The organism is Chitinophaga sp. RCC_12, from assembly GCF_041360695.1.
In the GTDB taxonomy this organism is placed as follows: Bacteria; Bacteroidota; Bacteroidia; order Chitinophagales; family Chitinophagaceae; genus Chitinophaga.
The window spans coordinates 57,672-173,014 of sequence record NZ_JBFUPS010000013.1 but is presented as its reverse complement, the minus strand read 5'-3'; the positions used below and the strand labels follow the sequence as shown (position 1 = coordinate 173,014).

The window sequence follows — 115,343 nt, the reverse complement described above, 5'->3', positions numbered from 1 at the left end:
AGGCGACCGCAAAGCGTAACCACTCTTTCATGGATTTGCCGGCTACGACTTTGTTTTCATCATACCAGCGGTAAGCTAAAGGATTATCTGTACGTGGTCCTTCATATTGCACGGCAGTAATGCCGCTAAAAAATTCTTTCTTTCCAGTAATTATTTTCATATCCGTGTTTTAATACGCAAATATTGCCTGAATTTAAAAGGTTATCAACCGTTATTTTTGAAAGAAAATATGCTATCTTATCAATAATTTGATAAATTCAGTCATTTATATGATAAGATGGGTTATCTTAAGCCTGCATGAAAACGATTCTTCAAAAAATCACCAATGACTCCAGCCAGAGTTTTGCCTGCCGTATTTATGAAACGCCGCAGTTTGAAACCAACTGGCACAAGCATCCTGAATACGAATTGATCCTGATATTAAAAGGACATGGCACCGCCATGATCGGCGACTATGTAAGCGACTACACGGTGAACGATGTATTTTTCATGGCGGGTAATCTTCCGCATTGGTTCAGGAAAAGTCATCCTAAAATGAGGGGGGCCGCCCTGGTTATACATTTCACCAGGGATTGCTGGGGAGAAGGGTTGCTGCAAATGGCAGAAATGAAAACGATCCAATCGTTGCTGCAAAAGAACAACGGCATACAATTGGAACACGCCCTGAAAAAGGACGTATCGGAAAGCATGCAGCAGATACACCACGAAAAAGGGTTTGATAAGCTGATGCTTTTACTGCAATGCCTGCATCAGATAGGTCATTCCACCCAATATAAAATACTGACAGAAGATTTCACCGACACCGGCAATGTGCTCAACCCGGTTATTGAGAAAATTATTGATTTCTCTTTTAAACACTATCTCGAAAAAGTGACCCTGGAAGAAGTGGCGGGTATTGCGAATATGAGCGTGCCCAACTTCTGCCGGTTCTTTAAAAAAAATATCAAAAAAACATATTTCGATTTTCTGAGGGATTTACGTATCAGCCATGCCTGTAAGCTGCTTACATCCACCACGCAGCCGATACTGGATATATGTTATGAAAGTGGTTATAAAAGCTGGGCGCATTTCAGTAAACAGTTTAAAGAAGTTAAAGAACAAACGCCCAGCGAATACCGGAGAACATATTTATATTGATAAAATTACCGTGTTGTATATCCACCATTTGCAAAAATGGTTTGCCCGGTAATCCACCAGCCATCCGTAACCAGGAACTCTACCAAAGGAGCGATATCTTTGATATCGGTAAGTCCGCCTAATGCAGAAGCTGATTTATGATAAGCTACGGCCTCCGCACTTTCCTGTCCGTAAAAAAACGGGGTATCCATTGGCCCGGGTGCCACCGCCGTTACTGAAATACCACGGCTGCCAAACTCTTTTGATCCGGCACGGGTGAAATCTTCCACTGGCGCTTTCATCCCGGCATAAGTGGAATAGTATCCTGTAAATGCCGCCAGCAGAGAGGTAACGATGGTACATATCTTACCGTTGGCATTCAATTTTTTACCCGCTTCCTGGATAAAGAAATAGGCTACTTTGGAGTTGATGTCGGACATGCTGTCGTATTCCGCTTCGGTGGTATCTACATAAGGTTTCTTCAACACCTTGCCAACGGTATTGATGGCGATGTCTATTCCGCCAAATTTATCAATAGCTTCATCAAAGAATTTAACAATGTTATTTACGTCAGTGAGGTCTGCCTGGAACAGGAATGCCTCCGCTCCCAGGGATTGTACATCAGCCAGTGTTTTTTCTGCGTCAGCCTTTGTGTTTTCGCTGTTGTAGTGAATGGCCAGTCTGGCCCCCTTTTCTGCAAAATTACGGCTTAATAGTCCGCCCAGGTTCTTCGCTCCACCCGCGATTAAAACCACTTTTCCATTTAAATCGTTTCTTGCCATATGAGTTGTTTTTAATTACGGCAAAGATCTGCAGGTCCGGCAGGTTTATCGTGGTGAACTTTTCGGAACTTTCAACCCGGCAGGTTATTTTTCCGCCACTGATCAGGTGTTAACTTTACATACTTTTTGAAGAATTTTGAAAAATTAGACGGGTCGTAGGTCAGGGTGATGGCGATATGCGCAATAGACGCGTTGGTTTCCTGCAGCAGTTGTTTGGCTTTTTCAATAATTTTCTGATCGTAGAAATGACAGGGATGAGCTCCCATTGTTTGCCTGATAGTATCGGTCAGGTGCTTATGGGAAACGAATAACTCAGCTGCGATTTCATTCAGCTCCATCATTTCCATCGCTCTCCCCTTCACCAGGTCATCGAGGTGCTTATCCAACAGCGCGAAGTATTGACTGGTTATTTCCTCACTCCTTTTTATCCGTTTGGTACCGATATCAGCCATTATTACTTTTTTACAAATTTACTATCTAAAGATTATAAATCCACACCTGCAACATGGTGAACTTTCCGGGAAGTATATCAAACTTTTTTTGGGCAATCTTAACTATTAAGTTAGCTTAGGTCAATACTTTCTTTTAATAACTATGAAAAAACACCTGATTATTTTATTCGGCGTCCTTTCTTTGTTTTCCCAGAGCTTTGCACAGAAAACCCAAACGGCCCCCATACAAACGCTTTCCATAAAAGACCTGGAAAGTACTTTCAATGCCGGTGAGAACGTTAAACAATACCTGGCAAAAAAAGGATTTAAAAACGCACACCTCCTGGACAATAATGATTACAACGAAGACACGGTAGTAACCAATAATGCAAAAGGTGATAAGATCCTCCTGGTGTATTATTACGGACGTGTTACCGCGTTATTATTCCAAACTTATTCTTTCCCAACGGCAAAAATGGTATTGAGCAGTGCTGCCTCCCGCTACCAGTTGACCGACAGCGCCGCACTGGCGAAAGGTCCTGACAACAAAACATTCCTGCAAAAAAGATATGCTTACCTGGAGAAGCGGAATACCGCATTATCAACTACTCCACCGTCGCCCTATCCGGAGGGAAGGTTTGTTTTTTGTTTTATCAATCCTTCAGAAGGAAATGAGAAGAAACAGTATACTATTCGTTTCTGGCAAACGCAAACAACGGCAACTTCCGATGTAATGATAGAGATGCCGGATCAGCAGAACCGGCCAACAGCGCTCAATTCATATGAATATGACCGCTTCCAGATCGATTCACTTAAAATAGAACGGTATATACATCCTGCTAAAACCAATCCCATTGCCCCTGGTGTACCCAGCCAGATGAACGAATTTATGCTTCACCATATTTTTGAAGATCATTACCTCCCCCTTCAATTCCTGGATTACGCTAACGTACAATCAATTTTTATAAGCCCGGATGATGAAAAACAACGTTCATTGGAATACCAGTTTAATACTGCCGGACAATTGACGGCTGTTTTAATAAAAAGGCAACAACCTTCCGCAGAAAGGGATTGGGAGCGCTATATTCCTTTCGATGCGGAAGCATATTCAACTGTTACCATCACCGATAACAATCAGGCAGATTTCGGCTTTGATACCAGGCAGCATGCCATAACATACCAGCAAACCATTCCCGTTAAAGCAGGCAATGTGTCGCTCGACTACAATATGGATACGATCATCGCATATAGTCCCAACTGGTTAAGGGTTTATAAAATGCTTAATAAAACGTTCTTCCTGATTGAAGAATACCATCTTTCACCGGAAAGTTACCGGAAGAAAAAGTTAAATACCGGCCTTGAATTTACCCTGGAAGAAAAAGATGGAAATGTATATTACTCCTGCTTCAGCAAGGAAAAAGACCGCATGCAGTTTAAACGGCGCTATTCCAATACCGGTTGGCAGCTACCCTTGACTATTACTGACTACGACGAACGAAGCGCTGCTTATGGCCGTTTATTTGAAAGCTACCAGCAAAAACAGACCGGAGAAATTATAAAAGAAACCCGCCAGCATGGGACTTATGCCTACATAATAGAACATGCCCATTTGAAAGGGTTAACGGGTTGTAAGGTGGTGTATAAAACGTATTAAGGAGAAAAGAAGTATTTTGACTATCTTTTTATTACCTTTACCAGTTACATCCCCTATTGCGCCAAATAATAAATGAAACCCGTAAACTGCTGGTTGCCCCTGTCAGCGCTGTAGTAAAAAGCATAAATTCCACATACCGTTTAACCTTAATTATCAGGTAGCAGCTATTTCTTTTTTGCATTTTATTAAATGTTTAGTGATGAAAACCAAATTATTCGTTGCCTTGCTATTGATAGCAGCTATCGTGGCAATAGCCGGTTGTAGTAAAAGCAATAATAATCCCGGCCAGGGGGATAAGTATAGTGAACTTTTCAGAAACAAAACCTGGTGTGGTGAATTCAAATATGCAAGCAAGCCGGTAACAGAACCGTTTAATATGACTTTTAAAGAGGACGGTACTTTGATTTGGAGGGAATATTCAGGTACTTACAACGGCAAATACACTGTCGACAAAAATGCCGGCACTATCTCGTTTGGATTTAACGCGGCAGCCTCACAGGTGTCGGCAAAGATTGCTGTAGAAGGGGAATTGACAGATTTTACGTTTAGTCAATCAGCCTGGAAAATTATCCACAGTGAAATCAATAAAACAGAAACAGAACAGGTAATAGAAGGCACCACCTGGAAAGGAATTGACTATTATCAAAATGGCTATACCGGAATTGCACAATTCAACTTTCTGATAAACGGACAGGTGCATATTCCTGCCGGGTCGGGGCTTCTTTTGGAGACGACTTCTTATTACGCCCGGGAGTCCGGAACATTGCGGTTTGACCGTGACAAGACTTCCGGCTCTACCAGGATAGCAGGAAAGTTTTTTTTTGTGTTTATGGCAGATAGCAGTCTGAAAGGATATGGATTAAGCCAACTGTGGGTTTCCGGAGGCCAGCCTGAACATTTTCATGACGGGTTTTCCGTTTTGAAGCAATAATCTTAATGCTTCGGTTACATCATGATAAGCACGATGCAAAAATGGACAGAGGCATTGCAGTTCCCCATGGAAATTTATATCAGTGTATAATAATATAAGCCGTCTCAAAAGACGACTCTTTTTCTTTATGATCTTTTTGGCAGCTCTACATAAAAGGTAGTACCGGCATCGGAATTGCTTTCAAACCAGATCTTGCCTTCATGTGCTTCTACGATCTGCCGGGAAATAGCCAAACCTAAGCCAAAAGATTGCTCTCCCGATGTTCCCCGCCTTTTGGCGTCTGTAAACATACTGAAAACTCTATCCTTCAAATTGTCAGGAATCCCTATGCCATGATCAGCTACGCTGATCAAAACAGTGTCTTGCCGGTCGTGCAGTGCAACATTAATCACGGCGCCTTTGGGACTGAACTTTATCGCATTTGCAATTATATTGCTGACCACCCTCCAGATTTTTTCCCGGTTTATATTGATCACCGTTTCTTTGGTATGCAGGGTGATCATTTGTTGCTTTTCAGCCGATTTAAACTTTAACAGGTCTATACAGTAACGAAGCAGGGTATGCATTTCAACAGGTTCTTTCTTCAATCCTGCTGCGGTGATATTCATGTTCAGCAGGTCGGCTATCATATCCAGTGAGTGAAGACTGGAAGTCTTCATCAGTTCAAGCATTTCTTTATCTCCCTGCTGCAACTGCTTACTTTCAAGCAACAAGGTAGAAATGCTGACGGCCGCTGCTATGGGGTTTCTCAGGTCGTGTGCCACCACCTTCATGATGCGGGTATTGTCCAGCTGACTTTGCTCCAGGGAACGAAGCGCCATCTGAAGTTGTTCATTTTTCTGGCCCAGCTTATTATTGAGTTCTTTCGAACGTCTCAGGCTATACCATACTCCTCCCAGGATTATCACCACCATGAGCGAAAAAACCACAAATGCAAGCAGATATCCCGATTTCAATTCATTATCTTTTTTTAATAAAGCCAGTTTATATTGCTGCTCGGTATCTTTAAAGATGATGTCCATGTCGATGTCCTTTAGTCCGGCATTAATCTGATCGACAGAATCCTGGGCTTTTTGAAACTCCTGCAGGTATGGATAGGCCAATAAGTATTGACCGGACCTGTCATAGTAACTCCACTTTATTTTATACCATCTCATACGTAAGCCTTCTTTGGTAGGGTTATTTCCTTTTTCACCCAGGAATAACGCCACCTGGTCCAGCAGCTCATTGGCGGCTTTCAACCGGGAAGTCCTGATATAGAGATCTGCCAGCTTCAGCTTTGCTGTTTGCGCATCCTGGAAGTCATGATCCGGAACGCTGTTGATCTGTATACTTTCCTTTAAATAGCGCTCTGCCTCCTCATACTGATGCAACTTGACAAAGGCGCCACCAAGATTGCCATAAATTATCCCACGGGCTGTTTCGATAAAAGTTTTTCTTTCGGGGTATTTATCAGCATTCCGGTCAATAAAAGCCAGTCCTTCCCGGTAGTAATAAACAGCGCTGTCGGGCATACCGGCGAATTCATACGCCAGCGCAATGGCGGTCAGCGTACTTTGTCCGAATGTAAAGTGCTTATTGAATCCGTCATCGGTTTTGCAGGTGGCATTTTCAATGAGTGACTGCTTCAGATAAGGAATTGCTTTCAGGTATTGTCCCTGGCTATACCTGACCAAACCTAACCGGCCGGTAAAGTCGTAATAACTGCAACTGTCAAGGTACTGCCTGGCGAAGCTCCTCCCATCGTAATAGCGTTTAAAAGCCTCTGCATATCTTCTTTCTGCCATCAAAACATGGCCCTGGACAAAGATCGCGGCGGCATACTCAGGTTTATATTGCTGCACTTTACTCTTTAAAATAAGGGTCATACTATCTGCATTTGACCTGGCCTTTTTCAGGTTAAAATCATAGTATAAATAGAAATTGGCCTTGAAACCATATTTTTTCCACTGATCAATTGGTCCGGGAGCATGAATTTGCTGGAAGGCCGAGTCGAAGTAATGGACAGACTCCCGGACCTTACCTACGTTTAACAGGTCATTCGTCGAGTCAATAATAGCATCCACAAGCCCGGGATGATCGGGAACTTCCGGGGAAAGCGCATCCCTGCAGGAAGCCAGGCAACAGGCTAACAAGAGTGACAGCTGCAGCAACAGGGTATAACTACCGATGGTTTTTACGGACATGAAACGATTTAAAAAGTGATCCTCACTACAATTTAACAAATTGACGGCAAATAAGATCACCGCCGGGAACGCTGCAGATATAACTAAAACAGCCTCCGGGTCAGTGACCCCGGAGGCTGTTTATAAATAGCTCCATCCCGTCCGATTACTTCACTGGCTGCCGCACCTTAAAAAACTGCAGTACCAGTCCTACCACCAGTAATCCCAGCAACACCTTAATGCAGTTCTGCACAATTGAAGAAGTAGGTCCGTCGGACAGCGGGTGCCCCACCGGCACACGTAGTAAGGTTTCGTTTATGGCAGGTATCAGGGAAAGAAACAGGGTAAGCGTCATGCAAAGCACCTGTATCAGCAATAAACTTCTTTTGCCGGACGCTTTGCGCCCCAGCAAATAGGCCACTCCGAGTAAAATAAGTATCAGTATCCCGATGCCGTGCCCGGGATTAAAGCCACCTGCTTTGGAAAGCCCAAAGGAAGTGACTGAGGCAATCACCGTCAGTATGCTATATGTCTTGCCCGCATTGGAGAAAGGGTTGATGATACCTTCTTTCAACAAGGCCGCTACAGCAAATAATAAAGCAACGATGGCGATAATGGTGTGTACAATACCTAAAATACTCATAGGAAAAGGATCTAAAGGGTAAATAAATAGTTAAACGTCTGTTCCTGAATTTTGGTTCATTGGCCCGGGTTCATAAATTTAGAAAATCCTTTTTTATAATTACGTTAATCGTGAAAGATCAATTTGTTTACGGCTGCTATTTCCTGGCGGCTGATTGTATGTCCCATATTGGGGTAAATGATTTCGGTTACCTTCGCTCCCATTGCCTCCAGTAAGGTGGTACTTTCTTTCACCCGGCTCACCGGTACATGAAAATCCGGATCACTGCTTCCAATGAAAATTGGTGTCCCATCAAAATCACCGTTGTAATTACGGTGGTCAACATGATCTCCTATAACCCCGCCGGTAAAAGCCACTATACCGCCAAACCTTGCAGCATTGGACGCCGCAAATTCCAGTGTCAGACACGCACCTTGTGAAAATCCCAACAGGAAGATCTGCGATGTTGAGAATCCTTTTTCTTCAAGATCTTCCACTATATCTCCCAACACCTTCAGGGAATCAGAAAGAAACGGTTCATTTCCTTCCCTTGGCGCCAAAAAAGATTGCGGGTACCAGCTATTGCCCTTCGCCTGTGGAGCAATAAGTGCAAATGCCGCTGTATTCAGTTCCGTCGCCAGCGATAAAATATCCTCCGCTGATCCGCCACGGCCATGTACCATGATCAGCACCTTCTCCGCCACATCAAGGCGCTTTCCTGCTGTCAATATTTCCTGCATAACTATACTAATTTTGGAAGCACTTTCTCTAAATCTCCTCTCAGATGCGCATGTTGATGAGGCAACATCAGATGGGTACCCAGTTCATTTAAAGGTTCATCAACTGTAAAACCCGGGTTCTCTGTAGCGATTTCAAAAAGGACGCCGCCCGGCTCCCGGAAGTACAGCGAGAAGAAATAGTCCCTGTCAATTTTTGGGGTAATCTGTAAATTCTTGCTCAGTACTTTTTCGCGGAGCTCCATTTGCACCTGCTCATCTTTTACACGGAAAGCCACATGATGGTTCGTTCCTGCAGCATTTATCCCTCTCTGGCCATCCTGAACTTCCAATAAATCAATGATGGCCGCTGTATTTACGGTGTCTGTAATGAAGCGGTACCGGTTACCCTCCTGAGAAAGAAAACGATAACCCAGGATATCGGTCAGCACTTTCGCGGTTTCCTCCATTTTCCGTAAGGTAAGCGTGGTACTGTGAAAACCCCTGGTAGCAGTATCTTTCTTAATTTCATCCGTTTCCCAGGGTACCCTGTTATCTTCTGCTTTAGGAACAATGAGGCTGAGCGACAAACCATCCGGATCACGGAAAGAAAGAAACTGCTCACCAAAACGCTCCGCAATTTCGCTGGTCTTCACCTGCTTCTTTGCAAACCTGTCTAACCAAAACTCCAGGCTCCCGGCAGGAACCGCATACCCAATTTCAGTAGCCATTCCAACACCTTCACGTCCCTGTCCAATTCCTTCCCACGGAAAAAAGGTAAGGATCGTTCCGGCAGATCCGCTTTCGTCACCATAGTAAAGATGATAAGTTCCGGGATCGTCAAAGTTGACTGTTTTCTTCACCAACCTTAAACCCAAAGCTTTGGTATAAAAATCTAAATTTCCCTGCGCACTTCCCGCAATAGCGGTGATATGGTGCAATCCTAAAATACTGTTGTTCATAATGATGTACTGGTAGTCAAGAAGCATACCACTGCATACCTTCCTTTAAATCAGCACTTTATCACAAAACCTCTTTTCAAAAAAATACTATATATCGTAAATTTATGAATTCACGTGAACCACTGGCTAACGCATGTTTTGTGCAAGTTTGGAATTGGTGATCACTTCCTGCGGTATGAGCAACGTATAACGGGCATCATTGGCAGGCAGACTGTATGCCGTTCCATTTACAGTGCGGGAAAGGTTCTTTGCAAAACGGGTGTCTTTATTAAGCCTCCGCAGATCCGTCCAACGGAGTCCCCTCATCAGCAGTTCCTTACGCCGTTCCAAAAGGATTTTTTGAAGCGCATCGGTGGCGTTGCTCACGGTAAAGCCTGGATAAGCTCCCGTTGCCCAACGGGTGGCGAGTAAGGTGTTCATGTCGCTCACTGCATTAGCGGTTTGCCCTGCCCGGACGTAACATTCTGCCCGTACCAGGTACAATTCATCTACCGCAAGACCATTAAACAAAGCGGAAGAACCTACTGCTCCTTCATAGTTACCGACAAAGCGATACGTACCTGAAGGTACCGGCACATCCAGGTTCTCCTTCACCAACAATTGTTTACGAAGATCATCGTTCTGATACGCGCTGATAATCACAGGGTCTATCAACGCTTTATTCTCATCACCAAAACCTACTTCCAGCACACTGTTTTGATAGTCAATCACTGAATGGAATATTACTTCTTTATTGAAACGCGGAAAAGGATTATAGCTGCCCAACTCAAGTGTGTTATAATCAAGCAGGTCGCTTTTGAGCTTCAGCGCTGCATCGGCGGCGGATAAGGCGTTGGGATAATCTTCCATCGATAAATAAACGCGGGCGAGCATGGCCAGTGCTGCTGCTTTGTTTGGCCGGGAAGATATACCGGAAGTATTGTTCAGTAAACCCGCCGCCCGGGTAAGATCATCAACGATCGCATCATAAGTTTCTTTTACGGTGCCCCTGCCCGGAACATCGTTGATATCTGAACGCCTGTGGATAGGAAGGCCAGGTTCCTGCATGGTAGCGGCGCCATAAGGTTTGATATATACCTGTGCCAAAGGCCATAAAGCATAGGCACGCAGAAATAAGGCGCTGCCCTGCAGGTTATTGATCACTGCCGGCTGGTCTGTGTCCTTAATTTTTTCCAGGGCTTCCAGGACGAGGTTACAATGATAGATCTTATTGTAAGAGGCCACCCATTGTGTTGACGCCGCACGAATAGCATTAGGCTGCCAGGTATACAGCGCTTTATCTTCCAGTGTAATCGCATCTGAATTATAACGGTTATCATCCAGGTAATAATCATCAGCAGCAATCTCCCCGTCTATCGGATAATTGATATTAAACAGATCATAATTATCCAGTATCAGCTGGCAATCTTTTGTTGTTTCAATAAAAGATTGCGACCCACTTTTTTTGATGTCTACATATTTCTGACAACCGGTGACGGTGAGCACACACACTGTCAAAAGAATATATTTTATATAATTTTTCATGACTCGTTCAATTAAAAGTTAGTTGAAAATCCCAGGCTATAAGTACGCGGCAAAGGATAATCGAATACTTCCGGATCTATCCCTTTATCGTTGGCGCGCCAGATAATACCCAGGTTGCTGATATTGGTATATACTCTTGGATCTTTAATACGGCTTCCAGGCTTTACTTTCAGGGTATAAGACAGGTTGATCTCCTGTAATCTGATATGATCCCCTTTCACTACATTGATGGCCGAGTAATAGTAAAAGTTATCCCGGTTGGGGTTACCCGTCGACATGACGGCCGACGGCACATTCGTGCTTGTTTCATCGCCGGGGCGCTGCCACCTGTTGTTATATTCTTCCCCCTGCAAACTATTACCGGAATACAGGTTGCCATAGTTAACCACCTGCGCTAAAGGACGGCGTACATAGTAGCCGAGTTTGTAAAGCAGGTTGGCCGACAGCGCAAAAGAAGCGTAGGAAAATGTATTCCTGAATGCCCCATAATACACCGGAACCGCGCTGCCAAAATATTTCAGGGTACCCAGCGGGGCATTCTGAATAGCTTTGTAATTGTTGTCTCCTTCCAGGGAATTGGATATGGTTACAATGTTACCATCCAGGTATCCCCGCGGATCGCCGGTTTTAGGGTCCAGGCCCGCCCACTGATATCCAAACAATCGTGACAGGTCGTAGCCTTCGTTATAAGAACCGGTGCTGTTACTCACTGCCGCACCGGCCTGGCTGGTAGCCGTGGCAAACAGCTTTGTTACCTTCACGCGGTTGTAGGCAAACAACAGGTTGCTGTTCCATTTGAACGCCCCTGCGCTTACGTTCAGCGAGTTTAGTGTGAGCTCTACCCCATGTCCCTGCAGGTTGCCTGTGTTGTAATTGATATTGGTGTACCCTGTGCTGGGATCGAGCGCGCCGCCGGCAATCAGGTCGGTCGTTTTCTTGCTGTAGTACTGGATATTACCGGAAAGCCGGTTGCCTTTGAACTGGAAGTCGACACCTATATTGAGCACGCCTGTCCGCTCCGGACGCAACTGGCTGTTGGTGATGCCGGTGCCGAAGGAAGTATACGCATACGGAAGATTATTGGTACCATTGAGCGTGGAATAAGTGATCAGTGGCCTCGCAATAATCAGCGGGTTTACGTTTCCGTTATAACCATAAGTTGTTCTGAGGGTCAATGAAGGCACCAGGTCCCAGTGGTAAAAACTTTCGTTGTGAATATTCCAGGCGCCGCCTACAGAATAGAATGGCGTCCCTTTCTGGTTGGTGCCACGGCCAAATTCACTGGAAAGATCTTTGCGTATACTACCTGAAAGCGTATACCTGGCATCATACGTATACGCCGCATTGGCATAGTAGCTGAGAGTGCGCACTTTATTGTCGATAAACCCGGTTGAAAGATTGGGAATATATTCACCATTGTACCCGCTGAAGTCTTCTGCAAAAGCAATTGGTATCATGGTTTTAAAATCCAGCTTGTTATTGGTATACAAGGTGCCTTCATCATAGCCGTAGTAACCGTTGCTGGCGGCAAGACTATAAGACTGGGCCATATCAAAACCAGCAATGGCCGACAACTGGTGTTTTTCTTTCCAGGTATGGTCAAAGTTCAACTGCCCCCTGAAAGTATGATTGCTGGAGGTGGTTTCCATAATCGTGTATTGGCCGCCTAAAGGCAGTTGACGGTTATAAGGCGCCACTGGTTCCAGTGTCCGGGGATCAACAGACGCCGGTGAAGTGGTGAAATAATTGACCAGGTTCCTCATATAAAATGAGTTTTGCCGGTAAAGGGTATTATCATTATTTCTGCCAGTGTTATAGTTATACGTCAGCTGTGCGGTAAGCCCGTTTGATATCCTGTAATTGGCGTTGATGCCCAGGTTCAGATTCTGCGATTTCAGCTTGTTGTATCCTTCATTGATATCGTTCAGCGGCACATAGCGGTAGCTTAAAAATTTATCGCCATACTCTTTGTCCACCGCAGCGGCAAAACCCTGGCGGTAAAGTTTGGCAAGTTCCAGGTAATTGCCCTGGTCATCGGCTAAGCGTGAGTAAGGATAAAAGGTGGCATCGGTGGCGCCGGTGATCCTGTTTTGCGGGGCCTGTTCGTTGTATTGCTGAACATTGTAAGAAATATTTCCCTGTAGTTCGAGTTTTTTAAGCGGTTTAACGGACATGGAATAACCGAGTGCGATCCGGTCGTAGTCCGAATTTTTTGTATTGTTGATGGTCTTGTCCCATCCGCCGGACAAGCGGTAGTTAAAGCGTTCGGAGCCGCCATCTACTCCCAGGGAATAACTTTGGGTAACTGCATTTCTCAGAAAATATTTATCATAATCTTTCCTGATGTCATTGTTTCTTAAAGCATCCAGTTGCGCGTTGGCCTGCGCGTCGGTCAGTGTATGTTTAAACTTCCAGGCGTCTACAATTTCTGCTACCGGTGATTTTATTTCCTGGCCGTATAAGTGGGAGATGCTCAGATCCGGCAATGGCCGGTTCTGCTGTTCAAAATAAGCTGCCTGTGCATCAATATAATCAGAAACGCTCATTGTTCTATTGTAGAACAGGTCCACCTTTTCGGTGACATTAATATTGCTGTTAAAGGTAACCCGTGGAGCGCGGTTATATCCGCCACGTTTTGTTTTAATAACAATAACGCCGTTGGCGGCACGGGAGCCCCAGATAGAGGCGGCAGCGGCATCTTTCAGGATGGTTACGTTCTCTACATCATTAGGGTTTACCCGGTCGATGGAGTACGGACTGGCAATACCATCGATCACCACCAGCACCTGACCGCTGTAGTTACCGTTCAGGTCTGCGTTCACTGCGTCATTCAGGGTATTTTTACCACGAATGGTGAGGTTGGCCAATGGAGACTGCCTGGCATTGGGCGAAGCTGAATTGATGGGACGAAGATCGTTACGGAAATCCAGCGAGGTAGTAATCCCTTCCAACCGCCGGATCAGGTTAGGATCGGTGCTGTGTTGAAGCTGCTCCTTAGAAATGACTTCAAAAGACCCCGTGGCTCTTTCTCTTGGCAATTCCTGCAAACCGGTTGAAACGATGGCCACACCCTTCATTTCAATGGACGCTTGCTTGAGCAGCACATTAATGGCTGTTCTGCCTTTTACGGCAATAGTATCGGACTGGTAACCCACATAAGAAAATATCAGGCGGCCATCGTCGGGTACCCTGAGTATTTTGTACAGCCCGCCCTGGTCGGTTGCCACTGATATGGGGGTGCCCGACAACCGGATGGTGGCCCCGGGAAGGCCCACGCCCTGGTCGTTGGAAACGAATCCCATGATATCAACGAAATTGATCGCCGGCGCGACGGCGCCTACCGGCTTTTCTCTCAGTATGATGGTATTATCATCGATGGTATACGACAGTGGCTGGTCTTTTAAAACCAGGTCCAATACGGTTCTGATATCAGCCGCTTTTATATTGATACTTACTTTGTGGGTATTTTCCAACAACTGGGTAGTGTACACAAATTCATAATTGCTCTGCTGCCGGATCTTTGTAATGATCACCCGGATAGCCACGTCTTTTTCCTTGAGTGATATCTGCTGGGCAAAGGTGGCCGACGCGCTGAAGAGCATAATGAACAGTAAGCAGGACGTTAATCGCATGATCAGCCGGATTTTACGGACATGCAAATGATGCATGCCGGATTTCATCGCATAATTTTTATACATTTGTCTTGTTTGGTTGATAGTTGATACAATCAGGAATTTTATTGACAATACTGCCAGGCGCCAGCCAGTTGTGTGCAACCACATCTGGCTATTTTTCAAACCTGCAGCGACTTATTATTTGGTGACGGTAATTGTTCTTCCCACAATTTTAAAATGTACTTTATTGGTCAGTTCCAGTTTTCTCAACACCTGTGAAACATAGGCACGGCTGCTTACGCGGCCGCCAAAATCATCGGTTGGCAATGTTCCTTCATACACTACTTCCATATCATACCAGCGGCTTATTTTACGCATGATCGACTGGATCTTTTCATTCTGGAAAACGATATAATTGTTTTTCCAGCCGATGGCTTCCTCTGTATCTACCAGGATGGTTTTAATTCCGGCGTCAGTTTTCTGCGCCTGCTCCCCGGGTTTCAATACTACATTACCGATACGGATACTGCCTTCCAGCAGGGTTGTTTTGGTAATCGACTCATCGGTATAACTGCTGATATTGAAATGTGTTCCCAGCACTTCCACTTTTTGCCCACGGCTTTTTACGATAAAGGGTTGCGCTTTATTTTTTGCCACCTCGAAGTAGCCTTCTCCCTGCAACTCCACTTCCCGCTGCTGTTGTCCACCAAAGCTCGAAGGAAAAACCAAACGCGAAGCTGCATTGAGCCAAACGACAGAGCTGTCGGGCAATACCAGCCGGTAGGTACCTCCTTTAGGCGTTTGCAAGGTCAGCATCCGGATACCATCGCTTAATGCGGCATCCCCCTTGAGCTTTGTGTTATCATCATACCTTACATCGCCGCTGTTCACCACAATACCCGTTCTGGAAGAATCCAGCACCATCGTACCACTGCCGGCAACAGATAAGGTTGCTTTGTTTGTGGCGGGAGGAATATCTTTCTTACTCTCCGCCAGCTGGCTGACAGAAATTGCCGGTGTATGCGCCGGGCGGTAAAGAAAATAAGCGCCTATCCCTAACATGAAAACTGCAACAGCCGCGGCGGCCACCAGGTTACGCCGCCATCCAAACAGGCGTTTGACCGGGCGGTATTCATTTTCCAGCCGCTCCCATATCTGGTCAACGGCAGCAAGCCGCGCTATCATATCAGGAGCAGCCGCCCCTTCTTCCCGGTAGGTAAGGTACCATGACTCCAGCAACGCCAATTCCTCCGGGGTGGCCTCTCCCAGCCTGTAATGCTCCAGCATCTCCCGGATTTGTTGTTCCGTTAGTTCGCTCATAACCTGCGTATATTATGTAAGACAATCCACACCTCCCAAGGAGGTATATTTTTTTTATTTTCTTTTCCTGCTGATCAAAAGCGCTGCAGCACAGGCGATCATGAATGCAGGTATTCCCCATAATGTTCCTGACCGGTAAACCGATAATTGCTGTCTGCTGGTTAAAATGGCATCGTCCTGCGGCGCCGGGCGGCTCACCTTCACGGGGAACCGGCCATCGCTGAACCATCTAAAGATGCCATTAATAAATGGGAAATTGTATGCCTGCGGGATGGAATTATTACTCATAAAATCAGCATCTCCGCTGATCAGGATCTTTTGCTCCCTGTTGGCTAGTGTACGTTTGAGCATCAGGACTAACGGTTTGCTTCCCTTCAGATCTCCCAGCTCGGGTTGATAGGATACCGACGACGATGAAGGATCAAATCCATTCTTCCTGTTCCAGCCCAGGGCACTGCTTTGCAGCACGGTATCCGCGGTGAAAATACGGTCTGTTACCTCCAGCATGGCCGCAGAAGGCATGGCTACAGCTGCATTCATGTACATCAGCTGATCCAGGTATTCGTTATTTTCTGTGGCAATGCGCCCCTGGATAAGATCGGCAGGCGCATTTTTGTCGGGGTTCACCATCATGCCCGGGGACAGCTGCACACCAAACTGACGCAGGAAAGGATTGATCACCTCGCGGTGCGAAGGTTCTGCTGTAATCAGCATATCGCCTCCCGTGGCTATATAACGGCGCACACTGGAGTCGGCATGTTGACTCAAAGGTTTGGCCGGATCTGCCAGTATAAGCAGCGTTGTGCCTTCCGGCACATCCGCCACATCCAGGTTTACGCTTATTACATCAAAGCCCTGGTTGATCAGCGACTTCCTGGTTTTCCTGGCGTTACTGAACAAGTTGTAACTCCGGTCCCCTTTTATCCGGATACTGCGTTCATCATCCCCTTCTATAAAAACAATCTGCTGGCGTGGCGTCACCAGCTTCTTTATAGCAGCCGTAATTTCCGCTTCTTCCGGGAACTGGTTATTTTCATTATACAGCCGGAGAAAGCTGGTGTTGCCGCGGTAGCTGAGCTGCCGGACAAATGTATTTTCCTCCGGCGCCAGGTCAATGATCTGATGGATCTGGTCGGGTGTTAAAAAATCGTCAAGGTCAACTCCTATGTTGTCCGCCACCTTTTCAGCCACTTGTTTTGTATTCAAACCGGTAATATCTCCCTGGTAAATCATATTGGGATTACTGGCAAGATCCGTAGCATCATAATAATAAACATAGTTCATTTTGATACCGGGTATAAACCTGCGGAAATCTTCAAAACGCGACAGGTCCGTGTTTCGTGATACCGGCAGCCCGGCGTATACATGCTGGTCCAGGAGGTTTACGTAAGTGGTGATTACGAGTGGGCCTTCGATCTGTTTGGCAACCGCCTGGCTGGCCGGTGTCAGCGTCTGGGACTTTTGCGCGGTAACATCCAGGTAGCCGATACCGGCGGGTCTTGCACTTAAATATCCTGCCAGCAAAACAAATGCAAGAAGCGCCACATACTTGCCTGCCTGTATGACGAGTGGTTTAGACTCACGGCTCACCTTAAACCGCAGCATTGTAAGACCCAGGAAAAGTAAAATAATGAGCAGGTAATAGATGATATCCCTGGAGGTGATCAGGCCGTTCAACATACTTTCCGTTCGTCCTGATAAAGACAGGAAATAGGTAAGGTCTCTTACAAAATCAATACTTTGTCCTACCGTTCCAATATACTTCAGCACCGCCAATACAGCAAGGGTACTGATGGCGGCCACCACCTGGTATCCTGTCAGGCTCGACATAAACAGGCCGATAGCCGCGTAGGTGGCTGTTAGCAGGAACAAAGACAACAACCCTGCGCCGATCAAACCAGTATCTGCATCTTTAATCACACATATACCAATCACACAGTAAATGCCTAAAATAGCCATCAGCATCAGCGCGTAATAGATCATGGCGAGGTATTTACCCAAAATGATTTCACTGATTTTTACCGGCGACGATAGTAGTAATTTGATAGAACCGCTGCTGATTTCCCGGCTTATCAGTCCCATGGTAAGCAGCGGGATATATAAATAAAGATTTTGCAACACTTTATCGAACAGCCCATTGGTAGCGGGAAAGAGCAGCTGCGTTAAATTATCCGCTTTTTCTCCCATCATAAACAACTCCTGGAAACTGCCGAGCATTCCAAAGAAGCCCATCCCGGATTGCACCATAAAAATCACCAGCACCAGCCAGGCAACAGGGGAATAAAAAAGTACGCTGAGCTCCAGCTTAGCTATTTTAAATATTTTAGTCATAACAGGTTCAGGAAGTTTTATTTGATAACTGTGCAAAAATTTCGTCCAGGCTGCTTTTCTCCAGCATAATTTCCGTGAGCTGCCAGTTATCGTCAACGGCGAGTTGAATAATAGTAGAAGACACCAATGAAGTAGTGTCAAAATGCATCCTGAAACCACCATCATTCAGCAGTTCCACATGAGTGATCCCGGGGATGGCCGCCATTGTTTCAATTGGCGGCGGATTGTTCATATAAACGCGCAGGGAGTTTGGTAAAATGTAATTATTGAAAGCCTTCATGGTATCGGCAAATACCATTCTTCCGCCTTCAATCATGCGTACATCATCGCAGGTCGCCTGCACTTCCGATAAAATATGAGAAGAAAAAATAACGGCCCTTTCCGTGGCGATTTCTTTAATCAGCTTGCGTACTTCCAGTATCTGGTTAGGATCCAGCCCGTTTGTTGGCTCATCAAGCACAACTAGTTTGGGCCGGTGTATGATGCTTTGAGCGATGCCCACCCGCTGCCGGTAGCCGCCGCTGAGGTTATTGATAAGCCTGGTGCGGAAATGGGCAACACCGCATTTTTCCATCGCCGACGCTACTGCCGCCTTTACCTGCCGTTTATCAATGTTGCGCAGGTAAGCGCAATACGTTAAGTATTCACTAACCGTCAGATCAAGGTGCAGCGGGGCGTTCTGAGGAAGGAAGCCTATCCTCATTTTGGCTGCTTCCGGATGCTGCCGGATATCGATCCCATCTATCTCCACGGTACCTTCTGTCTGGCTCAGTACCCCGCACAGGATGTTCATGGTGGTTGATTTGCCGGCGCCGTTTGAACCCAGTAAGCCCAGTACGCCCAGCTTGCTGATTTCAAGGTTGATATCGCGTATGGCCCAGTCCCGGCTGTATTTATGAGACAGGTGTGATACTTTTACAATGCTGTTGTCCAATTTTCTGATGATTAGCTTTAAAAAAGTGCTTTATACATCATAAGACAGGTTGGAGGGCTGCAAGTGGTATAGCCGGGAGAAAAATATTTTTAAGCGGACCGCCAGTACCTAGTGCTTCAGCATCCAGAGCAGGTAGAGGTAAGCAAAGAAACCTATTTTTTTACGGAGATGTTTTAAGGCATTAGACATTTGCTTTTTCACCGTTTGCTCGGTAGTGCCCATGATTTCAGCGATCTGTTTATGGCTCAGGTGCTGTTTCCGGCTTAACTCAAACACTTCCCGCATTCTTGGCGGAAGATCGGCTATTTCTTTCTCAATTGCCGCTGCCAGCATAGATTCGCGCACCTTGTGATCGGTAACAGCCGTTCCATGTTGGGAATAATGTTGTATGGAGTCAATATATTTCTGCTGAAGTTGTTTTTTCGCAAACAGGTTCAGGATATGATTCCTCACACTGCTGTACAGGTAACCGGATAAATTACTTTCAATCTGAATGGCCTCTCTTTTTACCCAGAGATTAGAGAAAATCTCCTGGATCACATCCTGTGCATCAATGTCGTTGCGGGTTTTATTCCAGGCGTGATGGTGAAGTACCAGTTTATACCGGTGATAAATTTCTGCAAAGGCATTCCGGTCTCCTTCCTTAAGTAATAAGACCAGATCAGGATCGGAATAATTGCTATAATTAACCATACGCGTACGCTGGTAAGGAGAAACCAGTGCTGCAATTATAATAAATATATCGTAAACCCGGCAGAATTTTTCACAACCAGAGAAGACGTTTAATGCAACGGGGACTGCGCCCAACGGCTTACCCCCGTTACATTAACTACCGCTGCTATTCTTTGATAAATTTGATCAACTCAGCATTGGTCTTATCTTTTTCTTCGATAAATGCAGCATGCCCGCTTTTCTCAAAAGGCACCAGTGTTGCATTCTTTATACCGGCCTTCATCTGCTCTGCCAATGCGTAGGCTACGATGCTGTCGTGCGTGGCATGCAGGATGAGTGTAGGTATCTTTATTTTTGGCAGGTCTGATCGCAGATCCTCGTCCCTGAGTGCAATAAGCGCCTGTTCTGTGGCGTATGGCGAAGACTGTGCTTCAATACCTCCCAACCAGTTACCCAAACCTGGTGTCAGCGAAGTTGGCGACAGCGTGAACTTTGCCGCTACGGCATCAAATAAGGCCGGGCGGTTGTTGTTATGCAACTCAATCCAGCTGGAAATCTGATCTTTGGTGAACAGCGGATAAGGATAATCCGGTTTCTTTGTGTGGCAGGGAGCTGCCGCATCAAACAGTACCAGTTTTTTAATATGTGCCGCGTTAAATTTGGCGACATAATGCAGTGATATCGCTCCGCCCATCGAATGACCACCAAGAATGGCATCTTTAATGTTTAGCTTATCGAGTACTGTTTTAATATCCGTTGCAAACTGATCATAGTTATACTTGCCATAAGGCTTGTCGGATAAGCCAAATCCCCGCAAAGTAATGCCAATAACCCGGTAGCCGGCCTTTACCAGGGCATGGTACTGGTATTCCCAGCAGGCATCGCTCAATGGATATCCATGAATAAGCACAACGGGGGTTCCTTCCCCCAGATCGGTCACATGTAATCTTACATTGGGCTCTACCTCGATGTATTCAGCCCTGGCAGATGGTTTATTTTGAGCGGAAGTAACGGCAGTCATTAGCGAAAACGCGAGGACAGCAGCAACTGATAAAGTTAATTTCATGATGTTGTTTTTAAATTTGTAAAGATGATTTCAGCGGGTTTATAAAAGCGGACGCTTTACTTCAGCCCCAGGTATTTTTTAAGTTCTGCTGCGGCCTGCACAAAAAGTGATCTTGTTTGGGGAATGTTTGCCAAAGCGTTCAGTAATCCGAAGTCGTGGATCATTCCATTGTATCGAACAGTGGTTACCGCTACGCCGGCTTCATCGAGTTTGCGGCCGTAAGCCTCACCGCCATCACGGAGCACATCCGCTTCGGCTACCTGTATTAAGGCAGGAGGAAGTCCTTTTAACTGATCGATCGTAGCGTTAAGTGGAGATGCGTACACCTGCTCACGTTCTGCAGGATCCGTAGTGTACTGATTGTACATCCATTTCATTAAAGGCGTGGTCAGAAAACGGTCCTGTCCGAATCTTTTGTAGGTATCATGTTCAAAGCCGGCGTCAACAATCGGCCAGAACAGCACCTGTACACGGATCTCAGGTCCTTTGTTTTCTTTGGCTTTAATCGCTGTTACGGTAGCCATATTGCCACCTACGCTGTTGCCTACAATGGCAAGGCGACTGCCATCCACACCAATTTCAGCGCCATGCTCCGCTACCCATTTGGTGGCTGCATAAATTTCATTCACCGCCTGGGGATAGCGCGCTTCGGGTGAAGGTGTGTAATTCACAAAAACGCCTGCTGCACCGGATAACACCACCAGGTCCCTTACCATTCTTTTATGCGTGGGATAATCGCCCAATACCCAGCCGCCGCCATGGATGAAAATGAATACCGGGAGTTGTTCTTTGTTTCCTGCTGGTTTTACGATATTTAATTTGATCGAAAAACCACCGGCGCTGATCGTCTTTTCACTTTCTTCAATACCGGAATAGTCAACATCCGCAGCCGCCTGCGCATTGATCAGCACCTGGCGGGCTTCACTTACGGAAAGTGTTTCCAGTCCCGGTGCACCCGGTACATTCAGCACACTTAAAAAAGCTTTGACGTCTTTTGAAATGGCCGGATCATTTGCTACCGCAGGCACCTGCTGTGTAGTTTCTTTTGTGCTCATAGTTATTGGTTTGTTTTGCCCAGGCAAGTCAAACGGTGTGCCCAGCTTTAATCAATTAACAATCAAATTCTTATGAAATTAATTAGTTTTAAAAAATACGACATGTCGTAATATTATGATATCGCTTTCTTGTCCGGCTCTATGAAATTCAGTACTTTCGATGATGCAGAAAACCAATCATACGGGTCCGGTGGATATGGAACAGGGCAGTCATGTGGACAAGAATGCCATCTTTGAAAATCAACTTATTCAAAAAGAAAATGAACAGGCAAGTTTGCTTTGCGTAGCCGGCAGAATTGCTGCGGTGCGCAGCCGGGCCGACCTGTGGGATATCATCAATAATGAAATACTGGACCTGTTTAACAGCCAGTATTATACTTTATGTTTATTGTCTGAAGACGCTACGACGCACTATCCGTTTTTGCATAGCCGGGATAAGAAACTGGAAAATGGTAAGGTGGACAGTCCCATTATTCACCGCCAGCATCCTGTGAATGACGGGGTTTTTAACCTCGCGTTGTCTGCTGATCAGCCGGTGATTTTTCAACTTGCTGCACTCACCAGGCAAAAGGATATTGCGCCCTATGTTCACTATTGGTTTAAACTCGGCATCAAAGAAATGATGCTGGTTAAAATCACCAATGCCAACGAGGACAGGGGTGTGTTATTTCTTTATTCAAATAACGAAGGGGCCTTTTCAGCTGAAAAATTCAACCTGCTCGCCGGCGTGGCAGACCTTTTAGGAACTGGTATGTGCAATGTACTGGCCAATGAAAAGATAGAACAGCAGATGGAGGAAATAGACCGGTACCGGCAACAGCTGGAAGAAGAAAAGGCTTACCTGATAGCCGAACAATCGGCCAACCGCTTTTCAGGCTTCATTGGTCATTCACCCGAAATCCAGAAGATTTTCCGTTTAATTTCGCAGGTAGCGCCATCAGATGCTACCGTACTTTTACTCGGGGAAACCGGCACCGGCAAGGAGTTGGTTGCCCGTGCCATACATGAGGCGTCTCCGCGCCGGGGGAAGCTCATGATCAAAGTGAATTGTGCTGCATTGCCGGCGAACCTCATAGAAAGCGAATTATTCGGCCATGAGAAAGGAAGTTTCACCGGTGCGTCCGACCGCCGTATCGGGAAGTTTGAACTGGCGAATAACAGCACCTTGTTCCTCGATGAGATCGGAGAATTGCCACCGGAGCTCCAGGTGAAATTATTAAGGGCATTGCAGGAAAAAGAAATAGAGCGGGTGGGTGGTGGAAAAACCATTAGTGTGAATGTAAGGATCATTGCCGCCACCAACAGGAACCTGGAAAAGGAAGTGTCGCAAAACCGCTTCCGGAGCGACTTATACTACCGGTTAAATGTATTCCCTATTACCTTACCTCCCTTGCGGAAACGAAAAGAAGATATTCCCGCCCTCACCTCTTATTTTATAGAACGGTTCTCCCGGAACTCCGGGAAAAAAATTTCGGGCATCTCCCAAAAAGCAATGGAAAAATTAATTTCCTATGCCTGGCCGGGTAATATCCGTGAACTGGAACACCTTATTGAACGCGCGGTATTGCTGACTAATAAGAGCATCATTAAAATGATCCAGCTTCCTGAGCAAATTGGTGCAGAAAGCAGTTTAAATGACAAAGCTTTTAAGATCCTGCCGCTGGAAGAAATAGAACGGGAGTATATTCTGAAGGTGCTTAAAATATGCAGGGGAAGAATTTCAGGACCCAATGGCGCTGCTACAAAATTAAAGATGCCGGCAACTACCCTGATATCAAAAATGCAGCGGTTAGGCATTAAAAAAGAACATTTTGTTACCGGCAAAGAAGACGGGGAAGCGTGAAACTATTTTCCTTTAAGATCGAGCTTACCGGAAGTGTAAGCCCAGTAGATCCACAAGGCCACACAAAGAAACAACGCAGCTGTTGGTTGCACGAAGGAAAGGATAAAGGCCAGGGTATGCACCGGGATGCCGTACAGGTAATTCCTTTTTATACGCTTAATACCGTCGTCGGTGATGTCCGGTCTTAACAGTTGCCGGTCCTGGCTGGCGATCCACCAAAGCAGGTTGAATGCCAGGTTAATGCATACAAATAAAGCGGTATAAATGGCCACTACAATATGAACGGAGGAAGTATGGTAGTAACGGGAGAGTAATGCCGTAGGATAGGAAACGCAGGTAGCCAGGAACAGGATAAGCCCGTTGGCGAACATCAGCGGGGTATTGCGCCGGTAGATCTGTTTGAAGATTTTATGATGGTTGACCCACATAATGAAAATACTGAAAAAAGACAGGCTGAAAGCCAGGAAAGAAGGCCATTCCGCGGCCAGCTTTTTCAACAACGAATCTCCTTTCCCGTTTTCTTCCATCAACGGCACATGCAGTTCCAATACCAGTAAAGTGATGGCAATGGCGAAAACCCCATCGCTGAAAGCTTCTATCCTTGTTGTTTCTTTTTCCATGTGACGGCATTCAAAAAATAATACTATTTGTAACCCGATTCAATTCCATGTTTTTTCATTTTGGAGTATACAGTTTGCGCAGGTAACCCAAGCATTTCGGCAGCGCCATTAACGCCAGAAACCCGGCCCTTGCATAGTTTTAATGCGTTCATAATATGGTTCCGCTCCATCTGCTCCATCGTTTCAAAGGAGGTGGAACCCGGATTTTTTTCCAGGTGTACCGGCAAATCAAAATCAGTGATCTCATTGTTCATCGTCAGAATAACCTGCCGTTCAATGACATGCTCTAATTCCCGGATGTTGCCCGGCCAGCGGTATTCCAGCAGTGATTGCATGGCTTCCTTACTCACTTCCGGTACCTGTTTTCCCAATGCCAGTGCAAACTTTTTAAGAAAGTAAGCGGTCAGCGGCGGAATATCTTCTGCCCTTTCGCGTAAAGGCGGCAACGCTATCGGAAATACATTCAGCCGGTAATACAGGTCCAGCCGGAACCTTCCTTCGGCCACTTCTTTTTCAAGATTGCGGTTGGTTGCCGCAATCACCCGCACATCTACCGGCACGGGCATATCGCCGCCAAGGCGGTGAATTTCCCTTTCCTGTAATACGCGCAGAAGTTTTACCTGCGCTTCTAAAGATAATTCACCGATTTCATCCAGGAAGATGGTACCTCCTCCCGCCTGTTCAAACTTACCGATCCGTTTCTGACCGGCGCCGGTAAAGGCTCCCCGCTCATGACCGAATAATTCCGACTCTAAAAGAGCCAGCGGCAAGGCGGCGCAATTTACCGTTACCAGGGGTTTGTTTTTCCGGTTGGAAGCTTTGTGAACGGCCTGCGCAAACCGTTCTTTTCCTGTTCCGCTTTCTCCCAGTAACAATACAGAGCTGTTACTGCGGGCTACTGCACGGATTTTTTCGAGGGCCTTTTTCAATGCAGCTCCTTTACCAATAATGTCGGGAAAGCTGTTGTCGTCATCGCTTACAACGGTCGTATTATTTTCAGCAACACCATGCTCCGCGCTATAACGGTACCGGGCAATGTCCAGCATCACCAGCAGGTCGCGCTCGCGGAAAGGCTTCACCAGGAATCCATATGGCTGTGTTGTTTTTGCTGCTTCCAGCGTAGCCTGGTTTGTATTTGCAGAGATAAACAAAAACGGTTTTTTCTGCAGAAACAATTCTTTGGCCAGTTCAATCCCCGACACCGGCGTCTTCAACGTAATATCGAGCAGCACCCAGTCGGGATCTTTAAGCGCAATTAACTCGCGGGCCTGCTCTACAGAAGAAGCAATCCCACACATGGTATAACCGGCTTTCGCCAGCATAATACGCAGATCATTGGCAACGATAAATTCGTCTTCGACGATCAGTATTTTCTCTTTTAAACTCATCCTGCGGGCGTTTTAACTGTTTATGGTACTAAAGGTCCTGCATTGAAAGGATAACCTGATTCTTACGCCGGCGCCCACAGCAGCCGATATACGGAAATTGCCATCAAGCTGACCGGAAAGGCCGTGCATCAGGCTCATTCCCAGCGATGTGTTCTCCGGATCCTGTTCCTGCAAAAAGCCAATACCATCATCTGAAATCAGCAGCAAACAACCGGCTTCGTTTGTACGTTTCAATGAAACATAAATATTGCCTCCCTGGCCACCCGGAAACGCATATTTGATCGAATTGCTCACGGCCTCGTTAATGATCAGCCCAATAGGCACTGCCTGGATAACATCGAGCAGCAACGGATCAGTTTCGGTAGTGAAAGAAATCTTATCTGTTTGTTCAAACGACTCCTTCATATAACCAATCAATTCCCCCATGTACCATTTCATATCTATTTTCCCGAGATTATCAACCTGGTAAAGCCGCTGATGAATGAGCGACATCGCATACATGCGGTGCTGACTGTTGCGGATGGCAGCTATTGCATCTGCGTTATCCAGGTATTCAGACTGCGTATTGAGCAGGCTGATCACAATCTGTAAATTATTTTTAACGCGGTGATGTACTTCTTTCAATAACCACTCTTTTTCTTCCACCAGCTTTTTCAGCACTTCGTTCTGATCATTTATTTCCCGTTGTTTACTTTCCAGCTCCAGGTTGGAACGTTTCTTCAGCCGGTAACGGTTATACATTAATGCGGAGAAAAGCACCAGCATGGCTACACCTGCGGCAAATGCATTGCGGAATACTTTCTCGTTTTGCAACAACACCTCCTGCAGCGCACTTTTCTGCATAAGTAATTCTATATTTTTATCTTTTTGCCTGGTTTCAAACTGTAATTGCAGTACTCCCAGTTGTTTCGCCTGGGCAACACTGGTTAAAGAATCGGAAAGCAATTTATATTGCCTGAAATGGCTGAAAGCTGAAGAAATATTACCCATTGCCGAATCAGTTCTGTAAAACAGGTACTCTCCTTCCACCTTCCGTACAAGCGCCAGTGGTATGCTATCTTTGTAGTGGGCATAACTCCGGAGATAGGGAATCGTTTCACTAAAACGGCCAACCGCCTGCAGGTAATAAATGATTCCCAGACGCATAATCTGGCTGAACCTGTCGGACGGGCTATAGTGCTTATAGGAGTTTACCAGGCTTCTGAAGTGAGGTGCAGCTTTGTCAAATTCCATGAGTGCCAAATAGTCCTTCATGTAGAGGCTTGGTTCCAGCATCCCTATCACCTCATCGACATTAGGCCCGTATTGGGCGCTGACAAACATGGTGTCGAGGCTTCTTCTGTACTCGCCCTTATTGCGGCAGGCGTCTGCAATATTGACAAGCATGGTTTTAATACTGCCGGTGTCCCGGTTGCTCCGGGCCAGCGCTAATGCTTTATTGAAATAATCGATCGCCTCGTCATAATATTTAATGCTGTAATAGTTCACACCTACACGGTTATATACGGTAGACATCACTGGTCCCGTATCCCCTGTCTTTTTTCCGGCTTCCACCGCAAGTAAACTATACCGGAGTGATTGAGTGAAATTATTTAACTCGTGATGGATTTCACCCATTATCGAATAGATTCCCTGTAAGCGCAGGTATCCCATTTGTTCGTAAACGGATAAAGTAGCTGTTAACACCTCCAGTGCCTCTGTATACTGACCGTTCAGCTTTAGCAGATCTCCCCTGAACTCATTAAGTTTGGCCGCAGAAAGACTGTCGCCCAGGCTTTGATAAATATCGATGCCCTGTTTGTATAAACTGATCTTTATCGGAAGGTCTTCCGCCGAATTGGAATAGCTGCCCCCCAGCTCCAATATTGCTTCTGCCTTTAGCCTGGGTGTTCCATAAACACTTAAAAGGCGAACCGCCTCTTCACTTGACGCTCTGCCTTCGCCGGAATGCCCGGATTCCCGGTAGGCTTTTGCCAGTAACAGTTTACTCAGCCCAAGCCCTGCCGGGTATCTCAGCTCCTTGCTTAATTTTTCCATTTGGCCGGCGATCTGGAAAGCCATTTTCATATCAGGCTCCAGTGATCCCGGTTTGTCGAGGAACGATTCTCCCCGCTTCATCCAGGCGGTGATAGTAGCGGTATCTCCTTTACGGCTTTGAACCAACCGGCCTATGGTTTCGGGGCCTGCAGCGGACTGCCCGTAGGCTTCCCCGGTAACTGCGAGTCCCAGCAACATCCATATCCATATTTTCCCCCGGATCATTTTCCTCATGGCGCAAATTTACGCGCCATCACCTCTCCCTGCAAATAGCAAACAACAACAGCCACTCCCGGTAGCAGGATAGCACTGAGTCCCAGCCATTTAGCCATTATTGCGCCAATCACGCAACCGGCTAAAAATCCCCCGATGGTGAACACCTGGCCCTGGAAATCCTTCCACGCCAGGGCATCGCCGCTCCGGCCCTTCCTGATCAGGTTTCCCAGATCCAGCGAGGCCTGGGTAACGTTGCCGGTCATCATGGTCGTTGGTCCGTGTGTTTCTTTGGCAAATAATTTTCCAAAAGCATTTTGCAGCCCCATTGCTGCCGCAGTAGTCATCACAATTGAATAGATCATTACTTTCTCTTCCACTCCCGTTAACATGGGCTGCAAGATAGCGCCAATTCCGCAAATCATAAGTACGATGCCCTCCACAAGGAGTATTTTATACTTTTTCTGCGTTTTCTCAACCGCCCATCCAGCGGCCATTACAGCGAGTACAAATACCGGAAAGGTGATTAGTTTCATCCAGGACTCCATGTGATCGCCACCCGTTGCCACCTGCGCCGCAAACACAATAAAATTGCCGGTCACGTGTGCAGAAAAAATGCCATCTCCCGATACAAAGGTGGCGGTATCGCAAAAACCCGCTACCCATGCAAGTAAAAATGTTACCCAATTGATATTGTGTGTAGCTTCTGTCATGTTTTAATTTTGTGGTGTTTAATTTTACGCTATTCAAGATGCGCTCTGAGCATCCAGGCCATTTTTTCATGCTTTTCCATCAGCCCGGTGATATAATCACTGGTTCCTGCATCATGGAATGCGGTTACGTAGCCGTCTATGTTTTCGCGCAGGCGGATCAGTATACTTTCATGGTCCGACAGCAGTTCTTTGATGTGCCCTGTTGCATCATTTTTTTCCCTCGACTGCTCCGTGAGGTGCGTCAGGCTTAAAAATTCCTTCAGGGTCGCCGGCGGGAAATGGCCCAGGGACCGGATCCTTTCTGCCACATCATCCACTATTTCTTCCATCTGCCCGTACTGGGATTCAAAAAACAGGTGCTTGCTGTGAAAATCAGGTCCTGTTACACACCAATGTGCTTTGAGGGTTTTGGTGTAAAGAACGAATTCATCTGCCATTATTTTTCCCAGCGAATGGGCTACAGCAGAAAGGTGTTCTGGTTTAATACCAATACGTGTAATCATCTTTTTTAATTAAATAATTGAAGCAATAAAAAGTTATCCAAAGAATAGGTGCCGGCGCCCAGCGCCAGTAAAAAAAGTAAAGAGAGCGTATACATATAAGGCACATCGCGCACTTCCAGGTCGTCGTTACGGTGTACCACAAAATAACCGATGGCGGTTACTCCAATCGTGGGCAGGATTACCAGCCGCGTCCCGATGCCCAGCATTACCAGGAAAGGCACTACGGTATCTGAAAACGTAGCCACCAGTGCGTTGAGCTTTTCCGGTAAATGAAGCGGGTTCGGTACATGCTCTTTTTGCCCGTTCACTACGCGGAACTTTTTCATGCCATGTACCCTGAACAGCTCCAGCGCCAGCAGGCAGCGGAATGCCAGCATAGCAGCATTATTCCAGGTGCTGCCCAGGTCGGAGTAAAGTAGGGAGGTGATAATATCGTTCATAATATGCGCGTTAAAATGCAAAACAGGAGCAACCAAATGCACCCCAGAATGCGGTGTAATTGTTAACAGGGATGTTGCTCTTGCGGGCAATATCGTGATGATGCCCGTGAACGTCGCAACTGCCTTTACAGCTATGTATCCCGGCAGCAGCAACCGCTTCAGCAGCTGGCGCCTTGGCAACAACCGCAGCATCTTTATAGTAACCCGGATAGTTTTTCACGGGTGACCAGTCAGGCAACACGGGTATCCTTGGCGGGGCGTGGGTAGCGAAATCGTCCTTGGCGTATACCACCTTTCCGTCAACAATGGTAAGGATGGACTCAATAGATTTAATCGCTTCATCATCCACTTCAAAAAAGTCGCTGTCCAATACCGCCAGGTCGGCGAACTGTCCTACCCTGATACTGCCTTTCTTTTGTTGCTCTCCGGAAAACCATGCACTCCCTTTTGTATACAGTTCCAGTGCGGTTTCCCGGCTTAATTTATTTCCGTCGCCATACAGTTGCAACCCTCCTACGGTTTTGCCGGCAGTGAGCCAGTACAGGGCTACCCATGGATTATAACTGCTAACCCTGGTGGCGTCGGTACCTGCGCCAACGGGTACGCCTGATTGAAGCATTTGTTTAACCGGTGGCGTATGCGCCGCTGCGGCAGGTCCATAACGATCGGCAAAGTATTCGCCCTGGAAAGCCATGCGGCTTTGAATGGCAATGCCGCCGCCAAGTTCCCGTACACGGTCAATATTGCGCTCATCAATGGTTTCCGCATGATCGAAGATCCAGGGAAGGCCGTTAAAAGGAATCTCCCGGTTTACTTTCTCAAAAACATTTAAAAACCGGGTGATGCTTTCGTTATAGGTGGCGTGTAAACGGAAAGGCCAGCGTTTTTCTACCAGCAGCCTCACTACCCGTTCCAGCTCCTCCTCCATTGTATCGGGCAAGTCCGGCCGCGGCTGGAGAAAATCTTCAAAGTCGGCGGCAGAAAACACCAGCATTTCGCCGGCGCCGTTGTGGCGGTACATGTCGTCTCCCTGGTGAAGGGTAACAGAACTGGTCCAGTTTTCAAAGTCTTCCCGCTCCTGTTTAGGCCGTTGTGTGAACAGGTTGTAAGCGATACGAACAGTCAGTTGTTTTTTGTCATTCAGTTCACTGATAACTTTATAGTCATCGGGGAAATTCTGAAAGCCGCCACCGGCGTCTATCACGCTGGTGATGCCAAAGCGGTTTAACTCCGTCATAAAGTGACGGGTAGAATTTACCTGGTGTTCGTACGACAACCGCGGTCCTTTGGCGAGTGTGGCATACAGGATGAGTGCATTAGGCGCTGCCAGCAGCAGCCCGGTGGGATTGCCTTTGGCATCTTTCTCCAGACGGCTTCCCGGCGGCGCCGGCGTGTCTTTTGTAAATCCAACTGCCTGCAATGCTGCGCGGTTTAACAGTGCCCTGTCGTACAGGTGCATAATAAATACCGGCGTATCCGGCGCAATGGCATTGATCTCATCCAGGGTGGGCATTCTTTTTTCGGCGAACTGAAATTCAGTCCACCCGCCTACTACACGCACCCACTGCGGCGATGGTGTTAGCGCCACCTGCACTTTCAGCATGCGCAATGCATCCGCCAGGGAAGGGACGCCATCCCATCTTAATTCAAGATTATAGTTCAGGCCACCGCGGATTAAATGGATATGCGAATCATTTAATCCTGGTATCACCCTTTTGTTTTTCAGGTTGATCAGCACCGTACCGGTATCCTGAAACCCGTTGAGTACGGTGGCGTCGTCTCCCACAGCTATGAATTTGCCTTCTTTAATTGCCATTGCTGTTGCCGAAGGCTGGTGCCTGTCTACGGTATGGATTTTACCGTTATAAAGAATTAAATCGGCCTTTTTCATCATCGTCTGTTTTAGTTATGAAATGAAGCAATGGCTTCTTTGATTCCTTCGCCGGCAGTGACGAAAAATGAGGGGCCAGCAAGCAGTATTACTTTGGTTATTTTTTTCGGGGCAGCTAAATTATTTTTATGGAGATAGAGCTGCGTTCTGTATGCCTCAATAATGCCTTTGGTGACATTACCAGCAACGAGGGCGGTAGGAGAATCAATACCGCCATCTTTGATATCGCTGGCAAAAGAAAAACTGGTCACGCCTAAATTCAGTGCTTCACGCATGGCTACAGTTGCCACGGAGGTCATAAGATCCGGCGTGAAATTATTCCGGTTGCCCATGCCGATCAGTAATAAACGCGGGGCTTTCAATGCGCCTTTAGCGGGCGTAATCAGTATCGTTTCCAATGCATGCCCGGCAAACCTGCCTGTTTTGCGCAGTGCTGTAATTTGACCGTGCAGCGCCTCATCCAGGTGAACCATGCCGTTCAGCGCGGCGGGCAATGCAGGAGGATTAAAAATATCGCCTTCCGTGTACTCGAACACACAAGCTACCTGTAAAGGAGATTCAGCGGCTGAAGGCCCCTGGACCAATCCTTCGATGGCAATCCCATCTACCTTTCCCCAGATCTTTGAAGTGCCGATCGCCGTTGTTTTTACAGTGGTATCTGCGGTTGCCGTTTGTTGGGCATATGCTGAGGTTCCCAGCAGCAACGCAAAAGCTACTGGTAACAGGCTTCTTACTTTTGTTGTCCAAAGATTTCTATTATAATTTCTCATGATGAATAATTTATTTTCTTATTAAAATTTGAATGCAACCCGGGTGTTGATGAATAAACCGTCTTTATGATCTTTGATCAGATCATCTACAAAAGCGCCTGTCTTAAAATATTGTATACCGGCATTCAGCGAGATAAAGCGGTTCAGCGTGTATACTGCACTTGCGAGGTAAGCGGTACCTATATATCTTTTTGCTGAAGAAGCGCCTGCCAGGTTAAAATTGCCACTGGGGCGATATACACCATCCTGCAGGGAGTAACGCCAGTTGAATACCACATCTGCCTGCAACAGCAGTTTAGGCCCCGGGTTCACAGTCGCATAAGGATGGATATCAATGAGGTTTACCGGGCCTATTTGCGGACTGAATCCGAAATATCCTCCTTTGGGATACAGCGGGTTAAAGGTGCCTAGTTTTCCGTCGCCTTTATTGCGGTCGCCGGAGATGTAGTCGTTGCGTAAATTGATCGTTGGCCGGCCTTTCACAGATTCAAACATATAGCCGATATCTGCGGAAGCGGTCCAGGCGCTGATATCCGCAACGCCAAACTTCCCGAACTGCCATGCCGCCTCGAAATTGTAAATGAAGCCGCCGCCATATTTCCAAAGCCTGCTGCCCAGTGTATGTCTTACTTCCTTTGCAGCGCCTTCTTCAAAAACTGCCAGATCCCGCCGGACGCCGAGGTAATACACATCAAGGTTGCCAGCCCGGGGGAAAATACGCTTCGCATATAGTCCCCACAGGTTTACCTGCTTGCTGATCTTATTGTCGAATGTACCCGTGTTCACCGTGTCTGCCGCCATTGCAAATGCGTCTGCGGTAAAACCTGGGGTGGCATACATTAATTTAAGTCCATCAAAGTAGAGCCGCAGGTTGGGCCCTTCACGGACAGAGATCAGCCGCCCGCTGCCATAGTCCAGTTCCTGGCGGCCGGCACGGACAGTAAGGCTTTTTGTGTTACGTTTATACAGCTGTGCATCAACAAAGAGATTCTGAATATTCAGGTGGTCTTCATCAATAGGCCTGGGACCGTTTTTACGACCTCCTTCCCAGGCACTTCGCAGCTGCGTGAACACCCGGATGCGTTCTCCGAAGTGAACATCCGCATGAAGGTCGTAGCGCTGCAATAAGAAATTATTGTGACCTGTTCCCAGCCGCCCCCAGTCTTCATTATTAAAATCAACATATTCCCACCTCGCCGATCCGCCGAAAGAAATGTATATGTTATGTTCAGCAGAGAGGGAAGTATATTTTACCTGGCGATAAAAGGTAGGTGCAGAATCACGCAGGTAGGCGTAATTCTCATCAAAACGCATCCCTTTAAATGATTGTGTGAAACCTGCATGGCCGATCAGCAGGAGCATGATCAGCATTGCTGACTTTTGCCATAAACAGAAATTGGAAACTCGCAAAGCTGGTAGAGGATTTTACAGAAGAAATCAGTGTTTAAGCATATGATGGGCATAATGAATGCCTATGCCATAAGAACCACCATACTTTTTCATCAGGTCGGTAACGGCTACATACGTTTCCTGTCTGGCCCAATCTCTCTGCAATTCCAGCAGGTATTGAATAGCGGTAATGGGTTTAACGCCTGCGTGCACCATGCGTTGCACGGAGCGTTCATGCGCTTCCGGGCTAACATCGCCACAGGCATCGGTAATAACATACACAGTATAGCCTTCTTCTATGGCCGACAGCGCAGGACCTACTATACAAACGCCCGTCCACAGCCCCGCAAGTACCAGCTTCTTTTTACCGGTACCGGTAATGGCTTTATACGCGGCTTCATCTTCCCAGGTATTCATGGAGGTACGGTCGATATACCCGGAAGTAGCCTGTGGGTAAAATTCTTCAATTTCAGGAAATACAGGGCCTGAAAAGGTTTCTTCGGCAACTGTTGTTACAATGGTAGGGATATTAAAGATCTTTGAAGCGCCGGCAACAATAGCGGTATTGGTACGCAGTTCACTGAGCGGAATACTCTTGGTGGCAAAAGCCATCTGGCCTTCAAAATCAATTAATACTAATGCGTGGTTTTCCGGAGATAATAGATTCGGTGACGGTTTCATAAATTAAATAGTTTCCGCCCGGTAAGACAACAAAGATGCCACCTCTCAATCATCTCATAATCAACATTATAAGCGAAACTATTTAATAAAAAATATACGACATATCGTAAATTTATGATCGTGCATAAAACTCATTCCCGCTTAAGGATCAATGCTATTAACCCTTCATTCCCGATAATAATCATACCATGACGATCCGCTGTAATACCTTCTTTTAATTGATAAGTATACCTGGGCACATTTCCCTCCATCACCGTGGGCAGGTATAAAAAACGGAAGCTTCCATCCTCCTTTTTCAGGGCCTCGCCTACTTCAATAATATGCGAGGAAATGATAAAAAAGCAATTCGTGTGTTCCGAGAAAGCAGCGGTAATAGCGAGCGTAGCATCATAAGCATCCTTTACATTGGTGCCTTTAAATAACTCATCGAATATAACCACGAGATCTTTTGACGCTCCTACCTGCTCCGCTACACTTTTCACCCGCAATACTTCGGCATAAAAGTGACTATAGCCATGCTCCAGGTTATCGGGGACATTAATAGTAGAAAAGAGCCCGTCTTTTACAGAGAACTCCATTTCCGTTGCCGGCACCGGGAACCCCATGTGTGATAAAAAAACGGCAATACCAAACGACTTCATAAATGTTGACTTCCCCGCCATATTTGCCCCGGTAAGAAAAGCAACATTCGATGCCGGATGAAATGAAATGTCGTTGGGCACCGCATGCTCCACTGAGGGATGAAATAATCCGCTGATATTGATTACATTTTTATGTTTGGGTAAAGCGCTTGCGTAACAAAAGTGCTTTGTCCGCGCCACAGTGGATACGGCTATATACACATCAAACTGGTAAATAATGTCTATCACGGTCTTCATCTCCTCCAGGCATCCCGTTCTCAACTGGTAGTCGTATTTTATAAGCTTTGGCAGCGGAATATTCTTTACATCTGTTTCTTTCCGGAGCCACAGCAGCCGCCGGTCGTTAAAGATCTGCCGGATTTTTTCGACCTGTTCCTGCACAGGGCCATAGGCGCCCAGTTCGGCTAATTTGTAAATGAAATCACGAAAGGCTATTAACAATGTGATCGTTTTTTCCAGCCCTGTAACAAGCAACTCATAGCTGTTATCGCGGATCACCGTTTTAAGCAATTTCCTGTATACTATATTCCACGCCGCGGCCGGCATGGTAGCACCGGCGCCGGTGGTAAGATAATTTTCTACTATGCTAAATGATTCGCCACTGAAAGGCAGTACAGCAGGGTTCTTGTCAAAGTATTGAAATATACTGCTGCGTTCATTGATCGCAAGATGATCTGTTAATGGATACCGGAACATATCATCCAGCAACTTTCTGCCACCGCCGGTTATAACGTTGTCGAATATACGGTAAATGGATTTGTTGTTGTACCTGCCGGGAATGTTCAGATCATCAAGCGTTTGTTTGTCTGCGAGAAAACTCATACGTCCTTATTTTTATCTTTCTTTTTGCCGATGATATCCAGGATACCTTCATTTTTGATAATAATCATCCCATGCCGGTCGGTGGTAATACCCTCCGCTAACCGGTACGTATAAACGGGTTTGTTGTTTTCCATGCGGGTAGGCAGAAAAATGAATTGGATGTTACTGCACTGCTCTTTCAGCACTTCTCCCGCTTCGGTGATATGCGTTGAAATGACAAAAACACCATTCTCTCTTTCTGCAAAGGCAGCGGTAACTGCCACCGTACCTTCATAGGCGTCTTTTACATTGGTGCCCCTGAAAAGTTCATCAAAGATGAGCAACAGGTTCCTGGCTTTCGACAGCTCCCTGGCGATCTTTTTTATCCGCAACACCTCCGTATAAAAATGGCTGCTTCCGGAGGAAAGGTCGTCCGGTAAATTGATAGTGGTGTAAATACCATCCCTTACGGCGAACTCCATTTTCTCCGCAGGAACGGGAAAGCCCATATGCGCCAGGAACATGGCTATGCCCAGTGATTTCATAAAGGTGGACTTACCCGCCATGTTGGCCCCGGTTAAAAAAACGACGTTGTTTTCCGGGGTAATATGTATCGTATTGGGCACCGCCTTCGGTACCTGGGGATGGTAAACGCCCTCCAGCCGTATATGGTGACTACCGGCATCCAATGCAACCGGGAATATAAACTTTCTTTGCGCCGCCACGTTGGCTACCGTGATATATACATCTAAATGATAGATCAGCGACAACATTTTGCCCAGTTCATTTCTGAACCGGAACCTGAGCAGCTGATCATAGGCTACTACTTTTTCATAAGGCAATTTCGTTCCCGCCGGCTCCTGCAATACCAGCTCCAATGCCGGGTCTTGCAGGAGTTTTTTCATTTCAGCGATATCCGGCAGGTATGGGTGATCAGCGGACATTTTTGTCATATCAATAAAAAACCCTTGCAGCGTATGCAGCATTTCTATCACCGACCGGACCCCGTCGCTGACCGTTTTAAAATTAGTATCGGCCGCTATCAGGTGGTTAAATTTCCTTGCCAGGGTATTTCCCTCCGGCGATAAACGGGTCCGGTCGTCCTGCACGGCCAGGTAACCTTCTATTGCGTCAAACAAGCCGCTGCTGAAAGGGAAACCGGCATCAACAGACTGAAGAAACCGGATCTTGCCGCTTCTGTTATTGATAGCGCTTTTTTCCGCAAGCGGGTACCTGAACATATCTTCCAGCACAGCGGCGCCTCCGCGTGTGCTGGTATGGTTAAAAACCGTGTAGATAGAATCAGCTCCCGGTTTCCCCAGTATATTGAGATCAGTAAGGGTTTGCTTATCGGTGTTAAAAATCATCTTATAAAAATTAAAACTATCCCTGACTATTTCCTTTTCCGTCTGATGAGCAATATAGCGCCGAATGCCAGCAGGATACCGGGTAACACCCACAGGTAAATAATCCGCAGGAACTTCACCTGGTCTTTTGTTAACAGCACGGCTGTATCTTCCGGCTTAGGGCGGGTGCTATCGATCGGGAATTCGCCATAACTGAGCCAGCTGAACAAGGCGGTGTTAAAAACAAAATTTGCATTTCTTAAATTAAAACGCTGCAACTCAGCGTTGCCCATAAAATCGGCATCACCGGTTACAATAATGCGTTGTTCTTTATTGTTGATCTTCCGTGTCAGGGAAACCGCTGTGGCGAAAGATTTGCGCTCGTCGCCCCTTTCCGGTAAAAAGACCACTTCCGCTGAATCGGTTACGAGGTTATCTTTCTTCAGCCAGCAATTTCTTATATCCGTTACCAGCAATGGCTTGATGGTGAATGCACCGGTATCGCTGTAAGAGAGGGCTGTTGCCCGCGGCATGGAAGCCATGGCGCTATCGTGGTGACTATGCGCCAGCGCCGGATAAAACGATGCGACTGTGGCAGTGAGATAAGGTGTGATCAACTCCGGTTGCAGGTCTTTGCTGGTTTGCACTAATATACCATCCATCAATTGCACGCCCAGCTGCCGCAGAAAAGGATTCAATATGGCTTGCTTGCCAGGCTCACCTGCCACCAATAAGTTTCCGCCATTGTTTACATATCGCTGCAGTTTCTCCATACCAGCCGTTGTGATGGCCACCTTCGGATCGGCCAATACCAGCGCGGAAATATCAGTGGGAATATCCTGCGACTCCAATGATAGTGTATCCACGTCAAAACCCTGGTTCAGCAATGAGTTACGGAAGGTAGTGAGGTTCGTGAGCACTTTATATTCCCTGTCTCCCAGCTTATTTATACTTCTCTCCAGGTGCCCTGTCAGGAAAACTATTTTGGGCATCTTTGCCTGCAGCAAACGCTTAAATGCAGCCGATACTTCCGTTTCGCCCGGCCATTCCTGGTTATCATCAAACACCCGCAGGAACGTGGTTTTTCCTTTATACTTCAGTTGCATTACGTACCGGTTCAACTCCGGTTTCAGGTTAATCACCTTCCGCATTTCAGCAGGCGTTTTAAACTGATCCATTGAAAGATCCCTGCTATCTGCATATTGTTTGGCTATCTGGTCCAATGTTTTGCCCTGGTAGTACCGGTACATACCGGGATTTTCATAGGACGAATCATAATATAAGACCGTTTTAAGTTCAATGTTATGTTTGAACCGGGTATAGGGTTCCCAACGGCCCAGGTTCCGGTTATATGAATCGGGGCTGCCAAGGTCCCAGTGGCGTCCCAGCAGGTTATTATATGCCGTCACTTCCAGGGGAGCATCTCCCAGTTCTTTTATAATTTTCTGCGCATTGGGCGTAAGCGTTCTTTGTTTGCCACGGCTGGCGTCATAATAGCCCACCATTGAAGGGATGGAGCTAAAGTAGCCAACGGCAAGTGTGGACACTATCACAAAAGCATATCTCCCGGTTTTTACAATAGCCGGTTTGGATTCCATGCCGGCTTTCAGCTTATAGATACTGAGCCCGAGGAAAAGGTAAACGATGGCCAGGAAATAGATCACATCCTTTGAAGTAATGAGCCCCAGCAGCATGTTCCCCGTACGACCTGAAATAGACAGAAAGTAAGTCAGGTTCCGCACAAATGCAATATCCTGCCAGAGCGTGCCTACATAGGATAACAGGCCTATCATTACAAAAGTGCATACGGCAGCCACCACCTGGTAAGTGGTGAGACACGACATGAACAACCCGATGGCCGAATAGGCACAAAGCAACAGGTAAAGCCCCAGCATGGCGCTGAACAGCATACCGGTATCCGGCGATTTAATCTGGAACATGCTGGAAGTAACAAAGATCCCAAAGATCATCACCAGCAACAAGCTGTAGATCATCATCGCCAAAAATTTCCCGAACACAATTTCCCTCACGCGGATAGGCGAAGTATACAACAGTTTAATAGTGCCACTGCTGGTTTCACGGCTGATCAGCCCCATTGTGAGCAATGGAATATATAAGTATAAATTGCGCATTACGCCTCCTAATACGCCCCGGTTACTCAGGAAAACAAATTCCCCTACACTGCCGAAAAATTTCCCGCCCGCATCCTGGTCCCTGGCGATGGCTTCCATTACGCCGAGGTACGTTGCCCCGCATTGGATGAGAAATACAATCATTAAAAACCAGGCAATAGGTGAGTAAAACAGGGTGCGTAACTCTGTTTTGGCTATTCTGAATATCGTCTTCATTAATCCGTTATTGTTTTGATGATGGATGGGATAACTGCTTAAATATTTCGTCGAGTGCACTTTTATCAAGGCTGATCTCCCGGAGTCGCCAGCCATTATGTACCGACGCAGCGATGATCCTTTCCGTGATCTCCTGTTCACCATTGAAGTAAATGCGCAATTGTCTTTCTGTAAGAAATTCCACCTGGGTAACACCATTAATTTTTAACAGCTCTGCTTCCACCGGGGGATTCTCCATATGCACGAGTACACTGTGTGGTTCTACATAGTTATTAAACGTGTCCATTGTATCTGAGAAAACAATTTTCCCGTTTTCGATCATCCTGATTTCTTTACATAATATCTGTACTTCAGACAGGATGTGCGAAGAAAAAATCACGGCCCTGTCGCGGGCGATTTCTTTGATCAGCGACCGTACCTCTATGATCTGGTTAGGATCCAGCCCATTGGTAGGCTCGTCCAGCACTACCAGTTTGGGTTGATGTACAATAGCCTGTGCAATGCCTACCCGCTGGCGGTAACCGCCGGAAAGGTTCCGGATCAGTCTTTTGCTGAAATGATCCACCCCGCAACGTTCCTTGGCTTCCTTTATGGAGGATTTCATTTTATCTTTTGGCAAATGCCGCAGACCGGCGCAGTAGCTAAGGTATTCGTCGACCGTAAGATCCATGTAAAGCGGGGGATGCTGCGGCAGGAAACCGATATCCCTTTTGGCCTGTTGCGGATGCTCTTTCATGTTAACGCCGTTAATATAAACATCGCCTTCGGTCTGGTTCAGCGCCCCGCACACAATATTCATGGTGGTCGACTTTCCCGCACCGTTTGAGCCCAGCAAGCCAACAATACCTGTTGGGCTTATTTCCATATTAATATCACGGATGGCCCAGGAAGTACTGTACCGGTGGGACAACTTTTCAATTCTGAGGATACTTGATGCCATTTATTTTATAATTTTTTTTGCAGATGTACAGTCTATGGATTCTGTTCCATTTCCGGGTTCTGGGTGATGAGTATATTGGCCAGTGGAAATACGTAGCCGCTGCTGTTGGGCGCCAATGTGTACGTGTTGCCATTGAATGACCTGGTAACGGTTTTTGCAAGCTGCGGATCCTTGTTCAGCCGGCGCTGATCAAACCAACGCAGGCCGGTGCCGAAGAATTCGCGACGGCGTTCCTCCACTACCAGTTGTAATGCTTCTGCTGCAGTAGCAGCGGTAAGATCTGCATAATCGGCGGGCAGGAAACGGAATTTACGGAGCGTATTCAGCATACCCACAGCTTCATCTGTTTTGCCTGCACGGGCAAGGCATTCCGCTTTTATCAGCCAGGTTTCATTTACGGATAGGCCCACTGCGGGCTTATCCGGGGCGCCTGAATATTTTTCACGCGACCAGAAGCCTAACCCCGTAAATGAAGGATAAAACGAAGTGCCGGTTTTTACAAAAAGCTGATAGCGCAAATCCTTTGTTCCGAGCAGGTCCAGTATTGCCTGACTTAACTGCGGAGCGCTATACATTCCACGGGGCACTTTCCGCAGCAGGATCTGCTTATCGTTGAACTGGGAAGGGAAAAAATAGGTACTTCCGGCAACGGCTAAATTATAGTCGTACAAGGTACTTGATAACGCCATCGTACTATCAGCAAAAGCAGCGGCATTGGTGAAGTCGCGCATGTTAAGGTATACTTTGGCTAACAGCGCATAAGCCGACGCCTTATTGGGCCTGAAATTAATATCCTGTTTGAGTGGCAGCATGGGAATTGCCGCCGTGATGTCCTTCAGCACCTGCTCATATACCTGTTTCACCGTTGCCCGTTTTAAATCCACAAAAAGAGCAGCCTTTAGTAATACCGGCACAGCAGGATCGGTTTCCGCAGTAGCAGCATCATACTGCTTTCCATACAGGTTAGCCAGGCTAAAGTAGGTAAAGGCCCTTTGCATCAGCGCCTCCGCCAGGATCGTTTGCTTCAACAGCTGATCTCCTCCTTTACTGTCCATTACGCCGTCAATTACTACGTTGTAAGTGTACATACCGGCATACAGGGAATTCCAGTCATTGTCCTGCATAAGATCCGTGTAAACGGGTTTACGCCAGGTATAGGTGGCCGTTTGAACAGTGTTACCTTTAATATTATCCTGGATCTCCTGCGCACGGAACTCCACGTCATCACAGCTCACAAGCGGGGCTGAACCAAAGGCGCTCTCCTGCTGATCCCGGTTATTCATCAAAGCGCGGTAGTCTTCTGTATACACCAGCACACGCTGGCCCTGTATGGGCACTTCTTCCACATATTTACGGCAGGAAACCATGCCGGCACCCAGTAATAAAAAAACAATAACTATTGTATAGTGACGCATACTTTTCGGTTTAATGAATTAGAAACTCAGTGCAACTCTGAAAGAATAATTGGTTAATGGAGGAAGCTGGTAGTTATTGCCGGTGGTATAGAGATAATCGGGGTCCAGCTTCTCCTTATTGGCTGCCCAGATCATTCCGAGGTTGCGTGCGAGCGCTGAAACGGTCAGGCTTTTCAGTCCTGCTTTTCCCAGTAAAGTAGCAGGAATAGTATAAGACAGCATCACCTGCTGCAATTTGATATTACTGCGGCTTCTTACCAACAGATCTGATTCCCTGTAACGGGCCGAGCTGGTATAGAAAGAGGTATTGTCACCGAATTCCAGTCCCGGAACATTGGTAAAAGCTTCATCTCCCGGCTTTCTCCAACGATTGGCCAGGTCCCCGTTTCTTCCTACAAAAAGGTTATTACTGAATCCGATATCCTGGATAGAAGGTTTCAGGAAAACACCACCAAAAGCGCACTGGAACTGTACGTTCAGGTCGAAGCCTTTGTATTGCACCGAGTGACTGAAACTTCCAAACCAGGGAGAAGTCGTCCGCCCGGCATAGACACGGACGTTTTCATACGGATACTCATTTACGGTATATTTCTTTGAACGGTCTTTACCATTATAAATCAATGACTGACCGGTATTATCCAATCCTGCCCAGGCGTAGGTAAACAGGTAATCTGTGGGATAACCTGAATAAAGCATCTCCGGCGCAAAGTAAGTAGTCGGTTTTTCGAAACGTGGATCTTTGATAATGTTCGTATTATAAGACATATTGATGCTGGCCGTCCATCTCCAGTTCTTGCTGAGAACCGGCACTACATTGATTCCCAGATCCACCCCATGACCTTCCAGGTTGGCCGTATTAAATAAAGTAGATATAAAACCGTAGGTACCGTTGATCGGCAGTTGCCAGATGATATCTGTCGTATATTTCTTATAATATTCTGCAGAACCGAATACCCTGTTTTTAAAGAGGGAAAAATCGAGACCCCAGTTCATCATCCTGGTTTTTTCCCATCCAAGGTTTTCCATAGCGGGAGTGGCAATCACACCATAAGGGTAGTTGGTATAATAGTCAGCACCGAGTATATTGATAGTAGTAACCGGCGCATAACCCTGTGGCGCGTTTCCGCTGAAGCCATAGGTAAAACGTGCCGACAACTGATCTATCCAGGTAATATTACGGAGAAATTCTTCCTTGCCCAGGTTCCATTTCGCGCCGGCAGACCATAACGGGATGGCCCTTTTACGCCGTTCCACACCCAGTAAATTATAGTCATCAAAACGTGCACTTCCGGAAACGGTATATTTATTGTCGAATGTGTAAGATCCGTTCGCGTAGTACGACAGCGCCCTGGTGGTCTTTTCTGTGACCGGCCTGGTAGTGGCGCCGATACTCTGTGTGATCCCATAGATATCTGTATATCCGACAAAAGGATTCACGCTGCGAAAAGCGTTGATAGACTTATCATAACCGTAGCGCATTTCCCCGCTGCTTTTACTATAGGATTCCCTGATTTCATTACCTACCAGTAAATTCAGCTGATGCCGGTCCTTCCAGTTTTTGTTTACATTGATCTGCCCACGCAGGTTGTAACTTCTTCCCTGCCCGTTGGCAAGATCCAGCCTGCCGCCCGGAGGCACGCCATATACGCGGGCGCCGCTGGGACTCAAACTGGTAGCCTTATTCACCAGCATCCTGGCATCGTAGCTGTCCGGTTCCCAGTACTGCTCGTATTCCGTAAACATCCTGCCTACATTTCCTGAAATATTAACTGCTAACCAGGAGGTGATATTACCGTTTACCGCCAGATTCAATGCCACGTTATTAGCGGTATTATAAACGTTGGAATACTGCAGTTCGTCGATAGGAGAATAACGAAACGGAAGATATCCCTTGTTTTCAAGGTACCTGGCGGTTGACGGAATGGTCAGCAGATCATAATAAATATTGTTACCAGATGCATCTTTGAGCATATCGTAAGGCCGCATACCGCCCGACACAGTGCTCATCGCCTTTACAGCGGCATTGTTTATCTTATCCTTTGTATTCCCGAAAGTCAGATCTGTACTTATTGTAACGCGTCCATTCAACAAACTGGAGGTGTTCCCTGCTTTGAGGGAATATCCCCTGTTCGTATTATTTCTGTAAACACGATCTTCCTTATAAAAATAACCCGACAGAAAGTAAGAGCTGTTTACTCCGCCACCGGAAACAGAGAGGTTATATTGCTGGGTAGTGGTCGGCTGGACCATGTATTTTTCCATCTGCGAGCGGTTATCAGTAGCGCCTAATGCAGCCAGTTGTGCGTTCATCTCGGCATCTGTTATTTCTCCGCGTTTGTTCCTGAAATAAATTGCCTGCACCTGGCTGCCATTCTCCGGATAATAGCTTCCCGGCGCACTTCGCGGAACCGGATCAGAATATCTTCCTTTATCCAGCAGTTCTTTTTCCAGGTCAACGTATTGTGATACCGACATCATTTCTCCATATCCAAGAGTTGGTTTACTGCTGGTACCCATCGTAGTGGAGAAACTGAAAACCGGTTTGCTGTTGCGTACTCCTCTTTTTGTGGTGATCACAATTACGCCGTTGGCTGCCTGGATGCCCCAGATAGAAGCCGCTGCCGCATCCTTCAGGAAAGTGATCTGGTCAATATCATCCGGATTGAGCAGGTCCAGCGCGCCGTTGGCGATAGATACCTGGGAAGGGAATCCGTCTATTACCAGCAAAGGATCCAAACTTACTTTTGTGTACTCACTTTTAATGGTAGACAAGCCACGGATTCTTACCGACCCGTTACGGCTTTTACCCGCCGTGGTTTTGGTGGAAATTTCCACGCCCGGCACCATGCCCTGCAACCGCTCCAGGATGCTTACTACCGGCACCTGTGCCAGCTGCTTCCCGGTAACCACACCGAATGATCCGGTAGCCCGTTCCTGTGGAAGCGCCTGATACCCGGTGTTCACTACTACCTGTACCTCCCCGAGTTTTCTGATGTCCGCATAAAGCCGGAACGTAACCGCGCTTCTTCCTTCCAGCTTTAATTCTTTTCGTTGGTAAGCAATGTTAGTGGCTACCAACGTAGCATTCCGCGGCACATTTACAAAAGAGAAATCCCCCTGGATATCGGTAACGGCCATCAGCTTTGTATTGCGTACCGCTACGGTAACATCCGGTATCGGCAAACCGGTTGAATCCAGGATCTTACCTTTCAGCAGGGGAATCACCGTAGAATCTGAAAGCGTAGCATACTCCCACTGGTAAGGCTTTTCAGAGAGAAAGATGGTTTTACTGTCGATAGAAAAAGTTAATGGTTGGTTCTTAAATACATTTTCCAGGAACTCCTGCAAAGGGATTTCCCTGGCGTTAATGGTAATAGGGATCGCACGTTCCATCAACCGGTCGTTGCTGAATACCACGAAACCGGTTTGTTTGTAAACGGCGTCAAAGATTTTCTTCAGAGGCATATCCTTCCCCGAAATAGTGACCGCCTGGGATGAAGATTTTGCGGAAACATGCAGTAAGGAGGCGAAGAGGAAGAAGGTAGTAATTCTCATAATCCGCAATATTTGTATAGGGACCGGCAATAGAAATCCCTTTCGTTCTACATGAGCGATTTTTTGCATAAATTTGGTTGTGGTTTGGTTGATAAAAAATTCGTTACACCGAAATTTTAAGTTTAGCCGGCTACCTGCCGGAAGCGCTCCTACTGCTTCCGGCTTTTTGTTTTTTCGACTAACCCTGTTTGATGATCTTTTTTATGATGATGATTATTGTGTGACTACCAGTCTTTTTCCTTCTTCAATGTTCAAATGTACCCCTGTGCTGTTCAGGCCTTTGATCAGGCCAGCCAGACTTATGTTCCTGCTGATCTTTCCATAAAATTTAATATCGGGCACAGCCCCTTTGTATACGATCTCTACATCGTACCATCGTGCGATTTGTTTCATTGCATATTTCAAATCCATTCCATCAAAATCAAAAAGCCCGTTTTTCCAGGCCATGATTTTGTCGATGTCTGCATTGCTGATCACTGTGGGGGTTTCTGACAATTGCAGCTGTTGCCCCGGCCGAAGCACAATACCCTTGCGGTAAAGATCTGGCGTCTGTGCTTTCAGCGACAGTACCTTCACGGAACCCTCCAGTAAGGTGGTGTGCGGGCTTTCTTCATTTGCGTAGGCATTTACATTGAAATGGGTGCCCAGTACTTCGATACGGACATTATCCGGCACGGTTACCTGGAATGGCATCTGTGCATTTTGTGCTACTTCAAAATAAACCTCCCCGGTGATCTCCACATTCCGGTGCTTACCTTCAAATACTGTAGGATAGCGGATAGAGCTGGCGGCATTCAACCACACCTGCGTACCATCCGGTAAGCTTACCCGGAACTGGCGACCATTCGGGGTCGTAATGATATTATAGGCAACTTCATTGTTTTCTTTTCCGCCAGGGCCATACACCAGCCGGCCGTTATCAAATAAGATCCTGGTGCCGTTCTGTGTGGCTACCACACCGTTTTGCAGACTATCCAACGCAATGCGGGAACCGTCGGCTAATTTCAGGATGGCACCATTTTTTCCGGGTGCGATGTCTGTTACTGGTGCATTACCGGCAAAACCGCCAGGGGACTGTCTTTGGGACTGAAACCAATAGAAGGTGCCGGCCATAAATACAATAGCCGCTGCAGCAGCCACCCATCTCCATCGTTGCAGGAAATGAACGCGCTCCCGGGGGATTGGTTGTGCGTTTGGTGAATACCTGGCCAGGAACTGCGCCAGCGCTTCGTTCTCATTGTACTGGGCGATCAGCTTTACCGCGGCCTGTTGAACGCCGGCATCATTAATTTCCTCCCATACCTGCTGGTGTTGATTGTTATCAGCCACCCATGCATGTAACTCCACCGCTTCTTCCGGCGTCAGGGCTCCCTTTAAATGCTTGCTGAGCAGGGCGGCTATATAAAAGGCATTTGATGCTGGTTCATCCATATTGGCACGGCGCTTTCTCTTAATACGACGTGATATTCTTACCGTACCAAAGTATTCGAAAAAAAATCAGGAATGAGTTGTCATCAGCAGGAGAATGACAAAAACTTCAGGCGGGAGCCGGCGTTTTAACAGCATTATTCCCCGGGATTTCTGGTTTTTCACTGTTTGTACAGATAACCCCAGCTCACGGGCAATTTCATCGTTTTTCAATCCCTCTATATAACCCATGCGTATAATTTTGCCGCATTGTTCCGGCAGCTGGTTGATTTCGTGATAAAGTTCATTGAATACTTCCAGGCGGATCATTTCAAGATCAGCAGCAGTTTCCCAGTCGGCCTGGGCGCCGAGAAACACAGCCTGGCGTTCTTTACTGTGAATGGCCACCTTTATGGAATCAAAACACGCATTGCGGGTAGATTTGTACAGGAAATCCTTCAGGTGCCGGACATCTTCAAATACCTGCCGCCTGTTCCATAACTTCAGGAACACGTCGTTTACCAGGTCTTTCGGATCGGCCGCTTCCTGGATAATTTTTTGTGCGAAAGCGCACAAAACAGCATAGTATTCCCTGAAAACAACAGAAAACGCGGCTTCATCGGCAACAGCAAGCCGTTGCAGCAGTTCTGCCTCTCCGTATGGTTGGTCACGTTCAAACGATTTAATCAACTGCATCCCCGCTTATATGAAATACTAAAAAAATGAATAACCACGAAGCCGGCAATCAAAGAGCGCCTGCTTTTAATTAGGATTATTCGTCATAAAAGGAACAACAGGATGGTAACCGGCATTTATTGGTTGACTTGAAAAGATGGACTCCCTTTTATTATTATGGTTGCCGCGACAGAATATCCATCTGCTTATGATAATGAACAGTCACTGTGCTGGTAAAATACTAAATTTTACCAGCCAATTTCATAAATTATTGTCAATCGGACAAATATATTACGTTCAGATGTTATTTGGATACAGCTATTCATTTTATTCATTCTGATTCCCGCCTGGTTTTCATTTTGGTTTTCTGACAAAACTATTTAATTTTAAATATCGACTGATATCCTATGTAACGACCGTAAATAGCTATTCCTGAAACCCTGCATCCTTCACCGGCTGCATAATACAGCATGTTTACCCGCTGTAAAAGTATCATTACCATAAGACATTTACCGTTACCTGAAAAACCAGTTGTTTGTAATCATTTACTCAATTAATAACCATGGAGCGCCTCACCGGTTTCCAAAAATCACCTTATATGCTGCATTGCCGCATACCGATATAGTTCCTGTTATACAGGTAAACTACCAGGCATTTTTGCAGCTGGCAAACCACCCGCATCGGGTGGCGGTGATATCCCTTTGCATCCTCAGATAACCATTTAAACCGAAACACATAAACTATGGAAAGCCTTCAAACAATTAAAAGTGACGATATGGTGGAGATCCAATCCAAAGCGATCAAGTTAACCCATACCGGAAATTCAATCAAAGTATTATCAAAGGAGGAGATCTTTAAACTGATAGATGTTCATGAGCCTTATTATGCCCTGAAAGAGGTACGTGTGGATGAACATAATTTTGTAACTGCCACAATAGAAGCAGAACAACCGCTGGGAGAAGAGATCTCCCCCATTGCCGCGGCTGAAGCATGCAGGCATCTTGCTATCCTGGGATCCGTATGCTGTGCACTGACCAACCCAGTAAAACAAAAGCACTACTATCTCGCCCACCGGGGAACCTATAAAAGGGCCGTCGAGAAAATACATTACACGGGAAAAAAATTAGTGGCCACCGCCACGTGTACTTTTTTCAGTAAAAGAATCGCCAGCATAAAAGCCTGCCTGCTGGATGAAGACAATCAGCTTATCTGTGGAATAGAAACCAGTTTCCATGTAGTGCCCCATGCCCTCTTCGAACGGCTGTATTACAATTTTCATAAAGAAACACCTGATTTCGGCATAACGAATCCATATCATCAAAAGAAACCACTCTTTGATGTACAGTTTTCCGGCTTATCGGCGGCTGCCTCATTAGGTAAAATCCAGGATAATTATTGTGCGGGACATTTCCCTCACTTCCCGGCGATGCCGGTGGCTATCCTGATGAATACACTGCTGGATCTGGCGGCCAGGTATATTCATCACATCACCGGCAACAAATCATTAAAAATGTATGTCAGGGAAATGACGTTGTTGGCCGATAACCTGGGATTTTCCGGGGAGGCGGTGGTGCTGCATGTTAAGCAGGAAGCGTATGTTGATAACCTGTTTAAGCTTCACTGTATCGCCACATCCACTGACAATAAAAGTGTGGGCGATATTACTGTTATTATAGAAACGGTGGGAGCGTTGTAGAATGACCTAGCACTCTGACTAGCGTTACTCAGATTTCATCTACTTTTCCTTCAACATTAATTCGAGTTTTCTTCGGGATATTGACGATGTGTTGATAATGAAAGCCTATTCAGACAGATATTATCAATAAATAAATGTTCTAAAAATGAAATATTTATACTTTTTAGAACATTTATTTATCCTTATTTTGGTATATTTGCCAATAATAAGCATAATTTAAGAAAATGGCTAAGCTCAGACCGGTTTCTGAAGAACTAATTATTAAAAGGATCAGGTTGGAAAATCCCTGGTGGGATACGAGCGAAATTCCTTCTAATTACGCTCCTTTAAAGCGACGGCTTTACTTCGATCAACTGTATCAGCAAATCACCCTTTTATCGGTAAGGAGAGCCACCGTCTTAATGGGTCCCAGAAGAGTAGGAAAGACAGTGATACTTTATCAGGTAATCCAGCAACTGATCGCTGATGGTGTGCCGCCGCGGAAAATCTGTTTTCTTTCCATCGATGCACCGATCTATAATAATATATCACTGGAGGAGTTGCTGGCATTGTGCAAAAAAGCGCTCAATGATACAACTACTGACCATCTGTATGTAATCTTTGACGAAATTCAATATCTCAAAAACTGGGAGGAGCATCTGAAATCTATGGTGGATCTTTATTTCGAGGTCAGGTTCGTAGTTTCGGGATCAGCGGCGGCAGCTTTAAAACTAAAAAGCAATGAATCAGGAGCTGGTCGGTTTACAGACTTTATGCTTCCGCCACTTACCTTTCAGGAATATCTTCACTTGAAAGACCTGACTTACCTGCTCAGACAAGAGGCCTACCAATGGTTGGATACCCGCCCTCCCCAGATATTGGATGTCACAGATGACTGGGACACCCTTAATGGGCATTTCCTTGCCTATATTAATTTCGGTGGGTATCCGGAAGTAATCTTTAATAAAGATATTCAACAGGACCCGGGTAGGTTTATCAGGAGTGATATTATTGACAAAGTGCTACTCCGGGATCTTCCCAGTCTTTATGGTATAAGAGATGTCCAGGAGCTAAACTCTATGTTCAACGTTATTGCTTATAATTCCGGTAATGAGTTCAACCTGGAAAGTCTCTCGCAGGAATCCGGCGTAGATAAACAAACTATCAGAAAATACCTGGAATACCTGGAGGCTGCTTTTTTGATAAAAATCCTATATCCTGTTGGTATCAATACAAAAAGATTTCAACGGGATAGCAGGTTCAAAATCTATCTGACCAATCCCAGTATGCGTTGCGCCTTGTTCGCTCCAATTTCTTTTACAGATGATCATTTTGGTCAAATGGTGGAAACCGCTATTGTTGCCCAGTGGCTGCATAGAGGCGATGTACCGCTTCATTTTGCTGCCTGGCCCGGAGGGGAAGTAGACCTGGTAATGGTGACCCCTAATCAAAAGCCGCTGTTTGTGTTGGAAATTAAGTGGAGTAATCAATATGTTGCTCATCCCGGTAAGCTCAAATCACTGATGAAGTACGCTAAAGAAAATAAAAAGAAAGTGGTCTGGATAACAAGTATAGACAAGGTCCATCATAAGACATATGAGGGTATTGACTGTTGCTATATACCTGCCGCATCCTACTGTTTTTCCGTAGGTAAACATAGTTTCGCAGATAGAATAACAGATGAGTTAATCAAGCTTCTTGACAGCTAATAAAAATACAATAAGTGGGATACGGGGATGGCAGTTGCCATCCCTGTATCCCACTTAATTATTCAGATTACTTTCCTCCTTTGTACAGTCCCAGTATTTTCGAAGCATTCCCGTTATAAATCTTCTCCAATACTTCATCCGGCAGGTACAATCCATAAATCATCCAGCGCGCCTGCATATGATGACTGGGCGACGGATCTATATATTCATCCTTTGTTTCCAGGAAACGGTAATAAATACGATAGGCTGCTGCATCACAAGGCGTGTCTGTGCCAAACAATACCCTGTCCTGGTATTTGATCAGGAAATCGCGCGCGGTATACGGTTGTCGCCCAAGCTCACTGATGCGCGCAGAAATCTCCACATATAAATTGGGATATTTATCCAGCCAACCGGATACCCGCTCCAGTTCCTCCGGCAGGTTGCCTACATGTGCACCGATAAAAATAGTTTTGGGGTGACGTGCAACGATATGATCGCGTTGCGTGAGTATGGCCTCTTTGGAGGGGAACTGCGGCCCGTAAAAGGACCAGTCCGGGTGTGCGCCCAGCTCATCGTACCGTTCATTATAGCGGTCTACCGGCGTAAAAAAAGCTTTTGGATCAGACACGTGTATCAGTACCGGGATTCCGAGCTCACCGCATTTCTCCCAGAAGGGATCGATGCGCGGATCATCTACCGGCACCAGCTTCCCGCTTTTGTCCTTTATGATCAGCCCAAGTTCCTTGGCAATCTTTACACCCCGTATGCCCATTTTCACGGCTGCTTCCAGTTTCTTTCCCTCTTTTATACCAAAATCGGGTTCATCAATCCGGCTGAAGTCGGGCCGGAAAAATACGAGGAACCTGTCTTTTGATACGGCTTGTGAAGCCTTCAGGTGATCCAGGTATTTGTCACCGGCAGAATAAGCGTCCAGGCTAACACATTTTATCACACCGGCTTTATCCATTTCCGACAGGTAGTGCGCGGTATTTTTTAATTCGCCCAGGTGGTTATGAATATCTATCACCGGGAACTTCGGCTTCATCACGCTGGTTTGTTTCACTACCAGCTGACTGCGTGGCTGCCAGTCGAGCAGTTTAAGATCGCCTTTTTGCGCGAGCAGTATCACGGGCAACAGCAACAAATGAAGCACCGCTATCAGGCGGCTGATATTTTTTTTCATGTTCATTTTTTTTTGTCATTTCAGTTCATATACGCGTACATAATCAATAACAAAATCTGCCGGAAAGATGGTATGATCAATACCCTGTTCCGCGCCCCAGTCACCGCCTATGGCCAGGTTCAGCAAAAGGTATTGTGGCACATGATAGGCCCATTTGCCTTCGGGCACATCTTTCTTGTCGTAAGAAAAATATTTCTGGTCATCAAAGAAAAAATCGATCCGGTCCTTATACCACTCAATGGCATACACGTGAAAGTTCTCCCAGGGTTTTTCCACGGTGATCTTTCCGCCACGGCTGCCGCCATCATAACCCGGATGGATGTTGGCATGGATGCTGTTGGGATCATGTCCAACAAATTCCATGATGTCAATTTCAGAATACACCTGGGTAGAATCACCGGGACCCCAGGCCATGTTATTACCCAGTGTCCAGATAGCCGGCCACACGCCCCTGCCATGTGGCAGTTTGGCCCGTACTTCCACCCTGCCGGTAGTAAATTCAAAAATATCTTCTGTGTTGAGGCAGGCAGACGTAAATTCTCCACCGCTGTCGGAAGTAACGAAGCTGGTGCCGCCCTTGATCAAACGCAGCGGCTCTTCTTTGATCGCCCTGATGATCAGGTTCCCGCCTTCCACATGTGCATTTTCGTAGCGGTTTTTGGTGTAATACTGCGCTTCGCGATGTCTGACAAAGCCTTCTTCATATCGCCATTTTTGGGGATCCGGATGCCCGGTATAATTAAATTCATCCGACCATACCAGCTTGCCCTTTTGCGCAAAGGCAATAACCGGCATTACAAAAAAGATACAGGCTACTAATTGTTTTATCATCTTCATACTATTAAAAAATTAAAAATTGATTTATTCAAATACCAGGTAACCGAATTTTTCTATCTCATGAAAACTCTTCCCTGTCAGCCGCCACGACCACTCCGCTTCCCCTTTGTCGTAGTCTACCCGGTACAGGTTTGCTTTCCAGGTAGTTCCCCTCCGGGGATGAATATTTTGTAATGGCCGCAGGAGTTTAAAAGGAATAAAGAATTCTGCCGTCCAGCTTTTGACCACAGCATTGCTTTTCTTTTCGCCTCCCTGTACGGTGGTGGCGTGCTGCGTTTTCCTGTCGGCATCATAATGAAATGGCTGCCAGCGCACCAGGTCGCCCCGCTGGTTGGATATCAGAATAGGCAATTCATAGTTCAGCGGAGAAATTTCGTATTCAAAATAAGCCAGCTGCAACGTGTCCGGCCACAGGAATACTTCGGCCACGTCTTCTGTCCACAGATCCAGGAAATCCGCCTGCATGGAGGCGCTGATCCGTTGGTCCGCGCAATCGAAGAGGAAGTATATCCCGTTGGGTGAATACAGGGCCTTTACTTTTGTTGATGCAGGCGACTGCCCGCTGCGTTGCGGCAGCGTGATCCACGCCGTCTTGCTCCAATCCGGGTGACTGCCATCGCCGGTTACCGTAAAGTCGCTGGTAGCGGCTACTTTCAGCACCGCGGGTTGCTGCGCAGCTAATGACATGTTACAGCAGATCCCTGCAAGCACCAATACCCGTTTACAATATAACAGCATGATCATGGATTCTGAGTGAGGTTAGGATTAAGGCCGGTTTCGCGTTCGGGAATATAATTGATCACCTGCGGGTCTGTTGGCTGGATGGTTTGATCATACTGATTGCTGCCATGAAAGCCGGGATAGGCGCGCACCATGGGACGGTTGTTGCGGTACAGGTCATACGGCCGGTGGGCTTCAAACGCCAGCTCCAGGCGGCGTTCTTCCAGCACTACATCCAGTACGGACGCGCGGCCTTTCAGATTGCCGGTGGTATATAACGCGGCACCTGATAAACCGGCGCGGCGGCGGATCAGGTTCACATCATCAATGGCCGCTTGCGCGTTACCCAGTTTGGCATTGGCTTCTGCGCGGATCAGGTACATCTCCGCCAACCGCAGGATGACCGGTGAACTCAGGTTAGCCACCCCCTCCTGCCAGTTATATTTGTTGATAAAATATACCGGCGTCTGGTTGCGTAACTGCATGTTGCCATTGGCATCACGCTGTGGCTCCACAAAGCTGTGGCGCACATCCCCGGGATACTGGTCCAGCAGTTTCACAAAAGCAAGAGAGGCGTATACTTCTCCCCAGCCGGTTGATTGTGTAACCGGATCATTATAATACATGGAGCCGATCGCATCTTTACCCCGGTCATCTGCTACCGTATGCCTGATGGCAAAGATCGTCTCGGGATTTTCTTCCGGTATCACGCGGAAATACGTTTTATAAGGCTGGGTTTCCATCAGGCGATAGCGGTTGGAGCTGATCACCTTATTGGCATATAACAAAGCATTGGCGTTATCTTCCATGTACAGGTACACGCGCGATAATAACGCCTCCGCTACTTCCCTGGATGCAAAGGCCGCACTTTTATTTTCTTTCATTAACGTGGCTGCATGTTTGAGATCGGCTATCACAAACGCATATACGTCTTTTACGGAACTCCTCGCAGGGCGGTCATCTTTTGTATTGTCTTTGATCACCACGCCGGGATTATTACCGGCGCCCTGCGGGTAGGGTCTTCCGAAAAGACGTACCAGGTCGAAATGCGCCATGGCCCGCAGGTATAGGTTCTCTCCCTTCAGTTGGTCCAGCTGCTGCGACGTGCCATCATTTATTCTTTCAATAATGGCATTGGCAGAATAAATCACCTTATAAGCGCCCTGCCAGAACTGTTCGGTATTTCCCATTCCGGGAAAATGAGTATAGGTATAGGTATAAAATACCTGGTCGCCCGTAGCGCCGCTTAATGCCACATCATCACCAGGATATTCCCCCAGCTGGTTGAGATTTTTAGTGTACATCCTGTCTACCAGCCCGGAATAAACCCCATAGGTGGCTGTCTGCAGGTCTTCCGGCGTTTCCAGGGCCGCATCATCCGATTTACCGTTATACGGCTCCAGGTCTTTGCTGCAGCTGCCGGTTATGACTACAATAGCGGCAGCGAGTGTATAATATTTAAAGAGATTTCTTTTCATAGCTGCTGTTTTTAAAAGGTGACATTAATACCAAACAGGACTTTCTTCGCCAGCGGATATTTAGTGCTGTTCTGCTGGAAGTTGTTACCGCTTTCTCCTGCCGGCTGCGAATATGGGCGCAGTCCCATTTCAGGGTCCATACCGGAAAAACGGGTCAGCGTCCAGAGGTTATCGCCGCTGATAAATATCCTTGCATTATTCACCTTGATCCTTTGCAGGAAAGATTCCGGCACATCGTAAGAAAGGGTGATGTTACGCAAACGCAGGTAGCTGCCATCTTCCAGGAACCGGGATGATTCCAGGTCAGAATTTTTATTGCCGGCGTATACTGCTTTGGGATCTGTGGCCATGTCTCCCTCTTTCTGCCACCTGTTATGGTTCTTAGGCAGTACCCTTGAATTAGAAGTAGGTTCGCTGCCATCGTTCGTGTTTTCTTCATATACCTGGTTGCCACTTACGAAATTGAAGAAGGCGCTGAGCGTTATCCCTTTCCAGGTAAAGCGGTTGTTGATACCACCGGTAAAATCGGGCGAAGCGCTGCCGATGTACTGCAAAGTGGCATCATCGTATGAATTAGTGGTACCAATGGTTTGCTTGCCGTTGGCATCTGTACTCACCACTTCCCAGAGCGGGTCGCCGCTCTTCGGATCTACGCCTGCCCATTTACGCATATGCCAGCTGTAAAGGTCGCGGCCTTCGCTGATCCACTGCAGGGATGAGTAAGGTATGTCTTCATGGTTGTTCAGCTTCAGTACCTTGTTCCTGTTGATGGAAAGGTTAAAGCTGGTTTCCCATTTAAAGCGGGCGCCATTTATGTTTTTTGTATTCAGGTTAAACTCTATTCCCCTGTTGCGCACCGAGCCTACGTTACGGGTAACATAAGCATATCCGCTGGTGTAGGGAACCGGTACATCCAGCAACAGGGCGCTGGTGGTTTTATCGTATACATCTACGGTCAGGGATATACGTTTTAACAAATCTATATCCAGCCCGATGTTGGTTGTCTTTGATTTTTCCCAGGTGAGATCCGGATTTTGTAAAACAGATGGCACGGAACCCGGATTGGATGCATACTGTGAGGTGTAGGCATAAATGCCTAACGACTGGTAATCTCCGATTTCCGCATTACCGGTAATACCATAGCTGGCCCTGATTTTGAGCTGATCTATGAACCGCTGCCCTTTCATAAACGATTCGTTGCTCAGTATCCAGGAGCCACCTAATGTGTAAAAACCCGCCGAGCGGTGATTGGCCCCAAAGCGGGATGACGACTCATTGATGTATGCACCGATGAGATTATACTTTTCGCGGAAGGTATAATCGACCTGCACCAGTCCTTTTGTAAAACGGTTCTCCGACTTGCTGCCGGGGCCAAAGGGCGACTTCTGGATGTTAGCCGCTGCATCCATGATATGCAATCCTGCCGGGATCTTGTTGCCATACAGGCTGTTGTTTTCAAAATAGTTCTTCTCCCCTTCTGCTACCGCTATGGCACTCAGCGCATGTTCGCCAAAGGTGCGCTGGTAATTAAGCCGGTTGGAGGTAATCAACCTGTTTTCATAGCTGGAATTGTTATACATTTCTCCCAGTCCCCTGCCTGCTTTGGAACGCACATCATAATACAGTTCACTGCGCAGGTTGGAATAACTTACACGGTTATACGAAGAAAAGGTGAGATGTGGTGTGATATAATAATCAAGATTGATGTCGGCATAGGTGGTCAGCTGCTTTCCTTTATCATAATTGAATTGCCATCCGTGGAGGAAGTTGTCGTGTTCCCGGCCTATCCATCCTTCTTCAGTGCCCATCTTTATGGAGCCATCTGCGTTATACGGGTTATCCCAGGGCAAATTGATTTTCGACAATACCAGTGCGCCGTAATTTCCGGAAGCTTCATTTTCAAAATTGCGGGAGGCTGCGTTGATCCTGGTGCTCAGCTTCAGTTTCTCATTAATGCGATGGGTGATATTGGCCCGCAGGTTGTATACTTCGTTACTGGTATGCCTGATAATACCATCTTCCTTGTAATAATTTCCGGAGACATAGAACTGCGTTTTATCAGATCCACCGGATACAGATAACAGGTGATTCTGGGTAAGACCCGTACGATAAGCGAGGTCCATCCAGTCGGTGTTCTGTGACAACAGGCTGGCAGGGCGATCCCTTGCAAAATCGGCGGGAGCAAAATAACTTTTCTGGTAATCATACAGCTGCTGGCTGTTCATGAGCTGCATATTGCCCATGCTCATTTTATTGAAGCCCACGCTGGAATTCAGGCTGATCTGTGTTTTACCGGCCTGGCCGGATTTGGTGGTGATGATAACTACGCCGTTGGATGCCCTGGCGCCGTATAATCCTGCTGCCGCGGCATCTTTCAGGATGGTAACGGAAGCAATATCGTTCGGGTTGGCGGTGCCGCCAATGATACCATCTACCACGTACAGCGGTCCGGAGCCGGCGGTAATAGAACTGGATCCGCGGATGGTAACGTTAGCGGCTACACTGGGATTACCGGAGGCATTTTGCACCACCACACCAGCAACCTTTCCCTGCAACAGGCTGGCTACGTTATTGGAGGTGACATCATTTAATTGTTTTCCGGAAACCACGGCTATGGAGCTGGAGATCTGCGATAACCGTTTCGATGTGTAACCGGTTACCACTACCTCATTCAGGTTGGCATTTTCAGCTTCCATCTTCACCGCTATCCTGTTACGGCTATTCACCGTTATTTCCTGCGATGCATATCCCATGGCCTTAAAAACGAGGTTCCCTTTTGCGGGTGCCTTTACCTGGTAATGCCCCGTGGCATCGCTGGCAGTACCCGTTTTCAGGGAAGGCACGTATACGGTTACACCGGGAAAAGGATTTCCTTTTTCATCCGTGATCAGTCCGGATACAGGTATCAGCGTATCTTGCTGCAGTTGCGCATTGGCAGCGGCGCTTTTTTGTCCACTGAAAACAAGCAGTAACAGGATCAGGCACACATGACAATACAGGTATTTTCTTTTAGCGTCGTTGCGCTGTCTTTTGGTTGACGGCCCGGTCAACGGGCCCTTCTTCATACATTGGAAATACATACGCTTACGGTATTAGGTAGTCTGTAAATAGTTGATCGCTGGCTGATTCTTCATAACTGCATTAACTTCAAAGCATTCAAACGGTAAATTTTTTCCAGTATGGCGGCACTTAATCCCAGCCCGTATAAAGGCCAGTGATAAGTGAATATTTCATGTTCATAAAAATGATCGTCTGTCGTTTCCATAATCCGGAAAGCAGTACGGTAAAACTTAGCGGCATATTCCATATTCATTTTAGGATCATAACCCAGATCGGTACCAAATAGCAGCCGGTCCTGGTACTTTTCATAAAACGCTTTGGCAAAACGCGGAATGGTGGCGGTTTCTGCAAACCTCGCGGCATTATCTACATACAGGTTAGGATACTGATCCAGCATTTTCCCTACTATGCTGAGATCATAGGTGCAGTTGGCAAAATGACAGGCGATGAAAATGGTACCGGGGGTGTCCCTGACTACGTTTTCAAAGGTCTTTATCAGTGTGGGATGGTCCAGGAGTCCTGGCTGAGTGTGATCTATGCGCCACTCGTAGGCATTCATTAATCCGTCGTTCGTGGCATCCATCGGCAGGTACATCCACATGGGATCTGCGATGTGTATGTTCACCGGCATATGCAGCTGGCCACATTTTTCGAACAGTGGCTTCATGCGCGGATCATCCAGGTGCAGGCCGTATCCGGCTACAGGGCGGGAATAAAATTCACCAAGACCTTTGTCGCCCAGCTCTCCTACGCCTTTTGCTCCCATCCGGTGGCAACGTTCCAGTTCTGCTACCGCATGATCAATCCAGCTGTCGCCTGGCTGGTCGTAACCGGTGTAGTCGAATCCGCACCACAGATCAAAGCGGTTGGCATAATCTGCATATTGCTTCGTAACGGCATCAAAGCCGGCGCCGGTTTCAAACGTAAGGACCGTGCTTTTTTCAATATTGGCGTCGTCCATGCGGGCAATCCATTTGCTTACATCCAGCTCCGGCTGCCATGCGTGGGTATGCATATCAATCACCGGGAAAGCGGCTTCCACGATGGCTGTTTCCGGCGTTTTAAATATCGACTTCGGCCGGTAGTCCTGTAATCTGATATGTTCCGGTGATGACGAAACATCTGCTAATGGCTTTGGTTTTACTTTGTCGAGATCCATAATCATCTGTTTTTAGAATGTCAGTTTATTTTTCAGCAGGATATAAAATATTTCAATCATGGTACAAGGCGACGGGCTGAAAATAAGGCCAGATGGGGAATACCCGGAATACCCGGGCATTCCCTGTTGATCTGTTCTTTCATATAGGCGTTACGGTAATGTAACATATTTTGCCTCGTATGGATTCAGGTTTACTGCTAATGTGTTGTTGATCTTTGTTTTTTGTATGGCCGCCGTTTTATTGATCATCAGGATCTTTGTTTTGGAAGACATGACCATCACCCGTTGTTCATCTGATACCGTAGTGGTGCATAAGTTAGTACCCGCCGGAAAATAGGTGTTAAAATTTTTGTACAGCGAATAATTCCTGAATGGTTTACCACCGTTCGGCACCAGGGTACTGCTGAAAAAGTTGCTTACATTCCCTTCTCCTTCCTGCTGTTCAGGCGCCCAGCGCAGTGATGCGGCATCGCCGGCCAATGCGTGGTGTATCAGCATACAACCCAGTGCTGCGGGCTGAATGGTGGTATCTGTGTTCAGGCCCACATAATCTTCCGACCACCATATAGGCAGTGTGGTTTGTGAATGCAGCCAGTTGCTGGCATCCCTGAACTTCTTCGTAGAGGCGATCACGTTGGTAGCAACCCCGTCTTTTGAATCCACGCCTCCGTCTACGCAGAGGAAGTCGCCGCCATGTTTGTTCTGCAGCCAATAGGTTACTACATCGAGGCAACGTTTATCCAGTTCTCCGTAAGTGGGATCTGTGATGCCGCTATGCGCGTTGCCGGGCGCACTATGCCAGGAATCTATCCCGATATACGGGCCACCGATGATGGCATCCGGGCGTGCCGCTTTCACAGAGTCATATACCAGGTTATACAGCCGGGTATAGCGCACATAATCCCAGCGGTTATTCGTTTCGTCCCACATACTTTTCAGCTCATTCCATACCTGGAAGGTTTTTACCGCGGGATAACGTTTCGCTACCAATGCGCACAGGTGGGCAAAATCCTTTTCATGTTCCGGTAATGGCGCCCATTCCACTTTACTCCAATCCGTATCGCTGCTGTCTTCATACTTTCCCGGCGCCCAGTCGGGGTCTACCATCCAGGTGGGGGCCGTGGCAAGAGTGATCACCGGTGTTGATTGCATGGCGGTCATCATGTTTACACGGAGGTCCAGTGATTCCCAGTCAAATACACCGGGTCTTGGCTCAATGTTATCTGCGCCGAAACCGAATATATGCTGGTTGTGATAAACAACCGCTCCTTTCAGCAAATTGGTCCCCCTGGTAATGGAGGGGCCGTCACCCCAGGCGTCGAGGTTATTTTTCATATAGGTCACACCCAGCTTGAGCGAACTGGTCATCAGCACAGCATTTTTGTTTACCGTAATTTTCACGGTATCTGCCAGCAGGCCGCCTTTGGTGAGCGATGCTTCTGCAGACAGTATTTTTGGATCAACTTTACATGATCCGGCAAAGAGGGCTATCATAGCCGGGGCGATAAGGAATTTTTTCCATGTTAGCGTGGTCATTATGTGAGGTTTTTCCAGTGCTTTTATTTTTTATGCACTGCTGGTGAACAATAAATAAAATCAATACTCCGTATAGTCGCGGGCGTTATAAACGCCCGGACAGTTATGTTTCTAATCGTATTTATTTTTATTCAGACAGGATGAAGATCGCCACCGCTGCCAGCAGCAAACCTGCTGTCAGCACCGCATCCGGCACTACTCCATAAATAATGAGGGAAAGAATGACTGTGATGACAGATGACAAACTGGTGAGCGGTATTACAATGATCGCTTTGCCGTAGCGTAGTGCATATACCAGCATCAGGGCGCCGATGGCATTTAGCAGGTGAATGGGAACAGCCAGCCCAAACCCTTTCCATCCCCAGTTGATGGCGCCGGAGAAGTTTGTCATGCCGATGGCCGCGGGCACCAGCAGTAAAGACGACACTGTCATATAAAAAAAGATACTTTCTGCTTTCATACGGCTATTGGCAAACTTCATCACAAAGCCCTGGGTGGCCCACATCACAAACACGAGCATGGCCATGATCAGCCAGGTGTAGCCCTGCGCCTGTTTATTCTGTCCTGGCTGAAAGGCCAGGAAAAATGCGGCCAGCAACGCCACACCAATACCCAGCCACTGCCTGCGGGAGCAGGTTTCCCCGAGGAACACCACCGACAGCAGGATGGTGAGCAGCGGGAACAGGGCAATGAGCGGAAATAAAATATAGGCTGGTCCTATCCGCAATGCCTGGAAAAGGATGAGTTGTCCCCCGGCGCCGAGCAGGCCCACCATAGACCCCAGGAAAATATCCCGCGGCGTATGTTCCAGTTGCCACTTCACTATCCGCAGCGCTGCAATAGCACAGGGCAGCATGGTCAGCGTCCACACAATATATCCGAGCGTTGCCGGGAAGCCGGCTTTTTCAGGTATTTCTATAAAAGCCCCCCATACTCCTACAAATACAGTATTGATAGCGGTATATAAAAGCCAAAGCCGGGATTTGTGCATACGCGGATATTTGTTGTTTCAAGGCGCCTTAACCTTCGAAACCTTGTTTTTTATTTTAAAACAAAGTAAATATAAGTTTTTTAAATAGAAAACAAGCAATAAATATTTTTTTAGAAAGATTTTGAAGATAGATAACAAAGGAAACGAAGGCACCAGGTATATAAAAGCCGGAAGCCGCAAAAACGACCATAAAACAGTCGTCTTTGCGGCTTCCAGCTTTGCGGGGGAAATGAATGTTATGCTATAATCACCTTTACGTCCAGGTCTTCCAGCCGCTTCTTATCTTCTGCGGAAATACCGGCGTCGGTAACTACGGTGTGGATTTTATTTACAGGGCAGATAAATGCCAGGCTCTTTTTGTTAAACTTACTGGAATCCGCCAGCACAATCACTTCGTTGGCGATTTCTATCATGATTTCATTCAGGTAGGCTTCTTCCATATTGGGCGTATAAATACCATTGCGGGTATCAAAGCCATCTACCCCAAGAAAAACCTTATCTACATGGAAACTGCGCAGGTTCTTTTCGGCCAGCGGACCAACGAGCGACATGGAATTTTGCCGCAGATAGCCACCAGGGATGATTACATTGATATTTGGATAGCCGGAAAGCATGTTCACAATGTTCATGGCATTGGTGATGACGTTCAGGCTTTTGAAAGACTGCATATGCTTTACCATCTCCGCGGTAGTGGTACCCGAATCAATGATCATGGTATCGTTTTCACTGATGAGGGCAGCTGCACTTTTACCGATCGCCACTTTTTCGACGTAATGAATTTTATTCTTTTCACTGATCCGCTGATCCACTCCCACATTATTCTCCAGCTTGATAGCTCCGCCCCTGGCCCGTAACAGCATATTCTTCTGCTCCAGCTGGTCCAGGTCGTTCCGGATGGTCACCTCGCTTACATTAAATTCCTTGCTTAGTTCACTGATGATCACCTGGCCATTTTTATACAGCTTCTGCAGTATTTCTTTCCTCCTGTTTACAGTTGATCCGTTTTGGCTCTCTTCCATTTGCAGTTATTTATTTTGAGATTTTACTATTACAAGCCAGCTAAGTTACAAATTATTGTGCAATCTCTTTCAAACGAAATTTAAAACAAGTTAACCGAAATAATAAAAAGGTTTTGAAAGTAATATACCTTTTGATATATTTGTATTGTATTACTCACTTATATCTTAACTATGCAATCAGTACTTGAACTGGAACCTTCCGCATTGCAAGAAAAAGGAGCCTTCCATACTGCCCGGGAAATTGCGCAACAGCCTTACATATGGGAAAAGATCATGAACGGGCTGACCGGCGAAGCCAGTGCCCTGTCGGCGTTCCTGGAAGAAGCCTATCATACAGTGGACAACATCATTCTTACCGGTGCCGGTACAAGTGCTTTTATTGGCCTTTCGCTCACAGGCAGCTTCTTCCGTCATACCGGCGTTATCACCCGGGCCATACCCACCACAGACCTGGTAGCGCACCCGCACGATTATTTTCATTCCGACAGGATACCACTGATCATTTCCTTTGCACGCTCCGGCAACAGCCCGGAAAGCTGCGCTGCACTGGAACTGGCAGACAACATCTCCCGGCGCTGCTACCACCTGATCATTACCTGCAATCACAGCGGGCAACTAGCCGGCTGGCAGAGCCAACACCCGCAACACATGATCCTGCTGCCACCGGAATGTAATGATAAGAGCCTCGCCATGACCAGCAGCTATACCGGCATGCTGCTTACCGGCGCCCTGATCACCCGGCTGCATAACATCGCCGCCATGCGGCAGCAAGTGGAAGTACTGTGCACCTATGGGAAGCTGCTGCTCACCCGTTACACGGCCCTGCTCCGCACCATCGCCGGCAAAAAATTTACGCGCGCGGTATTCCTGGGCGACGGCGCATTTTACGGTACTGCCACAGAAGCCCACCTGAAACTCCAGGAACTCAGCGGCGGCAAAGTCATTTGCAAAAGCGACAGCTTCCTCGGTTTCCGGCATGGCCCCAAAGCCATCATCGATGAAAACACCCTCGTCGTATATATATTCTCGAACAACAGCTACGTTTTAAATTATGAAAAGGACCTCGTCATTTCCATGAAGCAGGGTAACAAGGCACTCCTGGAAATGGGTATACTGCCGGCTAACGGCGAAGTGCCTGAACTGGATACCGTTCTGCTCACGGGCGATCAGCCGTTGCTGCTGGAGGAAGATCTGTTATGTGTATGCAGTATATTGCCCCTGCAACTGCTGGCCTTCTTTACTTCTTTGTCCCTGGGCCTTCAGCCGGACAATCCTTCTGTAAACGGCGCCATCACCCGCGTAGTGGAAGGTGTTGCCATCTATCCGCTCAATGCCTGATAAAAACACCGCTATGAACAACACAACGTTTGATGTATTGGTGGTCGGAGAACTGAATGTTGACCTGATACTCAACAAGCTTAACACGTTGCCCGCTCTGGGCAAAGAAATACTGGCAAAAGACATGACTTTCGTCCTGGGCAGCAGCGCCGCCATCTTTGCCTGCAACCTTAGTACCCTTGGCGCTGCCGTTACCTTTGCCGGTAAAATAGGTAATGATACGTTCGGCCATAAAGTACTGTCAGAACTATCCTCCAAAGGCGTGGATACTTCCGGTATTGTATATAGCCGGACCTCCGGTACCGGCATCAGCATTGCTTTCAGTCATGAGCAGGAAAGAGCCATGATCACGTACCCCGGCGCAATGGAAGAACTGAGTATGGCAGATATTACAGATGCCACGCTCGCAAACGCCCGGCACCTGCATGTAAGCTCTGTATTTTTACAACCAGCCCTGAAACCTGATCTGTGCCGGCTTTTTGCCCGGGCAAAAATGCTTGGACTCACTACCTCTCTCGACCCACAATGGGACCCGGCAGAACAGTGGGATATCGACCTGCCGGCATTATTGCCCCACGTAGATGTCTTTCTGCCCAACATCGCCGAGCTATGTGCATTTACCGGCGGCAACAGCGTTTCCTCCTGCCTGCAAACAATCAGCACCTATGCCAATGTTGTAGCGGTTAAGCATGGAGAAGCAGGCGCCTATGTGTGGGATGGTCACTCGCTGTTCCACCAGCCTTCCTTTAAACAAACAGACATTGCCGATTGCATCGGGGCGGGCGACAGCTTTAATGCAGGCTTTATCAGTCAGTATATCCGTAACCGTTCATTGCGACAATGCGCTGAATACGCCGCCCTGGCCGGCGCCATTAACACCACCGCGCCCGGTGGCACTACGGCCTTTCATAGTCTTGATACCTTCCACGCCATTGCCATTCAAAAATTTAATTACCTACCAGCATGAACCTGAAACAACAACTACAGCAATGTTCACAGTCGGGCTCCGCTTTGCTGGCCGTGAATTTTTATAATTTCGAAACGCTAAAAGGCTTGCTGATGGCCGCCAAAGCAGCCAACTGCAGCCTGATACTGCAACTATCAGAAAGTACGTTGCAATACCTGGGTATCAACTCCGCCGTTAACATGGCAAGGGTAGCACTTCGTCAGTATGGCGTAACCGGATGGGTGCATCTTGATCATGGCAGCAACATACACACGATCCGTGAATGCCTGGATGCCGGCTTCGACTCTGTAATGATTGATGCCAGTGAAAGATCTTTTGAAGAAAATATTCGTACTACCACTGCCGTTGTGAGGGTAGCCGCTGGTTATGATGTGAACGTGGAAGCTGAACTGGGATATATTGCGAAACTCGGACAGGAACAAACAGCTGCCTTCACCAGCCCGGAACAGGCTAAACAATTTGTAGAAGAAACCGGTGTTAACGCACTGGCCATCGCCATCGGTACCGCGCATGGTTTTTATAAATCACCTCCGCATCTGCAGATCGGCCTGCTTAAAGAGATCCATGCCGCCACACCGGCTGCCCTTGTATTACACGGCTGCTCCGGTGTTCCGGACGACCAGCTGAAAGAAGCGGTTAAAAACGGTATCACAAAAGTGAACCTGGCGACAGAAACAAAAAATATTTTTATGAAAACATTGCAGCAACAATTGCTGACCAGCCAGGATATAGATTTGCGCAGGGTTTTTCCGAAAGCCATCAATGCAGTAACAGAACTGATATCGCAGAAGCTGAGTGTGATATAAAATAACCGGGTTTCATTTTTTAAAGTAGCTGTTTTACCTGAAAACCTTCTGCAGAAATGCCGTGGAATAATCCATTGTTTTATCAAACCAGGGATCAAAAAACCAGAACGGATGCGGGGTATCCGGCAGCTCATGGGCTTCCGAATAAATATGGTGTTCTTTCAGCACACGCATCATGTCGTTTCTGCCGGCATGAAACTGGGGAAAGGAGCTGTTAATAAAAAGCATGGGAACCGTGTTGCTTCCTGCATAGGTTAAGGCAGATGCCTCCTTCCATAGCTCCGGCTTTTCTTCATAGGTGCCGCCCAGCCATTCAGACGCCGCGCCGGCTTCCGCCGACTCCGGGTGTTTGAATGCCAGGATACCATCGATATCAATGGCCGCCTGAACAGCCGAGGAATGAGCCATGTTGCCCTCTTCAAACTTTGTCGCTCCGTTGGTGGCGCCCATTAACGCAGCCAGCTGCCCACCGGCGGAACAACCCAGTGCTGCAATGTGGTTGGTATCAATACCATATTCACCGGCATGCGCGCGCATCCATCTTACAGCGGCCTTCAGATCCTGCACCGCCGCGGGGTATTGCGCTTCCCCGGATAAGCGGTATTCGGCTGATACAGCCACGTATCCTCTTTTCACCAGCTCCACTGCCATTGCATGGTTATGGGTTTTATCACCCGAATGCCAGCCACCGCCAAAGATCAGCAGCACCGCAGGTTTGCGCTGCTTTTCTTTACTATAAAATACGTCCAGTAATAAACTGCGGCCGCTTGCTTCCCGATAAGGCACATCCATTGCCTGTTTCATGCCGGCAGGCGGCGTTGGCGATGCAATCTTTATAAATGGAAATTTCAACCGTTGCTTCTGATAGGTACTCCAAACGGCGAAAGACGTATCCCGCTGCACTTGTGTGTCCATCCGCACATTGTCGAGCACAATATTGTCTGCATCCGTTAATTCTTTGCCGATAGTTGTTTTAAAGACACTATTGCTGATACGGATATTCTTCACCGGCATCTCCGGCAAGCCACGGATAAAAATTGCTTTCTTTGCGCCATTGCAAACAATGTTATCAAATTCCATATCCCTGAATACCGGCGTGCCTTCATTCACCTGTGGCCGTTCATCCCGCTGGCTGTCTGTAGCAAATTTCACGAAATAATATAGGTCAAAAAATACCGCTTCTTCCACAATATCTTTCATGAATATATTCTTGGCATAGATCTTTTCTACCACGCCTCCCCGGCCGCGGGTAGATTTGAAACGCAGTCCCTTGTCCGTTCCAACAAAAGTACAGTTGTATACAAAAATGTTCCGGGCGCCGCCACTCATTTCACTGCCTATTACAAAACCGCCGTGGGCTTTATACACAATACTGTTACGCACAATACCATTTTCGGTTGGCTTGCCCCGCCGGCGTCCTTCTTCATCTTTGCCGGACTTAATGCAAATGGCATCATCACCAACATCAAAGGTGCAGCCTTCTATCAAAAAGTTGCGGCATGATTCAATGTCCGCGCCATCTCCGTTTTGCGCGTAAGCCGGGTTTTTAACCAGCAGGTTACGCAAAGTGAGATCTTCGCAAAGAGAGGGATGCAGGCACCATGCGGCGGAGTTCTGGAAAATTACGCCCTCCAGCAATACTCTTTTGCAATTGTTCAGCGCTACAAGATTGGGCCGGAGAAAATCTTTCATCACGGCATACTCCTCCAGTGGCCTGCCCGGTACCAGCAGCATACTCATACCTTGTTCCTTAGCCGTTTTGTATTGCTCACTCGGATACCATTCATTTCCGTTTTTTCCAAGTACACCACCCGACACTACTTTCTTTTTCCATTCACTTTCGGTTAGCTGGCCTTTGCCCACTGCGCGCCATACATCACCGTTGCCATCAATCACACCCTTTCCGGTAATGGCGATATCATGCAGGTTGCTGCCGCTTACCGGCGATTGGTTACGGGCGGCGGAACGGCCTTCATAAAGACCTTCCACCAACGCATACTGGCTCTTATCCGGTGTAAACAATAGCGTAGCGGCACTTTTCAGATGCAGGTTCACATTATTTTTCATGACCACAGGCCCGGTGAGCCAGAGCCCTTCCGGCACCAGCACCACGCCGCCACCGTTCCGGCTGCATGCGGTGATCGCGTTATTGATCGCCGTTGTATTCAATGTAATACCATCCGGAACCGCGCCATAGCGGGTGATATTAAAAGTATCTTTCTTAAAAACAGGAGATGCTATTTCAGGTAACCGCGTCCAGGAGTACTGCGAAAAAGCGTGTACAGCTATTCCTATGCCTGCGGCCATTAAGATGCTTATCTTTCGTATGTTCATACCAGTTATTTTTCTTTGTTAACAGGATTCCACCCTCCCAATATATTAGTCGCCACATATCTTTTGGCCTCCCTGGCGCTCAATTGCTTGCTCCAGGGAACCCGCCCTGCAACAGCGGCTCCTTCTCCCGTGTTATTATATTCTGCGTAAAAAGCAGTTTGTTCATTTTCCTTTTTATCCCAGTTATGCCAGCCTGCCGGCAAAATATGCCTGCCCATTTCACATCGGATAAAAACGGTACGGGCATACGCACGCCACGGCCTGCCGAGATACACTTTGCTGGCTTCCTTACCTGCTGTGATGTTGCATTCCAGGAATACATAACCATAGGCCTGCTCCTTTGTGGTAGAGGCAGCAGTGATATAGGAATCGGAAAGGCTCCGGATAGTGCAGCGACGGAACAACGCCGTAGCCGGGCCAAAAATAAAATCGGTGGTGCCTTCAATGAAACAATTCTCATAATACTGGCAGCTGTTGCTGTTAGCAGTCAGCAGCGTATCCTGGTTGCCAAGCAGATTACAGTTACGGATCACAAAATGATCGCCGTCTACATGCAATGCAACGGCCTGGCCTACACGCCCTGCTGTATTCCGGATAGTAAGGTTTTCTATTTTCACATCATTGCCCTGCACCCATACGGTGTAGGAGTTGAAAGTACTTAGCTTCTTATCTCCCACCAGCTTACCGGAATAATCATCATTGGTGATAATCGTGCTATCGCGGCTTTCACCAATGAAGGTGATGTTTGTTACCCATGAAGGAACGACCAGCTTTTCGGGGTACACCCCGTTTTTAATAGTAATAGTAAGTGGTACAGGAGAATAAGCCCTGACGGCATTCACGGCTTCCTGGATAGTGCTATAATCGCCACTACCATCTTTAGCCACCGTTAACTGCGAGGGATATGTTTGCTGCGCCATTGCGCCTGTGGCGGAGCATATAATGAGTAGCAAGTATAATATTTTTTTCATGTGGATGATTTTTAGAATTCCCTTAACCAGATATTGCGGAAGCTCACGCGGCTGTTATGTTCCTGTAATACCAGCGGTAATTTATTTTCATGATATTGATACTCCGGGTAACCTGCATACACCATTGGTCCCTTGATAGCTACATGATATTGTATCAATACCCCGTTATGAAATACCGTGATATAGGCGGGTGTTTTCAGCGACCGGTCGGTGTTGAATACCGGGGCTTCAAATACCACATCAAATGTTTGCCAGGTTTGCGGTGGCAAACAGGCATTTACCAGCGGCGCGTATTGTTTATAGATACTGCCTGCCTGCCCGTTGTAATAGATTTTATGAAGATATTGATAGTTCTCGTATATCTGCAGTTCATATAGTCCCATGAACAGTACCCCGCTGTTACCACGACTATTACCATGGTCTTCCCGGGGATCAGGTGTTTTCCATTCTATGTGCAGTTGCATATTGCCGAAGGCCTGTTTGGTACGGATATCTTTGGCTTTAGGCGTTACCGTTAGTTCGCTTCCTTTTACGGTCCATTTCACCGGGCTGCTGTCGGCATGCTCCCATTTGTCCAGGTCTTTTTCCCCTGCAAACAACACGATGGCATCGGAAGGGGGACCTGCATTTTTACCGGGCGTCACCTGCGGCGGTTGCGTGGACCAGTCTTCCGTAGCTTCCGGTTTTATTTCCTGTGCCTGCGCAGTGTATATGAAAAAGATAAATGCTGTAAAAAGATAAATTGTTTTCATAGAGAAATCATTGCTTGATGATTTGTAACTGCCCGGCTGTCATCTGCAACTGGTAGTGCTTTCCTTTCTTCGCCATAAATTTCACCTGTTGTTCTTTATAGCGCAATTCACAGGGCCCATCTAAAGTAGCCGTTACCGTTAGTTGCTGCAGCTGGCCTTGTTGCCAGCGGATATCCAGCACAAAACCACCCCTGGCGCAAATGCCGCTGACCTGTCCAAAAGGCCAGGCGTCCGGCAACGCGGGCAGTAGTTCAATATAATCCATATGGCTTTGCACGATCATTTCTGCCATGCCGGAAGCGCCGCCAAAATTTCCATCTATCTGGAAAGGGGGATGGGCATCAAACAGGTTAATATACGATCCTCCGTGTGCTTTGCCGGTAGGGCCTTCCGCGGGAGTAAGTAATTTGTTGATCATGGTGAGCGCGTGATTTCCGTCTTTGAACCTTGCCCACAGGTTGATCTTCCAGGCCAGGCTCCAGCCGGTGCCATCATCGCCGCGGAAAAGAAGCGATTGGCGGGCGGCTTTCATCATGGACGGCGATTGATCCCAGGTGATATCGGTGCCCGGGAACACGCCCCACAGATGCGATACATGGCGGTGATGATTTTCCGGGTCATCCACATCCTGCAACCACTCCTGCAGCTGTCCGTGCTTCCCTACCTGGTTGGGCGCAATCTGTTTATATTTTGCCTGCAACGTTTCACGGAAGGCGGCGTCCTGGTGCAATATTTCGCTGGCTTGTATACAATTCCGGAACAGGTCTCTTATTAGCTGGTGGTCCATCGTGGGACCGGCTACTAAGCCGCCATTCTCCGGCGAGTTGGAAGGAGTGCTGATCAACCAGCCGGTGGCAGGATCTTTCACGAGGAAACTTACAAAAAAATCAGCTGCGGCTTTCATTACCGGGTAAGCCTGTTGCTGTAAAAAAACTTTATCCTTTGTGTAGAGATAATGTTCCCACAGATGGTGGCACAGCCATGCAGCGCCTGTAACCCATATGCCGTGGTTGGCGGCATTGATAGGCGCTGTTCCTCTCCACAAATCCGTGTTATGATGCAACACCCAGCCCGGAGCGCCGTAGTGCTCCGCTGCGGTGCGGCGGCCCGCTTCGGATAATTCGCGGGTCATGGTAAACAGCGGTTCTGCACATTTGGAGAGATGCAACACTTCTGCCGGCCAGTAATTCATTTCCAGGTTAATGTTGGTGGTATATTTACTGCCCCAGGGCGGCGACAGTTGATCATTCCAGATACCCTGCAGGTTGAGTGGTTGTCCGCCTGGCCTTGACCCGGAGATCATCAGGTACCGGGCATATTGGATATACAATGCGGCCAGCGCGGGATCGGTAGTCGCGGTAAACCGGCTGATCCGCTGGTCTGTAGGCAACTGCGTTTGTCCCTCGCCCAGATCCACCGAGAAGGTATTGAAATACTGCTGGTAGTCTTTGATATGTGCGGAGCGTATGTTTTGGTAAGATGATAACGGCTGTATAACCTTCCTGCACAGCGCCGCCGGATCTGCCGAAACATCCTTATAATTGCGGTAACTGGTAGCAGCAGTAAGATATAGCGTAGCTACGTTCGCGTTAGTAACTGTGATGCTGCTATCTGTAACGGCTACACGTCCGTTTGACACACTCACCTTCAGCCAGCTTTCTCCTTTCAACACGCCGTGCTGTACCTTCAGGGAAAGCGCCAGCGTGCTGTCATTTATTTTCCGGGTGGTATACAATGGCTGCGGGCTTTTCAATGCAGCGGTGAAGCTGATGCTGCCGGGCTTATTAGCCGACAGCCGCAGAACGATGGCCTGATGCGGAGCACTCGAAAAATATTCGCGGGTATATTGCACGTTATTGGCGGTATAAGTGGTACGGGCAACAGCAGTAGCAAGATCCAGTTCCCGCCGGTAACCTGTTGCGGCGGGCAGTGTATCTTTAAAACGTAGCCAAAGGTCACCGAACGGCTGATAATCCGCCTCATAGCGGGATACCGGCGGCGCGCTTTTCTGTCCCATGAAATGCTCTTCCGCCAGTTGTTCCGCTTCCTTTTGCCGGCCATCAGCGAGGAGCGCCCGGATTTTTGGCAGATATTGCACTGCACCAGGCCGCGCATGTTCACGCGGGCCATCGGTCCATAAGGTAGCTTCATTGAACTGCAAATGCTCTTCATTTACACCCCCAAAGATCATGGCGCCCAAACGCCCGTTGCCAATGGGTAATGCGGCGGTCCATTTAGCAGCGGGGCGGTCATACCAAAGCGTTAACGCTGCTTTTTTTCGCGACAGTGGCGTTAGTACAGGTGTAAGATTGGCGCCGCTGTATATTTTCGTTCCATCCGCAAACACCTGGAAGCCTTTTCCTCTATGATATTTTTTACCCGTTTTATCCCACAGGATGGTAAGCAGGCGGCCATGATAAGGTACCTGGTCCAGGCAAAACCAGTCCCAGGTTCCGGCAGGTATCAGCGGGTATATCTCCACCTGCTCATCGTCGCGTGGTTTCAGTCCCACCAGGTCACTGATCACCAGGTCGCAGAAGCCGGAGTGGTTATAATAGCTGCTGCGCGGATCATCACCTTTCAGCCAGTAGCCGCTCTTTTCATCCTGGTATTCACCCAGGTAAGGCTGCCCGTTTTTCTGATGGGAGCGCGCATAGGTTTGTAACGCACGGAAATATACACTCACAGTGATGCCATCATGATGCCGGTAACGCGTAAGCAGATTCGCAAGCCCTTTCAATGTTTGCGTAGTGGCAAAGGGCCATATGGCGCCATCCCACTCGCAACCACCGGTACCATGCGTGCGAAAAGCCGGATGCCGCTGCTCTGCGGTGGTAAGCCCCCAGGGCGCATTAAAGCCGTTGCGGTCTGTTAACTGCCGCCAGGCCTTTGCATATTCAGGCTGATCGTCCGGCAGGTTGAAATACCAGGGGATATACCCTATTTCTTCTCTTACGCCTGACAACGGGCCTTTGGCCAACTGCACCTTAAAAAAAGCAGCGGTATCATCCCAAAGCCTGTTTTGCACACCGGCTTTGAGTTGTGCCGCCAGTTGCACGTATCTCTGCCGGAGACTGTCGCGCCCAGCCATAGCAGCCAACTGCGACAATGCCCTGGCGTTTCCGTACATATAACTATTGATAGTGGGACGGATATTCCTTTCTTTACGTGAACCACTGATAGATTCTTCCATGCCATCTTTCACATCAAACTGCCAGTACATGCCGTCGGGCAAGCCTCTCTCCTGCTCCCACAGCCGGTAATCTTTATCGAGTGAATCCAGCAGGCTCAGGGCAAAATTCCGGTCGGCATTTACGAGATAATAATTATAGATAGCATCCGCCGCCCAGCTGCTGAACTGGTGGAAACGCGGCTTGGCCTGCTGCTGGTCTTTCTCCAGCCAATACCGGATATATTGATGAACATACTGTGTATCGCGCAGCCAGCGTCCTTCGTAAATATGATGGCCCAGCGCGCAACTCAGTGCATTATATCTGCCTGCATGTTTTACAGGAATAATAAATTCTGTGAAGATAAACCCGTCAGGAGTTTTTTTAAGATGCTTACGAAAACTCCACCAGCGGAAATAGTACGTTTGTTCGATCACGTTATCAGGGCAATCAAATAACGGCACATTGCTTTCAAGCCATGCAACCGCCTGGTCATCCGGGATGTATTGTTTCACTTCTCCTGTATCCAGGCGGTTGAAGAGCGTAACATATTTCTTCAGTTTATCTGTACTTAATACAGCTTTCCTGTCCTGTGCCCAGCTATTGGCCGACACGCATATCCATAAACAAACATAGAAAAATCGTTGCATGATCACTTTATTTCTTTACAACTTTCAATATTCCTTTCATCACGGTATAATGCCCAGGGAACGTACATACGTAAGGGTAATTACCTGGTGTTGCCGGTGCAATAAAATAAATGCCCTGTGATGTTTCCGGTTGCAGCAGGCAGGTGTTAAACAACACGTCGGCTGAACGCGGCACGTAGGCGAGCTGGGAACCATTCAATCCCATATCCATCGCCAGTTTTCCTACCACATCTCCTTTGCCGGGTTTTACGATCACGAGGTTATGCAGCATATCATCGTTATTATTAAACACCAGTTTCACTTTGCTTCCCGCCGGCACCTGCACTTCAGCCGGATCAAACTTCAGACCGGGCAGGGTACCTATTTTGAGTACTACATCGGGACCTTTTGTCCAGCTGGCCGGCTGCACATTTACGCATTTCGAAGGATCACTGCCACAGGCAGTGTTATTATTGGCAGTAGCTGCCGCGCTTTTGGGTGTTATAGCACAACCAGGCATCCCGCCGCTTCCAGCCGGAATAGCATTCAGCGTATAATAGGCCGTATTATGCAACAGTGGTACGCCGGCCTGCGATTGCAGACCGGTTATATCCAGCGCATGAATATATCCCTCGCGTAAACCTTCTACATAGATCCTCACCCGGCGGCCATCATCAGACACTTCGCTTTTTACAACGGCACAGGGCTGACTGTTAATTACCGGGCTGCCGTACTTACTGTGATAGCTATACGTAAATCCTGTTACCTGGAATAAGCGGTTATTCACCGCCTGTTTTTTATTTACCGGAGATGTAAATTCAAGTTCAAAGCCATTACTTTGCGCCCGCATGGCCTTTATCTCAAAAGGCGTGTTGCCTTTAAAGTTCACCCGTTGCAAACCGTAGGGAGCCGGCCCTGTAGAGGCCCATCCCCTGCTGGTCATACCAACAAATAACGAATGATCGCTTCCCCATACAAGCCGCAGTACACCTGAGGAGAACCCTTCCAGGAAAGGAAAACAAGCCCCCTGGTATTTGCCGTTCACTTTCTCCAGGAAGGCGCGCATTACTTTGCTGTGTCCCTGGTCGCCTACCAGTAGCTGGCCTTTAAAAGGACCAAATGCGTCTGAGTCGATGTTGATGACTGCTGACGTAGAAGTGCCCATGAGTGTATGCGGAAACCATACGCTGGGTTCCTTGAAGTGCGGTATTTTACGGGCAAAATCGTGCAGGATACCGATGGAATCCGGAAATTGCTGCGGCTTTAAATGCAGTGGTGATCCGTATTCACCAGACCAGCGCATACCTGCAGGGTGACCGGCAAAATCGCCATAGTCCAGTTGGGTGATCCTTCCGGACCCGATCCAGTCGCCCTGGTTTTCTGCAAAAAAAATATCCCCATTCTCCGATAATCCAAAACCCGCCGGAGAACGCATACCGCCGGCAAAAGGTTTCATGGTGCCATCCGGTTTTATCTGCATCATCCAGCCGCGCCACTTGGTAAGACTCGCACCGCGCCCGATCCAGGAGAGGTTGAGCGTAACGATCATATCTCCGTTGGGCAGGAACAGCGGGCCGTAGGAATACTCGTGATAATTGCCCGATAAAGGCCAGGAAGCAACCGTTTGAAAAAGATCGGCTTTCCCGTCTTTGTCTGTATCTGTAACACGCGTTAACTCCGAGCGTTGTGTGGTGTAAAAGGAACCGTTGTGCCAGGCAAGCCCCAGTGTTTCATGCATGCCTGCTGCAAAACGGGCATAATGTGGATACCTTGATTTCTTCTGGTAGGGATCTGTAATCAGCCATATCTCCCCGTGCCTGGTGGCCACTCCCAGCTTGTCGTCCGGTGTAAATGCGAGGCCGCCTACTTCCAGCGCTACGCTGTCTGGTATGGGCACGTCTGTGATAGCATAATATTTACCTTCCCTGGCCTTCATCTCCTGTTGTGCAGCTGCCAGGTATGGTAGCAGCATACTCCACAGGAGCAACAAAAAGGACCTATGTTGTTTGCTTCTCATAATTTTTACCAGATAATGGAATATTGAATGTTCACCTTTTTGCTATCCGCCGGCAAGGGCACTAACAAACGGTATTGTCCTTTACTTTGCACGATCTGCGGCGACAAGTCTGTCTCTATATAATATTGTTTATCATCGATCGCATAACTGCCATCCGGTAATTTTTCGATGATGCCGCCACTCGCCATTAACCACCAGGCGTTCCCGTTAGTACTTCCGTTATTGGTCACTGTCACCTCACGGATCAATCCTTTCCGGTCGCTGCGGGGATGCAGGTAATCTTCCACAGACCATTGATGCAGGGTATACAGGTACACCGGCAATCCATCCGGTAACAGTTTATATCCACGGTTGGTATAGCTGCTGCTGTCTTCCCGTATGGAGTCCGGCCAGGGGGCATCCGGGGCCTGCAACTCTGCTATAGACGGCGTGCCTGCCAGTTCAAGGGCAGCGCCGAGTGGCTTTTCCAGCTGCTTCTCGCCGCGTTCATGCCACATTTCAGCGATATCCAGGTACCGGCCGTGCCAGGCCATTAAAGGGCTATAGTTAACCATATCGTAAGCGTAGTTCAATCCGCCGGGCATACCCACTGCTATGCAGTATGGATTAACTTTACCGCGATGTTCTATAAAACCACGCTGTACTGCCGGGGCATTCCTAACAGGATATTCCATCTGTGGCGATATTTCTGCCATCCTTTCAGAAGCGGGCGTAGTAAGGGCGGTAAAGGGAATATGCGGGCCTTCATACAGCAGTACCAGGCTTTCGTCGTAATTGGCATAGCTGAGTTGAAAAGTATGTTCTCCTTTCTCCAACGTAGTATCACCGTAAAAAGCACGCTGATAGTCGCGGGTACCACCGTTGTTGGCAATCTCATTTCCATCAATCATTAAGCGTGCAGGACCACCGGCCTGCAGCCTGAAGATGTATTGGCCTGTTACCGGCACCCGGAGTTTTCCTTCCACTAATAAGTGGGCGCGTTTATCACCTGTATGAAAGGTCAGCGAATCAGTGCTGCCTGATTTCACAGGTGTTAACTGTTGCAGTGTATCGTGATTTTTATAGACGCCTTTATACACACGGTAACGCATATCCGCTAATTTTGCGCGATCGTTGCCATAGGTTTTATAACGGATATTCCGGAAGGCCACCGGGCCTTTGTGTACGATAAAACGCAGCGGTCCCGGTACATCGCGCAATGTAGTATCGTGTGTGTTACTGACCTGCAACCGGCTCACCGCGCGGCCATTCAGTTCCACGGATGCAAAGCCGCTTTCGCTTGCGGAGTAAACACCGTTGCTATCCGGTTTTGAAGGGCGCAATGCCTTATATCTCACCGACAGGTGCTGCCATAAACCCGGCGCTTTGCAGGCGTTCAATACAGGCGGTCTTCCTTCAATGGCGCCACAGTCTGTGTTCGTAACGCTGTCTTTTAACCAGCTATCTTTCAGCTGCAATGCATATTTTCCCTGGAAAAGAATACTTGCTGCCGCATCAGCAGATAACATGAAATCCAGCTCCAGGTCAAGATCGCCATGTACTAGTTTGGTGCGCAGCTCTGTGCTGTCTGCCGTATTTCCGGAAAGGTCACACACCAGGATGCCTTTGCCGGCTGCAATTTCCATGTGATGCGGTTGCTGCCGGTCCGCGTATACGTTGCCGGCTATACGCCAATGATGATCCGTTGCCGTAAAAGCATCCGTATTATCCAGGCTGATTTCCTCCATGGGAAGGCTTTCCGGCGGAACGGCATTTTTGCTGCCGGACGAGCAGGATGCCACACTTAGTATGGTTAGGCTTTGTAATAAAAGAGATCTGATCGACATTGACAGGTTATCAAAAGAATTAAAAAAAGTTGCTACGCTGCTTACAGAAAAGCTAAACGCTTATCTATCATCCGCACAAGGTCCGGCACATCATAATATTGCAATGCGCCCGGAATTATGTTACTGTATTGGTCCTTCTCCATTATCCAGCGGATCATCGTGATAAAGGAATCCGGGTATTGATCTATTTGCAGGCGGTTGATCCGTGGATCTATTACTGCTGCATGCAGGGCTACCAGCGCAGTGGCGCCGGAGGCTTTTATATCGATCCTGCTTTTCTGAAACACCTGGTCCGACTGCAGGTAGTCCAGCAGCAGCAACAGGTCTGTTACGCGTTGGCCGATCAATGGCCGGCCAATATGCAGGGAAGACATCACATTCCGGTACTCCCTGTTATAAAATTTTGGATGATTGAATGCTGCTCCATCGGCAGTTTCACCCATTCCACGCAGATCAGGCAATAACACCGCATAACCTTTTTGCAGGTATGATTGCAGGAGGGCAGTGCTGTCCAGCAGTGTGCGCTTACCTTCGTCGTTCATGCATATCACTACCTTTTGCACCACACTATTGCCCGGTGGCCGCATCAGTATAAAAGGAAGCGGCGGTTCATTTTCGCTGCGCAGCAATAACTTTTCGTATGCCCATTCCTGTTGCTGCCCTGTGCCGGCACGTTCCACCTGCACTTTATTCCGCCGGGCGTGGATGCCCAGTAATTGCTGCAATGTATCTGTAAACACTTTTTTAGTGGCCGTGCGTTGAAATTGCATACGGCGGGTGGCGAGCGCGGAAGCGGTTTGCAGGAAATGTTGTTGCAGGGTTATTTCTCCGGAGATACTATTACTTAATTCCCCAGTGATGGTGCAATTCAGTGCGGTGGCCGGCAGCACGGCAAGGGTTCCTTCCTGTACCGGTTTATCATCCTGGTACAACCACTTCCTGAACCAGCGGGCTGCGGCTTCGCGCTTGGGTTGCGATATGCCGTGCCCGTCGTCTACCGTGAACAATTGTATCCGTTCCGGCGCCCCCAGGGTAGTATAGCATTGTTTTACTTCGTTATAAGCCTGTTCTGCGCCGGTATAGTCTACAAAATCGTATCTGCCGGCCAGTACCAGCAGGGGCTTTGGCGCCAGCAGGTGCATATAGTCGGTGATCTCCAATCCGTATTTACCTTCATTGGGGATTTGCACACAGCCATCCAATGGACCAGACAGTTCAAACGTTCTTTCACGGGTGGTGATGTAGCTGCATACAGCGGCAACTTTTATCCTGTTTTCAAAGGCCATGAAATAAGCGGTTTGTGTGCCGCCGCCGGAATTCCCCAGGCAACCGATCCTGGCGGTATCTACTTCTTTGCGGGACAGCAGGTAATCGAGTCCCCGCTCATTATCCCATAATTCATAAGCGGCCACACTGGAGCCCACCAGGGCCGCTGCGGTATTCAGCAGCGTATGTTCCGTAGTCCCTCCTCTTGTGGAAGGCTGGCCGGTGCTGTCTGTCAGCTGATGCCGCTCTCCTTGTGAAACAGGATCAATCATCAATACCACAAACCCCTGCCTGGCGAACAGGATAGCGGTTTGCTGGTACGAGGGCGTAGCCTTTGCTTCTGCCTCATGACCGCAAAACAACAGTACACCGGGAAACGGACCTTTACCTGCCGGTACATACAAACTGGCCGTTACATGATGTTGGGGAAAGCTCTGATAAATGATCTTTTCAATATGATAGCCATCCTGACGGAGTATACCCGTGACCGTTGGCTGTAACGGCGTTTTTTCCGGCAATACGCCCAACAGCCGGCGGTAGGAAGTACGAAGCTGTTGCTGGTAAGCCTGCACACCGGCAACTGATTGCATGGCCTGCTGCACCCGGTTACTACGCTCCGCATATTGCAGGTGCATTTGCTGCATCAGGTAAGTGTTCAGCATTTTATCTGCACCCCAGTCGATAATACCGGCGGGCGCTTGCGCGCATACCGTTGTGGCCGGTAGCAATAATATAAATGGAATCAGTATGGCAGCCGTTAAATAATTGTGTAAGTAACACTTATCGGACAGTAAAAGGCTACGCGTAAATATTTTCATCAACATGGAATTCTGTTCTCCTTTACCGCAATCAAGCTACAGAAATATCTATGCAAAAAAGTATTTTTTTACGCAATCGTTGCCGGAACGCCGTGGTATAGCATATTAGGAAATGTTCTGTTAACTTTATCTTCTCACTATCTGTATGAAAACTATTTTCCGATATCTTATTATCACAGCCGCTATTCTTCACACCTCTCCTTCTTTTGCCCAGCTCCCGGAACTGGACAACTATAATATTACCTGGAACAGCCAGAGCCGGAATGCGGCGGAATCCATGCCTTGTGGCGGCGGCGATATAGGACTGAATGTATGGATGGAAAACGGGGAATTGTTATGTTACCTGTCGCGCAGCGGTACCTTCGACGAAAACAATACCTTTCTGAAGCAGGGCAGGCTAAGGATAAAATTAACGCCCAATCCTTTTGAGGAAGGAACACAATTCCGGCAAACATTGCATCTGCGGGAGGGCTACATAGCTATTACCGGCAGTAAAGGAAAACAGCAGGCACAGATCCGGGTATGGGTAGATGTGCATCACCCGGTGGTACATGTGGACGTGAACAGCCGTCAGCCGGTAACAGCCACTGCGCGCTATGAGAACTGGCGAACCGGCGACCGGGTAATGTCAAAAATGGAGCTGCTGGCATGCTCCGGTTATAAAAGCGCACCGGTAGCCGTTACCGCTTATCACGATGAAGTTACTTTTGATGACAGGAAAGTGTTGTTCTATCACCGCAACCGGAATGATGCGCTGATATTTGACTTCACGGTACAACAACAGGGATTGAACCCCGTAAAGGCACAACTGTGGAATCCCCAGCAGGGGCTTACCTTTGGTGGTTTCCTCTGGGGCACTGATATGCAGCCCGCCGGTACAGATACCGGGCGATACATCAACACCGCGTATACGTCCTGGCAGTTGCAAAGCATCCGTTCTTCAAAGTCGCATCACATCAATGTGCTGTTGCACACCGCACAAACATCCACGCAGGAAGCATGGTACAAAGGATTGCAGGAACAACTGCGGATAGCCAGCGCAGCGGAAAAAACCGCCTTTCAGCAAACCACTGCATGGTGGCAGCAATACTGGAACAGGAGCTATATTTTTATGGGCGGTGATACCACCAATACCATATGGCAGGCGGGCCGGAACTACCAGTTGTTCCGGTACATGCTGGGCTGTAATGCATATGGGGCTTATCCCACAAAATTCAATGGCGGGCTTTTTACATACGACCCGGTATTTGTAAATGAGAAATTTCCTTTTACACCGGATCACCGCAATTGGGGAGGCGGCACCTTTACCGCGCAGAACCAGCGCCTGGTATACTGGCCCATGCTCAAAAGCGGCGACTTTGATATGATGACCGCCCAATTTGATTTCTATTTGCGCGCGCTGAGAAATGCTACCGTCAGGAGCCGGTTTTACTGGGGACATAACGGCGCCTGCTTCACCGAACAAATGGAACATTTTGGTTTGCCTGCCGCCAGTGAATATGGATGGAAACGGCCCTCCTGGTTTGATAAAGGCGTAGAGTACAACAACTGGCTGGAATACGAGTGGGATACCGTACTTGAATTTTGCCTGATGATATTGGACATGGAGCGCTTCAGCGGGAAAGATATTTCACGGTATATACCGCTGATAGAAAGTTGTCTTACTTTTTTTGATGAACATTATCAGTACCTGGCCCGGTTACGCGGCTCAAAAGCGCTGGATGGAAATGGCCACCTGGTGCTATATCCCGGCTCGGCAGCAGAAACGTATAAGATGACCTATAATTCGGCTACTACCATCTCCGGGCTAAGTACCGTTACCAACCGGATGCTGGAGCTACCAGGCAAATATCTTTCCGACAGCACGCGTACACAACTGCAGTTGTTCCGGCAACGTATTCCGTTACTCTCCTATCGTAACCTGAACGGTTACACGACTATTGCGCCGGCCCAATCCTGGGAGCGGATCAACAACCAGGAAACGCCGCAGCTATACCCGGTATTTCCCTATGGCATATATGGCATCGGGAAACCCGGACTGGATACAGCGATTAACACCTGGCGGTATGATACCACGGCTGTTAAACACCGCAGCGCCGTTGGCTGGAAACAGGACAATATTTTCTGCGCCCGGCTGGGCCTTACCGACAGCGCCGCCTATTATACTATCGAAAAACTGAAGAATGCCAGCACGCGCTTCCCGGCTTTCTGGGGGCCAGGTTTCGACTGGACACCGGATCATAACCAGGGCGGCTCCGGCATGATCGGACTGCAGGAAATGCTGCTGCAAACCGATGGTAAACACCTTTATCTTTTCCCCGCATGGCCGGCTGCATGGGACGTTCATTTTAAACTGCATGCGCCTTACAACACCACAGTAGAAGGCGTTTTAAAAAATGGCCAGCTATTGTCCCTGAAAGTAGTTCCTGAAGAAAGGAAAAAAGATGTCCGGGTAATGCTGCGATAACATCATCTCACTGCAATGCTCACCTGGCTGCTTTGCAATCCGGATGCTGATGCCTTTACAACAATATTTCCCGCCTGCCCGGAAGACTTCACAATCACCAGGCATCTCCCCTGCCAGGCATTACGCTGTGGCAACTGGTAACTCTCCGTACTGCGTGGGTTCGCATTGCCAACGCCCACAATAGTGCCTGGGCCTTCCACATCAAAGTGTACCTGGTTGTCTGCTTTAGTATGACGAACACCATTTGTATCCTGTAATTCCACGGTGATGTAACTTAAATCCTGCCCGTTTGCCCGGATGGCAGTACGATCGGCTACCATATTAATCTTTGCTGGTTCACCGGCAGTTTTCAATACCGCACTGCTTATTGCTTTACCGCCATTATAACCCGTTGCTTTCAGTGTGCCGGCCTGATAAGGCACCTGCCAGGTGACCGTGAATTTATTGGAACGGTTGGTTGCTTTTTTCCCCAGCGACCGGCCATTGAGCAACAGCTCCACCTGCTCACAGGAGGAATATACTTCCACTTCCAATGGTTGCGCGGTGTTCTCCCAATTCCAGCTGGCAATTACATCATGCCATTCCCAGCGGCTCCAGTCCACCTTATGCGGATTAGTAGCAAACGACGGCTGCGGTGGTTTTACAAAAACAGACACCTGCCCTTCTTTCCATAATACATCGCGGTAATACGACTGCGGGCGCTTCCAACCACAAACATCAATATCGCCGCAATACGCAAGGTTCCAGGGATAGAAGCCCTGCTCCTGCCAATATCCCAACCACCCGATGCTGGCTTCGCCGATGTAATCGAAAGCGGTCCATACAAAATCACCGATCACCCACGGATGATCCGCCACGCCCATCCAATAGTCAAAAGCTTCCAGCGGCAAAGACTCCGTCGCAAACATCACGCGTTGCGGCAGCCGCTGGTGATCCGTTTCATATTTATCCCTTGCATAGTTGTAACCTGCTACATCGAGTGTAGCCAGGAAAGCATCTTTATCTTCCGTGACGCCGTTTACGCCACAGGTAATGAACCGGGTTGTATCCAATGTGCGTATAAAACTACTGAGCGCTTTTGCCACCTCCACCACTTCCGGCTTTTCGCGATTGGGGATTTCATTACCGGTGCTCCACATGATGATGGCAGGATGATTCCGGTCGCGGTGCACCATACTTTCCACATCCTTCTTCCACCAGTCTTGAAAATACAGGTGATAGTCGTCAGGATTCTTTCCATCTTCCCAGGTATCAAATGCCTCATCGATCACCAGCATACCGAGCCGGTCGCAGGCATCAAGGAAAGCAGGGGAAGGTGGATTGTGCGCGCATCTTACCGCATTATAACCGCTGGCTTTAAGCAGCTCCACTTTCCGTTCTTCTGCACGGTCGTAGGCTTTTGCGCCGAGCGGACCGTTATCGTGATGCACACAGCCGCCTTTCAGTTTCAGCGGTTGCCCGTTTAAACGGAAACCATTCACAGCATCAATGGTAATTCTGCGGATACCAAAAGGCGTGACGGTGCGGTCTGTTAATTGTTGCTGGCGGTAAACCTCTGTTACCGCGGTATACAGCACCGGCGATTCCACCGACCATAAAGCGGGTTTGCGTGCGAAGAAATCCCGTTCCGACGTAATGACCGCACTGGAGGCTAATTCTCGTGTATCCGTTGCCGTAGCCACTTCCGTTCCGTTTGCATCCAGGAGGCGGGTCACTACTTTCACCGCAGCAGTGCCGCCGGTTTCATTTATCACTTTAGTTTGTACATGTACTTTTGCGGTAGCGGTATTTACTTCCGGTGTGGTAATATAAGTACCCCACTGTGTTACATGTAAGGGGTCTATCACTTTTAACCATACATGACGATAAATGCCTGAGCCGGCGTACCAGCGGCTATTCTCTCCTTCATTCCTGACCTTTACGGCCAGCACATTTTTTTCACCGAACTTGATGCGGTCAGTAATATCATAATAAAATGACGTATAGCCGTAAGGGTGCTTACCCAACCGTTTACCATTAATCCACACTTCTGCATTCATATAAACACCATCGAACTGTACCTGTATCCGTTTACCTTTCTGTGTTACAGGCACCATAAACGTTTTGCGGTACCAGCCGTTACCTCCGGTGGTAAACCCGCCGCTTGCCTGGCTCACCGCATCACGGTTAAAAGGCGACGCAGTGCCGGGAAGGTCTTCTATACTCCAGTCGTGCGGCAGATCCACGGTGCGCCATTGCGTATCATCAAAAGCTGCCTTATCAGCGCCTTGCGCGCCACCACGATGGAAGCGCCAGTCGTTATCGAAAAGCTGTATTTCCTGTGCATGGGCGCCAACAGCAGCGAGCAGCAATAATGTGGTTACTATTTTCTTCATGACGCGGATCACACTTGTTGAAAAACCGATTTTAAATACGCAGTGTTAGCGCCAAAGTTCCATTTTACATTACGGGGATCCTGTGCATTACGCGAGCGTTCTATCACCAGCCATCCACTCCAGCCCATTTCATCCAGTGTTTGTTTTACTTTAGGGAGATGAATACGCGGATTGTCCTGCAACCATACGCCATCTTTATCGGTACAGTGAATCTGGCAGATGCGGTCTCTGCCAAGTATGCGCAGTTCCTTTTGCAGATCACGACCTGCTTCCAGGGCATTGGCAAAATTGAAATAACTTTGGATAGCAGGAGAACCAATATCGTCCAACAACTGCACTTCTCCGGCAGCATCCAGCGCGGTTTCTATGCCAATAACCACGCCTGCCTTTTCTGCCTGCGCGGCCGCTGCCTTCAACCGTTTAACAATAGCAGGGCGCAGCGCCGGATGTTGTACCAGGTCGCCCTGTACACCCAGCGGCAGGAACGCCACTTTCACCTGGAGTTGCTGCATGGTATTGATACAATCCTGTACCATGCGGTCTACACCGGGCCGTTCTGCAAACGACTGCGCATAAAACCCCGACATGGCGATGGAACAGATCTCCAGGTTAAGCCTGCGCGCTTCTGCTATAAATTGTTTGCAGATCGCAGGATCAGCCAGTTTGTTATCAAACGTTTCACGGGCGCCTAACCCTCCCATGTCCAGCTCCAGTCCATCAGCGCCAATGTCTTTCGTTAACTGGAATGCGCCCAGCTTCTGCCGCTTCAGGATCATCCAGTCGCAAACAGCAATCTTATAACGTTGCGCTGCCGGTGCTGCGGCGAAAGATACCTTGCGGTACAGCAGTCCGGCAGTAATAGCAGCGGTTGTATTGATTAAAAAATGACGACGGTTCATAGTAGTGACAGGTTACTCAGGCCATTGCCCGTTTTTAATTGCTTTCAATTGTAATTGCTTCGGATCTACTTTTACATATTTGATCCGCTCCCGTCTCCAGGTGTAAACGATATGGATAAATCCATCGGCTCCATAAATCACCGCCGGGTAGGAATACTGGCTGATGGGCGAGTTTTCCAGCACCAATGCTGCGCTCCAGTTTTTGCCATCTTCTGATAGCGATACATTCAACGGCGTACGTGGGCCCTTGGCCAGTCCATCCGGTGGCAGTACGTGGTTGTACACCAATAGCTGCCGGCCATCGGGCAGGGTTACGGCGTCTGTTCCTGAATTGTTGTTGGGCAGCGACATAGGTGCTAAAGACGACCAGGTGCGGCCGTTGTCCGTTGACCAGGACTCCAGTATGGCCCGGTTCTTACTTCTGCAAAGCGCCTGCAGCTTTCCGCCCGGATAAAACAATATGCTGGGTTGTATGGCATTGTAGGTGTCCCCACCATCCACGGGCGCCGTTTTCTCCCAGGTTTTACCATTGTCTTTTGTTGATTCAAAATGTACCCTCCAGCGGTCTCCTTCTGTGCTGGACGGGCAAAGCAAGGTACCATTGCTTAACAGTACCGGTTTATTCTTTATCGGTCCCAGATAGCCGTCGGGCAAGGCTTCCGGCGCTGACCAGGTAGCGCCGCCATCTTTGGAGGTGAGCAGCCATCCTTTCCATCCGGATATTTTAGGACCTATTTTGTAGAACAGCAGTAAATCGCCGCCGGGTACCTGGTACAGTACCGGGTTCCAGCAGGGAAAGCGGGTACCGTCGGGCTGTATACCATTGGCTACTTCCACGGGCACAGTCCATTCACCGCTCTGCTTTTTACGGCTTACCCATATGCCCACATCCGGATGTCCTTCCTTTGTGCCTCCAAACCAGGCGGCTACCAGGCCCTGCTTCGTTTCCGCGATGGTAGAAGCATGACACGAAGGAAAAGCCGCTTTTTCAAATATAAATTCGTCGGTAACAATGCCGGCGCGGTAATTTCCAGCCTGACCTTGTGCCAGTAAACCAGCGAACAATAAAATCGTTGTACAAAAAATACGTATAGTCATAAGCGTTGTTTTCGATAGAATAGTTTAGCTGTGATCGGGATCTGTTGTTTTCAACGATCCGATATAAAATACCGCCGGCTGCTCCGGTTCCCCTGCGTGTGGCAGATCAAAAGTTTGTTCTGCCGGGGTATCTGCATCCGGCGTGTGCCGTGGCATACCCGTGCGGAACACCATACGCGCCACGCTTTGCACCGGCGCAAAAGTAAGTTGCGTCAATGCATCTTTCCCGTTTATGTTAACGGTATAAAAACGGGTGGCAGTGTTCAGGGTAATACGGATATTATAGGTAGCGCCGGCCTGGTACTTCATAATGTTTTTAAATTTGGCGCCGGCCTTTGCTTTTAATGTGCTGTCGGCCTCAAACATAAGCCGTACGCAGGGATTCCCTTTGGTATCCTGCAATTCCGCATGCAGGAGTCCTTTATTATTTTGTGCAGGGGTAACGGAAAATTCCACCACTACCCGCTGCGTTTCCGGGAACAAGCGTTCTGCTTTTGCATAATCGTACGGGTCACCATCTTTCAAGGCCAGCACCGGGCCGTTTGCGGATTGCTCCATTTTTACCGGCGCCCAGGCAGGGCTGTAGATGTTCCATTGCTGCAATGCTGTGTCCGGCGACATCTGCTTAAACACATCATTTACAGGTGCGGTTGCTTTATCGGTTACAGGTACCGGGATGCGCGCCACCCAGATATCTTCCTTATTCATACTGTACGTAATCCACATATTACCGCCGGGAGGTGTACCGTTATTTTCTGTGATGCCGCGTACGTACTGCGGACCATAATCTTTGAAATATCCTTTATAACGCAGGGGAGATATTTCTCCCTGCACCAGCAACATATTCGTATAATCAAGACCGTTATTACTTACAGAAATAGCCAGTGGCCAGCGGTATTCGGAAGGATTATACACGGTGGCGTAGCGGCCATCGGCCGTACGCTGTCCCCATATTTTAGCATTGGCGTTTACAAATCCCGGCGCCCGTACAGCCGATTCAGGCCAGGTTTTACCACCATCGTTGCTAATCGCGGTGAGTGCATTTTTCCATAGCCCTACTACCCTGCCATCGGGCAAATGATAATAGCTGAGGGCTTTGTATTGTTTTTTAAGCGGTATCAGCGGATCATTCCTGTCTGCTTCTTCATTCCATTGCTGTGTTACCAGCGGATCCGCCAGCAGTTCGTTGCAGGTGGCTACAAAGTCCTTATCGGGACTGGCACTGTAATGTGGGTAAGACGTATTCTTTTCATTCCAGGCAGCGTTATAGCGGATGAAGTAAATGGGACCAAAGCTGCCATCAGGGAGTATTTCACGCACTACGCGGCCAATGCCTTGTCCATCATTGGGCCGGTCGTCTTCATCAAGGCAGATACCATAAAAAGCCAACGCCAGCAGCCGTCCTTTTTTTGATGTATAAAAACCCATGCGCTGATGCATCACCGCATACAGGTTATGCGCCACACCGGGATAGCCTTGCTTGGTAGTGCCATCCGGTATTTTATAAAGGGGAAAGATGATGACGGGCTTTGACCAATTGTAACCATCTTTGGAGGTGACGAGTAGTGTTTGCCCTGGCGCCACACTTTCGCTGACCTCATCACTCAGGTATTCGAGATAAAAAGTTGAATCCCGGTAAGCCAGCATTGGCGCATGATTATAGGTATAGCCGGTACCTTCGGCCTTTTCAGGATGTTCGCGGTTGGCCCGCAACACCTGGATGTTATGCACTCCCATGGCGGGACTTAGCTGCCCGTGATGATAATCGACATTAACGCGGGTTTGCCCGGTATATCTTACGGTATCGGCTGTGGGTTGTTGTAAAACATCCAGTATATTTTCTGTTACCTGGAAGATAGAACCATGCTTATGCCCTTCCGGCACCTGCACCTGGTCTGATATACCGGTGAATGTTTTAAAATCCTTTGTCTTTACTGCTCCGTAATATTTCTCTCCATAAGCATCAAAATAAATGAGCCATTCGCTGCCCACTTTTACCGTGGCAGGACCTTCCGTAAAGGAGGATGTAAACGGGGCTGAAACATTGGTATATGGACCCATGGGATGCTTACTGAATGCCATCTTCAGGTTCCTTTCGGGACGGGTATTATCTTTTAGCACCAGCGCATATTTACCTGCGGCCTGCTGAACAATGGTGGCATCAATCACGCTAAATCCCGGATCGAGAAATAATTTTGCGGGGGAAAATGTTTTGAAATCTTTTGTGGTGGTATAGTACATGCGATGGTTATTATCTTCGTCTTCCTGCCCGCGGGGAAAACGATGCGGTATCGTAGATGCCCAGATAATAATGAATTGTTGCTGCGCTTTGTCATAAAACAGTTCGGGCGCCCAAACATTCACGGTAGCAGGTTCGTGTGCCATCACATCAATAGCGCGTTGTTCCGACCAATGCACCAGGTCCTTTGAACTGGCGTAACCAAAGCCTTTTTCATTTTTCCAGCCGCTGGTCCATACCAGATGAAATGTACCATCCGGCCCCTGCACCATAGAAGGATCGCGCATCAGCTTTTTTTCTCCCACCTGTGGTTGCAGGAAAGAGCGGCCCAGGTTCATCCAGTGATAACCGTCGTAACTGTACAGCAAACGTAATCCATCAGTAGCCGGTTCCCTGAAGGAAGTGAACAGGTATACTTTTTTTCCGGGAACATAGGTATCCAGTATTAATACCCAGTCGTTGCCATCCTGTTGGGTGCCGGGCGGATCAAAGGTGGCGATGCCTTTGTTGGGGAATTTACCGATAAATGTTACCTGACCGTTGCGGGGATCATACCAGGACGCCTTCACCGTGTCGCCGGCAATTTTGCCCATGTTTACCTGGAAATTGCGGCCGTTATAAGTATAAATGAAAGCATATTGTTTTCCGCGGGTAGCCAGCAGGCGGTTATACTTGTCGCCGGCGTCGCCAGCTATGAGTGAGGGATCAGGCACCCGTTCAAAGTAAGGCCGTGATAACAATAAATTTTTCAGATGTACCATTTGCTGTGCACCGGGTGCATTGATCGCATCGGACCAAACGTCTGTTACCCCGTAGCTTCCTTTTTTATCTGTGGAAGCATGCATCTGCATCACGGCATTATCACCGTAGGTATAACCTGCTGCGCCGGCAAACACCGACCAGTACCCGTAGCGCCTTACATCCTTGTCGTTCCACCTTGCTTCGAGGGAATCATGTAATCCCTGTGGAATCCCTTCATACGATGGTTCTCCATCAAGCGTAGGTTTGGCGGGTGTTTGGCGGTAGTCGGCTTCAATGTATTTCCAGTTATCTTCTCCGTAATGGAGGTCGCCTGCGGTAGTGTCCTGGTCATAACGGCGATGCCCCGACTGGAACATATTGAACTGCAGCCAGGAAGCCTGGTGAAACCAGCGGGATGATTGTGTGCGGCCACGCGGATGGAAAGTGAGCAGGTGACCGGGATCCTGTGCGCGGAGCGTGGCGCCGATAGCATTCCATACCTCCATGCCATCACTGCCCTTAATATCTCCCCCATTCAGCCAGATGATGTTGGGTTTGTTCTTATACCTGGCGGCCAGCCATGCAGCGTATATGCGTGCCTGTTGTTCGCTTACCAGACCGGCTTTCACATTGGAGCCCCAAACCGGCACCAGCGCCATGTATAAGCCCTTCTCCGCTGCTTTACCGATGATATAGTCCACATGATCCCAGTAATCATATTGCGCAGTATCCGTAAAAGCGTTACCTGTTGTGGTACGCGGGGTGGCTACATTTCTGTTGATCAAAGCGGAATCACCATAGGCATTTACCTGTTCAAGGTTATGCACTACCATTACCTGTATGACATTGAATCCTTTCTTACGGCGGTCTTCCAGGTATTTCTCCGCCTCTTCCCTGGTTAATTTATTAAACAATAACCAGCCGGTATCGCCCAGCCAGAAGAAGGGCGCATTCCCACCGGTGGTAAAATACCTCCCGTTGGAAGAGATGCCCAGTTTGGTAATGCGGCCTGTTTGAGCGCGTATGGCATTGGTAACCGAGAGCAACGTAATAAAAAATATAATAGCGATCTTATGCATGCATCCAGTTTGTTTACTTATTTACGATCGATCCAGATTACCACCGGTCCCGGTTGCGGGCTGGCGAGACTGACCTGTTTACCACCTTTCTGTTTTTCTTTTTTAATCAGATGTCCGTCTGCTGGACTAATCCAATAAACATGGTACGCACCGGCTTTGCTCAGATCAAGCTGTACCGGAGCATTGTTATTGGTATAAATAATATAGACATTGCCGTTATTACCCAGCGCCCATTGACCCTGCGGGGAACCGGGGAGTGCTATGGGTTGCATAGTGGCTGCGGCTTCCAGGAAGCCATCAGCGGCTATGGCGGGAATACCCGCGAGGGAGCCGCCAGCCATGAAAGCGGCCCACGACTGCTCCTCGTATGCGCTGCCTGCATACACCACTGCTTTGCCGGCATAGCGTTGGCGGTATTCATGCACCGCCCTGTAAACCTGTTCGAAGCTGCTTTTCTTTGGTTTCAGCAGGCGGGCATGTTGTCGGGGCGCCAGGTTTTGCCCGCCTTTGGGTGCATACAGACTGCCATCCGGCTGATAATGCCACTGGCGTATATCTATCACCGTTATAGCGGCCGAACGCACGGGATCGGCTAATATAGCGTCCTGTACATCTTTAGTGGTGCTCAGGCCAATAAGTACTTTTTTACCTGTTTCTTTTTCCCATTCCAGGATGGTATCTATCCAGAACTCCACGAAGGTAACCGGACCGGTAAACTCCGCTCCTATCAAATGGATCACACCATTGTTATCCGCGAAATTGTCGAGGCACTTGCGGATATAAGTGGTGTGCAGTTTACGGCGTACAGGATCTGTAATATCATAGAATTGCGCCGCCATAAAAATGCGCTTGTCGCCCGCATAGGGCGGCGGTTCCGGGAAGCCGGTATGATTGATATTGTTAGCAGTGCGCCAGGGAAAATCCGCCCAGTGTGCGCCGGCCTCAATGATGTTGTGTTGAAAATAATGCTGGTGAACGAGTACCAGTCCTTTTTCATCTGCCAGGTCTGCAAATTGTTTAAGCCGCGTCCAGTACCAGTCGTTATACCTGGTGAGATCATAACGGCTTAGTCCATCCCATGCGCTTCCCTGCCCGCTGCGCGCAAAAGGGAGCTCATAGAAAGGAGCCCATACTTCGCCATCCATACGGCGGATGCGTTCATGATCGTCGCGGCGGCGATCGTACCAGAGGCCGTAGTTATGCTCCAGCGATACGAAGTGTTCGTTTGTCATCCATGCGGCCACTTCCTGCAGGTCGTCGGTTAATCCTTTACCGGTGCGGCCGGGAACAAACCGGGTGATCGCCGGCATGGCCTCCCGGATACCATCAGGCCGTGTGTTGCCACGCCACCAGGGCACTTCGTAGTGCCTGCCGGTCAACAGCCTGTTGCCGCGCACCAGCCAGCCGTTGGCGATGTGCATGGGTGCTGCAGAAGGAGGAGCTGCCTGTTTCGTATAACCGGCACCGTTGGCTGTTTTAACACCGGTGATTTTTACAGGAATAGGGTTACGGCTGGCGGATTGATCTATCCAGTCTGGTAGCACCAGCGCCGGTTGAACAGCGCGTGCGGTGAGATCCGCCGCCTGTTCTGCTGCCGGGCTGCTGGAAGCTTCGGACTCCACTGGCAGCAGCTGCGCGCGTTTTAATACATCGGCGCCTACCCGTTCTGCCAGTTGTGCATAATATAAACTTCGTGGGGTGATATGTTCATTGGATGACTCCCAATAGCCGTCGCCGGCAAACTGCGCCCAGGAGCCAAAGGCCCAGTTGCTGGCAGTTGGCGGGCGGTAACAATCTATCCGGGCGGCGCTGCATTGCCATAATACGCTGTTGGCAGCGCTCCAACCGGCGCCCTGGGCATCCTGTCCGAGGTTGCCAAAGCGGATGGCCTGACCGTCGATAGTCACAATATCGAAGAGCACACCGGAAGCCCAGCTATCGATCGTGCCACTGAAACTAAAAGACAGGTGCGCTTCGCATTGCACGAAGGCATTAGGCCCTGGCGCGCAAAAACCAACCGCAAAATCATGGTAACCATATTCCGCGTAGTTGCGCTGGAAAAGCGTTTGCTGCCCGGAAGTAAAAAAGGTATAACGGCGTTGCCCGCCTATTTCAGATACCGGCGCCAATGATTTACAATCTTCCACGGTAATCCGTTTGCCTGTTTCCAGCACGGCTACTGCCGAACCGGCGAAATGTTCAAAGGTTACCTGCCGCACCCAGGCATCGCATACATTTTCCAGGGTGATGGCCATCCACCGGTGGGCCTCATCTTTGGGGTAAAGGGTGTCGTATGCGGAGCGGCAACGCAGGTGCTCCACACCGGTCTGACTGATACGGCCGGGCCACTGATACGCCGCCACGGTACCGCCTCCATAGGCGGTATCCAATGCAGTAGTGAGCGGCGCATCCAAAGTGATAGCCGTTCCGTTTATGTCAGCAATGGTCCGGTCCCAGCTGATATCACGCTGCCCCGGTTTCCAGCCGAGCGTGGTAATGCCGCCGCCCTGGTGGTCCATGCCAAGTTCGTTTATCCATTCCCGTGTGGAGGGCCGTTGTACCAGCACTTTATCGCCGGTTTTGAAGCCTTGCGCCGATGTTACCTGCACCGTGCGGGCGTTCACAGGCACATAGGTATCCGTAATTTTAACCGGAGTTTCCGTTACGCGGCCGGGCTGTCCCGCAATGCGAATCAGCGTTTGCCGGTCGCGGCCCTCTCCTGTTAACACGGTGCCATCATTACCCATGCCGCTGCCGCGTAGCACTACACCGGACGCACGGATCATGAGGCCACCGGAAAGGTGGTAGTTGCCTTTCTGCAGTTGCACGGCGCCGCGTATGCCGTGTTTATCCGGTTGCAATGCGGCCACTTCATCCAACGCATTTTGTATAGCTGCAGTAGCATCTCCCGTTATAACAGGCACCACTATACGAACCGGAACATCGGGAATGGGCTGCTCTCCTGCCATATAACCGCAATAAGAAAAATCCGGTATCCGGTTGCCCTGTGCATCCGGGCTATACACCAGCTTGCCGGTGGCATTCACTGCCACCGGCGGTACCGGTTTGGGTTTCTTTTGCGCGTAAACGGTAGTAACGGCGCTGATTGCTATTAAACAAAAACTAATTATCGGGCGCTTATTCATTCGGTCGTTTTAATCTGCCATGCGCAACTATTTAGCCTTAGCTGCACTTCTTTTTTTCCATTCCTCTTCCGCCTGCTTCATATTGATGCCGGCAGCAGAAAGATAATTGTTGATCCTTCCTTTGTATTTACCAAACCATTGATGTTTCTTCTCTGATGATCCCGCATCCATCGCATGCTCGCGCGCTTCCATCAGCCACGCCATAATCTGCGCTTTCTGCTCCGTGGTGAGATTGGGCAGCATATCATTATACACGCGGTAGGTGAGCGGCAGTACGCCATAGGTCATGCCGTCCTTTACCTGGTTTACCTGTTGCGGGGTCAGGTAAGCCGACAGCTTTTCCAAATACGCCGTATGCCGTTTATCCAGTTGCTGGTTAGTGGCATCTTCTATTCCCTTCAGCTGTGTCGTTAAAGCCGGTTTGTCATTGGCAAATTGTTCTTTAGCCAACTTCACTTCCTGGTCGTGCTTTACCTGGACTTCATTTAAATAACGGTATTGCTGCGCGATTACGTCCCGTACGCGCAGGGCACTATCTGCATTGGCAACGCCCAGGGTGGCTACAATTTTATCCGCCCGCTGGTTGGTGGTGCGGATATAAGCTGTGTCATCGGGCGGGTTAGTCTGCCTCGCAAATACAGCTGCCTGGCAAAAAAGAAGGACTCCCAACAACAGCAGGTATCTCTTCTTCATAAAATTTTCCAAAGTATTGGTCATGGTTCCACAAGTTAAAATATCAGGTGTATTATTTACAAACTGTTCAGATACATTTCCAACCGGGTGTATCCTTTTTTATTTACGACATTCCGGTCGTCCGGGTTACCCGGATCTGAGCCGTTCTTCTTTTCCCATTCGTCCGGCATGCCATCATGATCAGTATCTGCCGGCGCCTCTGCACCTGCGTAGGCAGGCCAGCCACCCACGGCAGCCGGCAGGTCAATAATGCCGGGCTTCCCTGATGAACCTGCGCCACTGGCAGTAGCAGTGCGTGTTTCCTTTACGATGCGCGCATCCACTGCATCCCGTTGGGGCTGTGTGGCGCCTGCCTTCGCGAGCACCGCGTTATAGGCGTCCTTTGCACTTTGCAGCGGCAACACGGCTGTACCCGGGAAAGGCGTCGCTGACCGGGCTTCCCCCCTGTTTGCTTCAGGGATCTTTGCGAGGTCTGTTCCCAACCAGTTATCCGCGGTCATACCACTACTGCCCTCCATGATATTACCGGCTACATACCATTGCCCGGTACCCAGCGCTTTAGCCGCGGTATAGCTGGCCTCCACAAATTTGCGTGTGGCCGCAGTAGCGGGACCTGGCTTGTAGTAATTATTGATAATGTTTACGTTCGACTTTCCTCCAGGTATTTCCACTTCCCCACCATAACAGGCGCCTGCACTCCCCCAGTTGTAGATCACATTATTGCGATAGTCCACCAGTGCCGTTGTATCGTGCGCACGTGCGCCGTTAAACCTTACGGTACGGCTATTCTGATGCGCGATGAGGTTATGGTGATAAGACGCATACTGCCCTCCCCATACGCCCCCATAGGAACGCACGCCCTTTGCGTGGCCGGCATTGTAAAGTCCTTCGCTCACGATGCACCACTGCACCGTGGTATATTTTGTGTCGTATAACGCGGCGCATTCTTCATTGGCCCAACTGAAAGAGCAATGGTCAATGATCACGTTGTGGCAGTTTTCCATATCAAAGCCGTAAACGCCGGTGGACAGCATCGCACCGGGTCTGGAGCGCAGGTAACGGATAATAATATTGCCGTGGTTACCTCCTTTGCTCAAAGCCCGTGCACCATTCATGATGAGCGAATGACCTTTCAGACAGATGCCGTTGCCAGGAGCTGTTTGTCCTGCTACGGTAACATTGGAACGCTGTACTTTAATGGCGGAATGCAGCTCTATGATGCCACCCACACGAAACACAATGGTGATGGGATCACCAGGATATTCCAGGAACGCCTGGCGGAAGCTGCCGGGTCCCGCATCATTCAGATTGGTCACTTCCACTACTTTACCGCCTCTTCCACCGGTGGCATATTTGCCATAGCCTTCCGCACCGGGAAAAGCGGGTAATGCCTCCGTGTTTTCTGTTCCGCCGTGTTCATCAAACCCGTGCTGTAATTTAGCACAGGTGATGAACATCAGCAGGGAGAATGCAGAGACGTATGTTCTGGAAGAAAGTGCTTTAAAGCCCATTCAGGAGGGTTTATAATTATGAATGATTCAGGAACTGTTCAATATTCGTGTACCCGTTGCCGTTGTTAGCCAGCCTGGATGCGTCTGATGCATCATTAGGATTTAATCCGTGCTTCTTCTCCCACTCATCCGGCATACCATCCTGATCACTGTCTTTATACGGTGTGCCTTTATACACAGGGTATCCGCCTACCTGGCTGATATCTGAAATGATTCCTTCTTTATAGGATTCTTTATCGAGCCGGCGTTTCAGGAACTCGCTGCCTACATCGGTAGCGGAATTAGTTTTGTATTGGATCTTGCCAGTGCGCACCTGTTCTACAATGCGGGTATCCACGGCATCGCGTTTAGGAAGGGTGGCGCCTGCATTTTTCAATACATAGTCAAATGCTTCTTTTGCAGACATCATCGGGAACGATGGCATCGGGAAAGGTTTGTTCACCCGCATGCTGTCGCGGTAGGGTCCTGCATTTGCTTCATCTTCCACCTGTACGCCGCCGTCCCAGTTGTCTTTCGTTACTTTATCGTAGCCTTCCATGATATTGCCATGCACATAAGCCCTGCCATATACATGATAGCCGAGCTTACTGCGGCCGGATTCAGGTTTCAGGATACGGTGACCTACCGGCTCATCTTTTGGTGTGATAGGGCCAGGTTTATAGTAGTTATTGATCATGTTGAACATGCCGCGGTAGTCGGATCCATCTGCAGAACGGTGACGCCAGTTGAAGACAACGTTATTCACGAAGTTAAACACGCCATTCCATCCGATGGAAGGATTGCGTCCGGTATTGCAGGCCCACAGGTTGCGCATGAAGGTGGCGTTTTCCCCGCCCAATGTGCTGCCAAAAGAATGGTTGTAGGTATCCAGCGCTTCAGCCGAGATTGTATTCTGGATGGTTACATTCACGGTTGCCAGCTTCTGATCCTGTGAACCGTCTCCTGCATTGTACATGTGACGGTAGATAGAAATATTTTCATCCAGTCCCCAGCTGGTAGAGCAATGGTCGATGATGATATTGCCGACAGGATTACCGCCCAGTGCGTCGTCCCTGCGGCCAACGTAGGTTTCCCCACGGCGGAAACGCATGTAGCGCAACACTACATCATGCGTGTTAATCCAAACAGATTCGCCGGCCACACATACGCCGTCGCCGGGCGCAGTTTGCCCCGCAATGGTGATATAGGGCGCGCGTATAATAAGCGGGCTTTTCAGGCGGATAATGCCTGCTACGTTGAACACTACGATACGTGCGCCTCCCTGCTCACAGGCATCCCGTAAAGTGCCGGGGCCACGGTCTTCCAGGCTGGTTACCACATATACTTTTCCTCCCCTGCCGCCGAAGGAATAAGCGCCACCGCCCATAGCGCCGGGAAAGGCCGGGATATCTGCCTGCGGCAGATCATAGGGGCGGGTAGCCCAGGGAATATAAGGTTTACCGTTTACCGCATCCTTTTGAATAATGGGTAATGCCTTTGCCCAGGCTTCGTCCGAGAGCCGTTGCGCTTCTTTCAGTGCTGCCTCGCTGGAGTCCTGTATGCGCTTTGGTATGGTGGGGTACTGCGCTTGTGCCTGTACCGATACACAAATTGCTGCTACTGCCAGCAAAAATACTTTTCTGTTCTTCATTGTTGTTATGGTTGTTGTTAAAGCTGATTTCCGTTATTTAAGCGGGTCGAAAGAACCCGGACCGGTAAAGCCATCCCAGTCCTTTGTTTGTTCCAGGTATGGTGCATTGTTAAGAATCGTTTGATTTAATCCGAAGAAATAATATTGATTATACCAGGTAAACTTCCAGTCGTTCTTAGTCGGATCCAGGTCATCTTTCTCTATCACCTCAAAATAATTATCATACAGGTAATCTACATACTCATCCTGGTTGGTGATGCCCGGCGGGAAAGCAGCCGGCTCACGATCAGCCAGCACTTTGCCACTGCCGCCATGTTGCGGTGCATAAAGCGGGTCCTGGTTGTTGCCGCCGGTATACTTTGTACCATCGGTATTTTTTACATAGATAAAAATGCCTGTTCTGCGGGTGCCGTTTAAAGGGGGAACACCCAAACGGGCACAGGTGCCATTATCATTATTAAACAGCAACCAGCGCCGCAGGTCCCAGAAACGTTTTCCTTCGTAAGCCAGTTCTATTTTCCTTTCGTTCAGTACAGCCGCAAAAGCCGGATCAGCGCCGGCGATACCGCTTAAACCATAGGCACCATCGAGGTTTTCCACGCCTGCTCTTTCCCTGATCGTTTTAACGTAATCCAGTCCCTCGCCGATATTATCCATGCCGATCGCGCTTTCCGCCAGGTTAAGGATTACTTCCGCGAAGCGCAGTTCTATAAAATCAGTACCGCTGGTTTTGAAGTTACCCACTGCATTGCTGGCGTTACCGGTAGTGGCTTTACGGATATACACGCCGCTGCTGTTAGTGCCGCGCTGCTCTGTTGTGGAAGCAGGCGTTGCGGCAGATGCGTTGGCAAACCAGCGGTAGCTCCACAGCCTGTACTTTGAATTTTCCTTGAATGGCCACATGCTTCCGTTATAGGCGAATGTTTTGTAAAAACGGGGATCCCTGTTTTTATAAAACTTTTTAGCCTCATAGGTGTAGGATGATTGCCCCGGCATTTTACCATCTTTCATTGGGAAAGCGTCCAGCATTTGTTTGGTAGGACTCAGGGATCCATCGCCAAATATTTCTTTGGGCCTGGCTGCATTTTCCCATCCGTTCCATTTCTGCACCTGGTCGGAGATCACGTTATTAAACCCGAACACCAGTACGGCTTCGGGGTTGTTGGCTTCTGCCAGGAACATATTTTCCCAGGCAGTGCCATCAGACAGGTTCCCTGTTTTGTATAAACCAAATCCGTTGGCTTCCAGTAACAACTTTGCAGCGAGATTGGCATCATACGACTTTTTCCAACGGGCCTTGTCGTTGTTACGGTTAAACTGCGGGCTTGCCCAGGTAAGCAGTACACGCCCTTTCATGGCTGCTGCTGCGCCGCTGGTAATTCTTCCCCAATCGGCGCCGGAGGGCCATTTGCCCGGCAGCATGGCCATGGCTGAATCTAAATCGGCCGAGATCTGATCAATACATGCAGAAGTAGCGCTGCGTGGAATCTGGAGATTTTCTCCTGCCCCTACAATGGGGTCCTGCGCGTGCAACACCAGCGGAACGCCGCCATAAAGTCTTACAAGGTCGAAGTACTGCCAGGCGCGCCAGAAATATAATTGTCCCTTTAATTTGTTCCGGGTATACAGCGGCAGGCCGTATTGATCTACCTGGTCGAGGAACAGGTTGATCTGCTTCATCCTGGTCCAGGTGTTGTTGTTAACGCCTGAAGCAAGCGGCACGCCGAAATAAGGCAACGCATGTGCATTCAGGTAAGAAACAGCCGGCCATAATTTGTTCCAGTTGGTTTCACCAGGCAGTTCCTCTGTGGTTTGGGTAAACTGGTTATTGTTGGTGGCGAGGTTCCAGGCGAGCGACTGCGCGTTACCCGCAGGCAGGAACATACCGTATATGTAGTCCACGTAAGCCTGGGCCAGTGTAGAGTCCTGGAATACCTGTTCGTTTACACCACCCAGGTCGCGCTTCTCTTCCAGGAAGTCTTTTTTACAGGCTGCCAGCGCCGACAACACGAAGGCGGTAGCGATTAATGTTTTACTATATTTCATGATTTTATTTATCATAACGTTATAGATCAATTCGTAAACGAATCAGAGTGTCAGATTTACACCTAAAGAATAAGTTCTCAGGTTTGGAAAAACATCATAAGCGCCTTCTGCTGCTTTATAATCGAACGGATTGAAGAACTGCACCGGGTTCAACATCGACAGGATAAAACGGGCGTTATTGATGCGCAATGCCTTTATAACGCGCGGCGGCAGGCTGTAATTCAGGTTCACACTTCTCATTCCCATCCTGAAAGCGCTTACTTTCCAGAAGGTAGAGGCACGGTCAAGACTGATACTTTCCCAGTTTGGGTTTGGATACTTTCCATCGGGATTTATCTCCGGATCATAGATATCTTCCCAGTAAGCGGGCCTGCTCTGGAAGTTCCGGTCGATGGCATTATCCATCTTCTCCCTGGAATCACCGTCAATTTCCGCCCAGCCACCGAAAGAGCCGCCAATTACGCAATCGAACCCGATGCCTTTATAATTGGCTTTAAAAGTGAAGCCAAAGCCGTAGTGGTTATTGGCTTTTTTCGCCAGCCGGATCTGGTCATTTTCATCAATGATACCATCCGGTCCTCCAAAGGTGCCATCTGTTTTCAGCGCTCCTCTTACATCGCGGTAGTATAACATACCGGGCTTCAGATCTTTTGCTTCCGTACCAAACACGGAAGTAATGTTATATTGTTTTACATAAGCATCAATATCTCCCTGGGTTTTGAACATACCCTGGTAATCGTATCCCCACATGCCGTTATCATCCGATTGGCCCTGTTGTTTATTCCAGGGATAGTAAGCATCTGTAGCGGCGAAATTTCCCTGTTTCCATTTGTTATCATACCAGGAAAAACGGGCATCCACACCATAACTAAAATCTTTACTGATCCTGTCGTTCCAGCCCAGGCTTACTTCATAGCCGAAGAAGTCCATCTTGCCCCAGTTCTCTGCCGCCACACTTCCACCTACGGTGAGTGGCGCCGTAGCCGTTCTTTCCATCAATAAATCTGTTCCTTTGTTATAGAATCCTTCCATGGTAAGGGAGAGGCGGTTTTGCAGGAAACGCGCGTCTATGCCAAGATTATTTTTGAACTCATTACTCCAGGTAGCATTCCTGTTAGGCGAGGCTTCCATCTTCATACCTGTTGTTACATCTGCATTACCGCCGAACACGGCTCCTTTCCCGCCCTGGAAGCTGTAGCGCTGCCGCCACTGCCATGCCTTTGTATCATCTTTACCTAGCAGACCCGCAGAGTATCTTAGTTTGAGATAATTAACTGTAGAAGATTTAAAGAAAGATTCATTAGAGATTACCCAGCCGGCTGACAAAGAATAAAATGAACCCCAGTAATTTTCGGGTGCGAAATGGGTGGAAGCATCTGTGCGGAACAGGAATTCGGCCAGGTACTTATCTGCGTAGCTGTAATTAACGCGACCTATATAACCCAGGGTACCGGATTCCGCTCCTGATGTTCTGCCGTCGATGGCGCCGAAAGCGCTGCCGAACTGGCCATTGGTACCGGCTATCGGTTTTTCTTTCCATACATCTTCCTGTTTTACATAGGCTTCTCCTTTTTCAACAGAGAACAGGCCGCTGATATTATGTTTTCCGAATGCACGCGCATAGTTGAGCGTGAAGTTTACCTGTTCTGATTCTCCGTTTGAATTGGAGTAATAGAGCCGGTTACCATTTTCGTACGTTGCGCCCGGTAATTTCACCGTGGCCCCGTCATCATAGATATGTGCGTTGGTGCCGGTACGGTTGAAATCATAGAGCTTATAGGTGGTGCCTATCTGTGAAGCGTTTGTCCCGGTAAAGTAGCGCGCATAGTTCACCCTGGCCTTTAATCCTTGCAGAAAAGGGAGTTCATATTCCGCGTATGCATTTACCGCGAGTGTTTTATCTTTTGTTTCTGAGAGATTTTTCAATCTTTCAATTTCATAAAAATGATAGCCGGAGAGTTTATCACTGCCAGGTATTTTCACCGGGTAGCCATCTACGTAAGACGGGATGTAACGGGGTGCGAGCAACAGGTTGCGGTAGTCATTTTCCTCGTTTTCGTTGCCTATTTTGTTATAGGTCCTCACCTGGTCCGACCAGTTGCCGGATACCTGCAATCCCACCTTCAATCCTGAAGCTACGGTGATATCCCCGCCTGCGCGGAAGGTCCATTTTTTATAATCGAGACTGCTCAGATTTCCATTCTGCGAATAGTAGGATCCGCTGGCAAAAAAGGTAGATTTTTCCGTTCCACCGCTGATGTTCAGTGTATGGCGGGTGTTGGAAGAACTTTGCCACACGGGATCGAGCCAGTCGTGGTTAATTGTTTTAAAATGTTCCAGTTCATCGGCGGAGAAAAACGCGTTCTGATCTGTCGTGTCTTTATTTTCGCCATAGGGTCCGTTCATGATATTGATATACTGCGCATAGCCGTAAGCGCTGAGCATTTTGGTGCGGTAGCTTTCATCGTTGATACCATAGGAGCCACTGTAGCTGATCCGGGGCGCGCCTGCGCGGCCGCGTTTGGTAGTTACCAGCACTACGCCGTTTGCCGCCCTGGAGCCATAAATCGCTGCGGAGCCATCTTTCAGGATGCTGATACTTTCCACTTCGGAGGGGTCGAGGTTATTGAATTGTTCCGCATCATTTTTACCGTCGCCGGTCACCTGGATCACGCCGTCGATTACATACAGCGGGTCTGTGGAGCCACCATCTTTCGCGAAGGTGGCAGGATTCCTGATCGTTAATGTGGCCTGTGAGCCCGGCCGTGCGGTACCTCCACTCACGGATAGGCCGAGCACGCGGCTCCGCAGCGCGGCGCCAAGATTGCCCACCGGCAGGTCTTCCACCTCTTTGGCTTTGATAGTAGTGATAGCGCCGGTTAAATGTCCTTTTGTTTGTGTGCCGTAACCTACTACTACTGTTTCGGAGAGATCTGTAGTGCCGTTTTTCATGGTAACGTTCACCATCTGGCGGTCGTTCACCGGTACTTCTACCGGGGCGTGGCTGATAAATGAAAACACCAGCACCGATTTGCCGTTGGGCACCTGGATGGTGTAATTGCCATCGGCGTTGGTGATGGAGCCTTTTGAAACGCCTTTAACCCGGACGGTAACGCCGGGAATTTCTTCTCCTTTATCTGATAAAACTTTTCCTCTTACGGTGATAGGGGCTGCCGTTTGCGCGGATACAGCAGGGATGCAGGCACATATATAAAAGAATAGCAGTAATAGGATCGCCCCTGTGGTAAATGGCTTACCAGGAAGTAGCTGATTAATCATTGATTGAATGATTTAGATGGACAATAAGAGTTGACAGAATAGATTAGTGTCTATCAGACAATAATAACATTGCAGACAGGAATGGAATTTTTATTTTTCATAACAAAGGAATTTTTATGGTCTTTCCTTTTACAATCAGAGACGCTGTTCCCCTCTGATAATTACTCCCGGAATTCTTGAGGAGTATATCCTGGGATCAAGCTAGAAAAATATTTACTTAAAAAAGGTATATCACCCGTTTTTTTTTACGCAATCGTTGCCGGCATCGTTGCCGGGAATCTATTTTGGAAAAAAGTATACCATAGTATACCATAGTTCATAAAAAACACTATCTTGGTAAAAGTTGAGGTGATTAAAAAAGTTTACCCGTCACATTCACTATTTATATTTTTATTATCAACCTGGTCTTCCTCTTACAATCCTGACTGCTGTTTCATTAAATCCAGGTTATGAAGAATACAATGCTGTTTAAATACCGGCAGGGGTTACTACTGCTATTGATCATCTTATTTCACCAGTTATCATCTGCTCAAAAAAATATTGTTTATCAACCTGAGTGGAATTCACTTCAGCAACATAAAGAAGTGCCGGAATGGATCCGTGATGCGAAATTTGGCATTTACTGCCATTGGGGCGTGTATACTGTTCCTGCATATAATAATGAACATTACTATTCGCATATGCATGCCGATTCCGGTTATTCCAAACTGGGCACGTACCAGCGGCATATCGCGTTATATGGACCATTGTCAAAATTTGGTTACCATGATTTTATCCCGATGTTCAAAGGGGAATATTTCAATGCAGATGAATGGGCCGACCTGTTTGTAAAAAGCGGGGCGCGGTTTGCCGGGCCTGTAGGTGAGCATCACGACGGGTTTGCCATGTGGGATAGTAAGCTGACACCTTTTAACGCCAAACAAATGGGCCCCCATCGCGATGTGGTAGGTGAACTGGAAAAAGCCATCCGTAAAAGAGGCATGAAGTTTTTCGTGTCATTGCATCATGAACTGAACTACGGTTATGTAAAGCCCAAACCCGGATGGGCAGCGGCAGATCCAAAATATGCCAAACTATATGGCACGCCCATGCCGCATGAGGCATGGCTGAAGATGTGGCAGGGAAAGTGTAATGAAGTAGTGGATAAATACCATCCCGACATCATGTATTTTGACTCCTGGCTGGAAAATATCCCGGAGCAATACATCAAAGGATACCTGGCGCATTACTTTAATGATGCCGGGCAACGCGGACAGGACGTAACAATGACCTACAAAGGAAATGATATACCGGAGGGCATCGGGATGGTGGATCATGAAAATAGCAACCCGGACCACATTATCACTCAACCCTGGCTCTGCGATTATTCCATTGGCACCGGCTTTGCCCTGTCGTGGGGATATACAGCGGGAATGGAGATCCGCTCCCCAGAGGAAATAGTGCACAAGATCATTGAAGTGGTAAGCAAGAACGGGCAACTGCTGCTGAACTTATCTCCAACATCCGACGGCCGCATTCCGCAAAACCAGCAGGAAGTAATGTTCCGCGTAGGCAAATGGATGTGGGCCAATGGCGAAGCAATTTATGGTACCCGTCCTTTTAGCGTGTACGGAGAAACCACCGGAGAGGGCCAACGGGTACACTATACCCGTAAAGGAGATACGCTGTACGCTGTTTTCCTGGACTGGCCGGGCGATAATAAGACGGTGCATCTGAAGGCGCTGAATAACGCCAGTATGGGCGGCGGCATACAATCGCTGCAGCTGCTGGGATTAAAATCGCTGGAGAATTGTCCTTTCCGCATGGAGGAACAGGGACTGGTACTCACGATTCCTGCGAAAACCAGGATACCTTCCGACATCGCCTATGTTTTCAGGATTGTACTTAAAGATTCTAATCATAACGTGAACGAGAACGGGCAACAAATGTCCCAATCGCAGGGGAACCATGCACAGGCAGGTTCCCCTTTTTTTAAAACTGAAACACCACTGTTTGATATTATAGACGGTCCGGATACGCCGGTGATCAATGAAGGCATGCCCGGTACAGCCGGCATCCAGGGCGGCTTTGAAGGAGGCGCCTGTGTAAAGGTGAATGGCACCTATCATTTGTTTCCTACCGAAAGAGCGGGGCAGGCAGGTATGCCGCTGTACTACGACCGGGTGAAAACACGCATCGGGCATTGGACCAGCACGGACGCCATACACTGGAAACGGCAGAAAACACTTTACCAGGCCAGCGGGCAATATGCGCTGACAGCAGACGATAATCCTGTAAACGACCGTCGCGCTGCACTCTGGTCGTTTATCCCCGTATACAACGAAACGCATCAACGCTGGTATGGCTATTATCTTGCCTATACCGTACATAAAGATATTGAGCCGAATCATTCCTTTGGGAGGATCTGGCGCGCGGAATCAGTGAAAGAAGGAATAGGAGGCATTGGCGGGCCTTATACAGACAAAGGTATTGTGATGGAACCCGGCCTGGATACACAACTCTGGGAAGGTCGCCAGGGCGTGGCTTCCTTCTTTCCATATCCTGTTGGGAAGGAATGGTTCTCGTTTTATGCAGGCGCCTACCCTTACGCCAGGCAGGAAGACTATCCCGCAAAATCAGGCAAAGGCTGGTTCATTGGCCTCGCCCGGTCTTCTTCCCTGGAAGGGCCGTGGACCCGCATGGACAGCAGCATAAATCCTGTGACTTCCATTCATCCCTGGTTTGTTGAAAACCCGCTTGTCAGTAAACTGCCCAACGGACTATACATCGCTATTTTTGACGGCGGCCCGGAGGGATTCGGATTACACCTTCCTAACATGATGGGCTATACGCTTTCCAAAGATGGTCTTCACTGGACCGCTGCACGTTACTTACCAATCCAGGCCAAAGTAAAAAAGTGGTGGGATATTATGAGAACGCCGCTTTGCCTGATACCGGAAGGAAACGACAATTATACCATACTATACGCCGCCATTAATAATGATAAACGTTTTCATCCCATCGGTATGGTCCGCGTAAAACTGAACCGCCAGGCACTGGAAGAAATAGGAAATAATATCAGCACTACGAACTAAACAGGTATGAAACGATTTTTCAGCATTCTATTTTTCGTGGGCCTGTTGCCGTTATATGTCTCCGGTCAGGCCGGCCGCAATAAATCCATATGGCTGGTAACCGGCCCCCACCCTGCTGCCAGGGTGCAATACGGCATGGAACAATTAAGCAAAGCCCTTCAGGCAGTTGGATACAATGTTCAGACTACCACGCAGCGCAATCTGCCTACGGGTGCATCCACAATAGTAATAGGTACACTGTCCGATACACTTACCCAAACGGCTATACGCCGGTTTAAATTCTCCGGTAACAACATACCCGGCAAAGAAGGGTTTGTGATCACTACCGGCAAACAACATGCACTGATAGCAGGCGCCGACAACAGCGGTACCTTATACGGCTGCCTCGAAATGGCCGGCAGGATCCGCACGGCGGGAGCGTTGCCCACCGGGCTAAATATCACCGACCAACCGGAGATGGTATTGCGCGGCACCTGCATTGGTATACAAAAAACCACTTACCTGCCGGGTAGGAATGTATATGAGTATCCATATACGCCGCAGGAATTTCCGTGGTTTTATGATAAGGCATTGTGGATTCAATACCTGGACATGCTCGCCGCCAACCGCATGAATTCCCTCTACCTGTGGAATGGTCATCCGTTTGCCTCACTGGTGCGCCTGAAAGATTATCCCTATGCGGTGGAAGTAGACAGCGCCACCTTCCAGAAGAATAGGGAAATGTATCATTTCCTGACAACGGAAGCCGACAAACGCGGCATATGGGTGATCCAGATGTTTTACAATATTATCCTGTCGAAACCCTTTGCAGAAAAGCATGGTCTTGTTACACAGGACCGCAAACGGCCGGTAACACCGCTTATTTCAGATTACACCCGTAAGTCCATTGCCGCCTTTGTAGCGGAATATCCCAACGTAGGGTTGCTGGTAACATTGGGAGAAGCCATGAGTGATGAAGATGACGTGAAATGGTTTACAGAAACCATTATCCCCGGTGTAAAGGATGGATTACACGCATTAGGTAAAACCACTCTCCCACCTATTGTGCTGCGCGGACATGATACCAATCCGCAACAGGTAATGCAGGCAGCCCTTCCGTTATATCCTAACCTCTATACCGAAAATAAATACAACGGCGAAGCATTAACCACCTATACCCCGCGGGGACCATGGGCCGCCATGCACCGGGATCTTAGCCGGTTGACTGTTGACATCGACAATGTACATATCCTCGCCAACCTGGAACCTTTCCGCTATGGCGCCACTACGTTCATTCAAAAATGCGTGCAGGCCATGCATAGCATCCACGGGGCCAACGGCCTGCACCTGTATCCGCAGGCATCTTACTGGGACTGGCCGTATACCGCGGATAAAGCAACGCCGCGTTTGTTGCAGGTAGATCGTGACTGGCTCTGGTACCAGGCCTGGGCGCGGTATGCCTGGAACTGTCACCGCAACCGGGAGGAGGAAAACCGTTATTGGAGCGGCTTACTGGATACACAATTCGGCGGCCAGGAATCCGGCAAAAATATACTGGAAGCCTATGAACAGGCCGGGGAAATAGCCCCCAAGCTCTTGCGGCGTTTTGGCATTACTAACGGTAACCGGCAAACGCTCACACTGGGTATGCTGATGAGCCAGCTCGTGAATCCTTCCAGGTGGCGTGTATGGGCCGACCTCTATGATTCCGACGGTCCTGCAGGAGAAACGCTGACTACCTATGCTGAAAAGGAATGGCTACATCAGTCGCATACCGGAGAAACACCTGTGCAGGTTATTACGGAAATTACCCAACACGGCGACCGCGCAGTAGCAGCTATTGAAAAAGCAGCTGCCACCGTGCAGCAAAACTCCGCGGAATTTGCGCGCATAAAAAATGACATGTACTGCTACCAGGCGCTGGCCCGTTACTTTAATGCGAAAGTACAGGCGGCCTTATATGTATTGCGGTACCGGTATTCGCATGATAACGGCGACCTGCAGAAAGCCCTGCCCTACCTGCAACAAAGCGTGGCGCACTATAAAGAGCTGGCAGACCTCACGAAGGACACCTATCTCTATGCCAACAGCATGCAAACCCAGCAAAGAAAAGTGCCCGTTGGCGGCGATAACGGGAAAAATAAAACATGGGTAGAACTCCTGCCATATTATGAAGCAGAATTGCGTCACTTTACACAACATCTTGATTCACTCAAAAACATATCACCACATGATAGTAACGCTAACGGGCACACGATAATCACCCGGTTGCACCCGGCGCAGGTTAACTTCTTACATCCTGCTAACGGTTATTATCAGCCGGTGGCGCAACAACGCCCGTTTACAGACAAAGACGTTCGCATACAAACCGCCGACCCGGCATTAAGCGGCTTGCAGGCATTGCCCTTTTCCATGCAGCAACAACAGGAAAAAGGCACTATACTTCAATTCAGTAATACACAACCGGTAAAAGCAGTAATAGGATATTTTGACACGAAAGAAAAAAACTACCTGCGGCCACCTGATCTCGAAACAGATGCCAGCGCCGACGATCACGGGCAAGCCGCCATCAGGATGGCGCATGCCTTAACTATTCCATCCCTTCCACCGGTGAACCTGCACACGTATTATTTTGATGCGGGGAAGCATACCCTTATATTGGGTAAAGGCGCCTGCCTGGTGTTGGGCTTTATGGATGGCAAACAGGAGATCAGCGCCGGTGTCGCAGCAGACAGCGTTCAGCGCCTGGATTGGTTATTTGAAGAATAAACATCGCAACATATGAAGTCAATTATTTCACTCGATCACACTTCCGAGGCCCCCAAATATCAACAGATCATACAATCTATTATCAATGCGATCGATAACAACCAGTTAAAGATCGGTGACAGGCTCCCTTCTGTAAACCAGGTGAGCGACAACACCGGCATTGCCCCCAAAACCGTTATGCAGGCCTTCCGCAGCCTGAAACAAGCGGGACTGGTATCAGCAGTGCAGTATAAAGGATTTTTTGTAGCCAGCACCAATACGCAATCGAGGCACAACATCTTTGTATTGTTCAACAGCCTGACGGCCTATAAAGAAGAAATATATGAAAGCATTAAAAATACGATAGCCGGCAAAGGCACCGTGAATATTTACTTCCACCATAACAATGTGGCATTGTTTAATACACTGCTGGCGCAAAGTAACGGCAAATACACGGCGTACATTATTATGCCTATTAAAGATAAAGACATTGCGGCTTCATTAAAGCAATTGCCGCAGCAGAAGGTTTATATTCTTGATCTTGGCTACCGCGACTGGGGCGCCAGGTATCCTTCTGTTTGCCAGTATTTCCATGAAGATATTTACCAGGTGCTCCAGCAGCACTTAACAAAGATCCGTCGCAAGTACAACAAGCTGGTCCTGGTAATGGGACCTGCCTTCTATAACCTCAAGCAAATTGAGAACGGCTTCCGGCTGTTCTGCAGGGAATCTGGTATCCGCTCAGCGGTGGTTACACATGTTGGCAATAAGCCACTGGCAACCGGGGAACTATATATACTGGTACACGACGGGGATCTTGTGCATCTTGTAAAACGGATCACCGCCTTATCCTTTAAGCTTGGAAAAGATATTGGCATCATTTCCTATAATGAGATCCCCATTAAAGAAATTGCTGCCAATGGTATTGCCACCATTTCCACTGATTTTACAAAGATGGGGACCGATATCATTAACATGGTGCTTAATAAAAAGAAACAGCATTTAAAAAATCCCTGCAAACTGATAGAGCGGCCCTCGTTTTAAGTTACTAATCAGCGTGTCACTGCTGGAGTACACGGGCAAGGCCCGTTTGCAGCCCCCGGAGTTCAGCAAGCCCCTTTAGTCGCCCTATGCAGGAATAACCCGGATAGGTGGTCTTATTCAAATCGTCCAGCATCTGGTGGCCATGATCGGGCCGCACCGGCAGGGAAATATTCCGCTGTTGCATCAGCAGCAATAATTCGCGGACAATAGTCACCATATCAGCATCTCCATCTAAATGAGTTGCCTCAAAAAAGTTCCCGGATTCATCTCGCCGGGTATTGCGCAGGTGAAGAAAGTGGATGTGTGCGCCCAATCGCTGAATGATCCCCGTAAGATCGTTACCCGGCCGTACACCCAGTGAGCCGGTACAGTAACACAGCCCGTTTGCCGGTGACGGAACCGCGTTCACAATGTCAAGTAAATCCGCTTCCGAACTGACTACGCGGGGTAACCCCAACACCGCATAAGGCGGATCATCCGGGTGTATGGCCATCTTCAGGCCCAGTTGTTCCGCCACCGGCACCACTTCTTTCAAAAAATAAATTAAGTGCTCCCTTAATGTGGAGGCGTCAATATCTTTATAGGTTTCCAGCGCCGCCAGAATTTCTTCCGGCGAAAAGCGGCCGGTGCTGCCGGGCAGTCCCAGCAACGCATTCCGGAATACTTCGTTTTGTTGTGCTTCGGTGTGCGTATGCAGCCATCTTTCCGCTGCTTCAATTTCAGCAGCGCTGTAATCCTTCTCTGCCTGATTTCTTTTCAGCATAAAAAGATCAAAGGCTACAAAAGCGGCGCGTTCATAATAGAGCGCTTTACTTCCATCGGGCATCGTGTAGCTGATATCTGTACGGACCCAGTCCAGCACCGGCATGAAGTTGTAGGTGATCACCTGTATGCCGCAGGCGGCAAGGTGTTGTAAACTCTGCTTATAATTTTCTATATGAACCTGGTAATGCCCACTGCGCCGTTTTATGTCCTCACTAACGGGCAGGCTCTCCACCACCGTCCAGCTCATGCCTTCGGCTTCAATGAGGGATTTCCGCTGCTGAATTTCTGCCACAGGCCAAACATCTCCCACAGGGATGTGATGCAATGCGGTAACAACACCTGCACAACCACATTGCCGGATGTCTTTTAAACTGACGATATCATGCGGCCCAAACCAGCGCATGGTTTCATGCATTAACATAGCGATTCTATTTTACTAAAGAAATGTTGCCTATTAGGGCACGTTTAATATCACCTGTGCCGGCGTTAAGCCGGATGATTGCGCCGTTACTTTTATGGGTCCCGTTGTTCCCGGCTTTGCGCGTACAATGACCATTGCCAGCCCGTTAAATGCTTTTCTTTCTGTAGCAAAAAAAGATTGCAGATCGGCCGGATCACCATTGTCGGTGGCGACAATTTCTCCTGGCCCGGATACCTCAAAGCGGATCCGGTTGCAGGCCCGCGGTGCGGATACGCCTGCGTTGTCGAGCACACGAAGGGTTATAAATGAAAGATCTTTTCCATCGGTACGGATATTATCCCGGTCGGCGATCAGCTGCAACTGCGCCGCCACACCGGCTGTTTTTACCGTATCGGCGGCCCATAGCATACCGTTTTTGTAGGCCACTACTCTTAATACACCGGGTTGGTAAACAACACTGTCCCAGCGGAGGCGATAGGTATAAGGGGCCTTCTTCTTCCTACCCAGCGATACTTCATCCAGGAACAGCTCCGCTTCATCTCCCGATGTAAACACATGTACAGGTGTGATGGCGCCCACGCGCTCCGGCCATGTCCAGTGTGGCAGGATATGCGCCATTTTATAATCAGGCCGCCATCTGGATTGATACAGGTAAAAGCGATCCTTTTTAAACCCGGCCAGGTCTACAATGCCGGAATAAGAACTGCGTGCGGAATAATAAGGCGTGGGTTCTCCAAGGTAATCAAAACCCGACCATACAAATTCGCCGGCTACATAAGGATGCTTGTCCTGCGATGCAAATACTTTATCGGGCGATGCCCCAAATGCAGCCGTATAAAGCTCATAGGCGCTTACCTGTTGCAGCTTACCGTTGCCGCCCGTTCCTTCACCAACAGGCGCACTGTTACCCTCAAATACAGGGAATACATACGTGCCACGGGTACTCAATGCGGATGCGGTTTCACTGCTGAAGATCATTTTACCGGGAAATTGTTGTTGAAAGGCGGGATACAGCGGGGATGTACGGATGCCCTGCAATTGCTGATAGGCAGGCGCATCCCGTATTCCTTCTCCCTGGTAATTCAAACTCAATATATCCATTACAGCAGGAAAAGGCATACCCGGCTTCGCATAGTTCATAGATGCAGTGGCCGGCCGGGTGCTGTCTTCTTCCTTTACAATATCATACAGCTTTTTTGCAATCGCCGCTCCCTGTTCGGCTGTATACTGCTCCCCTACTTCATTCCCAAAGCTCCAGGCAATCACCGAAGGATGGTTCCTGTCTCTCCTGATAAAAGCCCTGGTATCGGGTTCATACCAGTCAGGGAAAATCAGGTGGAAATCCAGCGGTGTTTTTTTCCTTTCCCAGTTATCAAATATCTCATCAATTACCAGGAAGCCCATCCGGTCTGTTAAATCCAGCAGCTCCTGCGCCGGCGGATTATGCGCCAGCCGGATGGCATTGCAGCCAAGTTCCCGGAGTATTTCCAGTTGTCTTTCTGCTGCCCGTACATTAAATGCCGCGCCTAATGCGCCCAGATCGTGATGCTGGTTAACACCCTGTATGCGAACCCGCGCACCATTTACCAGGAGGCCTTTTACTGCATCGAATGTAAGTGCGCGGATACCGAAACTGGTGCGATACTCATCCAGCGGCTTGCCGTTGGAGATGATATGTGTAACTGCTGTATAAAGATGGGGCTTCTGCGTTGGCGGCGGCCCCCACAGCTGTGGGTGTTGCAGTATCACGGAACCTGCAGCCTTGTGCGTGGCGCCGGCTTTCAGCGTAACCGCTGATGCAGGTATAGTTGCTACTTTTTTCCCGGCAGTGAAGATGTCCGTGATCACTTCGATCTGCTGCTCATGGTTCGATTTATTGCTGACCTGAACCACTACATCGACCGTAGCAGATGAGGCAGAAACATTTTTAGTGGTAACAAAGGTTCCCCATTGCGCCACCTGCACCGGGTTTACTTTCGTGAGCCACACATTGCGGTAGATGCCCCCTCCGGGGTACCAGCGGGCTGAATTAGTGGGATTGTCCAGCCGTATGGCCAGTTGATTATCCCCGCCGGGATTGATATACGGTGTGAGGTCCAGCCGGAAGGAGTTGTACCCATAAGGCCATCCACCCACCAGGTGGCCATTCAGCCAAACCATGGTATAAGACATGGCGCCATCGATGTCCAGGTAAATAACTTTTCCTTTATCGGCAGCGGGGATATCCAGTTTCCTGCGATACCAGGCCACTCCGTGAACAGGCAGCCTGCCCATTCCACCGCCGACGATGGCATCGGGTTCACTGTAAAACGGTCCTTTGATGGCCCAGTCGTGCGGCAACTGTACGGACTCCCAGTTATGATCATCGAAATTACTTTGTACAAACGGAAAATCAGCGCCCGGTTTACCTTGCGGGCGCTGATGTTGTTTGGCAGGATCGGCAATAAAATCATTGCCGGAAGGCAGGATCCAATTCTTTAACACCTGCGAGGAGGCGTTTACCGCCACTGATTCGGTTGGCCTGGAATCTGCTACCACATTATCGTTCCGGTCGGTCACCTCCGGGCGCACATCATAAATCAGTTTATCCGGTTCCCCGGTATACCGGAAAAATTTCCAGTCGTTGTTGATGCTAATGTGCTCCCTGAGCGACGTTGATTCCTGGCTTACGCTATTTGCATCCTGCACCGGCCGGGCGCTTTTACAGCTACTCCCTATCCATGCGCTGAATAACAGCATATAAACAGTGCCACGAAACACATACCGGAACATCCCCGGCCATAAATTAACATGCATGTATCCAGGTTTATCTTCTTAAAAATACGACTAATTGTAACCCGGATTTTGCTCCAGTACGGCGCTTCTGTTTCTTTCAATTTCACCCTGTGGAATCGCCCAGAGGTTAAAGCGTGGTTCCATATTCGCACCGTAAAAAGGATTATACCTTTTCACCCGGTCATACAGTTTACCCAGGCGCATCAGCGTCAGCATTCTTTTTTCTTCTACTCCTAATTCTCTTAATCTTTCATCGAGAATATAATCAATCGTCACATCTCCTGCCAGCACCGGTGAAGCATTGGCGCGTGAACGCACTACGTTTATATCCGCTGCGGCAGCGCCGGCATTGCCCAGGCCAAGGTAGGCTTCTGCTCTCAGCAAATAAGTTTCAGCCAGCCGGAAAATATACTGGTCGGCAAACGTACCGCCTGCCGTGGCTTTCAACTCATATTTTTTGATAGGGTCAGATGAACCCGGATTTACGTAGAGTGAAGCAGGGTGATTAAACGGCGTGGTAGCCTTCGACTGATACGGATAAAACACCCTTGAAGGAAAAGTGATGTTAGCGCCCGGAGGAGGATTTTGTGTAGAAATTTTTTGTCCGAAAAACGGGCTTGCCGGGTTGGTAGCCACCACTTCTCTTACGAAATTGTGATTGGCATTCCGGATATCATTATTAAAATCACTTTGCCATACTTCATCGGCAAAATGTTTTGAGGGCTGTAAAAAACCAACGCCCCTGCCACCGGTATAATCGCCGATAGGCCATTGAAACAATGCCACCCCGTTTACCCGCATATCGCGGTACAACGGCACGTGTACGCGCTCCAGCTGGTAGTTGCCCGCCATGGCGGTGGACACAGCAGATCCGCCCTGCACATCTGTTTCAAGCTGCACTACCCAGATCGCTTCTGTATTGTTGGCAGTTTTCCTGTTTTGATTTTTTGCCTGGAACAGGTCCCAGTATACATCGCCGGGGGTAACGGTTGACCGTGAACCAAACCGGGTTTTCATCAGGTCGGTGGCTGGATCATCAATCACTACAGATGCCGCAGTTACCGCGTCCTGGAACTTACCGTTGGCAAGGCATACTTCCGCCAGCAGGTGCTGCGCAGCAAGGTTGGATGCTTCACCATCTTTCACTGCGGTAATCCCGGGCAGGTTGGCAGCCGCAAATTTCAGGTCGGCTGTTATCTGCGTTAAAACTTCCTGTTTTGTGGCCCTTACAAAATCTGTTTTCTCTCCTATTATTTCATTCAGTACCAATGGCACACCGCCATATAGATATACCAGCGTTCTGTAACCCAATGCACGAAAGAACTTTGCTTTCGCTTCAAACATTACTTTGTTGGCATCCGACAGCTGCGAAGCGGGAATGCGGCTGATAATGGTGTTGGCTTCTGCTACAATTTTATATAGCTGGCTCCAGTGGTTATTGGTGAGTACCCCGTTTGATCCAAATTCTGCAGAAAGATTAGGATTACTACCTACTGCTACTTCCACGGCCAGATCTGTTCTGTATAGATAATGCATAGGCTGCCAGTCGCTGGAGGTATAAAACTCGCTTCTAACCAACC

The 115,343-nt window shown here is 48.3% G+C and carries 75 protein-coding genes (2 of these 75 cut by a window edge); 13 read left to right on the top strand and 62 right to left on the bottom strand.

Annotation, left to right across the window (positions count from 1 at the left end; genetic code table 11):
- A protein-coding gene (gene xylA / locus AB6805_RS29210; protein ID WP_370912973.1) for a xylose isomerase crosses the window boundary here: on the bottom strand, positions 1-160 show its start. It extends 1,169 nt beyond the left edge of the window; only the first 160 of its 1,329 coding nucleotides appear in the window; it begins with the start codon at positions 158-160; its stop codon lies beyond the left edge, outside the window.
- A gap of 137 nt (positions 161-297) precedes the next feature.
- Between xylA and AB6805_RS29205 the strand changes: the two genes are divergently transcribed.
- Entirely contained in the window at positions 298-1,137 is an 840-nt protein-coding gene (locus AB6805_RS29205) for an AraC family transcriptional regulator (RefSeq protein WP_370912972.1), read from the top strand.
- A gap of 5 nt (positions 1,138-1,142) precedes the next feature.
- Here AB6805_RS29205 and AB6805_RS29200 read toward each other — a convergent pair whose 3' ends face one another.
- Complete coding sequence (locus tag AB6805_RS29200) at positions 1,143-1,898, bottom strand: SDR family oxidoreductase (protein WP_370912971.1); 756 nt, start codon at positions 1,896-1,898, stop codon at positions 1,143-1,145.
- A 71-nt stretch (positions 1,899-1,969) separates the two neighbouring features.
- The gene (locus AB6805_RS29195) at positions 1,970-2,350 is read right to left on the bottom strand and encodes a helix-turn-helix domain-containing protein (RefSeq protein ID WP_370912970.1); all 381 of its coding nucleotides are present in this window, start codon (positions 2,348-2,350) and stop codon (positions 1,970-1,972) included.
- A gap of 142 nt (positions 2,351-2,492) precedes the next feature.
- Between AB6805_RS29195 and AB6805_RS29190 the strand changes: the two genes are divergently transcribed.
- Together AB6805_RS29190 and AB6805_RS29185 are read left to right on the top strand one after the other, a co-directional pair.
- Positions 2,493-3,983, top strand: a complete 1,491-nt coding sequence (locus AB6805_RS29190) for a hypothetical protein (protein ID WP_370912969.1) — start codon at positions 2,493-2,495, stop codon at positions 3,981-3,983.
- Between the two features lie 199 nt (positions 3,984-4,182).
- Positions 4,183-4,914 (top strand): hypothetical protein, encoded by a 732-nt coding sequence (locus AB6805_RS29185; RefSeq protein WP_370912968.1) that lies wholly within the window; start codon positions 4,183-4,185, stop codon positions 4,912-4,914.
- A 125-nt stretch (positions 4,915-5,039) separates the two neighbouring features.
- Here the strand turns inward: AB6805_RS29185 and AB6805_RS29180 are convergent, their stop codons facing one another.
- The 12 genes from AB6805_RS29180 to AB6805_RS29125 all read right to left on the bottom strand — a co-directional run bounded on the left by AB6805_RS29180 (position 5,040) and on the right by AB6805_RS29125 (position 21,895).
- A complete protein-coding gene (locus tag AB6805_RS29180) occupies positions 5,040-7,100 on the bottom strand; it encodes an ATP-binding protein (RefSeq protein WP_370912967.1) in 2,061 nt (686 codons plus the stop codon).
- A 145-nt stretch (positions 7,101-7,245) separates the two neighbouring features.
- A complete protein-coding gene (locus AB6805_RS29175) occupies positions 7,246-7,722 on the bottom strand; it encodes a hypothetical protein (RefSeq protein ID WP_370912966.1) in 477 nt (158 codons plus the stop codon).
- A 104-nt stretch (positions 7,723-7,826) separates the two neighbouring features.
- Complete coding sequence (locus tag AB6805_RS29170) at positions 7,827-8,441, bottom strand: alpha/beta hydrolase (RefSeq protein ID WP_370912965.1); 615 nt, start codon at positions 8,439-8,441, stop codon at positions 7,827-7,829.
- Between the two features lie 2 nt (positions 8,442-8,443).
- On the bottom strand, positions 8,444-9,379 hold the full coding sequence (locus AB6805_RS29165; protein ID WP_370912964.1) for a ring-cleaving dioxygenase: 936 nt from the start codon (positions 9,377-9,379) through the stop codon (positions 8,444-8,446).
- Positions 9,380-9,505: 126 nt separating this feature from the next.
- Positions 9,506-10,903, bottom strand: a complete 1,398-nt coding sequence (locus tag AB6805_RS29160; RefSeq protein WP_370912963.1) for a RagB/SusD family nutrient uptake outer membrane protein — start codon at positions 10,901-10,903, stop codon at positions 9,506-9,508.
- 11 nt (positions 10,904-10,914) lie between these two features.
- Positions 10,915-14,685 carry a SusC/RagA family TonB-linked outer membrane protein gene (locus AB6805_RS29155; RefSeq protein ID WP_370912962.1) on the bottom strand — a complete coding sequence of 1,257 codons (3,771 nt, stop codon included), beginning with the start codon at positions 14,683-14,685 and terminating at the stop codon, positions 10,915-10,917.
- 30 nt (positions 14,686-14,715) lie between these two features.
- Entirely contained in the window at positions 14,716-15,837 is a 1,122-nt protein-coding gene (locus AB6805_RS29150; RefSeq protein ID WP_370912961.1) for a FecR family protein, read from the bottom strand.
- A gap of 54 nt (positions 15,838-15,891) precedes the next feature.
- Positions 15,892-18,168, bottom strand: coding sequence for a Gldg family protein (locus AB6805_RS29145; RefSeq protein ID WP_370912960.1), 2,277 nt, complete (start codon positions 18,166-18,168; stop codon positions 15,892-15,894).
- Positions 18,169-18,175: 7 nt separating this feature from the next.
- Positions 18,176-19,102, bottom strand: a complete 927-nt coding sequence (locus AB6805_RS29140; protein WP_370912959.1) for an ABC transporter ATP-binding protein — start codon at positions 19,100-19,102, stop codon at positions 18,176-18,178.
- Positions 19,103-19,210: 108 nt separating this feature from the next.
- Complete coding sequence (locus AB6805_RS29135; RefSeq protein WP_370912958.1) at positions 19,211-19,795, bottom strand: RNA polymerase sigma factor; 585 nt, start codon at positions 19,793-19,795, stop codon at positions 19,211-19,213.
- Between the two features lie 145 nt (positions 19,796-19,940).
- Positions 19,941-20,840, bottom strand: a complete 900-nt coding sequence (locus AB6805_RS29130) for an alpha/beta fold hydrolase (protein ID WP_370912957.1) — start codon at positions 20,838-20,840, stop codon at positions 19,941-19,943.
- A 56-nt stretch (positions 20,841-20,896) separates the two neighbouring features.
- A complete protein-coding gene (locus tag AB6805_RS29125; protein ID WP_370912956.1) occupies positions 20,897-21,895 on the bottom strand; it encodes an alpha/beta hydrolase in 999 nt (332 codons plus the stop codon).
- Between the two features lie 160 nt (positions 21,896-22,055).
- Between AB6805_RS29125 and AB6805_RS29120 the strand changes: the two genes are divergently transcribed.
- Entirely contained in the window at positions 22,056-23,738 is a 1,683-nt protein-coding gene (locus AB6805_RS29120; RefSeq protein ID WP_370912955.1) for a sigma 54-interacting transcriptional regulator, read from the top strand.
- A 2-nt stretch (positions 23,739-23,740) separates the two neighbouring features.
- On the opposite strand, the gene AB6805_RS29115 is transcribed toward AB6805_RS29120, so the two are convergent.
- The 18 genes from AB6805_RS29115 to AB6805_RS29030 all read right to left on the bottom strand — a co-directional run bounded on the left by AB6805_RS29115 (position 23,741) and on the right by AB6805_RS29030 (position 47,532).
- Positions 23,741-24,358 (bottom strand): TMEM175 family protein, encoded by a 618-nt coding sequence (locus tag AB6805_RS29115; RefSeq protein ID WP_370912954.1) that lies wholly within the window; start codon positions 24,356-24,358, stop codon positions 23,741-23,743.
- A 23-nt stretch (positions 24,359-24,381) separates the two neighbouring features.
- Positions 24,382-25,746, bottom strand: a complete 1,365-nt coding sequence (locus AB6805_RS29110) for a sigma 54-interacting transcriptional regulator (RefSeq protein WP_370912953.1) — start codon at positions 25,744-25,746, stop codon at positions 24,382-24,384.
- A 12-nt stretch (positions 25,747-25,758) separates the two neighbouring features.
- Positions 25,759-28,017, bottom strand: a complete 2,259-nt coding sequence (locus AB6805_RS29105) for a histidine kinase dimerization/phosphoacceptor domain -containing protein (protein WP_370912952.1) — start codon at positions 28,015-28,017, stop codon at positions 25,759-25,761.
- Positions 28,014-28,709, bottom strand: coding sequence for a YoaK family protein (locus tag AB6805_RS29100; RefSeq protein WP_370912951.1), 696 nt, complete (start codon positions 28,707-28,709; stop codon positions 28,014-28,016). The genes AB6805_RS29105 and AB6805_RS29100 overlap by 4 nt, the downstream gene beginning before the upstream one ends.
- A 29-nt stretch (positions 28,710-28,738) precedes the next feature.
- Positions 28,739-29,212 (bottom strand): Dps family protein, encoded by a 474-nt coding sequence (locus AB6805_RS29095; RefSeq protein ID WP_370912950.1) that lies wholly within the window; start codon positions 29,210-29,212, stop codon positions 28,739-28,741.
- Positions 29,213-29,217: 5 nt separating this feature from the next.
- Positions 29,218-29,652, bottom strand: a complete 435-nt coding sequence (locus AB6805_RS29090; RefSeq protein WP_370912949.1) for a DoxX family protein — start codon at positions 29,650-29,652, stop codon at positions 29,218-29,220.
- Positions 29,653-29,662: 10 nt separating this feature from the next.
- Positions 29,663-31,543: an amidohydrolase gene (locus tag AB6805_RS29085; protein ID WP_370912948.1), complete on the bottom strand. Its 1,881-nt coding sequence runs from the start codon at positions 31,541-31,543 to the stop codon at positions 29,663-29,665.
- An 11-nt stretch (positions 31,544-31,554) separates the two neighbouring features.
- The gene (locus AB6805_RS29080; protein ID WP_370912947.1) at positions 31,555-32,313 is read right to left on the bottom strand and encodes a M17 family peptidase N-terminal domain-containing protein; all 759 of its coding nucleotides are present in this window, start codon (positions 32,311-32,313) and stop codon (positions 31,555-31,557) included.
- Positions 32,314-32,334: 21 nt separating this feature from the next.
- The gene (locus AB6805_RS29075; protein WP_370912946.1) at positions 32,335-33,684 is read right to left on the bottom strand and encodes an alginate export family protein; all 1,350 of its coding nucleotides are present in this window, start codon (positions 33,682-33,684) and stop codon (positions 32,335-32,337) included.
- Between the two features lie 66 nt (positions 33,685-33,750).
- Entirely contained in the window at positions 33,751-34,383 is a 633-nt protein-coding gene (locus AB6805_RS29070; RefSeq protein WP_370912945.1) for a hydrolase, read from the bottom strand.
- Positions 34,384-34,514: 131 nt separating this feature from the next.
- A complete protein-coding gene (locus tag AB6805_RS29065; protein WP_370912944.1) occupies positions 34,515-35,846 on the bottom strand; it encodes a DNA mismatch repair protein in 1,332 nt (443 codons plus the stop codon).
- Complete coding sequence (locus tag AB6805_RS29060; RefSeq protein ID WP_370912943.1) at positions 35,843-37,192, bottom strand: DNA mismatch repair protein; 1,350 nt, start codon at positions 37,190-37,192, stop codon at positions 35,843-35,845. The genes AB6805_RS29065 and AB6805_RS29060 overlap by 4 nt, the downstream gene beginning before the upstream one ends.
- Positions 37,193-37,218: 26 nt before the next feature.
- Positions 37,219-39,519 (bottom strand): Gldg family protein, encoded by a 2,301-nt coding sequence (locus AB6805_RS29055; protein ID WP_370912942.1) that lies wholly within the window; start codon positions 39,517-39,519, stop codon positions 37,219-37,221.
- A 7-nt stretch (positions 39,520-39,526) separates the two neighbouring features.
- Positions 39,527-40,459, bottom strand: a complete 933-nt coding sequence (locus AB6805_RS29050) for an ABC transporter ATP-binding protein (RefSeq protein ID WP_370912941.1) — start codon at positions 40,457-40,459, stop codon at positions 39,527-39,529.
- A gap of 32 nt (positions 40,460-40,491) precedes the next feature.
- Entirely contained in the window at positions 40,492-41,874 is a 1,383-nt protein-coding gene (locus AB6805_RS29045; RefSeq protein ID WP_370912940.1) for a RagB/SusD family nutrient uptake outer membrane protein, read from the bottom strand.
- 18 nt (positions 41,875-41,892) lie between these two features.
- Positions 41,893-45,429, bottom strand: a complete 3,537-nt coding sequence (locus tag AB6805_RS29040; protein WP_370912939.1) for a SusC/RagA family TonB-linked outer membrane protein — start codon at positions 45,427-45,429, stop codon at positions 41,893-41,895.
- Positions 45,430-45,642: 213 nt separating this feature from the next.
- Positions 45,643-46,860 (bottom strand): FecR family protein, encoded by a 1,218-nt coding sequence (locus AB6805_RS29035; RefSeq protein WP_370912938.1) that lies wholly within the window; start codon positions 46,858-46,860, stop codon positions 45,643-45,645.
- Positions 46,861-46,926: 66 nt separating this feature from the next.
- The gene (locus AB6805_RS29030) at positions 46,927-47,532 is read right to left on the bottom strand and encodes an RNA polymerase sigma factor (RefSeq protein ID WP_370912937.1); all 606 of its coding nucleotides are present in this window, start codon (positions 47,530-47,532) and stop codon (positions 46,927-46,929) included.
- Positions 47,533-48,253: 721 nt separating this feature from the next.
- On the opposite strand from AB6805_RS29030, the gene AB6805_RS29025 reads away from it, so the two are divergent.
- Both AB6805_RS29025 and AB6805_RS29020 read left to right on the top strand, forming a co-directional pair.
- Positions 48,254-49,207: a hypothetical protein gene (locus tag AB6805_RS29025; RefSeq protein ID WP_370912936.1), complete on the top strand. Its 954-nt coding sequence runs from the start codon at positions 48,254-48,256 to the stop codon at positions 49,205-49,207.
- A gap of 224 nt (positions 49,208-49,431) precedes the next feature.
- On the top strand, positions 49,432-50,895 hold the full coding sequence (locus AB6805_RS29020) for an ATP-binding protein (protein WP_370912935.1): 1,464 nt from the start codon (positions 49,432-49,434) through the stop codon (positions 50,893-50,895).
- Positions 50,896-50,962: 67 nt separating this feature from the next.
- Here the strand turns inward: AB6805_RS29020 and AB6805_RS29015 are convergent, their stop codons facing one another.
- The 9 genes from AB6805_RS29015 to agaR all read right to left on the bottom strand — a co-directional run bounded on the left by AB6805_RS29015 (position 50,963) and on the right by agaR (position 62,860).
- Positions 50,963-52,060: an amidohydrolase family protein gene (locus AB6805_RS29015; RefSeq protein WP_370912934.1), complete on the bottom strand. Its 1,098-nt coding sequence runs from the start codon at positions 52,058-52,060 to the stop codon at positions 50,963-50,965.
- A 15-nt stretch (positions 52,061-52,075) separates the two neighbouring features.
- Entirely contained in the window at positions 52,076-52,891 is an 816-nt protein-coding gene (locus AB6805_RS29010) for a family 16 glycosylhydrolase (RefSeq protein ID WP_370912933.1), read from the bottom strand.
- 30 nt (positions 52,892-52,921) lie between these two features.
- Entirely contained in the window at positions 52,922-53,641 is a 720-nt protein-coding gene (locus AB6805_RS29005; protein ID WP_370912932.1) for a carbohydrate-binding family 9-like protein, read from the bottom strand.
- On the bottom strand, positions 53,638-55,095 hold the full coding sequence (locus tag AB6805_RS29000; RefSeq protein ID WP_370912931.1) for a RagB/SusD family nutrient uptake outer membrane protein: 1,458 nt from the start codon (positions 55,093-55,095) through the stop codon (positions 53,638-53,640). Before AB6805_RS29000 ends, AB6805_RS29005 begins: the two co-directional genes overlap by 4 nt.
- Positions 55,096-55,106: 11 nt before the next feature.
- Positions 55,107-58,175 (bottom strand): SusC/RagA family TonB-linked outer membrane protein, encoded by a 3,069-nt coding sequence (locus AB6805_RS28995; protein WP_370912930.1) that lies wholly within the window; start codon positions 58,173-58,175, stop codon positions 55,107-55,109.
- 50 nt (positions 58,176-58,225) lie between these two features.
- Positions 58,226-59,314, bottom strand: a complete 1,089-nt coding sequence (locus tag AB6805_RS28990) for an amidohydrolase family protein (RefSeq protein WP_370912929.1) — start codon at positions 59,312-59,314, stop codon at positions 58,226-58,228.
- Positions 59,315-59,464: 150 nt separating this feature from the next.
- A complete protein-coding gene (locus AB6805_RS28985) occupies positions 59,465-60,850 on the bottom strand; it encodes a beta-galactosidase (protein WP_370912928.1) in 1,386 nt (461 codons plus the stop codon).
- Between the two features lie 127 nt (positions 60,851-60,977).
- Entirely contained in the window at positions 60,978-61,841 is an 864-nt protein-coding gene (locus tag AB6805_RS28980) for an EamA family transporter (protein ID WP_370912927.1), read from the bottom strand.
- A 236-nt stretch (positions 61,842-62,077) separates the two neighbouring features.
- Positions 62,078-62,860: a transcriptional repressor AgaR gene (gene agaR / locus AB6805_RS28975; RefSeq protein ID WP_370912926.1), complete on the bottom strand. Its 783-nt coding sequence runs from the start codon at positions 62,858-62,860 to the stop codon at positions 62,078-62,080.
- 171 nt (positions 62,861-63,031) lie between these two features.
- Here agaR and AB6805_RS28970 point away from each other — a divergent pair, with 171 nt between their 5' ends.
- Genes AB6805_RS28970 through AB6805_RS28960 form a run of 3 tightly spaced genes read left to right on the top strand, consistent with a single transcriptional unit; the run spans position 63,032 to position 65,971 of the window.
- Entirely contained in the window at positions 63,032-64,198 is a 1,167-nt protein-coding gene (locus tag AB6805_RS28970) for an SIS domain-containing protein (protein ID WP_370912925.1), read from the top strand.
- A gap of 13 nt (positions 64,199-64,211) precedes the next feature.
- The gene (locus tag AB6805_RS28965; RefSeq protein WP_370912924.1) at positions 64,212-65,165 is read left to right on the top strand and encodes a carbohydrate kinase family protein; all 954 of its coding nucleotides are present in this window, start codon (positions 64,212-64,214) and stop codon (positions 65,163-65,165) included.
- Complete coding sequence (locus AB6805_RS28960) at positions 65,162-65,971, top strand: ketose-bisphosphate aldolase (RefSeq protein WP_370912923.1); 810 nt, start codon at positions 65,162-65,164, stop codon at positions 65,969-65,971. The genes AB6805_RS28965 and AB6805_RS28960 overlap by 4 nt, the downstream gene beginning before the upstream one ends.
- A 33-nt stretch (positions 65,972-66,004) precedes the next feature.
- Here AB6805_RS28960 and AB6805_RS28955 read toward each other — a convergent pair whose 3' ends face one another.
- The 7 genes from AB6805_RS28955 to AB6805_RS28925 are packed head-to-tail and all read right to left on the bottom strand — an operon-like array spanning position 66,005 to position 79,754.
- Entirely contained in the window at positions 66,005-68,305 is a 2,301-nt protein-coding gene (locus AB6805_RS28955; RefSeq protein ID WP_370912922.1) for a glycosyl hydrolase family 28 protein, read from the bottom strand.
- 5 nt (positions 68,306-68,310) lie between these two features.
- Positions 68,311-69,276 (bottom strand): pectinesterase family protein, encoded by a 966-nt coding sequence (locus AB6805_RS28950; protein WP_370912921.1) that lies wholly within the window; start codon positions 69,274-69,276, stop codon positions 68,311-68,313.
- A gap of 11 nt (positions 69,277-69,287) precedes the next feature.
- A complete protein-coding gene (locus tag AB6805_RS28945; RefSeq protein WP_370912920.1) occupies positions 69,288-70,028 on the bottom strand; it encodes a DUF1080 domain-containing protein in 741 nt (246 codons plus the stop codon).
- A gap of 7 nt (positions 70,029-70,035) precedes the next feature.
- A complete protein-coding gene (locus AB6805_RS28940) occupies positions 70,036-73,848 on the bottom strand; it encodes a glycoside hydrolase N-terminal domain-containing protein (RefSeq protein ID WP_370912919.1) in 3,813 nt (1,270 codons plus the stop codon).
- A gap of 7 nt (positions 73,849-73,855) precedes the next feature.
- The gene (locus tag AB6805_RS28935) at positions 73,856-75,844 is read right to left on the bottom strand and encodes a plastocyanin/azurin family copper-binding protein (RefSeq protein WP_370912918.1); all 1,989 of its coding nucleotides are present in this window, start codon (positions 75,842-75,844) and stop codon (positions 73,856-73,858) included.
- A 5-nt stretch (positions 75,845-75,849) separates the two neighbouring features.
- Positions 75,850-77,670, bottom strand: a complete 1,821-nt coding sequence (locus tag AB6805_RS28930) for a family 16 glycoside hydrolase (RefSeq protein WP_370912917.1) — start codon at positions 77,668-77,670, stop codon at positions 75,850-75,852.
- A gap of 41 nt (positions 77,671-77,711) precedes the next feature.
- Complete coding sequence (locus tag AB6805_RS28925) at positions 77,712-79,754, bottom strand: alpha/beta hydrolase family protein (RefSeq protein ID WP_370912916.1); 2,043 nt, start codon at positions 79,752-79,754, stop codon at positions 77,712-77,714.
- Positions 79,755-79,899: 145 nt separating this feature from the next.
- Between AB6805_RS28925 and AB6805_RS28920 the strand changes: the two genes are divergently transcribed.
- Entirely contained in the window at positions 79,900-82,221 is a 2,322-nt protein-coding gene (locus AB6805_RS28920) for a DUF5703 domain-containing protein (RefSeq protein ID WP_370912915.1), read from the top strand.
- A 2-nt stretch (positions 82,222-82,223) separates the two neighbouring features.
- Here the strand turns inward: AB6805_RS28920 and AB6805_RS28915 are convergent, their stop codons facing one another.
- The 10 genes from AB6805_RS28915 to AB6805_RS28870 are packed head-to-tail and all read right to left on the bottom strand — an operon-like array spanning position 82,224 to position 102,957.
- On the bottom strand, positions 82,224-84,596 hold the full coding sequence (locus tag AB6805_RS28915) for a sugar-binding domain-containing protein (protein WP_370912914.1): 2,373 nt from the start codon (positions 84,594-84,596) through the stop codon (positions 82,224-82,226).
- Positions 84,597-84,604: 8 nt separating this feature from the next.
- Positions 84,605-85,495: a sugar phosphate isomerase/epimerase family protein gene (locus AB6805_RS28910; protein ID WP_370912913.1), complete on the bottom strand. Its 891-nt coding sequence runs from the start codon at positions 85,493-85,495 to the stop codon at positions 84,605-84,607.
- 12 nt (positions 85,496-85,507) lie between these two features.
- On the bottom strand, positions 85,508-86,593 hold the full coding sequence (locus AB6805_RS28905; RefSeq protein ID WP_370912912.1) for an exo-alpha-sialidase: 1,086 nt from the start codon (positions 86,591-86,593) through the stop codon (positions 85,508-85,510).
- A gap of 24 nt (positions 86,594-86,617) precedes the next feature.
- On the bottom strand, positions 86,618-90,652 hold the full coding sequence (locus AB6805_RS28900; protein WP_370912911.1) for a DUF4038 domain-containing protein: 4,035 nt from the start codon (positions 90,650-90,652) through the stop codon (positions 86,618-86,620).
- Positions 90,653-90,669: 17 nt separating this feature from the next.
- The gene (locus AB6805_RS28895) at positions 90,670-93,798 is read right to left on the bottom strand and encodes a DUF6298 domain-containing protein (RefSeq protein ID WP_370912910.1); all 3,129 of its coding nucleotides are present in this window, start codon (positions 93,796-93,798) and stop codon (positions 90,670-90,672) included.
- Between the two features lie 27 nt (positions 93,799-93,825).
- Positions 93,826-94,491, bottom strand: a complete 666-nt coding sequence (locus AB6805_RS28890) for a DUF3826 domain-containing protein (protein WP_370912909.1) — start codon at positions 94,489-94,491, stop codon at positions 93,826-93,828.
- A gap of 56 nt (positions 94,492-94,547) precedes the next feature.
- The gene (locus AB6805_RS28885) at positions 94,548-96,002 is read right to left on the bottom strand and encodes a pectate lyase (RefSeq protein ID WP_370912908.1); all 1,455 of its coding nucleotides are present in this window, start codon (positions 96,000-96,002) and stop codon (positions 94,548-94,550) included.
- Between the two features lie 16 nt (positions 96,003-96,018).
- Positions 96,019-97,632, bottom strand: coding sequence for a polysaccharide lyase (locus tag AB6805_RS28880; RefSeq protein WP_370912907.1), 1,614 nt, complete (start codon positions 97,630-97,632; stop codon positions 96,019-96,021).
- Positions 97,633-97,665: 33 nt separating this feature from the next.
- The gene (locus tag AB6805_RS28875) at positions 97,666-99,678 is read right to left on the bottom strand and encodes a RagB/SusD family nutrient uptake outer membrane protein (protein ID WP_370912906.1); all 2,013 of its coding nucleotides are present in this window, start codon (positions 99,676-99,678) and stop codon (positions 97,666-97,668) included.
- A 42-nt stretch (positions 99,679-99,720) separates the two neighbouring features.
- A complete protein-coding gene (locus tag AB6805_RS28870; protein WP_370912905.1) occupies positions 99,721-102,957 on the bottom strand; it encodes a SusC/RagA family TonB-linked outer membrane protein in 3,237 nt (1,078 codons plus the stop codon).
- A 449-nt stretch (positions 102,958-103,406) separates the two neighbouring features.
- On the opposite strand from AB6805_RS28870, the gene AB6805_RS28865 reads away from it, so the two are divergent.
- Genes AB6805_RS28865 through AB6805_RS28855 form a run of 3 tightly spaced genes read left to right on the top strand, consistent with a single transcriptional unit; the run spans position 103,407 to position 109,802 of the window.
- The gene (locus AB6805_RS28865; protein ID WP_370912904.1) at positions 103,407-106,031 is read left to right on the top strand and encodes an alpha-L-fucosidase; all 2,625 of its coding nucleotides are present in this window, start codon (positions 103,407-103,409) and stop codon (positions 106,029-106,031) included.
- A 6-nt stretch (positions 106,032-106,037) separates the two neighbouring features.
- The gene (locus AB6805_RS28860) at positions 106,038-108,779 is read left to right on the top strand and encodes a hypothetical protein (RefSeq protein WP_370912903.1); all 2,742 of its coding nucleotides are present in this window, start codon (positions 106,038-106,040) and stop codon (positions 108,777-108,779) included.
- 12 nt (positions 108,780-108,791) lie between these two features.
- Positions 108,792-109,802 carry a GntR family transcriptional regulator gene (locus tag AB6805_RS28855; RefSeq protein WP_370912902.1) on the top strand — a complete coding sequence of 337 codons (1,011 nt, stop codon included), beginning with the start codon at positions 108,792-108,794 and terminating at the stop codon, positions 109,800-109,802.
- A 16-nt stretch (positions 109,803-109,818) separates the two neighbouring features.
- On the opposite strand, the gene uxuA is transcribed toward AB6805_RS28855, so the two are convergent.
- The 3 genes in view from uxuA to AB6805_RS28840 are tightly spaced (at most 33 nt apart) and all read right to left on the bottom strand, a layout consistent with a single transcriptional unit that may run on beyond the window.
- Positions 109,819-110,988, bottom strand: coding sequence for a mannonate dehydratase (uxuA, locus tag AB6805_RS28850; RefSeq protein WP_370912901.1), 1,170 nt, complete (start codon positions 110,986-110,988; stop codon positions 109,819-109,821).
- 33 nt (positions 110,989-111,021) lie between these two features.
- Positions 111,022-113,784 carry a beta-galactosidase GalB gene (gene galB / locus AB6805_RS28845; protein ID WP_370912900.1) on the bottom strand — a complete coding sequence of 921 codons (2,763 nt, stop codon included), beginning with the start codon at positions 113,782-113,784 and terminating at the stop codon, positions 111,022-111,024.
- Between the two features lie 30 nt (positions 113,785-113,814).
- Positions 113,815-115,343: the 3' portion of a RagB/SusD family nutrient uptake outer membrane protein gene (locus AB6805_RS28840; protein ID WP_370912899.1), read on the bottom strand. 160 nt of this gene lie beyond the right edge of the window; the window shows 1,529 of its 1,689 coding nt (coding positions 161-1,689); its start codon lies off the right edge, out of view; its stop codon occupies positions 113,815-113,817.

What these genes read in the sequence shown, in the direction of transcription:
- AB6805_RS29110 (WP_370912953.1), bottom strand. Translation starts at nt 25,746, where the DNA reads ATGAGTTTAAAAGAGAAAATACTGATCGTCGAAGACGAATTTATCGTT.
- AB6805_RS28860 (WP_370912903.1), top strand. Translation starts at nt 106,038, where the DNA reads ATGAAACGATTTTTCAGCATTCTATTTTTCGTGGGCCTGTTGCCGTTA.
- AB6805_RS29155 (WP_370912962.1), bottom strand. Translation starts at nt 14,685, where the DNA reads ATGTGGTTGCACACAACTGGCTGGCGCCTGGCAGTATTGTCAATAAAA.
- AB6805_RS29005 (WP_370912932.1), bottom strand. Translation starts at nt 53,641, where the DNA reads ATGATCATGCTGTTATATTGTAAACGGGTATTGGTGCTTGCAGGGATC.
- AB6805_RS29100 (WP_370912951.1), bottom strand. Translation starts at nt 28,709, where the DNA reads ATGACAGAAGCTACACACAATATCAATTGGGTAACATTTTTACTTGCA.
- AB6805_RS28955 (WP_370912922.1), bottom strand. Translation starts at nt 68,305, where the DNA reads ATGAACATACGAAAGATAAGCATCTTAATGGCCGCAGGCATAGGAATA.
- galB (WP_370912900.1), bottom strand. Translation starts at nt 113,784, where the DNA reads ATGCATGTTAATTTATGGCCGGGGATGTTCCGGTATGTGTTTCGTGGC.
- AB6805_RS29010 (WP_370912933.1), bottom strand. Translation starts at nt 52,891, where the DNA reads ATGATAAAACAATTAGTAGCCTGTATCTTTTTTGTAATGCCGGTTATT.
- AB6805_RS29090 (WP_370912949.1), bottom strand. Translation starts at nt 29,652, where the DNA reads ATGAACGATATTATCACCTCCCTACTTTACTCCGACCTGGGCAGCACC.
- AB6805_RS28930 (WP_370912917.1), bottom strand. Translation starts at nt 77,670, where the DNA reads ATGTCGATCAGATCTCTTTTATTACAAAGCCTAACCATACTAAGTGTG.
- AB6805_RS28920 (WP_370912915.1), top strand. Translation starts at nt 79,900, where the DNA reads ATGAAAACTATTTTCCGATATCTTATTATCACAGCCGCTATTCTTCAC.
- AB6805_RS28865 (WP_370912904.1), top strand. Translation starts at nt 103,407, where the DNA reads ATGAAGAATACAATGCTGTTTAAATACCGGCAGGGGTTACTACTGCTA.
- AB6805_RS29095 (WP_370912950.1), bottom strand. Translation starts at nt 29,212, where the DNA reads ATGATTACACGTATTGGTATTAAACCAGAACACCTTTCTGCTGTAGCC.
- AB6805_RS29065 (WP_370912944.1), bottom strand. Translation starts at nt 35,846, where the DNA reads ATGAGTTTTCTCGCAGACAAACAAACGCTTGATGATCTGAACATTCCC.
- AB6805_RS28855 (WP_370912902.1), top strand. Translation starts at nt 108,792, where the DNA reads ATGAAGTCAATTATTTCACTCGATCACACTTCCGAGGCCCCCAAATAT.
- AB6805_RS29050 (WP_370912941.1), bottom strand. Translation starts at nt 40,459, where the DNA reads ATGGCATCAAGTATCCTCAGAATTGAAAAGTTGTCCCACCGGTACAGT.
- uxuA (WP_370912901.1), bottom strand. Translation starts at nt 110,988, where the DNA reads ATGTTAATGCATGAAACCATGCGCTGGTTTGGGCCGCATGATATCGTC.
- AB6805_RS29170 (WP_370912965.1), bottom strand. Translation starts at nt 8,441, where the DNA reads ATGCAGGAAATATTGACAGCAGGAAAGCGCCTTGATGTGGCGGAGAAG.
- AB6805_RS29130 (WP_370912957.1), bottom strand. Translation starts at nt 20,840, where the DNA reads ATGAAATTAACTTTATCAGTTGCTGCTGTCCTCGCGTTTTCGCTAATG.
- AB6805_RS28910 (WP_370912913.1), bottom strand. Translation starts at nt 85,495, where the DNA reads ATGAACCGTCGTCATTTTTTAATCAATACAACCGCTGCTATTACTGCC.
- AB6805_RS29035 (WP_370912938.1), bottom strand. Translation starts at nt 46,860, where the DNA reads ATGGATGAACCAGCATCAAATGCCTTTTATATAGCCGCCCTGCTCAGC.
- AB6805_RS29020 (WP_370912935.1), top strand. Translation starts at nt 49,432, where the DNA reads ATGGCTAAGCTCAGACCGGTTTCTGAAGAACTAATTATTAAAAGGATC.
- AB6805_RS28890 (WP_370912909.1), bottom strand. Translation starts at nt 94,491, where the DNA reads ATGAAGAAGAGATACCTGCTGTTGTTGGGAGTCCTTCTTTTTTGCCAG.
- AB6805_RS28935 (WP_370912918.1), bottom strand. Translation starts at nt 75,844, where the DNA reads ATGAGAAGCAAACAACATAGGTCCTTTTTGTTGCTCCTGTGGAGTATG.
- AB6805_RS29180 (WP_370912967.1), bottom strand. Translation starts at nt 7,100, where the DNA reads ATGTCCGTAAAAACCATCGGTAGTTATACCCTGTTGCTGCAGCTGTCA.
- AB6805_RS29000 (WP_370912931.1), bottom strand. Translation starts at nt 55,095, where the DNA reads ATGAAAAGAAATCTCTTTAAATATTATACACTCGCTGCCGCTATTGTA.
- AB6805_RS29135 (WP_370912958.1), bottom strand. Translation starts at nt 19,795, where the DNA reads ATGGTTAATTATAGCAATTATTCCGATCCTGATCTGGTCTTATTACTT.
- AB6805_RS29125 (WP_370912956.1), bottom strand. Translation starts at nt 21,895, where the DNA reads ATGAGCACAAAAGAAACTACACAGCAGGTGCCTGCGGTAGCAAATGAT.
- AB6805_RS28905 (WP_370912912.1), bottom strand. Translation starts at nt 86,593, where the DNA reads ATGACTATACGTATTTTTTGTACAACGATTTTATTGTTCGCTGGTTTA.
- AB6805_RS28900 (WP_370912911.1), bottom strand. Translation starts at nt 90,652, where the DNA reads ATGCATAAGATCGCTATTATATTTTTTATTACGTTGCTCTCGGTTACC.
- AB6805_RS29025 (WP_370912936.1), top strand. Translation starts at nt 48,254, where the DNA reads ATGGAAAGCCTTCAAACAATTAAAAGTGACGATATGGTGGAGATCCAA.
- AB6805_RS29190 (WP_370912969.1), top strand. Translation starts at nt 2,493, where the DNA reads ATGAAAAAACACCTGATTATTTTATTCGGCGTCCTTTCTTTGTTTTCC.
- AB6805_RS29040 (WP_370912939.1), bottom strand. Translation starts at nt 45,429, where the DNA reads ATGAGAATTACTACCTTCTTCCTCTTCGCCTCCTTACTGCATGTTTCC.
- AB6805_RS29165 (WP_370912964.1), bottom strand. Translation starts at nt 9,379, where the DNA reads ATGAACAACAGTATTTTAGGATTGCACCATATCACCGCTATTGCGGGA.
- AB6805_RS29060 (WP_370912943.1), bottom strand. Translation starts at nt 37,192, where the DNA reads ATGATTTTTAACACCGATAAGCAAACCCTTACTGATCTCAATATACTG.
- AB6805_RS29030 (WP_370912937.1), bottom strand. Translation starts at nt 47,532, where the DNA reads ATGCAGTTGATTAAATCGTTTGAACGTGACCAACCATACGGAGAGGCA.
- AB6805_RS29055 (WP_370912942.1), bottom strand. Translation starts at nt 39,519, where the DNA reads ATGAAGACGATATTCAGAATAGCCAAAACAGAGTTACGCACCCTGTTT.
- AB6805_RS29105 (WP_370912952.1), bottom strand. Translation starts at nt 28,017, where the DNA reads ATGAGGAAAATGATCCGGGGGAAAATATGGATATGGATGTTGCTGGGA.
- AB6805_RS29045 (WP_370912940.1), bottom strand. Translation starts at nt 41,874, where the DNA reads ATGCGTCACTATACAATAGTTATTGTTTTTTTATTACTGGGTGCCGGC.
- AB6805_RS28940 (WP_370912919.1), bottom strand. Translation starts at nt 73,848, where the DNA reads ATGCAACGATTTTTCTATGTTTGTTTATGGATATGCGTGTCGGCCAAT.
- AB6805_RS29080 (WP_370912947.1), bottom strand. Translation starts at nt 32,313, where the DNA reads ATGAGAAATTATAATAGAAATCTTTGGACAACAAAAGTAAGAAGCCTG.
- AB6805_RS28885 (WP_370912908.1), bottom strand. Translation starts at nt 96,002, where the DNA reads ATGGGCTTTAAAGCACTTTCTTCCAGAACATACGTCTCTGCATTCTCC.
- AB6805_RS28870 (WP_370912905.1), bottom strand. Translation starts at nt 102,957, where the DNA reads ATGATTAATCAGCTACTTCCTGGTAAGCCATTTACCACAGGGGCGATC.
- AB6805_RS29115 (WP_370912954.1), bottom strand. Translation starts at nt 24,358, where the DNA reads ATGGAAAAAGAAACAACAAGGATAGAAGCTTTCAGCGATGGGGTTTTC.
- AB6805_RS28985 (WP_370912928.1), bottom strand. Translation starts at nt 60,850, where the DNA reads ATGACCACGCTAACATGGAAAAAATTCCTTATCGCCCCGGCTATGATA.
- AB6805_RS29085 (WP_370912948.1), bottom strand. Translation starts at nt 31,543, where the DNA reads ATGAAAAAGGCCGATTTAATTCTTTATAACGGTAAAATCCATACCGTA.
- AB6805_RS28895 (WP_370912910.1), bottom strand. Translation starts at nt 93,798, where the DNA reads ATGAATAAGCGCCCGATAATTAGTTTTTGTTTAATAGCAATCAGCGCC.
- AB6805_RS29160 (WP_370912963.1), bottom strand. Translation starts at nt 10,903, where the DNA reads ATGAAAAATTATATAAAATATATTCTTTTGACAGTGTGTGTGCTCACC.
- AB6805_RS29150 (WP_370912961.1), bottom strand. Translation starts at nt 15,837, where the DNA reads ATGAGCGAACTAACGGAACAACAAATCCGGGAGATGCTGGAGCATTAC.
- AB6805_RS28980 (WP_370912927.1), bottom strand. Translation starts at nt 61,841, where the DNA reads ATGCACAAATCCCGGCTTTGGCTTTTATATACCGCTATCAATACTGTA.
- AB6805_RS28880 (WP_370912907.1), bottom strand. Translation starts at nt 97,632, where the DNA reads ATGAAGAACAGAAAAGTATTTTTGCTGGCAGTAGCAGCAATTTGTGTA.
- AB6805_RS29075 (WP_370912946.1), bottom strand. Translation starts at nt 33,684, where the DNA reads ATGCTGATCATGCTCCTGCTGATCGGCCATGCAGGTTTCACACAATCA.
- AB6805_RS28965 (WP_370912924.1), top strand. Translation starts at nt 64,212, where the DNA reads ATGAACAACACAACGTTTGATGTATTGGTGGTCGGAGAACTGAATGTT.
- AB6805_RS29015 (WP_370912934.1), bottom strand. Translation starts at nt 52,060, where the DNA reads ATGAAAAAAAATATCAGCCGCCTGATAGCGGTGCTTCATTTGTTGCTG.
- AB6805_RS28925 (WP_370912916.1), bottom strand. Translation starts at nt 79,754, where the DNA reads ATGAAAATATTTACGCGTAGCCTTTTACTGTCCGATAAGTGTTACTTA.
- AB6805_RS28970 (WP_370912925.1), top strand. Translation starts at nt 63,032, where the DNA reads ATGCAATCAGTACTTGAACTGGAACCTTCCGCATTGCAAGAAAAAGGA.
- AB6805_RS29195 (WP_370912970.1), bottom strand. Translation starts at nt 2,350, where the DNA reads ATGGCTGATATCGGTACCAAACGGATAAAAAGGAGTGAGGAAATAACC.
- AB6805_RS28960 (WP_370912923.1), top strand. Translation starts at nt 65,162, where the DNA reads ATGAACCTGAAACAACAACTACAGCAATGTTCACAGTCGGGCTCCGCT.
- AB6805_RS29200 (WP_370912971.1), bottom strand. Translation starts at nt 1,898, where the DNA reads ATGGCAAGAAACGATTTAAATGGAAAAGTGGTTTTAATCGCGGGTGGA.
- AB6805_RS29145 (WP_370912960.1), bottom strand. Translation starts at nt 18,168, where the DNA reads ATGACTAAAATATTTAAAATAGCTAAGCTGGAGCTCAGCGTACTTTTT.
- AB6805_RS28945 (WP_370912920.1), bottom strand. Translation starts at nt 70,028, where the DNA reads ATGAAAACAATTTATCTTTTTACAGCATTTATCTTTTTCATATACACT.
- AB6805_RS29205 (WP_370912972.1), top strand. Translation starts at nt 298, where the DNA reads ATGAAAACGATTCTTCAAAAAATCACCAATGACTCCAGCCAGAGTTTT.
- AB6805_RS29070 (WP_370912945.1), bottom strand. Translation starts at nt 34,383, where the DNA reads ATGAAACCGTCACCGAATCTATTATCTCCGGAAAACCACGCATTAGTA.
- agaR (WP_370912926.1), bottom strand. Translation starts at nt 62,860, where the DNA reads ATGGAAGAGAGCCAAAACGGATCAACTGTAAACAGGAGGAAAGAAATA.
- AB6805_RS28950 (WP_370912921.1), bottom strand. Translation starts at nt 69,276, where the DNA reads ATGAAAAAAATATTATACTTGCTACTCATTATATGCTCCGCCACAGGC.
- AB6805_RS28995 (WP_370912930.1), bottom strand. Translation starts at nt 58,175, where the DNA reads ATGTATTTCCAATGTATGAAGAAGGGCCCGTTGACCGGGCCGTCAACC.
- AB6805_RS28915 (WP_370912914.1), bottom strand. Translation starts at nt 84,596, where the DNA reads ATGAAGAAAATAGTAACCACATTATTGCTGCTCGCTGCTGTTGGCGCC.
- AB6805_RS28875 (WP_370912906.1), bottom strand. Translation starts at nt 99,678, where the DNA reads ATGAAATATAGTAAAACATTAATCGCTACCGCCTTCGTGTTGTCGGCG.
- AB6805_RS29120 (WP_370912955.1), top strand. Translation starts at nt 22,056, where the DNA reads ATGATGCAGAAAACCAATCATACGGGTCCGGTGGATATGGAACAGGGC.
- AB6805_RS29185 (WP_370912968.1), top strand. Translation starts at nt 4,183, where the DNA reads ATGAAAACCAAATTATTCGTTGCCTTGCTATTGATAGCAGCTATCGTG.
- AB6805_RS29175 (WP_370912966.1), bottom strand. Translation starts at nt 7,722, where the DNA reads ATGAGTATTTTAGGTATTGTACACACCATTATCGCCATCGTTGCTTTA.
- AB6805_RS28990 (WP_370912929.1), bottom strand. Translation starts at nt 59,314, where the DNA reads ATGGATCTCGACAAAGTAAAACCAAAGCCATTAGCAGATGTTTCGTCA.